The sequence below is a fragment of the Citrobacter sp. SX206 genome (assembly GCF_024181025.1).
GTDB lineage: Bacteria > Pseudomonadota > Gammaproteobacteria > Enterobacterales > Enterobacteriaceae > Citrobacter > Citrobacter youngae.
In genome coordinates, this window is the sequence record NZ_CP049738.1 from 3279432 (window position 1) to 3394774 (window position 115343).

A 115343-nucleotide genomic window follows, 5' to 3' on the forward strand; every position below is an offset into this window, starting at 1 on the left:
TGGTTTTATTGATTATCAGCGCCCTGATGGGACATAAAGTTCTGCCCGGCAGTGCCGAAAGTACCGGCTACACCGCGACAGATATTGTTGAATATATTAAAATTTTGCTGATGAGCCGCGGCGGCGACCTCGGCATGATGATTATGATGCTGTGTGGTTTTGCCGCCTACATGACGCATATCGGCGCGAACGATATGGTCGTTAAGCTGGCCTCCAGGCCCCTGCAATATATCAACTCGCCTTACATGCTAATGATTGCCGCCTATTTTGTTGCCTGCCTGATGTCACTGGCAGTCTCTTCGGCAACCGGGCTGGGCGTGCTGTTGATGGCGACACTCTTTCCGGTCATGGTTAACGTTGGGATCAGTCGTGGTGCTGCGGCGGCCATTTGCGCCTCCCCTGCCGCAATCATTCTTTCTCCAACTTCCGGGGATGTCGTGCTGGCTGCAAAAGCAGCGGAAATGCCACTGATCGACTTCGCGTTTAAAACCACGTTGCCGATTTCCATTGCTGCCATTATTGGTATGGCGATTGCTCATTACTTCTGGCAGCGCTATCTGGATAAAAAAGAGAACATCTCTCACGAAATGTTAGATGTGGCAGAAATCACCACTACGGCTCCCTCGTTTTACGCCATTCTGCCGTTTACCCCGATCGTCGGTGTACTGATTTTTGATGGTAAATGGGGCCCGCAACTGCACATTATCACGATTCTGGTGCTGTGCATGCTTATTGCCGCAGTGCTGGAGTTCATCCGCGGATTCAACACCCAGAAGGTTTTCTCAGGTCTGGAAGTCGCCTACCGCGGAATGGCAGATGCCTTTGCTAACGTCGTCATGTTGTTAGTTGCAGCCGGTGTATTTGCTCAGGGTCTGAGCACCATTGGCTTTATTCAGAGTCTGATCTCTATCGCCACCTCATTTGGTTCTGCGAGCATTATTCTGATGCTGGTCCTGGTGATTCTGACCATGCTGGCCGCAATGACCACGGGCTCCGGTAACGCGCCTTTCTACGCCTTCGTTGAGATGATCCCAAAACTGGCGCACTCTTCCGGTATCAACCCTGCCTACCTTTCGATCCCAATGCTGCAGGCGTCAAACCTCGGACGCACAATCTCCCCGGTATCCGGTGTGGTTGTGGCTGTCGCGGGGATGGCGAAGATTTCACCGTTTGAAGTCGTAAAACGAACTTCTGTTCCGGTAATGGTCGGACTGCTGATTGTGATTATCGCCACTGAAGTGATGGTACCGGCAACGTCTGCCCTGATTGGCGGTTAACGATACCTGTTAATACCTGACCTTAATACACAAAATCATTTATGCTGCATCGCGGCGGCAAGTGAAGACATCCCCAGGAGCATAGATAACTATGTGACTGGGGTTTCTGCACGCAGCCAACAAAGAGGCAGCTTAAAGGATGACGTGTATTAGCCGCCGTGGTAAATACGCTGCGGTCTACCTACCTTCCCGTGAATAATCTCTGCAATGATCAAATGGCGGCTGGCACAGTACTCCAGGTAGCGTCTGGATGTTGTACGGCTGATGGTTAGCGCCTGGGCGATCGTTTCCGCAGTATGATGTACCGTCGGATCAGCAAATAACTTCAGTACAGCATTCAGCGTTAGCGCGTCGATCCCCGTCGGCAAATCCCCTTTCGGCTCACCGCGCGCATAGGCATTAAACATTTCATCAATCTGTTTTTGGCTGGCACTGTCATTACCGGCCAGCATTCTTCTGCGTTGCTGATAGCGGGTAAGCGTCTGCCCCAGTCGCTCGTAGGCTATGGGTTTAACCAGATAATCAAACGCCCCGCTGCGTACGGCTTCGGAGACCGTATCCATATCACTGGCTGCCGTGGTAAACACCACGCCGCCAGGGTAACGTGCCTGAGTCAGCTCGTGTAACAGAGTTATGCCCTTGCCATCCGGCAAGTAATTATCAAGAAGAATCAAACCGGGCTTAAAACGCTCAATCATCATTCTTGCCTGCGCAAGATTACCCGCCAGCCATATCTGGCTAAAACCGGGTATATGGCGGATATATTCAGCATGCATTTCCGCCAGTAGCGTTTCATCCTCAACGATTAACAGCGTTAATGGTTCCGTCATTGTTTTTTTTCACTTTCGGAAGAAATAAAGAAAATAAGGTGCCGCAGGGGGCGTTATCTTCGAGCGTAATAACCCCATTACAGCGCCTCACATAACTTGCAATCAGATACAAACCGATGCCATGTTCGCCTGGTTCATCGGTACGAGTGCTCACACCCTGTTCAAATATTTTTTCGCGCAATGCTTCCGGTACGCCACAACCTTGATCGGCGACTTCGATGATCACCTCATCGCCCTCATCGCTCAGATAGAGTTCAACGACCTTGTTACCCTGCTGGGTACGCAAACTGGCTTCAAAAGCATTATCAAGCAGATTGCCAACAATTGCTGCAAACTCTGTGCTATCCAACCCCTCAGGAAGTTTATGCAGTTGACTGCCAGGCACAATGGTCATTGTGAGACCCAGTTCCCGCGCACGCTGTACCTTGCCAAACAGCAGGCCTGCAACCTGACGATCGGCGAAAGCGCCGCGCAGACTATCAATGAGTTGCTGCTGCGCCTGGGATTCTCCCTGCACCATGGCCAGAACCTTGTCATATTCTTTCATTTGCAGCAGGCCATTGATGGTCGACATCCAGTTCAGGTGCTCATGGCGCAGCGTTCTCAGGCTCTCTACATACTGTTTGATCTGCGTTAATTGCGCATTAAGGGTAGCAATTTCATCTTTACTACGAAAACTGATGATTGCCCCGAGCAGTTCATCGCCTGAGCGGATAGCCTCGCGGTTGGCAATAACACTCAACCCATTAAAGTTAACCATCGCATCCTGGCGCTTTTCCGCAATCTGCTGGGTAAAAAAGTCTGCTGGCTGAACGACGTCCGCAATCGGCTTACCCAACCACTTACGTCCAGGTGACGAGAGCCCCAGCATTTTTCTCGCACTGCGGTTTATCGCCGTAATGCACCCGTCAGGATCAACAGCAATTAAGCCTTCGTAGACTGAGCTAAACAGCGCCTCCTGCTGACGTACCACCCGCGCGATTTGTTTAGGCTCCATACCCAACATCTGACGCCGAATATGGGCGGCAAAAAACCAGGAAAGTAACATAAGCACCAGTAACAACAGAATGAACACCCCAGCCATCGGAAGTAAGAAATCCGAGCGCCAGCTGTCTATTTTACTGATCAGGTAGCCAATTGAGACAACACCGATGATTTTACCATCATCATCAAAGATAGGGGTTTTGGCGCGCATCGCCATCCCGATAGACCCTTTACCGGTAATAAAGTAGCTTTCCCCTTTCTCCAGCGCGCCGGGTTTGGTGAACTGCATGGGGTAGCCAATTTTATCCGGATTAGGGTGATAAAGACGGATCGAGTGGGTATCGCCAATAACCACATAGTCAAAGTCAGTCCCGCTCTGCAACTTATCCGCTATCGTTGCCAGACGCTCGTAATCACGGTGCTTTACGGCAGCAATAATGCTGTCGTTGGAAGCGATAATTTTCGCCTGATTCATTGCCATATCGCGGACATGCGTTGTCAGATAATCTTCAAAGCTGGCGGTAAAGTATTGTGCTAACGCCGCGATGATAAAAACAGAAACGACCAGAATGAGTAGAAAAATACGCAACGGAAACGCCAGGCTGCGAAAAAAAGGAAACCGTGTTTTATTTTTCTTTTTTGACATGTTTTTTCCTCACCGACGTTAACCGAAACTTATTTTTCGTTGTATATGTAATAAAAATGTTTTATTTACAAGTCACGGCCTAAAATAGGATCGTTACAGATTCCCCACCTTAAATCAATTAAACAAATAAAAACCACACGCTATTTTCGGGTTAAATTAATTAAAAAACTTAAAACCATAAAACACATTAAAACCATCTAACTTATTGTGAAATAAATCAAAATTTGCCGCCAAAATACTCCTTACGATGTATGCAACAGGGAAAAAAAGAAATACTCCGTAATAAAAAAACATTCCCTTCAATTGCAAACAAAACGTTATCAAGTTGCTAAACAGAGCAACAAAAACAGAAACCCAGTAACAAATATACCATCGGGGCTCTATTTACTATGTTCGGTAATAATATATTCACGCAAGTTAAACGCTCAGAAAATAAAAAGATGGCGGTTATCGCTCAATTTCTGAAAGAGAACGATTTGAGCGTTGATACCACCGTCGAAGTATTTATCACCGTCACCCGTAACGACCGTCTGATCGCTTGTGGCGGTATCGCCGGCAATATCATTAAATGCGTCGCGATCTGTGAATCCGTACGCGGTGAAGGCTTAGCGCTGACGCTGGCGACTGAGTTAATCAACCTTGCCTACGAGCGGCATTGCACCCATCTCTTCATCTATACCAAAACCGAGTATGAGTCACTGTTTAAGCAGTGCGGCTTTTCGACGCTGACCAGCGTGCCCGGCATTATGGTGTTAATGGAAAACAGCACCACTCGCCTCAAACGTTACGCTGAATCACTGGCAAAACAGCGCCGTGAAGGGAAAAAAATTGGCTGCATCGTGATGAATGCCAACCCCTTCACCAACGGGCACCGTTTTCTGATCCAACAAGCCGCCGCACAGTGCGACTGGCTGCATCTGTTTTTGGTGAAAGAAGATACTTCGCGTTTCCCGTATGAAGACCGACTGGACCTGGTCCTCAAAGGGACAAAAGATATTCCACGTTTAACCGTACACCGCGGTTCGGAATACATCATCTCTCGCGCCACGTTCCCGTGCTACTTCATTAAAGAGCAGAGCGTTATTAACCACTGCTACACCGAAATAGACCTGAAAATTTTCCGTCAGTACCTGGCCCCGGCACTCGGCGTTACGCACCGTTTCGTCGGTACTGAGCCATATTGCACCGTCACCTCCCAGTACAACAACGATATGCGCTACTGGCTGGAGACCCCAACACTTCCCGCCCCGCCGATTGAACTGGTGGAAATTGAGCGGCTGTGTTTCCAGGAGATGCCGATTTCCGCCTCCTGGGTGCGCAAGCTGCTGGTTAAAAAAGATCTCACGGCTATCGCATCCCTGGTACCCGAAGCCACGCTGCACTACTTGCAAAGCATGGTTGAGCGAACCTCATCGGCTGCGGCAGTCCGCCAAAATACCCCCGCATTAGCAACAGGTGAAAAATGAAAATAAACCAGGCAGCCGTCGCAGGCACTCTCGAGTCCGGTGATGTGATGATCCGCATCGCCCCGCTCGATACGCAGGATATTGACCTGCAGGTTAACAGTAGCGTCGAAAAGCAGTTCGGTGATGCCATCAGGGCCACCATTCTGGACGTTCTGTCCCGCTATAACGTCCGCGGCGTGCAATTAAATGTTGATGATAAAGGCGCACTGGACTGCATTTTACGTGCGCGACTGGAAGCATTACTGGCCCGCGCCAGCGGCATTCCGGCACTGCCATGGGAGGATTGCCAATGATTTCCGATTCTTTACAACAACGTAAATCCCGCACACGCCGCAGCATGTTGTTCGTACCAGGCGCTAACGCCGCGATGGTCAGCAACTCATTCATCTACCCGGCAGATGCGCTGATGTTCGACCTGGAAGACTCCGTCGCACTGCGTGAGAAAGACACCGCGCGCCGCATGGTCTATCACGCGCTGCAGCATCCGCTGTATCACGACGTTGAAACTATCGTGCGCGTAAACGCCCTCGACTCCGAATGGGGCATCAACGACCTTGAAGCCGTGGTACGCGGTGGTGCTGACATCGTACGTTTACCCAAAACGGATACCGCCCAGGATGTCATCGACATCGAAAGCGAAATCCTGCGCATCGAGAAAGCCTGTGGTCGTGAACCCGGCAGCACCGGTCTGTTGGCCGCTATCGAATCACCATTAGGTATTACCCGCGCGGTAGAAATTGCCCATGCTTCCGAGCGTCTGATCGGTATTGCGCTCGGCGCAGAAGACTACGTGCGTAACCTGCGCACTGAACGCTCCCCGGAAGGTACTGAACTGCTGTTTGCCCGCTGCTCAATTCTGCAGGCTGCGCGTTCTGCTGGCATTCAGGCGTTCGATACCGTCTATTCCGATGCCAATAACGAAGCGGGTTTCCTGCACGAAGCCGCACACATCAAGCAACTGGGTTTCGATGGTAAGTCGCTCATCAACCCGCGTCAGATTGAACTCCTGCACAACCTATATGCCCCGACGCGCAAAGAGCTGGCTCACGCACGTCTGGTGGTAGAAGCCGCTGAAGCCGCCGCCCGTGAAGGCCGTGGCGTAGTTTCCCTCAACGGCAAGATGGTCGACAGCCCGGTTATCGAGCGCGCCCTTCTGGTTATCTCCCGTGCAGAACTTTCCGGCATTCGCGAAGAATAAGGCAAAAAAATGACGCAGAAAATCGAACAGTCTCAACGCCAGGATCGCGTGGCGACCTGGAGCCGTCATGCAGAAAGCGAGCTTTCCGCTTATCAGAGCACCGCAAAAGTTGAATTACAGGCGCAAAAACCGCGCAACAAAAAACTGTGCGCTAACCTGGAAGAGGCCATTCGCCGTTCAGGCTTACAGGATGGCATGACCATCTCCTTCCACCACGCTTTCCGTGGTGGCGATCTGACGATCAACCTGGTGATGGATACCATCGCTGCAATGGGCTTTAAAAACCTGACGCTGGCTTCCAGCTCCCTAAGCGACTGCCATGCGCCGCTGGTTGAACACATTCGTCAGGGTGTCGTCAGCCGTATTTATACTTCTGGTCTGCGTGGCCCGCTGGCAGAAGAGATCTCTCGCGGTCTGCTGGCTGAACCTGTTCAGGTCCACTCTCACGGTGGTCGTGTACATCTGGTACAAAGCGGCGAGCTCAACATTGATGTCGCTTTCCTCGGTGTGCCGTCCTGTGACCCGTTTGGTAACGCCAACGGTTATACCGGTAAAGCGTGCTGCGGCTCACTGGGCTATGCCCGCGTAGACGCCGAAAACGCAAAACAGGTTGTCCTGCTGACCGAACAGCTGCTGACCTACCCGCATAATCCAGCCAGCATTACCCAGGATCAGGTGGATCTGATCGTGCAGATCGATCAGGTCGGTGATGCGGACAAAATTGGTGCTGATGCCACTCGCATGACCACCAACCCGCGCGAATTGCTGATCGCCCGCAGCGCAGCAGAGGTTATTGCTAACTCCGGCTACTTCAATGAAGGCTTCTCACTGCAGACAGGCACCGGCGGCGCGTCTCTGGCCGTTACTCGTTTCCTGGAAGACAAAATGCGCAGCCGCGACATCCGTGCTGACTTTGCGCTGGGCGGTATCACTGCCACCATCGTTGACCTGCATGAGAAAGGTTTAATCCGCAAACTGCTGGATGTACAGAGCTTCGACCGTAATGCGGCTGAGTCCCTGGCCCGCAATCCAAATCACATTGAAATCAGTGCTAACCAGTATGCCAACTGGGGCTCAAAAGGCGCCTCTGTCGATCGTCTGGACGTCGTGGTGCTGAGCGCACTTGAAGTGGATACCCACTTCAACGTTAACGTACTGACCGGTTCTGACGGCGTACTGCGCGGCGCATCCGGTGGTCACTGTGATACAGCTGTTGCCGCAGCGCTTTCCATCATCGTCGCACCGCTGGTTCGCGGGCGCATCCCGACGCTGGTTGATAACGTCCTGACCTGCGTAACCCCAGGTTCCAGCGTTGATATCCTGGTCACTGACCACGGTATCGCCGTCAACCCTGCGCGCCCTGAGCTGGCAGAACGTCTGCAAGAAGCGGGTATGAAAGTCGTGTCCATTGAATGGTTACGCGAACGTGCACAGCAGCTTACCGGTCAGCCACGCGCAATCGAATTTACTGACCGCGTAATTGCCGTTGTGCGTTATCGCGATGGCTCAGTGATTGACGTTGTGCATCAGGTGAAGGAATAAGCCATGCACCTGCTCCCTGAACACGCCACCTGCCACGCGGTTTCCATTCCCGAGCTGCTCGCCAGCCGTGATGAGAGACAAGCGAGGCAACATGCCTGGCTCACGCGTCACCACGCGCCATTGGTCTCTTTTACCGTGGTAGCGCCAGGTCCGATCAAAGACAGCGAATTAACCCGTCGCATCTTTAATCACGGCGTCATCGCCCTGCTTGCGCTGGCGAAACAATCATCCTGGATTGTCAGGGAGCAAACTGCGCTGGTCTCCGCCAGCGGTCCGGAAGGTCTGTTGTCCATCGAGGCACCAGCCCACGACCTCAAGCTTGCCACTATCGAGCTTGAGCATTCACATCCGCTGGGACGGTTATGGGACATCGATGTCCTGACCCCTGAAGGAGAAATTCTGTCCCGCCGTCATTTCGCGCTTCCTGCCCGCCGCTGTCTGTTGTGCGAGCAAAGCGCTGCCGAATGTGCGCGGGGTAAAACCCACGCGCTTTCCGACTTACTCATTCAAATGGAGGCACTGCTGCATGATGCCGATTCCCGCAACATCGACGAATAACGCAGTCCTTCCACTGGATCTGCCCGACGCCTACGCAACGCTTGCCTGGCGCGCCATGCTGACTGAAGTCAACTTATCGCCCAAGCCAGGTCTGGTGGATCGCATTAATAATGGCGCGCATAAAGATATGGCGCTGGAAGATTTTCATCGCAGCGCAGAGGCTATCCAGGCCTGGCTGCCACGTTTTATCGAATACGGCGCATTCAGCGCGCAGTTGTCACCTGAAGAAGTACTGAAAGGACTGCGTCCGCTGGGTATGGCCTGCGAAGCTGATATGTTTCGCGCCACCGCTGGGGTAAATACCCACAAAGGCAGCATCTTTTCTCTGGGACTGCTGTGTGCCGCCATTGGCCGCCTGCACCAGCTCCAACTGACTGTTACCGCTGAAACCATTTGCTCTACGGCAGCAACATTTTGCCGGGGCCTGACCGAGCGCGAACTGCGCCAGAACAATCAACAACTCACGGCTGGCCAACGTCTTTATCAGCAACTGGGATTAACCGGCGCACGGGGCGAAGCCGAAGCGGGATACCCGCTCGTCATCCAGCATGCCCTGCCGCACTACCGCGCACTGCTGACTCAGGGCCGCGACCCTGAACTGGCGTTACTCGACACTTTATTGCTGCTGATGTCAATCAACGGCGACACCAACGTGGCTTCACGTGGCGGCGCAGAAGGTCTGCGTTGGCTACAGCAGCAGGCCACCGCCCTGATACAGCAAGGGGGGATTCGTACCCCTGCCGATCTCGAATACCTACACCAGTTCGACCAACAGTGCATTGAACGCAACCTCAGTCCCGGAGGCTGCGCCGATCTGCTGATCGTCACCTGGTTCTTAGCTCAGATTTCACAAGTTCATCATTATCACAATTAAAGATCCTTTCCGGAGAATCACACATGTCTTTAGCAAAAGATAAAATATGGAAGTTACTGGCCCCATTGGTCGTAATGGGCGTCATGTTTCTTATCCCCGTCCCTGATGGAATGCCTCCACAGGCCTGGCACTACTTTGCCGTGTTTGTGGCGATGATCGTCGGTATGATCCTGGAGCCAATTCCGGCAACAGCGATCAGCTTTATCGCCGTAACGATCTGCGTTATCGGCAGCAACTATCTGCTGTTTGATGCTTCAGAACTGGCCGACCCGGCATTTAAAGCAGGTAAGCAAGCGCTGAAATGGGGTCTGGCGGGCTTCTCCAGCACCACCGTGTGGTTGGTGTTTGGTGCGTTTATCTTCGCACTGGGTTATGAAGTCACCGGTCTGGGTCGTCGTATCGCGCTGTTCCTGGTGAAATTCATGGGGAAACGTACCCTGACGCTGGGCTATGCGATTGTTATCATCGACATTCTGCTGGCGCCATTTACACCGTCCAACACCGCGCGTACCGGTGGTACTGTATTCCCGGTTATCAAAAACCTGCCGCCGCTGTTTAAATCCTTCCCTAACGATCCTTCCGCGCGCCGTATCGGCGGATATCTGATGTGGATGATGGTTATCAGTACCAGCCTGAGCTCCTCTATGTTCGTGACCGGCGCTGCGCCAAACGTACTGGGTCTGGAATTCGTCAACAAAATTGCCGGTATTCAAATCAGCTGGCTGCAATGGTTCCTCAGCTTCCTGCCGGTCGGTATTATTTTGCTGATCGTTGCTCCGTGGCTGTCCTATGTTCTGTACAAGCCGGAAGTCACCCACAGTGCTGAAGTTGCCGCATGGGCCGGTGATGAACTGAAAACCATGGGTAAACTGACCCGTAAAGAGATAACGCTGATCGGTCTGGTTTTACTGAGCCTGGGTCTGTGGGTTTTCGGTGGTAAGCTGATTGACGCTACCGCAGTGGGCCTGCTGGCTGTCTCCCTGATGCTGGCGCTGCACGTGGTACCGTGGAAAGACATTACCCGCTATAACAGCGCATGGAACACCCTGGTCAACCTTGCCACTCTGGTAGTAATGGCCAACGGTTTAACCCGTTCCGGTTTTATCGACTGGTTCGCCAACACCATGAGTACGCATCTGGAAGGTTTCTCGCCTAACGCGACAGTAATCGTGCTGGTGCTGGTGTTCTACTTTGCTCACTACCTGTTTGCCAGCCTTTCTGCGCACACCGCCACCATGCTGCCGGTTATTCTGGCTGTCGGTAAAGGTATCCCGGGCGTGCCGATGGAACACCTGTGTATCCTGCTGGTGTTGTCCATCGGTATCATGGGCTGTCTGACTCCATATGCAACAGGCCCTGGCGTTATCATCTACGGCTGTGGTTATGTGAAGTCTAAAGACTACTGGCGTCTGGGTGCTATCTTCGGCGTTATCTACATCTCTATGCTTCTGCTGGTCGGCTGGCCGATTCTGGCAATGTGGAGCTAATCATTTCGGTTCACGCCTGATGAAAATGATGCCAGTCAGCTAAACCTGACTGGCATTTTTTATGATTAAATAGATGATATTCAGAATTTATATAAGTATTCGAAATCATCATGACATCAACATGGCGTTATTCTTCATTACTGGCAGCGCTTCTGCTGCCAGTTTCTGCGGCTCAGGCCGATGAACTCCAGGCAAAACAGTACGCTGACTTTGACAGCTACGTGCTGGCCCTCTCATGGCAAACCGGATTTTGTCAGAGCCAACACGAGCGTAATCGTCAGGAGCCTGACGAATGTCGTTTACAAAAAGAGAGCGCAGACAAAGCGGATTTCCTGACCGTTCACGGTTTATGGCCCAGCCTGCCTAAATCCATTGCCGCCCGTGGAGTCGACAACCGCCGCTGGATGCGTTTTGGCTGCGCGACTCGCCCTATTCCCAACCTGCCTGAAGCACGTGCCAGCCGTAAATGCGCGGCCCCCGAAACCGGACTGTCGCTGGAAAGCGCAGCAAAACTCAGCGCCGTAATGCCCGGCGCTGGAGGGAGATCCTGTCTGGAACGTTACGAGTATGCCAAACATGGCGCGTGTTTCGGTTTTGATCCCGACGCGTACTTTGGCACGATGGTACGGCTGAATAATGAGGTTAAGAACAGCGAGGTGGGCAAATTCCTGGCGGAAAACTACGGCAAAACCGTCAGCCGTAACGCATTTGACGCTGCAGTTGCCAAAAGCTGGGGCAAAGAGAACGTCAAAGCTGTGAAGCTAAGCTGCCACGGCAATCCAGCGTATCTCACTGAGATCCAGTTATCCCTGAAAGCCGACAACATCAACCAGACGTTATCTGCACAGTCATTCTTACCGCAACCGCATCCAGGTAGCTGCGGTAAACAGTTTATTATCGACAAAGTGGGATATTGAAACTTGCGACCGACGCCGCAAGCTGGCGTCGGTCCGTAAGCTCAGCGTTTTGCTCGGGCGTCCGGGCGAACTAAATCAAAACGGTGTGTTTCACTGATCGAATAATACGCCGTTGGTCCGCCCGCACGCAGTATCGGGTTCGCTTTCGCCGTCTGATAGATGCCGTCTTCCAGCAGCGTTTCATCAATGTGGATACCGACCACCTCACCCAATATCAGCCAGGTTTCAACCGGTGAGCCATCAGCGGTAGTCAGTTGCAGGCTTTGCGATAAGCGACACTCAAAATTGACCGGGCTTTGCGCCACGCGCGGCACGTTGACTATCCGGCTATCTGCTTTACTAAGCCCGGCGGCAAAAAACTCGTCCTCACCGTGCGGCAAGCTGGCTGACGTTTCGTTCATCGCAGTGGCCAGTTCAAGAGTCGTCAGGTTCCAGACAAATTCACCGGTTTCGATAATATTCTGCACGCTGTCTTTCCAGCCGCTGCTGGCGAAACCGATAATCGGCGGATGATAGTTAAAACAGTTAAAGAAACTGTATGGTGCCAGATTGTGCCGACCATTGCCGTCACGCGACGCAATCCAGCCAATAGGGCGTGGCCCAATAATGGCATTGAGCGGGTCATGTGGCAGGCCGTGTCCCTGTGACGGTTGATAGAAATACATAGTTTTCCCTGGTGAAGTTAACCTCTGCTAAGCATAAATTGTGCTTCGCTCATCCCCCTGACGGAAGAGGATCAGCGTAGAACAATCCACGAACGATTACGACTGAATAAAGTCGAGTAGATCGGCGTTGATCTGCTGTTTATGGGTGGTGCAAATACCGTGAGACCCTCCGGCATACACCTTCAACTGTGCATCTGGTAGGATTTCTGCCGCAACCTTGCCGCAGGTTTCAAACGGGACAATCTGATCGTCATCACCGTGGATCACCAGCGTCGGGATGGTCATTTTTTTGAGATCCTCACGCAGGTCAGTTTCTGAAAACGCGTGGATACAGTCATATAACGCTTTGATGGAACCTTGTAAGCCCTGTTCAACAAAGCTTTCGCGGACCGACTTCGACTCCTTTGCGCCCGGTCGATTGTAGCCATAGAATGCGGCCGTCAACTCATAGAAAAAGGCGGCACGATCGTTCACAACGCCTTCACGAATGCTATCGAACACCTCCCTCGGTACACCATTCGGGTTAAAGTCGGTTTTAATCATGATGGGTGTTACCGCAGCAATGAGTACCGCTTTTGCGACCCTCTGCGTCCCATGGCGGCCAATATAACGAGCAACTTCGCCACCGCCGGTAGAGTGCCCGACATGGACGGCATCTTTAAGATTGAGATGCGCGGTAAGTTCAGCCAGATCGTCAGCATACTGATCCATATTGTGACCATCCCAGGGCTGGGCCGAACGCCCGTGCCCTCGTCTGTCATGGGCTATCACACGAAATCCTTTCGACCCGAGAAACAGCATCTGATCCTCAAACGCATCTGCCGTCAGCGGCCAACCATGACTGAAGACAATGGGCTGGCCGCTTCCCCAGTCTTTAAAATGCAAATAGCTGCCGTCTTTCAAGGTAAGTTTGTCGTACTGGCTCATGAGATCTCCTGTCGCGGAACACTGAGTTGTTTGACGCGCCCGCAGCGAGCGCTTAAAAAGCATAATGCAAATTGGAGAACGATCACGTTTTTCGGCTAAAATCACACCATACGCGTAATGCTTGTCAGTTAACGAACTAAAGGTAATGAACCTGTTGCCTCTGGTGTATTGTTCCGTTCACCTTATGTTTTTCACTTCTCTGAAACCATACTGCCTGTGAACGTGTTAAGGGTACTATCGCTGTACCCTTAACAATCCCGGCTCCCGGCGGAAAATTGCCACTTAGTGGTTCCCTCCGCTTATTCCTCCAGGCTACCGGGCCGGGCGCGAGGTAGCGTCCCTGCAAAGCGCGCCCTGAGCCAGCATCCATGCTGGCTCTCCCGGCCTTACGGAAACACGTCGGCAATTTTCAGCCGGACCAGCCCACACCTGACCATCTGCGTTTTTTGTTTAAACAGCAAAACAGATTGAGCTGGAAGTCAGAGCGTTGAAGCGATGACCCCGGTCCGGCTGAAAATCGATGAGGCGTTGACGGCTGACCGGGTCTGTCCGCAGGGATGCGGACAGAGGGGACGGCCTGCATGGACGTAGGCTCGGCCCCGACCCGACAGGCAGACAGCATAAGACGAATACATCGCGTAGCGACGATTTTCCCGCCGGGAGCCTGGGTTGCAAGGGAGGTGGCGGCGAGCCTCCCTTGCCCGTTCACGGGGGCTGTGCCGCAGAAAAGTGATGCCGCTGAAGTGAACGGAACCCTGAGCCGGAATCACATGTTCCCTATAATGCTTAACTGGCTGACATTACACCATACGCGACAATATTGATGATTTGCCTGAATGTGAACTAAATCACTTCAAACATGGGGTAAGTCTCAGTATCATCATAAAAGCTAAACCCTTGCCGCCTGACGGTGAGGGTTTTCTTTTGGGATTATTTACCTGCGCACCCGCAGTATCGACGACATGGAGTAATAAATGTCCAGACCAACTATCATCATTAACGACCTCGATGCGGAACGCATTGACCGCCTGTTGGAGCAACCTGCGTTTGCTGGTTTACCGATTGCCGACGCCCTTAACGCCGAGCTGGATCGTGCCCAAATGTGTTCTCCAGAAACCATGCCGCACGATGTCGTGACCATGAACAGCCGCGTGAAATTCCGCAATCTGAGTGATGGCGAAGTCCGTGTGCGTACCCTGGTGTATCCGGCCACTATGACTGACAGCAGCACACAGCTTTCGGTAATGGCACCTGTCGGCGCTGCACTTTTGGGGCTGCGCGTGGGTGATACCATTCACTGGGAACTGCCAGGCGGGACCTCAACGCACCTCGAAGTTATTGAGCTTGAGTACCAGCCTGAAGCTGCAGGCGACTACCTGCGCTAACTCTGTCTTATCAAAGCCACTCGCTTTATCTTACAGGGGATGCATCCGCATCCTCTTTCCGGTTAGATCTCCCTGCTCCTCGCTTTCTTTCCTGTTCGCAAAACATAAATCTGTGTCGTGACTGACAGAATCATTTTTAATACTATGCTGTTATGTGTTCATGTAATGACAAGGAGAATGTTTATGTACAACACGATCATAATGCCTGTTGATGTATTCGAAATGGAACTGAGCGACAAGGCTATTCGCCATGCAGAATTTCTGGCCCAGGATAAAGGGGTGATCCATCTGCTGCATGTGCTCCCGGGTTCTGCCAGTCTGAGTCTGCACCGTTTTGCCGCTGACGTTCGTCGTTTTGAAGAGCATCTGCAACACGAAGCGGAAACCCGTCTGCAAACGATGGTCGGTCACTTCAGCATCGATCCTTCCCGTATTAAGCAACACGTCCGCTTTGGCAGCGTCCGTGACGTGGTCAACGAGTTAGGTGAAGAGTTGAATGCAGATGTGGTGGTCATCGGATCGCGTAACCCATCAATCAGCACCCATCTGCTCGGATCTAACGCCTCCAGCGTTGTCCGCCACGCGACTTTGCCAGTGCTGGTTGTTCGTTAACCGCCACTGATTCGCTAAAGAAAACCCCTGCCAGGTTAACGCCTGACAGGGGTTTTTATTACCTCACGATCAATACAAATGACCGATATTCACGATGGTGCTGACCGTATCGCCAAAGAACGTCAGACGACTCAGGAATACGCCAACAAACAGCAGGACAAAAAGCGCTTTTGCGCGACGCTCTCCCTGACGGCTTAGCACAAAGGCCACCGCCAGACACACCAGACTCGCCAGATAAAGCGGTGACGTCAGCCAGGCATGCGCCGTCATCTGCATGATGGTGCCGCCGCTTAGCCAGATAATGGGCGCGGCGATCATGACCGCCATACACACAACAATCCCCTGACGCAATGCTGCAACGGCAGGAGCAAGGTTAAGCAGTGGAATCGCCGCGCAGCCCATCACCCACACCGTAATGAAAAACAGCAGCATCGTCAGACCGTTGGCAATCGCCACCATTGCCGGGGCGGCATAGGTCATCCCCTGAACCGCCACCAGTGCGATACCGAGAACAGAGGCCAGAACAGCTGGCGCTTTGTGCCCTTTCGCCAAAAACGTCACGCCCACCGCTGCGCCGTATAAGGTTGCGCCAAGAATTTCACGGCTGAGCCAGGCGTGCTGCAGGTTGATCAGGGCGTTGTAGGCGCGATCCGGATGCGCAAGGTGCAATACCGCCGCCACGGAAGCCGCCGCCAGAATCAGCCCGCTAACCAACCAGTACAGGCGTTTGCTTTCCAGCTTTCCTTGCAACGCGCGCAGCGTCAGAATGAGCGTTATACCGACCGACATCTGACTCAGTACGGTAAAAATGACCAGAGGAAGTTCATACTTTTCCATTACTTGCCCTCCGGTTGCTTCGGTTGACGCGCGAGGATAAAACGCGTGCCTGGATTAAGCTGCGGCATACGCGGGAATCCCGGCGGAAACTGCACCGCATTGTCAGGTATCGGATCGGCATCGAGGTCAATAAGCGTCAGTGCACCTACCGGACAGGCATTCACGCACGCTGGCTGCATGCCAACATCAAGACGCTCGTAGCACATGCTGCATTTTTCCGCCTTTTTCGTCTCTTCATTGAAACGAGGCGCACCGTATGGACAGTTGCGGATACAGTTTTTGCATCCAATACAGCGCTCCGGGTTATGCACCACGACACCATCTTCACGTTTGGTGTACGCCTCTACCGGACAAGCCGCCAGGCAGGCCGGGTTTTCGCAGTGGTTACAGGCCAGCGAATAGAACGCCCGCTCTTCATGCGGATAAATTTCTTTATCCAGCGGATAGACGTAGCGCCAGAAACGTTCAGGCTCCAGCTGGTTAAAACTTTTACACGCCATCGCACAGCCACGGCAGCCGATGCATTTATCGCTATTAACTAAAAACGCGCGTCTCATGCCGCTGCTCCTTTACTGATCAAAATGATATCCGCAAACTGACTGTGGATAGCCGCACCTGGCGCACCGGTTTTCATCAACCCCATATCGGCTGGGGTATCCGCCACCACGTTTTGAACGTTGTATTTCCGTTTCGGGAACCACGCCTCGTACATCACCAGGAAATCTTCCGGAACGTTAGCGGTCACCTTCGCACGCAGTTCTACTTCACCTACGGTGTTAAACACTTTCACCAGGTCGTTTTCGGCAATGCCTCTTTTTTCTGCGGAAATCGGATGCATATAGACAAACGGCTCCGGATAGAAGACCTGCATCCAGTCAAGGTTGATAAATTGGGAATGGATACCGAACTGCACATGCGGTGTAAACAGGTGGAATGGCAGCGTGCTTTTCGCCTCCGGTTTGTATTCCGGCAGCGCCGTATGGCCATTTTTCTCACACAGCTCAGATTTGAACTCAAACTTTCCAGAGGGCGTTTTAAACTTACGGTCATACCAGGCCGCAGAACTTGGCAGAATGGCTTTTTTCGGTCCTTCCAGCAAATCATCCCAGGAGGAAATACCAAACATTTTGGCCATCCCATCGTTGAACTCCTGGTCCAGCCAACGCTTATGATCGAACTCCTGCGGGAATGTGCAAGAACCCGGCTCCAGCTTGTTGATTGTGCGGGAAAGTAAAACGGCGATTTCCAGATCGCATTTTGCCTCGTACATTGGCTTAATTGCAGGCTGGTTGATTGAGAGCCAGTAGTGCCAATATGAGGCGTCTACGTTCCATTCTTCAAAAGCCGTGGTGACAGGCAAAACGATATCGGCATGCTGGACGGTTTCGTTAAAGAACTGATCGGCGCAGACCACCATTTCCAGTTTTTCGAATGCTTTTTCCATCTTGCTGCGATCAAAATCCTGAGCAAACGGGTTCTTACAGGCAACCCAAAGCATTCGGACAGGCGGCTCGTTGGCTTCCAGAATTCCTTTTGCGGTCTGGTTGATATTCAATGAGCGATCGGAATACTGTGCGACTTCCCCCGAAGAACCAAACTCGCTGGTAGTTCCCGCTGCACCTGGCATACCGATGGAGCCTACCGGTGGCTTTTGCAGCATGGCATTGTAGTTAAAGCCCCAGGTATGCAGGTGACCGTAGCGAGCGCCACCGCCCTCAATGCCAATATTGCCGGTCATTGCTACAAAGGCATCGATCGCCCGTACGTTAGCGCCGCCGTTAACATGACGCTGCATGCCGTAGCCAATCCACACGGTAGCAGGGTTAACCGCGGTAAATTCTTCCGCCAACTGGCGAATAACATCCGCCGACAGCCCGCAAATCTCAGACGCCCACTCTACGGTAACGCTGTTGCGCAGATAGGCTTCGAATTCCGGGTAACCATGGGAATAGTTGTTGACGAAATCCTGATCAACCAATCCTTTGTCCACCAGGTGGCGTGCCATACCCAGCGCCAGAGCGCCATCTGATCCAGGGCGAACACGTAAATAGAGATCGGCTTTCGCAGCGGTCTGGGTTAACAGCGGATCGATAACGACCACTTTCGCCCCTTTCTCCCGCGCCTGGTAGATATACTTCATGGTGTGCATAGAGCACCAGGCCGGGTTAGCGCCCCAGATAATGATGTATTTTGCTTTCACCATATCTTCCGGGTCGTTACACCACATATCACCCATATCGTAGTTCTGGGCATCGATACCGGCTGGCCAGCAAGGTGTTCCTGCAAAACGCGTGGTGTAACCCAGCGAAGACATCATCCCTTCAACCGCATAGTTCAATACCCCGAATTTGCCGGAATATTTGGTCATCGCCAGACCCAGCATTGAACCGTCTTTCTTTTTGATCTCCAGCATCTTGGTCGCAATGCGCTGCATTGCTTCGTCCCAGGAAATACGACGCCAGTTACCGCTACCGCGAACATCCTGAACCATCGGGTATTTAATGCGGTCCGGGCTGTATACCCTGCGTGGGTAGCTCAGTCCCTTCACACACGGAGTTCCATGCGTAAACGTTGATTCCGGTGCACCTTCGACAAAGGTGATAACATCATCTTTCACCCAGGTTTTCAGGCTACAAGTGTCATAGCAGTTACGCGGACAGGCGTTACGATAGATTTTGTAGGTTTTAGGGTTAAAAGGAATGGGTGGTTGCGCCAATGCACAGCGTGAAGTCAGCAATCCCCCTGGCAGGGCTGCGACCGTGCCAAGGGCAATCAACCCTTTCAAAAATGAACGTCTGTTCAGAACTCCCGGTTCATTACTCATATTGATACTCTCGTTTTTAATTCATCAAGCCAAGAAGACAATCTTCCCGCTGCGTTTTTCAACGTGGCGGTTTGTGCATTTATATTTATTTTTTCTATATACTCGGGCACCCACAGCGCTATATACTCAGATGCATATCGAGTAAGGGTAACCTGGTATTCTGATGATGCTCTGGCATTAGCCGATAATAAAACCGCCAATTCCAATACGCAGGAAATATGATCATCCGGGATATTATTCACACCATTTATAGATAATCCTATATTTGCCATGAATTCCCGAATGCTCAGGGTTGATTTACCCATGACGAGGGCATCTTCTTCAAGATAAACCGAGGCAAACGGCGCGGCCTTTAGTTTCTGTGGTCCGACAAACAGCGCATTGAAGTCGTACTCCGCTTTCAGCCACTCCTGCTCTGTTAGCGACGCGGCATTTTTATCCAGGGCTGAATAAGCCCTTCTCAGTGTGGTACTGTCATAAGAGATAAAAAAATCACGCAACAATAACCCTGTCGATTCAAAGCTCGTCAGGGTTTCATATATTTCACCCATGAATTAACCAACCATTTATTCATACAACAAATAAAAACATAGTGCAGGCTAATATAATAAATGAAACCTTAACGCTTTCTTTGACCAAAGAAATGATCGGGCTAACTAAAATAATGTTTTATGCGGTTTATTGTTTCAAGAATTAACAATCTGTGAGAGGCGGAAATAAAAAACCGCCAGCGGGAAACTGGCGGTTTTGGCATTGCAGGTGTGTCTTACTTTTTTTATGCTACTGTCGTGCGAATCAGATAATCAAACGCGCTCAATGATGCTTTGGCACCTTCGCCAGTCGCAATGATAATCTGCTTATAGGGTACGGTGGTGCAGTCACCGGCAGCGAAAACACCTTTCACGCTGGTTTCGCACTTGGCATCGATGATGATTTCACCCATGCGATTACGTTCAACGGCGCCTTCCAGCCAGTTGGTGTTCGGCAGCAGACCAATCTGTACAAAGATACCAGCCAGTTCCACATTGTGAACATCTCCGCTCACGCGGTCACGATACTCCAGGCCAGTGACCTTGCTGCCATCGCCTTTCACTTCTGTGGTTTGCGCATTCAGAATGATGTCGACATTTTTCAGACTGCGAAGCTTATTCTGCAGCACCTGGTCTGCCTTCATTTCCGGGGCAAATTCCAGCAACGTCACGTGCTCGACGATACCCGCCAGATCGATAGCCGCTTCAACACCCGAGTTACCGCCACCTATCACCGCGACACGCTTGCCTTTAAACAGCGGGCCATCACAGTGCGGACAGTAGGTTACGCCCTTGGTGCGATACTGATCTTCACCCGGAACATTCATGTTGCGCCATTTTGCACCGGTAGCAATGATGATGCTGCGTGCTTTCAACACCGCGCCGGAAGCCGTTTCAATCTGATGCAAACCACCTTCCTGAGCTGCCGGAACCAGTTTGCTCGCACTCTGGCTATCAATAACATCAACATCGTAATCATCAACATGTGCTTTCAGTGCGCCAGCCAGTTTCTGGCCTTCGGTTTTCGGTACAGAGATGTAGTTTTCGATATCAACGGTATCAAGAACCTGACCGCCAAAGCGTTCGCCCATCAGACCGGTGCGAATACCTTTACGCGCAGAGTACACCGCTGCCGCTGCCCCGGCAGGACCCGAACCGACGATCAGCACATCGTAAGCATCACGCTTATTCAACTCTTCCGCTGCGCGCTTTTCTGCACCGGTATCCACTTTCGCTACGATTTCAGTCAGCGTCATACGACCCTGGCCGAACTCTTTGCCGTTCATATAGACCGCCGGAACGCCCATGACGTTACGATCGGTAATTTCGTTCTGGAATGTACCGCCATCAATCGCCGTATGCTTGATACGCGGGTTCAGCACGGACATCAGGTTCAGCGCTTGCACCACATCCGGGCAGTTATGGCAGGACAGTGAATAATAGGTTTCAAACTCAAAGTCCCCGTCGAGGTCGCGGATCTGCTCCAGCAGTGACTGTGCCTCTTTTGACGGATGACCGCCTGTCCACAACAGCGCCAGAACCAGAGAGGTAAACTCATGCCCCAGCGGAGAACCGGCAAAGCGCGGCCCCTGGTGAGAACCAGGGTTGGTTATCAGAAACGATGGCTTACGTACGGCCAGAGTATTGTCTTCTTTAAAGGTGACTTTTTCTGACAGTTCAGCAATTTCAGTCAGCAGTTCCTTGATTTCTGCCGATTTAGCGCTGTCATCCAGCGTAGCAATCAGCTCAACAGGTTTGGTCAGTTTCTCAAGATAAGCCTTGAGCTGGGTTTTCATATTTGTGTCGAGCATTATTCTTCCCTCTCTGAAAACATCATCATGCAAGCCGAATTCGCGGGGCCGCATCAATGCAACTTGCGTCATGGTGCTGGAATGAAATGGGCGCGTCTGCGCCCATTGATTGCCGGGTGGCACTTCGTTTACCCGGCCTACGGTTTCGTAGGCCTATGCAAGCGCAGCGCCGCAAGGCAAAACAGACTTAGATCTTGCCGACCAGATCTAAAGATGGCGCTAAGGTCGCTTCGCCTTCTTTCCACTTAGCCGGGCAAACTTCACCTGGGTGGGAAGCGACATACTGTGCAGCTTTAATTTTGCGCAGCAGGTCAGACGCATCACGGCCGATACCTTCAGCGGTAACTTCGATTGCCTGGATGATACCCTGCGGGTCAACAACGAATGTTGCACGGTCAGCCAGACCTTCATCTTCACGCATATTGTCGAAGTTACGGGTCAGGGCGCCAGTCGGGTCGCCGATCATCGCATATTTGATTTTCGCGATGGTTTCAGAGCTGCTGTGCCATGCTTTGTGAGTAAAATGAGTGTCAGTAGAAACAGAGTAAACGTCCACACCCAGTTTCTGCAGTTCTTCGTAATGGTCAGCAACGTCGCCCAGCTCGGTCGGACATACGAACGTAAAATCAGCCGGGTAGAAGAAGAAGACACTCCAACGACCTTCGGTATCTTTCTCGGTTACTTCAATGAACTCACCGTTTTTGAACGCCTGGTTTTTGAAAGGTTTAATTTTGGTATTAATCAAAGACATCTGTACTTCCTCCGTGTTTTCGTTGAGGGATAAGTTAACGAAAATCATTGATAAGGGCTAATGCGTTTCCTTTATCAAATCAATAAGCGTTAACTAACAACCGACTCAACCGCATGGTGTAAACCCTATTCTAAAAGTAAAAAAGGCTCCCTTTGCAGGGAGCCTCATTACCCGAGTTACCCGCAAGTAACTTCAGTGCCAGCAGAACTGGCTATGTGTTGCGCTCTACATTACCTTAACCAAGGTCGTAACAGCGATTGGGATTACATCACCCAACTACCGAAAGGGCAATCGACAGACTGTCGATCTTACCTATGGCTGCGATAGGTTTTGCAACTTAACTCCCTTTCCTTCTAATTTTATAAGGAAAATCAATGTTTAAACGTACATTACTCTTAGCTCTGCTCCCTGCTGTCGTCCACGCTGAAGAGCTTCCTGCCCCCGTGAAAGCGATTGAGAAACAGGGCATTACGATTCTGAAGTCGTTCGACGCCCCGGGAGGCATGAAAGGTTATCTGGGCAAATATCAGGACATGGGGGTCACTATCTATGTGACGCCTGATGGAAAACAGGCGATCTCCGGCTATATGTATAACGAGAAAGGTGAAAACCTGAGTAATGCGCTGATAGAAAAAGAGATCTATGCCCCTGCCGGGCGCGAGATGTGGCAACGAATGGAAAAAGCGTCGTGGATTCTGGACGGCAAAAAAGACGCGCCAGTTATTGTGTATGTGTTTGCCGATCCCTTCTGTCCCTATTGTAAACAGTTCTGGCAGCAGGCGCGCCCGTGGGTGGACGCCGGTAAAGTTCAACTGCGCACGTTGCTGGTTGGCGTAATAAAACCCGAAAGTCCGGCAACTGCTGCGGCCATTCTGGCAAGCAAGGACCCCGCTAAAACCTGGCACGACTATGAAGCCTCCGGCGGCAAAATGACGCTGGCGCTGCCAGCAAACCCGCCTGCCGAGCAAATGAAGACGCTGAATATCAACCAAAAACTAATGGACGATTTAGGCGCCAATGTCACGCCCGCCATTTATTACATGAGCAAAGATAATACCCTGCAACAGGCAGTAGGTTTGCCCGACAAAGAGAAGCTGGATATTATTATGGGAGCCAAATAAATATACACAACGAATGATTGATATTATTTTCATATCAATCATTCTTCTTTTCTATATCAATTAACCCGTTAGCACTTTTTACCGAAAAAATAACCCTGCCTGTGCTATTTTAAGTAGTAGTAAACTATTCATTAAGTTTTACATGTATATGAAACGATAATGCATTACAACTTATACATAACAAAATGAAATATTTCACAACTAAACTAAAACAGGAATTAGCGTATGGCTAACCTTTACGACCTCAAAAAATTCGATCTGAACCTGCTGGTTATTTTCGAGTGTATCTATCAGAATCTGAGCATAAGCAAAGCCGCCGAAACGCTGTTTATTACCCCCTCAGCCGTTAGCCAGTCGCTACAAAGGCTTCGCACCCAATTCAATGATCCTTTGTTTATTCGGGCAGGGAAAGGCATTACGCCTACCGTAACGGCGGTCAATCTACACCATCACCTTGAGAACAATCTCAACAGTCTGGAAGAAACAATAAATATCATGCACAGCTCCAGTCTGAAGAAAAAATTCGTCATTTACAGTCCGCAAATTATCAGCAATGTCTACATAAGTGAGTTAATTAAATCTATCAGGGAAGACAAATATGTTGAAATTGAACATCGTGATATTCTGATAACATCGAAAACCGCTGAAGACTTACTCGCCTACCGTAAAGCGGATGTTGTCATCACGACATCACCGATCGTTAACCGCTCAATTATATGCACCCCATTCAGGACAATTGAGACCGTATTGGTCTGTGGCAAAAACCACCCCAGAATAAATGAAAAAACAACGTTAAATGAAATATTGGAAGAACAGTTTTCGCGGTTTCTCTCTGACGATGCTGGTGTAAAAGAGTACCAGTCGGAAACAAATGCTTTTCTCGCCAATCGTAAAACCGGGTTCTCTAGTGATTCACTGATGTCAATTATCAACATTATATCCATTACAGATATCATTGGTTTCATTCCTAAACCAACCTTTGAATTATATTCATCATTATTCAATTTAAAGAAAATCAAAACAGATATTAAGCCACCATCAATGAATCTATTTTTAATGTACAACCGGGCCTCACTTAACAACAAAAACTTTGAGAATTCCATAGCAAAAATAAATAAAAAAACCGAAAAAAGCGACACATCAAAGAACTATACATAAACTAAATAAGAAAAATTTTTAAATACATTAAGTGAATGTATTTAAAGGTTGCACGCTTCGTAAATTGGCATATCTTATTCAAAGTATACATTAGAGATGTTACTCTTTTATTCTTTCAGTATGGACTTGCTATGTCTGTTTACAAAATCCCTCTGAGTCAGAGCGTGCTGGAAGCCGCTCAGGAACGCATTACCTGGACTTTGGAAACACTGCCTCGCGTGTGCGTTTCACTGTCTGGAGGGAAAGACTCCGGGCTCATGATGCATCTCACCGCCACTCTTGCACGCCAGTTACATAAAAAAATAAGCGTATTGTTTATTGACTGGGAAGCCCAGTTCTCTTGTACTATCGACTATGTTGAAGCGCTACGAGAACACTATTCTGACGTTATAGAACGTTTTTATTGGGTAGCAATACCGCTCACCACCCAAAATTCTCTCTCACAATTTCAACCGGAATGGCAGTGTTGGGAACCCAATACACAATGGGTGCGGCAACCACCAGCAGATGCGATTACCGATCCCAGTTTCTTTCATTTCTACCAACCCGGCATGACCTTTGAACAATTCGTTCGTGAGTTCGCTGACTGGTTTTCAGAAAAACGTCCTGCGGCAATGATGGTAGGCATCCGTGCCGACGAGTCATATAACCGTTTTGTCGCCATTGCCCATTCACGTAAGCAACGTTTTGCCGATGACAAACCGTGGACTACCGCCGCACCGGGAGGACACACCTGGTATATCTATCCGGTGTATGACTGGAAAACAGCCGATATATGGACATGGTTTGCGAAAACAAAAATGCCATGCAACCCCCTGTATAACCTGATGTACCAGGCTGGCGTGCCAACACGATATATGCGCATTTGCGAACCCTTTGGCCCGGAACAACGCCAGGGACTGTGGCTGTATCATGTTATTGAGCCACAGCGATGGGCAGCCATGTGCACCCGGGTTAGCGGCGTTAAAAGCGGCGGAATATACGCCGGTCATGACAACCATTTTTACGGCCACCGGAAAATATTAAAACCTGAGCATTTAAGCTGGCAAGCGTACGCCATGCTGCTATTAGACAGCATGCCGCAACAGACCGCAGAGCACTACCGCAACAAAATCGCCGTCTATTTACAGTGGTACAAGAAAAAAGGGATCGATAATATTCCTCAAACCCAGGAAAACGATATTGGTTCTAAAGATATCCCCTCATGGAGACGGATCTGCAAAGTACTGCTGAATAATGACTACTGGTGTCGGGCACTCTCATTCAGTCCCACAAAAATGAAAAACTATCAGCGTTATAACGAACGTATGAAAACCAAACGCCAGGAATGGGGGATCTTATGCAACGACGACTAACTCAGGAACTCACCGGTTTTCTTTCTGGCCTTTCAGAAGAAGAACGAATTGAAGCAATCAATGAATTCAGGATGGCAATCCATAGCGTCAGTCCTTTCCGTGAAGAACCGGTAGACTGCGTTCTGTGGATCAAAAACAGCGCTATTTCGCCAAATGATTACAACCCAAATAACGTTGCGCCGCCGGAGAAAAAGCTACTGCTGAAATCCATTGAAGCCGATGGCTTCACACAACCGATCGTCGTGGTTCAATCAACCCCGGAAGAATATGAAATCGTCGACGGATTCCATCGACATGAAATCGGCAAAAACAAATCATCGCTAAAATCACGCCTGAAAGGTTATCTGCCCGTTGCCTGTCTGCAACGCGGGCGTCATGAGCGCATGGCGGCGACAATCCGCCACAATCGTGCCCGTGGGCGGCATCAAATCCATGCCATGTCGGAAATCGTTCGTGAATTATCACAATTAGGCTGGAGCGAAGAGAAAATCGGTAAAGAACTGGGGATGGATAGCGACGAAGTCTTACGTCTGAAGCAAATCAACGGTCTGCAAGAGTTATTTGCCGACCGTCGATTCTCCAAAGCCTGGACGGTGAAGTAGCGAAATCGCGTCACTACAGCGTAACCAGGCGTTCTGCCGCTGCCAGCAGCGTCGATTCTTGCTTAGCAAAACACAGGCGAATCAGCTTATGTGGGAAAGGATCGGCGCAGAAAACGGACAGTGGTATCGCCGCCACGCCGACCTCTTTAGTCAGCCATTGGCAAAACGCCACATCGTTGAGATCAGAAACAGCACTGTAATCAATCAGTAAAAAGTACGTCCCTTCGCAGGGTAGTATTTCCAGCCGACTGTCACGCAGCGCATTCACCAGCACATCACGTTTTCTCTGATAAAACGCGGGCAGCTCACGGTAGTGCGTCGGATCTTCGCGCAGCATATCCGCCAGCGCCAGTTGTGCCGGCGTGTTGACCGAGAAGGTTAAATACTGATGGACCTTACGTAACTCCGCGCTGATAGCCGGTGGCGCAACACAATACCCCACTTTCCAGCCCGTCATATGATAGGTTTTGCCAAATGATGAAACGGCAACTGCACGCGCCCTTAGTTGCGGATGCGCCAGCACGCTGGCATGCCCATGCGTGGCAAAACAGATATGCTCGTAGACTTCGTCACTGACAACATAAATCTCATGCCGGTTAATGGCCTGCCATAACGCCTCAAAGTCCGCCTTCTGCCATACCGTAGCCGAGGGGTTATGCGGTGTATTTAGGATCACCAGCCGGGTGCGGTCACTGATTAGCGCAGCAAATTCCTGCCAGTCGACGCGAAAAGACGGCGGTTGCAGCGCGATGCGTTTAACCTCGCCGCCGGATAATTCAATCGCGGGCGCATAGCTGTCGTAGCTCGGGTCAAAACATATCACCTCATCGCCAGGCCGTACCAGTGCCGTGATCGCGGCGTACAATGCTTCCGTTGCCCCCGCAGTAACGGTCACTTCGCTATTTGCGTCGGGTCTATAGCCGTACAACTGCGCGGTTTTATCCGCAATGGCCTCTCGCAGCGGCTGTACGCCCGTCATCGGCGCATACTGGTTTGCGCCATGCGCGACGTGATACGCCAGACGTTCTTGTAAAAAGAGTGGACCATCAAAATCAGGAAATCCCTGCGAGAGGTTAATGGCCTGGTGCTGCTGCGCCAGCGCGCTCATTTGCGTGAAAATAGTGGTGCCCAGATTAGGCAGTTTGCTTTGCGGAATCAGCGGGTTATTACTCATTATTGTTATCCCAGCGTGTGATGTTGTGGTTGAAGCCACTATAGCACGATGCTAGTATTTGGCAATCAAGACGTTCAGACGTCTATATAAAAATAACCTGCCTGGACAGGACAGCCAAAAGGACAACACAACATGAGTAATACCGAGATTCGCGTCGTCACCGGCCCGGCTAACTATTTTTCCCATCGCGGCAGCCTGTCGAGACTCAACGATTTTTTCACAAAGGATCAACTCTCACGCGCCGTCTGGGTATATGGTGAGCGCGCCATCAATGCAGCCCGGCCTTATCTGCCAGAGGCCTTTCATCTTGCCGAGGCTAAACACCTGCTGTTTACGGGTCATTGCAGCGAAAAAGATGTTGGGCAACTGGCAACAGAGTCAGGAGAGAATCGCAGCGTGGTGATTGGCGTGGGCGGCGGGACATTGCTCGACACAGCCAAAGCGCTGGCGCGCCGCCTTGGTTTACCCTTTGTAGCAACCCCAACCATTGCCGCCACCTGTGCTGCCTGGACGCCGCTGTCCGTGTGGTACGACGATGCAGGTCAGGCACTGCATTTCGAAATTTTCGATGATGCCAATTTTTTGGTACTGGTAGAGCCAGAGATCGTGCTTAATGCGCCAGACGCGTATTTGCTGGCTGGTATCGGGGACACGTTGGCGAAATGGTACGAAGCGGTTGTGCTCGCCCCACAGCCTGAAACCTTGCCGCTGACTGTACGTCTTGGCATCAACGGCGCATTGGCGATCCGCGACGTTCTCCTTCAGAGCAGCGAGCAGGCGCTGGCAGATAAGCAGCGTGGTGAACTGACCCGTGCATTTTGCGACGTGGTGGATGCGATCATTGCCGGAGGCGGCATGGTCGGCGGTCTGGGCGAGCGCTACACCCGCGTGGCGGCGGCACACTCGGTGCATAATGGCCTGACCGTCCTCCCGCAAACGGAGAAATTTTTACATGGCACCAAAGTAGCGTACGGCATACTGGTGCAGAGTGCGTTGTTGGGACAAGATGCTGTGCTGGCGCAGTTAATTACCGCCTATCAGCGCTTCAATTTGCCAACCCGGTTGGCTCAACTGGAAGTGGACATCCAAAACCGCGCCGAAATCGATAAGGTGATTGCGCATACCCTGCGCCCGGTGGAGTCCATTCACGCGCTGCCGGTGGAGCTAACACCGGAAACACTGCGTGCGGCATTTGAGAAGGTAGAGACGTTTACGGTGTGACTATGGTGCAGGTTGCCTGATGGCGGCTTCGCCTTATCAGGCCTACGGCCAATGCAATGTTGTAGGCCGGATAAGCGTTAGCGCCATCCGGCAAAAAATCAACAGCACTTCGCGCCACCTTTGCCCCCATAGCGCGCATCCTGGCGCTCGCGGAAAAATTCTTCGTAGGTCATTGGCGTTTGGTCCGGATGCGTGACGCGCATATGCTCAACATAGTTGTCGTAATCCGGCACACCGATCATTAACCGGGCGGTTTGACCTAAATACTTCCCGGCTTTGGCGAGTGTTTCAAACATAGTGATTCCCTGTCGTACAAACGCCCTCCCCGTTCAGGAGAGGGCTCATTGGTTAAGAGAATATTAGTGCGCGCCTTTCGCCTGCGCCACGATCTCTTCGACATTCTCAGGCATCGGCTCGTACGGCGTCTCTTTCGACGTTGGTTTGTCCTCTTTCAACGCTGCCAGCGCAGTTTTGATGGAGAACAGACCCAGCACCACAACGACTACCATGAAGAAGATGGTGAGACCCGCATCCAGGCGGTTGTTAAACACCAGCTGCGTCAGCTGCGACTGGGTGTACTGCGCCGGAATGTTACCGCTGTCGATCATCGCCTGGAATTTGTTGGCGATAGCCAGGAAGCCGATTTTCGCATCCGGGCTAAACGCTTTCTGCCAGCCAGCGGTCAGGGTACAAATCAGCAGCCAGGCGGTTGGCACCAGCGCCACCCATGCGTAGCGCTGGCGTTTCATCTTGAATAGCACCACCGCACAGAGCATCAACGCCATACCGGCCAGCATCTGGTTGGCGATACCAAACAGCGGCCACAGGGTGTTAATACCGCCCAGTGGATCCACCACGCCCTGGTGCAGGAAGTAACCCCAGGCCAGTACGCACAGCGCCGTCGCCAACAGGTTCGCTGGCAGCGAATCGGTACGTTTCAGCCCTGGTGACACCACGCCCAGCAGATCCTGCAGCATAAAGCGCGCGGCGCGCGTACCGGCGTCTACTGCCGTCAAAATAAACAGGGCTTCAAACAGAATGGCGAAGTGATACCAGAATGCCACATCCATCATGCCACCCAGCGCACCGTGCAGAATATACGCCATGCCCACCGCCAGCGTCGGCGCGCCGCCTGCACGGGAGATAATGGATTGTTCGCCGACATCGTTCGCGATCTGATGCAGCGTATCAGGCGTGATAACAAAGCCCCAGCTGCTCACGACCTGTGCCGCTGACGCAACCACATCGGTGGTTCCGGCAGGTGCCAGTACCGCCATCGGGCTGTTCATCGCAAAGTAGACGCCCGGGTCGATAACGCAGGCCGCTACCAGCGCCATAATGGCGACAAAGGATTCCATCAGCATCCCGCCATAGCCGATAAAGCAGGCCTGACCTTCATTCGCCAGCATCTTCGGCGTGGTGCCGGAGGCAATCAGCGCGTGGAAACCAGAGACTGCGCCGCAGGCGATGGTAATAAACAGGAACGGGAACAGGTTACCGCTCCAGACCGGGCCGGTACCGTCAACAAACTTGGTCAACGCAGGCATGGTCAGCGTCGGGCGCATGATCAGGATCCCTACCGCCAGACCCACAATGGTGCCGATTTTCAGGAAGGTAGAAAGGTAATCACGCGGTGCCAGCAGCAGCCAGACCGGCAGCACGGCAGCCACGAAACCGTAACCCACCAGCATCCAGGTCAGCTGTACACCGGTAAAGTCAAAATAAGGGCCCCAGGTAGGACTCTCCGCCACCCAGCCACCGGAAATAATGGCAAATACCAGGAACACCAGACCGATGACCGACACTTCGCCAATGCGCCCCGGGCGCAGATAACGCAGGTAAATCCCCATAAAAATCGCCAGCGGGATAGTGAACGCTACGGTGTAAGTTCCCCACGGGCTGTGGGTTAGCGCTTTCACGACTATCATCGCCAGTACCGCGAGGATAATCACCATGATCATAAAACAGGCCACCAGCGCAATAACACCCGCCGTTGGGCCCATCTCTTCTTTCACCAGTTCGCCAAGGGAACGACCATCGCGACGGGTAGAAACAAACAGCACCATAAAGTCCTGCACCGCGCCGGCCAGCACTACCCCGGCGAGCAGCCAGATCATCCCCGGCAGATAGCCCATTTGCGCCGCCAGCACCGGTCCAACTAACGGACCCGCTCCGGCAATCGCTGCAAAATGGTGACCAAACAGTACTTTTTTATCGGTGGGAACATAGTCCAGACCGTCGTTATGACGCACGGCTGGCGTCATACGCGTCGGGTCCAGCGCCAGTACATTTTTCGCGATGTACAGGCCATAGAAACGGTAAGCGATAAGATAGACACAGACCGACGCCACGACTATCCACAACGCGTTGATCTGTTCACCACGGTTTAATGCGATATAGCCGAGGGCAAATGCTCCCATTACGGAGAGCACTGTCCAGACGAGGTACTTCCCTGATTTATTCATAGTTGTTATCCGTTGTCCTATCCAGAGAGATGTTACATTTTGTTTCTATAACATCTTTTCTGGATTTAACAACCTGACAACCATGCAAACCCGAAGTATCACTGAGTATTTACATTACATTGTTAACTAGATCACTTCATTTACCTGTTAACCCTGCAATTTCATTTTACTTTGCCGGGTGACTTCACCCCATCACCGCCGTGCCTAAACGGCAGGTGCAGCAGCGCCGCCCCTGTTCATCAAAGATGACGATTTCCCAGCTTTGATTCTGTCGCCCAAGATACAACGGCTGGCACACACCGCGCACTTTCCCCTGCGATACTGCGCGGTGATGCGTGGCGTTCAACTCAGTTCCCACCACACACTGCCCGTCTCGAGTCATCAGATAACCCGCCATTGACCCCAACGTTTCCGCCAGAGCCGCCGACGCGCCGCCGTGCAGCAAACCAAACGGCTGATGCGTACGCTCATCCACCGGCATTTCGGCTTCCAGCACATCATCACTCAGTCGGGTATAAACCATGCCCAGATGCGCCACCATGGTGTTCTGACTGGTGGCATTCAGTTCATCCAGCGTTAAATGACGTTTCCAGATCATCGTCATGCCCCCAGCGTGGAGCCGCCGTCCACCACAATATCCTGCAACGTAATGTGGCTGGCCAGATCGGAGGCGAGGAATAAAATCGTGTTGGCGATCTCCTGCGGCCGGGCGATTTTCCCCAACGGAATGCCGAGCTTAAACTGCTCGCCAAACCCTCGAATACGCTGCTGTTCCGCATCATCACTGACCCACAACGTACGCTGCATGTCGGTATCGGTCGAGCCTGGCGAAACCACATTGCAGCGCACGCCGCTGCCCGCCAGTTCAAGTCCCACGGTTAGCGCCAGGCTTTTCAGCGCGGCTTTTGACGCCCCATAAGCACTCATGCCGATACGCGGCGTGTGCGCCGCATCCGATGCGACGGTGACAATTGCCCCGCCCCGCTGGCGACGAAACTGCGCCATCGTCTGCTGAAACAAATTGAATGCTCCGCCCACGTTGACGGCAAAGGTATGCTGCCAGTCCTCCACGCTCAGCGCGTCGGTTGGTCCCATACGCAGGATCCCTGCGGCGTTCACCAGTATGTCGAGACGCCCGGTATTCGCCAGCAAACGCTCGCATACCTGCGCCACCTGCTGCGCGTTCGCCACGTCCATCACCTCAGTGGCAAAGGGATACTCTGCCAGCGCGAACTCGCGGTCGAAGCCCGTAACCTGTGCCCCGGCGTCAACAAACGCCAGCGCCGTGGTGTAGCCAATGCCTTTTCCCGCGCCGGTTATCCAGACGGTTTTCCCTGTGAAATCAAATCCGGCCATCACTTCACCTCGCGGGAGAGCAGCGTCCACCAGGCGTCAATGGTCGGTTTTTTCGCCAGCATCACAAAGTCGATATCGCCATGCACTTTCCGCCAACGGGCCGCCAGCGCCATCATACGTACTGAGTCCAGACCGTAATCGATTAAGTTTTCGTCATCCATTGGCTCTTCAGACTCATCGAGTAGCGGCAGAATCACGCTGCGCAGCGCATCTTTACTGTCCGGAACAGACGTCGGCAGTAACTCCTGGGTCATCACCACGCGACCGGAACGCCCCGCCACGTATTTCAGCGACATCAGGTGTTCATCACGGCTAAAGTCCGCCAGCGCATCTGCGACCATAAACGGCTTAATATCACGCATGAAGGCATCAGTCGCGGTGGTCATGCAGCCAATATGCGCATACACGCCGGTGATGATCAGCTGGTTACGTCCAGTGTCTCTTAGCATCTGCTCCAGCGGTGAACGATGAAACGCGCTGTAACGCCATTTAACCAGAATGGTATCCGCTTCGTCCGGTGCCAGCGCATCGACGATTTTTTGCTGTTCAGGCGAGCGCGTCAGACCGGGTCCCCACATATCGTTCAACAACGCACGGTCTTCATCGCTTTGTTCTTTCGGCTGCGCGGTGTAATAGACCGGAATATTATGTGCTTTACAGTACTGACGCAGCGCGGCGATGTTGGCCACTACCTGTTCCATCATCGGGCAGTTCTCGCCCCAAAAGCCGATAAAATAGTCCTGCATGTCGTGGATTAGCAGCGCGGCGCGTTCTGGTTCAAATGCCCAGTCAACTTTATTTGCCGGAACATCAAGCGCCGTTGGCAGCGCATAAGCCTGCAGTTTAGGGATTGCCATTTCTTCTTCTCCTTCAGGCCGGTGAACGTGATGCCAGCCACTGACGTAATTGTTTTTTATCCACTTTGCCTACCGGGGTCAGCGGCAATGACTCAACGCACTCGACACGGTCCGGCAATTTGAATTCCGCCACGCCCTGTTCGCGCAGAAAACGACGCACCTGTACCGCGCGCAGCGGCTCTTTCACCACCAGGCAGGCGCAGCTTTTCTCGCCCATCAGTTCGTCATCCACACTGACCAATGCCGCATGAATCACCGCCGGATGGCGCAGTAACAAGTTTTCGATTTCTTCGGCAGCGATCTTCTCCCCGCCGCGGTTAATCTGATCTTTCTCGCGCCCCTGCACGGTGATGTAACCATCCCGATCGATGGCGATCAGATCACCAGAGCAATAGAATCCGTTAGCATCAAACGCGCTGGCATTGTGTTCAGGGCTATTGAAGTAACCCCGGAAGGTGTACGGGCCACGCGTCATCAGGCGTCCGGTCTCGCCCTGTGGTAAAGGATTACCGTCAGCGTCTGCCACCCAAACCTCATCGTCAGGGCACATCGGACGGCCCTGGGTATTGATGATGCGCTCGGGACTGTCGTCCAGACGGGTGTAGTTCACCAGCCCTTCCGCCATACCGAAGACCTGCTGCAACTGGCAGCCTATTTCCGCCGGAATGCGAGCGGCAAGCGAAGCCGAAAGCCGCGCGCCTCCCACCTGCAACAGTTTCAGCGAAGCCAGTTGTGCGTTACTGCCCCACTCCTGAATTGCCTGCAGCCACAGACTCACCGCTGGCGGTACCAACGCCGTAACGTTTACCTGATGCTGTTCAATCAACGGAAAGCACAACGTCGCGCTCGGGTCTGCCGCCAGCACCACTGTTCCACCCGCGAGGAAAACGCCCAGCGCGCCAGGCGAACTCATGGCGTAGTTATGCGCCGCTGGAATAGCGCACAGATAGCGCGTTTCTCCAGTGAAATGGCAAATCTCGTTGCTGCGGCGCACGCTGTAGTAGTAATCATTGTGGGTACGCGGGATCAGCTTTGGCGTCCCGGTCGTGCCGCCGGAAAGCTGGAAATACGCCACTTCATCGGCAGGCGATGGCGTGGCGGTAAACGCCGTTGCGGGTTGGCTTATAGCCGTTTGCAGATTGTGTTCGCCGTCATCATTGAGCAACTGGACCACGCGCACTGAATTGTGTTCGGCAACAAAGATATTCAGAAACTCGTCGTCACTGAATAACGCATGCTGGCGATCGGCAATCAGTAACGCCGGTTTAATTTGCGCTGCGTAGGCGTTGAGTTCGTTACGCTGATGGCTAAACAGTGCCAATACGGGAGCCACGCCCAGTTTGAGCAGTGCGAAGAAAGTGATATACAGCTCAGCCACGTTGCCTAACTGCACCAGTGCGGTCTCGCCGGATTTGATCCCCTGACAACGCAGGCTACAGGCAAGATTATCCGTCGCCTGATTTAACTGGCGGTAGCTAAGATGGCGTTCCCCGTCAATCACCGCCGTCTGGTCGCAATCGGCGTGGCGGGTCAGAATGTCGGTCAGCGGCAAATCCTGCCAGTAGCCTTTTTCACGGTAGCGGCGGGCAAACTCTTCCGGCCAACGGGTGAAAGGAATACTCATTATTGCTCCTTAGAGCCTGTCGATAAGGCCTGAATAGCCTGGTAGACCAGGCGCTTAATGCAGTCCAAAAACATTCAACATGGTGGATAGCTTAGCACCTGTTTCACGCCACTCCGCAATCGGTGACGAGGCGGGCACAATGCCGGCTCCGGCGAAAAAACGTACCTGATTACGCAGCAGTTTCGCACAGCGGATCGTCACGACCCATTCGCCGTTGCCCTGCGAATCACACCAGCCAACAATGCCGCCGAAAAGTTCGCGATCGAACGGCTCCAGTTCGGCGATAAGTTTACGTGCGACCTGATGCGGGAAGCCACTTAGCGCCGGTGTTGGATGCAGCAGACAAGCCAGCGTCAGTGCGTTTTCCTGGGCATTGGCTTTACCTTCAAACGGGGTACCGAGATGCCAGAGCGTGGGCGTGGTGACCAGTTGCGGAGACGAAGGAAGTTGCAACTCGCTGCTGCGATCGCGCAGAACCGCTTTCATCGCCTGGGTGACCAGTTCGTGTTCATGGCGATCTTTCTCGGAAGCTAACAGACGGATCCCAGCCTCCCGGTCCAGAACATCGTCCGGTTGGCGACGCGCAGATCCCGCCAGCGGCAGCGAACTGAAATGGTCGCCTTCTTTGCGTAACAGCAATTCTGGGCTGGCGCCGATCAGTACACCGCCATCGTCGATGGGCACATGGAAGTTGTAGCTTGCCGGGTTTTGCGCTACCAGCCGCTCCAGCAGCGCACCACTGTCGATATTGGCGTCGGCGGTCACATCAATCAGGCGAGACAGCACCACTTTGTCGACTTCCGGGGTTGACGTCAGCGCCGCTGCTCTGGCGACCATATCTTCGAAAAAATCCTGCTCAGGAATCGATTTACGCTCAACGACATTCAGCGACTGATGGGCAGTAAAGTAACGTGCTGATTGCTGCTTTGCCGTGCGTGAGAAGCTTTGCCATGATTTAGGAATAAACAGCGACGAGGGCTGGCGGGTGTCAAAGGGAATGGCCCCTACCATAATGGGGTTTGCGATGCCCTGCGATTTGGCCTGCGCAAACAGTGCGTGCATTTTCTGTTGGAAAGGGCTGTCTGGTGAATCACCATCAATTGCCGGTTCCGCATAGCGGGCGAAGCATCCTGACGTCGTAAAACTACGATACGGCGACATAAAGAAAAAACTGTCGGGAGCGAGAGTTGCCATAGTCTGCGTTTTTTCCTCGGCCAGTGACGTGTCCATATCATCCTCCATAAAATGATAAAGGCTTTAATAATGATTATCATTTATATTTTCGGTCGCTAACCTAAAAGCAAAGCGTCAGTATGTCAACTCTTGTGGTAACACAATGTGCGACTTAGGCTTGCATCCCTGACGCGTAACAATGAAAATGAGAAGCATTAACCACATTGATAACAGGAAGCTTATTTGTGAGATTTTCCGCGTTTTACCGCACTGCGCTGTTACTGGTTGGACTCGTTATTTCAGGAATTTCTTTAAGCCATGCCGCTGACTGGCCACGCCAGGTTACCGACAGCCGCGGCACGCACACGCTGGAACATAAGCCACTGCGCATTGTGTCCACCAGCGTCACGCTCACCGGTTCTCTGCTCGCTATTGATGCGCCTATCATTGCCAGCGGTGCCACGACACCGAATAACCGTATTGGTGATGCTCAGGGCTTTTTACGCCAGTGGAGCGACGTCGCCAAAGAACGCAAACTGAGCCGCCTGTATATTGGCGAGCCGAGCGCCGAAGCCGTTGCAGCACAAATGCCGGATCTGATTCTGGTCAGCGCCACCGGGGGAGATTCCGCGCTTGCACTGTACGATCAACTGTCCACCATAGCCCCTACGCTTATCATTAATTACGACGACAAAAGCTGGCAGTCACTGCTGACACAATTAGGTGAAATCACCGGGCAGGAGCAACAGGCAGCGGCGCGTATTGCTGAGTTTGATAAGCAACTGCTCGCGGTAAAGCAACGTATCACCCTGCCGCCACAGCCAGTCAGTGCGCTGGTGTATACCGCAGCCGCACACAGCGCCAACCTGTGGACGCCGGAGTCCGCGCAAGGCAAGCTGATGGAACAGCTCGGTTTCACGCTGGCACCACTACCTGCCGGACTACATACCAGCCAGAGCCAGGGTAAACGTCACGATATTATCCAGCTTGGTGGTGAAAACCTGGCGGCGGGTCTGAATGGCGAAGCGCTGTTCCTGTTTGCAGGCGACAGCAAAGATGCCGATGCGATTTACGCTAATCCACTGCTGGCGCATCTGCCTGCTGTGCAAAACAAACGCGTTTATGCGCTGGGCACGGAAACCTTCCGTCTCGACTACTACAGCGCAACGCTGCTGCTGCAACGTCTGTCGGCTCTGTTTTAATTGCCAGCGCCGGATGCGGCTAACGCCTTATCCGGCCTACAATCCGTAGAGCATAACGCGATCAGACATTCACGGGAACTTGCCGGAATCGGCGCACTTCTCCCAACAACAGCAGCAGTAAAAGACCGACAATCACCAACCCAAACCCACTGACGCTTGCCGAGGCCGCAGGCGTCATCATCGCCCCCAGCCCCCCTAACAGCGCCGCGCCAATCGCATCGCCGGTGACGTTCTGTGCGGTCCACAAACCGTTAATTCGCCCGAGCATCGCTTCCGGCGTCTGCGTCTGTAACAGGGTGTACTGCAACAAAGAACTGACCGCACTCAGCCAGCCAAACAGCGCCAGACAAACCACACCAAGCTGCCAAACGGGCATCAAGCCAAACAGACCGATAGCCAGGAAAGAGGCCACAGTTGATGCCAGCATAATCAGACCCGGACGCACGCTGTGCGCCAGTTGCCCACTGGTTAAAGCCCCGATGGCCGCGCCCAGGGGAATAGCCGCATACAGTAACCCAATCTGTGCGCTCGACATCTGCCAGTTTATCGCCAGTGCCGGATACAGCACGCGCACGGCGCTCGCCATGGTCAACAGACCGCCAAGCAGCGCAATGCCGCCAATCAGCGGGCTGGAAAGCAGAAAGCGAAATGCTGCCAGCAGCGATTTCAGAGGATGCTCGCGCGGCTGCGGCGGAGGCGGTAATGCGGGAAGGCTCAACAACGGCAGCAAGGTAATAAATGTACCCGCCGCCGCCAGGCCGTAGTTCCAGGCCACGCCACCGGTCGCCAGCAACACCCCACCAAGCATTGGCGAAATCACCGATCCCAGACGCACAGTCAGCATGGTAATCGCCCCGGCCTGCATCAGATTTTCACGCCCGACCAGCGCCGGCGTCGCCGCCAGCAACGCAGTGACACCCAGCGAGGCGAAAAAGCCATCCCATAAACCAAGAATATAGATAGCCAGCAACGACGGTTCGGGCAGCAGTGCGTTCAGACACAGGCCAATAAAACCGATCCCACAGGTTCCGCGAGCCAGCAGGATCACCTTTTTGCGCTCATAGCGATCGGCCAGTACGCCGCCCACCATCAGACCAATAAACATGGCGCTCCCGGTCAGCGTAACCGACAAACCGACCTGCCAGGTCGACTGCGTCATCATCTGGATCTGTACCGGGACCGCAACCCCCAATAGCCCCAGAGAGACAATGGAAATAAAACGGGCGAGGAAGACGGCGCGAAATGCAGGATGGGTCTTTAACAGGCTGAGATTAAGCAGCCAGGATTGTCGATTCATTACAGAGCCTTACCAGGTACTTTTTCAATATCCATTCAATGGCTGCACATGCTAACATATCCAAATAAGATCGATAACGATAATTACTATCATTATCAGGGAAGTTGATATGTCATGCTCTATTTCCGTGACACGCGCCTTCGCCGTGCCCGGACTGTTGTTACTACTTGTTCTCACCACGGCATTAAGTCTGGTTATTGGCGCAAAGTCGCTGCCCACCTCCGTGGTATTTGATGCACTCACCGGCAGTTGTCAAAGCGCCGATTGCACCATCGTGCTGGACGCGCGACTCCCGCGTACGCTGGCAGGGCTCCTCGCAGGTGGTGCACTGGGCCTGGCGGGTGCGCTGATGCAAACGCTCACGCGAAACCCTCTCGCCGATCCCGGTATTCTGGGCGTCAACTCTGGTGCCAGCTTTGCTATTGTGCTGGGGGCCGCACTGTTCGGCTTCTCCTCTGCGCAAGAACAACTGCTGATGGCTTTTGCCGGTGCGCTGGTCGCATCGCTGATCGTGGCATTTACCGGCAGTCAGGGCGGCGGGCAGCTCAGTCCGGTACGTCTGACATTGGCCGGTGTTGCGCTGGGTGCTGTTCTGGAAGGATTATCCACAGGCATCGCCCTGCTCAACCCGGACGTCTACGACCAGTTGCGTTTCTGGCAAGCCGGTTCACTGGATATCCGCAGCCTGCAGACGCTGAAAGTCGTGCTGATCCCGGTCCTGATAGCCGGTGCTGTCGCGCTGTTTCTTAGCCGCGCTCTGAATAGCCTCAGTCTGGGAAGCGACACCGCAACGGCGTTGGGTAGCAAAGTTGCGCGTACCCAGTTTATTGGCCTGTTGGTGATTACCGTACTGTGCGGAAGTGCGACCGCCATCGTCGGCCCTATCGCCTTTATCGGCCTGATGATGCCGCATATGGCACGCTGGCTGGTGGGCGCAGATCATCGCTGGTCGCTGCCCGTCACTCTGCTGGCCACCCCTTCCCTGCTGTTGATTGCCGATATCATCGGTCGTCTGATTGTGCCCGGCGAGCTGCGCGTCTCGGTCGTCAGCGCGTTTATCGGCGCGCCGGTGCTTATCTTTCTGGTACGCCGTAAATCGCGCGGGGGTGGCGCATGATGCACCTCTCCCGTCGCCTGATTGTCAGTTGTCTGCTGCTGGTCGTCGGTTGCCTGGCCGTTGGATTGTGGAGCCTGCGTAGCGGTGCCGTTATGCTCGAGACCCCGCAAATTATTGCCGCCCTGTTCGGTGATGCACCGCGTAGCATTACGCTGGTGGTGACCGAGTGGCGATTACCACGCGTGTTGATGGCGCTGCTGATTGGCGCGGCGCTGGGCGTTAGCGGCGCGATATTCCAGTCATTGATGCGTAACCCGCTGGGTAGCCCGGACGTGATGGGCTTCAATACCGGTGCCTGGAGCGGCGTACTGGTGGCAATGGTGCTGTTTGGTCAGCATCTTACCGCCATCGCACTGGCGGCAATGCTCGGCGGGATCCTGACTTCGCTGGTGGTCTGGGCGCTGGCCTGGCGCAACGGCATCGACACCTTCCGGCTGATCATCATCGGGATCGGCATTCGCGCTATGCTGGTGGCCTTCAACACCTGGCTGCTGCTGAAGGCGTCCTTAGAAACCGCGCTGACCGCCGGGCTGTGGAACGCCGGATCGCTCAACGGTCTGACCTGGGCGAAGACCTGGCCTTCTGCGCCGCTGATTATCGTGATGCTGGGGTGCGCCGCGCTGTTGGTACGCCGCCTGCGTTTACTGGAAATGGGTGATGACAGCGCCTGTGCGCTCGGTGTTAGCGTTGAACGCTCACGTCTGATGATGATGCTGGTCGCCGTGGTGTTGACCGCTGCGGCCACCGCGCTGGCAGGACCTATCTCGTTTATTGCCCTGGTTGCCCCACACATCGCGCGTCGGCTTAGCGGCACGGCACGTTGGGGATTAACGCAGTCGGCGCTGTGCGGCGCCCTGCTACTGCTGATGGCCGATTTATGCGCTCAGCAGCTATTTATGCCTTATCAGCTTCCGGTTGGCGTTGTCACCGTAAGCCTCGGCGGTATTTACCTTATCGTCTTGTTAATTCAGGAGTCCCGCAAAAAATGACCGAATCAGTAGCCCGTTTGCGTGGCGACCAGTTAACGCTGGGTTATGGCAAGTTTACCGTGGCAGAAAACCTTAATGTCTCGATCCCCGATGGTCACTTCACTGCCATTATTGGCCCCAACGGTTGTGGAAAGTCCACGCTGCTACGTACATTGAGTCGTCTGATGACGCCCGCGCACGGCAAAGTCTGGCTCGATGGTGAACATATTCAACATTACCCCAGTAAAGAGGTCGCACGCAGAATTGGTCTGCTGGCGCAAAATGCCACCACGCCGGGCGATATTACCGTGCAGGAGCTGGTTGCTCGTGGGCGTTATCCACATCAACCTTTATTTACCCGCTGGCGTAAAGAAGATGAAATCGCGGTAACCCACGCGATGCAGGCCACGGGGATCACACATCTGGCGGCGCAAAGTGTGGATACCCTCTCCGGCGGTCAACGACAACGCGCGTGGATAGCGATGGTACTGGCACAAGAAACGTCGATTATGCTGCTCGACGAACCGACCACCTGGCTGGATATCAGCCATCAGATTGATCTGCTGGAGCTGTTGAGTGAGCTAAACCGGGAGAAAGGTTACACGCTGGCCGCCGTTCTGCACGACCTGAATCAGGCGTGTCGCTATGCCACCCATCTGATTGCACTTCGTGATGGAAAGATCGTCGCCGAGGGTGCGCCGAAAGAGATTGTCACGGCAGAGCTCATTGAAAAAATCTATGGGCTACGGTGTATGATTATCGACGATCCGGTTGCCGGAACGCCGTTAGTGGTTCCGTTAGGACGCACTGCAAACAGGTAAATCGCGCCACCTCCGCAGAGGTGGCGAGTCTATTTATTGGATATCGTTGAGCAAGTCACGCATGACTGGCCCAATCTTCTCGAAAGCCATTGGCGTAATGATATCAACGTGCGCGCAGTCCTGGCGATAAATATCCAGACTGGAAATCCACGGCGACCAACTGCGTTCCGGGCTGACTCCCGGCGGTAACGTGCGTTCAGCAACAAACAGCGTCGCGTGTCCCGCAAAAGGTACGCTATGTGCCGTACTCAGCAGTCGAACCGCATCGGCGTAGTTACCTTCAATGGCACTAAACAATGCGTCGGATGCATTGCTCTGCTGAGCAGTCAGAAACGCCTCCCGCTCACGATCAATTTCCGCCAACACTTCCGGATCGAGTCCATTGGCCTCTTTTTCCGACCAATTTTGCGTTTCCGGCGGCCAGGTATCCAGCAGGCCGAGAAACGCGACCGTTTCTCCACGCGCGTGTAATCGGGCAGCAATGCCCTGCGCCAGCGTACCGCCCAACGAGTACCCAATCAGATAATAAGGTCCATGAGGTTGCTGACGAAGTAACGTTGCCAGGTGCTGTTCGCACACCGCATCCAGGTTTTCTGCTGTTTGCATCGGGCCATCCGGTCGCGGTGACTGGATACCCATAATCGACCACTGTGGAGGAAGATAGCGTGACAACACGCTAAACTGCCAGGCGAAACCCGATGCCGGATGGAAGCAGAACAACACAGGACCATCGCTTTCACGCAGCGGCAGCAGCGTTTCAAATCCCAGCCGTTGCGACTGCTCGTCATCATTGCTATCCAGCAATGCGCTGAGCTGTTCGACGGTCGAGGCCACCATAATCTGCCCAGGCGTTACCTGGCGCGCAAAAATGCGGCTCAACTGCGCGGCCAGCTTCATCGCCAGCAGCGAATGCCCGCCAAGCGCAAAGAAATCCGCTTCAACATCATTGACCTCGCAGCCCAGCAAGGCCGTGAACGCCTGAGCAATAGTGGTTTCAGTCCCTGCTCGCGGCGCCCGCCCTTCCTGACGTGACGTCAGTTGTGGCATTGGTAACGCTTTACGATCCAGCTTGCCGTTGGCGCTGAGCGGGAGCTCCGCCAGTTGCAGCAGCACTGTCGGTACCATATGTGCAGGCAGGGTTGCGCGCAGACTCTCGCGCAATGCCGAAATATCCAGCGGTAAACCCGATTGTGACACCAGATAGCCCACTAACTGGCGCGCATCGCCGCCTGTCGCTACCGCCTGATTGAATACGCAGGCATGGGCAACAGCATGCTCCACATCTGGTAGTTGTTGCATCACCCGATCAATCTCGCCCAGTTCAATACGCTGCCCACGAATTTTTAGCTGGTCATCACTGCGCCCAAGATATTCCACCGCACCATTTTCCAGCCAGCGCGCCACGTCTCCGGTACGATACATACGTTCGCCTGGGCTAAAGGGATCGGCAACAAAACGGCTCGCCGTCAGATCCGGACGCCCCAGATAACCTTGCGCCAGTTGGATCCCTGTCAGGTACAGGTCACCGGCGACACCAATGGGCACTGGACGCATCATGGCATCGAGGATCCGCAAACCGGTGTTCCAGACCGGATAGCCGATGGGTACGCTGTTGCCGGTTACGGCAGCGAGCTCCTCACCCCAGGCTGGATACCAGCTTACATCTACCGCCGCCTCGGTTGGCCCATACAAATTGTGCAGCGGCGCGTGGGTCAGTTGCTCCCATTCGCGGCACAATTCTGCCGGCAGCGCTTCACCGCTACAAAACACCTGTTTCAACGTGGAGCAGCTTTCCCGCGCCGTTTCTTGCGTCAGTGAGCTCACAAATGCCGCCAGCATCGACGGTACAAAGTGCGTTGTCGTCACCCCAAACGTCGCGAAGAACTGTTGCATCGCCAGCGGGTCGCGATGTGCCTCTGGTTCAGCCATCACCAGTTTTGCGCCGGCAATGAAAGGCCAGAAAAATTCCCAGACCGAAACATCAAAACTGCATGGCGTTTTTTGCGCCACCACATCGTCGGCCGTCAGCGGATAGTGATTCTGCATCCATAGCAGACGGTTAACGATTGCGGTTTGCCCCACCATCACTCCTTTTGGTCTGCCCGTCGATCCGGAAGTGAAGATGATATAGGCCGTATGATTTGGTCGTGATAAAGCGAATGGTGTGTCATCTTGCTCTGGCAGCGGAGCGGTGTAGCACAGGCTTTCCAGCCCAGGGATACCGCTAAAACGAACCCGTTGTTCATCAGTGGTGATAAGCAACGTAGGTTTGGCGTCTTCCAGCATCATCCGCAGACGATCGTCCGGATATCCGGTATCCAGCGGTAACCAGGCTGCCCCCGCTTCGACGATGCCGTGCAGCGCCAGCGTCAGGAAAACGGAGCGCGGTAAGGCAACCGCCACGCTGTCCCCCGGGCGCACACCGCGTTCGCGCAGCAGTTTTGCCAGTGCCACCACCTGCTGACGCATTTCGCGATAGCTAAACTGATAGCGGGCATCGGCCAGCGCCGGGGCATCCGGTGTTTTATCGGCCTGTTGCGCCACCAGCGCGCTCAGCGTAGTGGACGGGATCTCCACGCTCGTGTCGTTAATCTTCGCCAGCCGCTCATGTTCTGTCGGTAACAACATTTCGGCGTCGCCGCAGCATAGCGATGGATTGTCGGCAAACTGCTCGATAAGCGCGATTAAACGCGAGGCATGCTGCGCCAACGTAGCGGCGTCATATCGCTGCTTATTCGCCAGAATTTCAATGCTCAGCCCACCGTTTTCATCCGGGAACAGCGCCAGCTCCAGATCGTTCACCGGTCCTGTCGCCAGCGTATGGGTGTGCGCCTGTACGCCGGGAATATTCAGCTGATAATCGAATATTTTCACGTTCAGTACCGGGCCAAACAGTGGTTCAGCCCCGGCTGCACGCCCGCTGTCGCGGACAATTTGTTCGGCATCATAGCGCTGGTGTCGGCGCATTTTCTTCATCTGCCCGGCCAGCCGTTGCGCAAGCGCAGGGAGACTTTCTGCTGCATCAAGTCTCACGCCAAAGGGCAGGACATTTAACACCGGTCCGGTAGCGGTAAGCGCAGCTGATCCCATACGGCGCATAAAGATAAACCCGGCAGCATAGTCCATTCGGCTGCATAAACGACCGAGCCACAATGCAACCAGCGCCAGCGCCAGATCCGCACGCTGAACATCTGGCATACGTGACGCAAGCTGGCGGAATGAACCTTCAGGTGCAGTTAACTTCATGCGAATAATATCCGCGCTGGCTGAGCGACCTGGCAGCGGTTTGTTCGACAATGAAGCCGGCGGCGGCAGTTGTTGGCGTTGCTCAGCCCAGAATGCGCTATCACGTTGCCAGGCATCGCTTTGACGATACTGTTGATACTCTTCCACGACCTCGGCAAACGGCGTAAATGGCGAGGCTGGCGTGGATTCACCGCGCAGCCACGCTGTGTAAATTGCAGCAATCTGGCGGGTAATAGCCGGGAAACTAAAGCCATCAACCAGTAAGTGATGATAGCGCTGATACCAGTACCAGCGTTTATCTCCCACCTGAATGAGCAGATGGAAGACCAGCGGCTTGCCACCGTCAGCGCGCAGATCCTGTTGCAGATCCGCCCGCATCAACGCACGTGCCGCCTCGTGCGGACTGGATTCATTGCGTAAATCGAGAATGTCAGGTTCAGCAAAGGTGAGCGTAGGATCAACCCATTGCCAGATTTCACCGTTATCCTCAGTGAACTGCATCCGCAGGGTATCCGCATGCTCCAGACCGGCCACGACTGCCTTTGCCAGCAGTGGTGCATTCAGTTCACCGGTTAATTCGACATAGTGTGCAACGCTCCACGCCGAGGGCAATGTGGAGAGCTTTTCTGCCATCCAGATCCCCGGCTGGGCCGCAACTAAAGGTAAGCGCTGAGTCATTGCGCCTCCTGTACATCGACATAGTTCGCTGGCGTCAGCGTGGTCCAGTTCGCATCCAGCCATTGCTGGCAGACTTCCTGCGACTGCGGTTCGCACACAACCGTCCAGCCAGCAGGAAGTGAGCACTGCTGAGGCCAAAGGCTGAATTGACGTTGTGGGTTTTGCAGAATGTAAAACTGTCCCTGCGGGTTATCGAAGGGGTTACTGAATTCCATACTCAACTCCTGTCGTGGAACATCGTCCGGTTAAAGCGTGTCGGTGAGCGGTTGCCAGAGCGTCATCAGCCCTTGCATTAAGCCGCCGCGCCAGCAAAGCGCATCATGACCACCCTCAACCTGACGCCAGAAAATAGACTGTGGTGCAGAGGGAAATTGGGCGAATAGCGCCTGATTAGCACGAAAAATAATCGGCTCGCAGGTCCCGGCTTCCAGCACAATACGTAGACCCTGAACGCTTACCGTTCCGGCCTTCAGTTGTTCAATAATCACGCCATCCTGATGACCACCGCGATGCGGCCACCAATAAGATCCGGACTGACTGAGTACGCAACCAAACCGTTCCGGCCAGTTCAGGCCAGCATACAGCGAAGCCAAACCGCCAAAACTTTGCCCGGCAACCACCGTACGCTGCGGGTCATCGGTGAATGGCGTCGTGGTTTTGACCCGCGGCAATAATTCCTGCTGAACTGCCAGCCAAAAATCAGCGTTACACGGCAACTCATGGCTGCGATGCGGCGTATCAATGGCATCAATCAGGAGATATACCGCGGGAGGAAGCTGGCCACGATGAGTGAGTGAGGTCAGCGCAGGCCAGACAGGCAGACTGTGTGCCCAAAATTGTCCGTCCAGCAGAATAGCCAGGGGACGTTCTTGCGGGTTGGCTTCACCGGTGGTGAAAACCCACACCCGGCGCGTATTACCCAACCGATCGCTGTGCCATTGCAGGCATACTGCGGGCGAGTCGGGATTTTCAGGGCGATCCCATCCCGGCTGTACGGGAGCATCTGGCATCTCCAGCGCAGATACCGCGTGACCACGACCGCCCTGCCAGCTCTGTGGATTAAGAGGATCGGCAATGGCCTGCGGCAGCAGTTGTCGCCAGCCTTCGCGTAGCACAGTGCGATCGGGTGTTTCACCCGGTGCCAGTGAGGCAAAAATATCGTTTCGATCGGAGGGGATAAAACAGTAACTGCCGCGCCAGTTAGCGCTCAGGGAAATGCTCCAGCACCAAACATTTGTTCCATCAATGCGTTGCATCGACTGAGGTACGGCATTTTGATGATGATCGGTAACGCCCGTAATGTAGACCCACACGCGGCGAATGGCGGACTCTTTTTCCGTTCCCTGCGGGTCACGCCACCAGAACGTTACCCGATAATTTCCGTTGTCTTCACGCTCCCACTCCGGGCCTTTTTTCGACTGCCACCACGCCTCGCTTCCCATCATTAACGTCGTCACCGCCATAACCCCATGTTTATTGTGAAATTTTATATCTGAGCGTGAAATATATTGATAATATTATTGATAACTATTTGCATTTGCAATAGCGTATTGACGCGCTGTGGGAAGCGCGCACAGTTTTTCACCACTTATAAACCGACCTGGCGCTGCGTACTTTTTCTGGAACGGAGGGGTTTACGCAGATGCGGGCGACATCAGGCCTGGTGCCCAAAACGGCACACGGGTACTCGTGGCTAAAAGAAAGCAGGACATACAATGAACAACAAGATTCATTCACTGGCCTTATTGGTCAATTTAGGGATTTACGGGGTAGCCCTGCCCGCGATAGCAGAAGATAAAACCGATAGCGCCGCCGTCTCTCATGAAGACACCATCGTCGTCACCGCCGCTCAGCAGAACCTGCAGGCTCCAGGCGTTTCGACCATCACCGCAGATGAAATCCGTAAGAACCCTCCGGCTCGCGACGTGTCGGAAATCATCCGTACCATGCCAGGCGTTAACCTGACCGGTAACTCAACCAGCGGTCAACGTGGCAACAACCGTCAGATAGACATTCGCGGCATGGGCCCGGAAAACACCCTGATTCTGATCGACGGCAAGCCGGTCACCAGCCGCAACTCTGTGCGTCAGGGCTGGCGCGGCGAGCGTGATACCCGTGGTGATACCGCCTGGGTGCCGCCGGAAATGATCGAGCGTATTGAAGTGCTGCGCGGCCCAGCCGCGGCACGCTACGGTAACGGTGCTGCGGGTGGCGTGGTGAATATCATCACCAAAAAAGGCAGCAGTGAATGGCACGGCTCCTGGGATACCTATTTCAATGCCCCGGAACACAAAGACGAAGGTTCGACCAAACGCACCAACTTTAGCCTGAACGGCCCAATGGGCGGAGATTTCAGCTTCCGTCTGTACGGTAATCTCGATAAAACCCAGGCCGACGCATGGGACATCAACCAGGGTCATCAGTCAGAACGTACCGGCACATATTCAAATACCTTACCCGCCGGTCGTGAAGGGGTGATCAACAAAGACATCAACGGTATTGTGCGTTGGGATTTTGCCCCACTTCAGTCACTTGAACTGGAAGCGGGTTATAGCCGCCAGGGCAACCTGTACGCGGGCGACACGCAAAATACCAACACTAACCAGTTGGTGAAAGATAACTACGGTAAAGAAACTAACCGTCTGTACCGTCAGAACTACTCGCTGACCTGGAACGGCGGCTGGGATAATGGTGTCACCACCAGCAACTGGGTGCAGTACGAACATACGCGGAACTCTCGCACGCCGGAAGGTCTGGCCGGTGGAACAGAGGGGATCTTCGACCCGACTGCTTCACAAAAATATGTCGATGCCGACCTGAATGACGTCATGCTGCACAGTGAGATCAGCATTCCGTTGGATCTACTGGTCAATCAAAACCTGACGCTGGGTACTGAATGGAACCAGCAGCGCATGAAGGACATGTTGTCTAACTCGCAGACCTTTATGGGCGGTAATATTCCAGGCTACAGCAGCACCGATCGCAGCCCATATTCGAAAGCCGAGATCTTCTCTTTGTTTGCCGAAAACAACATGGAGCTGACCGACAGCACCATGCTGACACCGGGTCTGCGTTTCGACCACCACAGCATTGTGGGCGACAACTGGAGCCCGTCGTTGAACCTGTCTCAAGGTTTGGGCGACGACTTTACGCTGAAAATGGGTATCGCGCGCGCCTATAAAGCACCAAGCCTGTACCAACTCAACCCGAATTACATTCTGTACAGTAAAGGCCAGGGCTGCTATGCCACCGGTTCTGCCAGCGGTATTGGCTGCTACATGATGGGTAACGATGACCTGAAAGCTGAAACCAGCATCAACAAAGAGATTGGTCTCGAGTTCAAACGTGATGGTTGGCTGGCTGGCGTCACCTGGTTCCGCAACGATTACCGAAACAAGATTGAAGCGGGTACGGTACCGTTTGACAGAACCTCTATCAGCAAGAAAAACGCTACAACGGGCAAGACTACAACAACCTACACCGATATCTATCAGTGGGAAAACATTCCTAAAGCGGTGGTGGAAGGCCTGGAAGGAACGTTGAACGTGCCGGTTAGCGAAACCGTTACCTGGACCAACAACATCACCTACATGCTGCAAAGCAAGAATAAAGAGACTGGCGAACGTCTGTCGATTATTCCTGAGTACACGCTGAACTCAACATTGAGCTGGCAGGCGCGTGAAGATCTGTCACTGCAATCCACCTTTACCTGGTACGGCAAACAGCAGCCGAAGAAATACGATTACCAGGGTAAACCGGTAACCGGCAGCTCGGCACAAGAAGTGAGTCCGTACAGCATCGTCGGCCTGAGCGCGACCTGGGACGTGACCAAAAACGTCAGCCTGACCGGCGGCGTGGATAACGTCTTTGACAAACGTCTGTGGCGTGAAGGCAATGCCCAGACCACTGGCGATATCGTTACCGGTAATTATATGGCGGGCGCTGGCGCGTACACCTATAACGAACCGGGTCGTACGTGGTTCATGAGCGTGAATACACACTTCTGATAGCGTTGTTCCCTCTCCTCCCGGTGGGGAGAGGGAAACGATACAAAATCATGCGTACAACACACACATCGTTGCCTTTCGCAGACTATTCGCTGCAGATCATCGAATTTGATCCCAACAGCTTTCACGAGCACGATCTGCTCTGGCTCCCTCACCATGCCCAGCTAACCGCTGGCGCACGTAAACGTAAAGCAGAGCACCTGGCAGGACGTATCGCCGCAATACATGCTTTACGTGAATACGGTATCAAAACGGTGCCCGGCATCGGCGAGCAGCGACAACCGCTGTGGCCACATGGCCTCTTTGGCAGTATCAGTCATAGCGCGACAACGGCACTGGCTGTCGTCTCACGCCACCCCGTCGGACTGGATATTGAGGCTATTTTTTCGCCGCAGGTCGCAGCTGAGCTGGCTGACAGCATTATAGACAACACTGAGAGAAAGGTTTTGCTTCATGCGTCACTCCCCTTTCCACTTGCCTTAACCCTGGCCTTCAGCGCCAAAGAGAGTCTGTATAAGGCGTTTTCAGCGCACTTGACGCACCTTCCGGGCTTCTCCAGCGCCAACGTTATCGCTCTCACCACGACGCAGATCACCTTGCAAATCACGCCGTCATTTTCGCAAAGCCTCGCCGGGCTGAGCGTTAACGTTAGCTGGTTGCAGCGTGAAGAAAACATCATTACCCTATGCCCGGCCCCGCCATCATACTCGCCAGCCTTTTCTGTTTGAGTGGTCAGGGAAAACGCACTATGCCGGTTGAAACGCCGCCAGCGATCGGCGTTGTCGCCCGTTTTCATCAAAGTTATCCGCTGCCAGCCAACGCTGCAAAACAGCGTCACACTGTGACCACTCATCGTCAATCATTGATAGCCAGTCGCTGTCGCGATTACGGCCCTTGCGCACCATCTTTTGGCGAAAACGCCCTTCATGGATAAACCCTAAACGCTCCGCCGCACGTCGGGATGCAATGTTCAGGGAATCACATTTCCACTCCACGCGGCGATAGCCCAGCGCAAACGCCTGGCGCAGCAACAGCCAGACGGTTTCAGTACCCAGCACCGTATTCTTCATTCGTGGCGACCAGGTCACATGGCCTATCTCGACCGAGCCATTTACAAGGTCGATCGCCATAAATGAGACTAACCCCACGGCGCGACCGGATTGTAAATCAATCACCGCATAGGGAACCAAAGTGGCATCCGTTGATTTACCCGTGACCCAGCGCACGGCCTCCTCTACGCTCGCCGGACGCGTGCTGGCAAGCCAGGTCCAGTCACGTTCGTCAGGTGCCTGCGCGTAGGCGTCAAACAAATCGGCGGCATGGCGGTCAGCATTCAGGGGCTCCAGACGGCAATATTGTCCGATAAGCACACTCCGTGGCAGCGCAGTTGCGCCATTCCAGTCCGGCAGGGCATCTCCCACCGTCTGCCCATACAGATTTATCTCTGGCACTGTTCAACCCCTGTTATGCAAGCAAAAACCAATTTATAGCACCCGCCATTTCACCTTCAAAGCACTGGTCAGGGATTTATCACGCGGAACAGAAAATCGCCGCTCTTCTATACTGATTAAAAATCAACGCTCAGGGGAACACTATGTCACTTCCCGATTTTCATGTCTCAGACCCCTTTACGTTAGGTATTGAACTGGAAATGCAGGTAATCAATCCTCCGGGCTACGATCTGAGTCAGGACGCGTCCAGGTTGATTGACGCCGTGAAGTCAGAACTCACTGTCGGCGAGGTGAAGCACGATATCACCGAAAGTATGCTGGAAATGGCGACCGGGGTGTGTTGCGATGTTGACCAGGCGGCCGCGCAGTTTTCCACCATACAACACCTTGTTTTGCGCGCAGCCCAAACGCTTCACCTCGAAATCTGCGGTGGTGGTACGCACCCATTTCAGACATGGCAGCGTCAGGAAGTGTGTGATGACGAACGCTATCGGCGGAACCTGGAGAACTTCGGCTACCTTATTCAGCAGGCAACGGTTTTCGGTCAGCATGTTCATATCGGTTGTGCCAACGGTGACGATGCGATTTACCTGCTGCACGGCCTGTCGCGATTTGTCCCCCACTTTATTGCGCTCTCTGCGGCCTCACCCTATATGCAGGCTGCCGATACACGCTTTGCCTGCGCACGGCTGAACATTTTCTCCGGATTTCCCGATAATGGCCCGATGCCGTGGGTAAGCAACTGGCAGGAATTTACCAGGCTCTTTCGCCGACTGGCGTATACCAGCATGATTGACAGCATTAAAGATTTGCACTGGGACATCCGCCCCAGTCCGCATTTTGGCACGGTAGAGGTACGGGTGATGGATACCCCGCTGACCCTTGAGCATGCTCTCAACATAGCCGGTCTAATTCAGGCTACCGCCCACTGGTTACTCACCGAACGGCCATTCAGGCATCAGGAAAATGATTATCTGTTGTACAAGTTCAACCGTTTTCAGGCCTGTCGTTTTGGGATGGAAGGAATACTCACCGACGTGAATACCGGGGATCACCACTGCCTGGCGGATGACACGCTACGCTTACTGAACACTGTCACTGCGTCGGCTGAAAAAGTGGGGGCAGCGAGTGCCGTTCACACCTTACATCAGCAGGTGAAAAAGGGTCACAATGAGGTGCGGCACATGCGTGATTTTGTGGCAAACGGTGGCTCGCTGAGTGGACTGGTGAAAAAACACTGTGAGATCTGGGCGGGGCATTAAGCGCGACGTTTGCGTTAACCAACGAGATCCCGGACAATGGCTTTTTAACTCAAGTTTAACAATGCCATGAAACACCCGCTTGAATCACTGATGACCGCCGCCGGGATACTGCTGTTGGCTCTGCTTTCCTGCCTGCTGCTGCCCGCCCCTTCGCTTGGCCTGGCGTTGGCGCAAAAGTTAGTCACAACCTTTCATTTAATGGATCTTAATCAGTTTTATACTTTGTTGTTTTGTCTGTGGTTCTTGCTTCTCGGGGTGATTGAATATTTTGTACTGCGCTTCATCTGGCGGCGTTGGTTCTCGCTGGCAGAATAGACCCGCGAGAACCCGTATACCGTTAATGTGTGCGGCTGTGATTTTCTTTACGATACGCCCCAGGCGGCTGGCTAAACGTACGGGTAAAAATACGCGTGAAAGTCTGCTGCGAATCGAAGCCATACTTCAGACAGATATCGTAAACTTTTTGGTCGGTATCTCGCAGATCACGTGCCGCTAATAATAGCTTACGTTCACGGATATAACGCCCGAGGCTCTCGCCTTTGTACTGCAGAAAAAGGCGTTGCAGATGCCATTTTGAATACCCCGCATGGCGCGCAATATCATCAATGCGCAAGGGTTGGTTCAAATTATCATCAATCCATTCAACAATCGTATCAATTACCTGAGCAGAAATCGTCATCATGCTCTCCCCTCTGTTCATTGCGTTGCCTGCTGCCACCAGGCCGTAAACTGTTGGTCCGGTTCGGACAGTGCTACCGGCTCACCCAGCATCGGCGTCAGCAATCGGTAATGTTGGCGGCGACTGGCAAGTGCCAGTCTTTTGTAGGGATCATCCCAGGTGTGTTTTGCCAGAACGAAGCGACCCGCATGTCCGGGTAATACCGCTTTCGCGTGGAGATCGGCCGCGGCCTGGGCGGTTTCTTCCGGCATCATATGAATGAACTTCCAGTCCTGGTCATACTGACCATTTTCCATGATTGCCAAATCGACCTTGCCAAACTGCTCGCCAATCGCTTTAAAATGCGGCCCGTAGCCGGAGTCACCGCTGTAGTAAACGTTCTGTTCCGGCGTTTCAAACATGAAACTGGCCCACAGCGTTTGGTTACGTTTAATCCCCCGGCCAGAAAAATGGCGGGCCGGCAGGACATGGACGATCAGCGAGTCCGTCACTTTGACGGATTGATTCCAGTCACGTTCCTCAATAATTTCGCTGTTCATTCCCCAGTAACGCAGGTGCGATCCCACGCCAAGTGGCGTAATCACGCGCTTAATCTTCGGCATCAGGGCCTTGATGGTGGCGAGATCCAGATGGTCATAATGATCATGCGAGATAATAAGAAGATCGATCTCCGGCATCGTCTGCGCGGTCCACGGATACTCACCAGCAAAAGCTTTATTCAGGAATGAAAACGGTGCGGCATAATTGCTCAACACCGGATCAATAAGAATACGCTGGCCCGCCAACTGTAAATACCACGAGGAATGTCCCAGCCAGACAAGGGTATCCTGCTCTGGCGATAAACTGGCGAGATCGGTCGCAACCAGTGGCAACGGCTGCGCGGGTCGCGCGTTTTCTCGCTTCGCGATCAGAAACTCCCACCAGGCCGCCAGCATACCTTTGTTGCCGGTATAGCCCGGGGTCGGGACCTGATTATGAAACTGTCCATCACGATAGTGTGGCGACTGTTCAACCTGACTCAGTTGTGCTCCTTGCGGCGCCTGACCAAATCCGGCATTGAGGACAAACGGTAAACTTGCTGCTGCGGCAATGAGCATAATAACAACCACACAAACTGTGAGACGCTTCATATCCTGACCTTAAACGCGCCCCCTTTCCGCTGGGTTGCGCGACTGACTCTTGATTATGAGTGAGTAAGCACTCATTATAGAAATCGAAAGTTTGTCGTCAAGATGATTTTCAATCTTTGACATTCGCCGTTGCGGTGCTGCAAAGGCCGTGATTCAATCCTATTTTTTTACAGACTTAGGGGTAAAGTGTAGTGGCTCGTCCGAAGAGTGAAGACAAAAAACAGGCATTACTGGAAGCTGCAACCGCAGCATTTGCACAATCAGGCATTGCGGCCTCTACCGCCGTAATTGCCCGCAATGCAGGTGTCGCAGAGGGAACATTGTTTCGCTATTTCGCAACAAAAGATGATCTGATCAACGAGCTTTACCTCCATTTAAAGCAAGACCTCTGCCAGTCAATGATGGCAAATCTGGATCGCTCAGTGACCGATGCCAAAACCATGACTCACTCCATCTGGAACAGCTACATCAGTTGGGGTCTGGACCATACTTGTGGACATCGCACTATCCGCCAACTGGCCGTCAGCGAAAAGATCAGCAAAGAAACCGAACAGCAGGCTGATGATATGTTCCCGGAACTGCGCGATTTATGTCATCGTTCCGTTCGCCCTGAATTTATGTCTGACGAATATCGTGCCTTCGGTGATGGGCTTTTTCTTTCACTGGCAGAAACAACCATGGAATTTGCCGCCCGCGATCCTGCCCGCGCGAATGAATATATTTCGATGGGGTTTGAGGCCATGTGGCGCGCACTGACCCGCGAGGAAAAATAATGGACGGCCAAACGCTGCATGCTTGTGCTAAACGTATTGCGCTCGAACTGCCTTTTACTGAGCAATGCTGGCCGTTCGGCCCGGAATACGATGTCTTCAAAGTCGGCGGTAAGATTTTTATGATTGTCTCAGAGCAGCGCGGTCGTCCGTTGGTTAATTTGAAATCAGACCCACAAAAATCACTGCTGAATCAGCAGATTTACCGCAGTATCGAACCGGGCTATCACATGAATAAAAAGCACTGGATATCCGTCTACCCCGGCGATGATATTAGCGAGTCATTACTGACTGACCTGGTGAACGACTCATGGCATCGGGTGGTAGACGGCCTGCCTAAGCGGGATCAAAAACGCCTGCGGCCTGGCTGATTTATCGTTAGCGTCGATAAGTGTTTTTGCATTTTTCGGTCTTATCATTTTCCCGCTAACCCTGTACCCTGCTGAAACAAAACGTACCCGCAGGGTATAAAAAACCACCAGGAGTAGTTATGGATATTGTTTCTGTCGCCTTAAAACGTTACTCCACTAAGGCATTCGATCCGACTAAAAAACTGACCGCTGAGCAGGCCGAAAAATTAAAAACGCTGCTGCAGTTTAGTCCGTCCAGTACCAACTCTCAGCCATGGCACTTTATCGTTGCCAGCACTGACGAAGGAAAAGCGCGGGTGGCTAAATCCGCAGCCGGCGGCTTCGTGTTCAACGAACGTAAAATGCTGGATGCTTCCCACGTCGTGGTGTTCTGCGCCAAAACGGCGATGGACGATGCGTGGCTGGAGCGCGTGGTGGATCAAGAAGAGCGCGATGGCCGCTTCGCCACCCCTGAAGCTAAAGCCGCAAACCACAAAGGTCGTACCTTCTTTGCTGATATGCATCGCAAAGAACTGAAAGATGACAACCACTGGATGGCAAAACAGGTGTACCTGAACGTCGGTAACTTCCTGCTGGGCGTTGCAGCAATGGGTCTGGATGCAGTGCCGATCGAAGGCTTTGATGCGGCAGTGATGGATGCAGAGTTTGGTCTGAAAGAAAAAGGTTACACCAGCGTTGTTGTGGTCCCGGTGGGTCATCACAGCGTAGAAGACTTCAACGCCGCCCTGCCAAAATCACGTCTGCCGCAAGAAACGACGCTGACAGAAGTCTGATCCCCACATTTGCATAAGCTCCACACAGCGGTCATCATAGACCGCTGTTTATTAAGGAGACATTATGCAGGAATTGATATCTCAGGTAGAAGAACTCGGCATTGAAATAAATCACACCACCTCGCTGGTGATGATTTTTGGCATTATTTTTATCACCGCCATTATTGTTCACGTTATTTTGCACTGGGTGGTATTACGCGCATTTGAAAAACGTGCCAGCACCAGTTCCCGTCTGTGGTTGCAAATTATCACGCAGAACAAATTATTCCACCGTCTGGCGTTTACGCTACAAGGTATCATCGTCAATATACAGGCCACACTCTGGCTACAAAAAGGCAGTGAAGCGGCAGATATATTAGTGACTTGCGCACAGCTGTGGATCATGATGTACGCCCTGCTGTCCCTGTTTTCTCTGCTGGACGTTATTCTCAACCTGTCGCAAAAACTCCCTGCCGCATCCCAGTTACCCTTGAAAGGTATATTTCAGGGTATCAAACTGATTGCCGCCATCCTCGTCGGGATCCTGATGATTTCCCTGCTGATAGGCCAATCGCCGGCAATACTGATAAGCGGTCTGGGTGCCATGGCAGCCGTATTAATGCTGGTGTTTAAAGACCCGATTCTCGGTCTGGTGGCCGGAATACAGCTTTCAGCCAACGACATGCTTAAGCTTGGTGACTGGCTGGAAATGCCGAAATACGGCGCAGATGGTGCGGTTATTGATATTGGCTTAACCACCGTAAAAGTGCGCAACTGGGATAATACCATCACCACGATCCCCACCTGGTCGCTGGTGTCGGACTCGTTTAAAAACTGGAGCGGGATGTCGGCTTCCGGTGGTCGGAGAATTAAACGCAGCATCAGCATCGATGCCACCAGCATTCATTTTCTTGATGAAGATGAACGCCAGCGATTGCATAAAGCGCATCTGCTGAAACCGTATTTGACCACGCGCCACCAGGAAATCGACGCGTGGAATCAGCAATTAGATGCGCCTGAGTCCGTATTGAATCATCGCCAGATGACCAATATCGGCACCTTCCGGGCTTATCTGAACGAATATTTACGCCACCACCCGCGTATTCGCAAAGATATGACATTAATGGTGCGCCAACTTGCACCAGATGACCACGGTTTACCGATTGAAATTTATGCGTTTACCAATACGGTGGTGTGGCTGGAATATGAAAGTATTCAGGCTGATATCTTCGACCATATTTTTGCCGTCGTCGAAGAGTTTGGTTTACGCATTCATCAATCCCCTACCGGAAATGATATTCGCGCCCTGGCAGGTGTCTTTCAGCGTTAATCGGTAGCATGAAGAAAGGACCGATCTCATCACCAGGATGAGATCGGTTAGATATTAGCGGGACTTGCGACGCAGCAGTTTGAAGGCCACGAACAGGAACAGGATCCACACGGGCAGCAGGATAGCGGACAGGCGCATATCATCCATGGTGCACATCAGCACCAGAATCATACCAAGGAAGGCGATGCACACGTAGTTACCCGCCGGATACAGCAACGCTTTAAACTGAGTATCACGCCCCTTACGACGCATTGCCGCCCGGAAACGCAGGTGCGCCAGACAGATCATAATCCAGTTCAATAGCAGCGTCGCAACCACCAGCGCCATCAACAGGCTGAAGGCTTTTTGCGGCAACACATAGTTGATCAGCACCACCAGCGACGTAATCGCGCCGGACAGAATCAATGAGTTTACCGGTACGCCACGACGGCTGACTCGGGTTAAGAACTTCGGTGCATTTCCCTGTACCGACAGACCAAACAGCATACGGCTGTTAGAGTAGACGCCACTGTTATACACCGACAGCGAAGCCACCAGGATGACAAAGTTCAGCGCAGAAGCCACCACGTTACTGTCAAGATTATGGAAAATCATCACAAACGGGCTGCTGTTGGATTTCACTTCCACCCACGGATACAGCGCCAACAGCACCACCAATGAGCCGATGTAAAACAGCAAAATACGATACACCACCTGGTTTACCGCTTTCGGGATACTTTTTTGCGGGTCCTGCGCTTCGGCAGCGGTAATTCCGATCAGTTCCAGACCACCAAACGAGAACATAATCACCGCCAACGACAGGATCAGTCCGTTCCAGCCAGTCGCGAAAAAGCCGTTATAACGCCAGAGGTTATCGATGCTTGCATGTTCGCCACCGTTGCCGGAAACCAGCATCCAGATACCAAAGCCAATCATGCCGATAATCGCCAGGACTTTGATCAGCGCAAACCAAAATTCCGTTTCGCCATACAGACGCACGTTGACCAGGTTGACCGCATTGATAATCACGAAGAAAGCCGCGGCCCAAATCCAGGTTGGGACATCAGGCAGCCAGTACTGCATATAAATTCCGGCTGCGGTGAGTTCTGCCATGCCAACCAGCACAAACATCACCCAGTAGTTCCAGCCAGACAAGAAACCCGCGAACGGCCCCCAGTATTTATAGGCAAAGTGGGCAAACGATCCGGAAACGGGTTCTTCAACCACCATTTCGCCCAGCTGACGCATGATCAGAAACGCGATAATCCCGGCAACACCGTAACCGAGTAATACAGCAGGTCCCGCCATCTGAATAGCCGGGCCGATTCCCAGAAACAAGCCTGTACCAATTGCGCCGCCCAGCGCAATTAACTGAATATGGCGGTTTTGCAACCCCCGCTGAAGCGTCGGTTCATTCGTCGACGCGGCATCAGACACGCTGGTGTCAGATGCAGTTGACGCGTTTTTCACGCCCTACCCCTGTGTGGTTTTTATTGAAGGGGCTTCTTTTAACATTTCAACCTGGTTGTCGCAAGGCGCAATCGTTTGGATACGCCGGGCATCCTTGCCCAACGCACCGAGGCCCAGGAAAAAAATCAGAAGTCGTAACTGACGGAAACCTTCAGCGTGCGTGGCTCGCCCTGGAACAGATAAGTCCCGGTATCATCAATACCTGACCAGTAATTCTCGTTGGTGACGTTATCGACCCCTGCACGCAAAATCATCTGGTTCTGATTTTGATTGAGTGACATACGGTAACGCACACCTAAATCCAGTGTGGTAAAACTGTCGAGTTTCTTGGTATTTGCCGCGTTGGCATACTGAGCGCCAGAATGGTTCAGCCGTGCCGTCGCGGTGAGTCCTTCAACAGGTTTAATATCATATTCAGCCCCCAGCACCGCATAGAAGTCCGGTACGCCGATTGCCGTCTTACCGTTGTTGACACCGTTTTGATTTTTACTGAGCGTCGCATCCAGCCACGTTGCACTGGCGTTCAGCCGCAGTCCTAACACCGGTTCACCAAATACATTCAGCTCCACGCCACGATTACGCTGCTCACCGTTGATTGCGTAATACCGGGTCTGGCTATCCAACTGCGCAACCGGCATTTTGATTTCAAACAGCGCCAGTGAACCGCCTACACGCCCAAAGTCTGTTTTGACCCCAACCTCATTCTGTTTTGCATGGATGATTCCGGTGCTTTGACCGTAGTTCACCGCACTGCTTGGCGCGGTGCTGCCAGGCTGTAGCGATTCGGTATGATTCGCATAAAGAGAAAGTTCCTGCCACGGCTTATACACGACACCGTACGTCGGCATCCAGCGGCTGTCATCAAAACTGTTCTTAACGTTTTCAGCGCCTGTTTCTTTGTTGTAATCACGTACCACGACCTTTTGGTGGCGGGCACCGACGGTAAACAGAAGCTGATCATCAAGCACGCCCAACGTATCGCTGAGTAACCACCCCTGGCTACGCGTACGTCCACTGGTTAACGGATCGCTATAGTTACCTCCCGTCGCCGTCACCGCTGGTTTTGCTACAGCTTGCGTATCGTAGATATTGACGTCCGGACGTGCGGCACGTGACCCCATGCGCCAGGCGATTTTGTCTTCTTTAGTGACGGCGGAATAACCTACATTAACCTTATGTGACATAAAACCCGTATCAAAATTCCCGCGCAGCCCTGCCATCCCGCTGAACGCATCAATAATACGATTGGTATCAAGGCGTCCGGCTTTGGCGTCACCGGCCTGGTTGTATATTTCCGGGGCACTGTACAAACCAATTTCATGCGCGTGCTGCGCACCTAAACCAGCATAAGCGGTCCAGTTATCGGTCAGATCATATTCCGTGCGCGCCATTCCGAACTCATTTTCAATATCGCTATAACCCCATCTCTGGCTATAGTTGTGCGTATTTTTCGGCAGATCGGGGACAAATGGCACATAGTAGACATTGATCCCCATGTTACCGCCGTGAAACGTCTTTTTTTGATACCCGACGTCTAATGAACTGCGGAAACGGTCGCCACGGTAATCCAGTCCCAGCGATGCCAGCGTGGTACGACGTTTATCGTCGTCAACCGCCCCCTCCCCTTCACGATGCAACAGATTCACACGGGCGCCGGCCTGGTTATTGTCACCAAAACGACGTCCGGCATCGAGCGACGTTCCCACCTGTGAGTCACTGGTGTAGTCCATACCAAGGCGTGTGATCGGCGTATCGTCTGCATGCTTGGGTTCAAGATTAATCATCCCGCCAACGCCGCTACCGGCCGCGCCATTGAGCAATCCATTCGCGCCTTTAAAGATTTCAACGCGATCGATCATCTGCGTATCCACCACCTGGCGCGGCAGCACACCAGATAATCCACCAAAGGTCATATCATCGCCGTCAAGTTTCAGACCGCGAATACGGTATGTCTCTGCGTAGTTACCGTAGCCTTGCACCGCCTGCACGCTCGCGTCATTGGCGACAACATCGGCTACGGTCTTAGCTTGCTGATCTTCGACCAGTTTTGAGGTGTAGCTTATAACGTTAAATGGCACATCCATGGCATTTTGCTGACCAAGCATCCCCAGCCTGCCGCCATTGGCGACCTGGCCGTCGAGGAAAGCAGGCAGTAACGTATCGCCACCGGGTTTAAAATCACGTCCCTCTGCAGCCTGTACGACAATGGTATCTTCCGCTTCTGTCGGGGTTTCAGCAGCATTCACCGTGCCGGAAAGCGCGCCAATAGTAGCGGCCAGCACAGTTTTTCTCATTAATTGTGCGTATGTTTTAGTCTTGTCCATAGCCATGCCATTAAAAGTCTGACGACGTTGCCGGAGAGCGCCCCGGCAACATGTTGTTATTATTTATTCAGATCAATACGCACCACGTTATCTGGCGCGGAGGTGGAGTGGTCTTTATTGAATTTCTGTTTCACGGTGACAAACAAGGTTTGGCCATCAGCAGAGAGCAACAGGCTGTTTGGATTGGGGAGGAGCTCCCAGCTTTTCTTCACGCTGTAATCCGTTGCGTTCAGGCTAAGCAATTTTCCGGAATCACGCTGGGTAACATAGATTTCATTACGCTTCGCATTGAGTTTCACCGCCAGAGAATCCCCGATATCCAGTTGTTTGAGCAGCTTGCCCGTATGAATATCCAACACCAATGTCGTTTTCGCTTTGGAATTGTCGGTGACAAACAGGCGACCGGTTTGCGGGTCTTCCGCCATATTCAACAGCAACGCGGGTTTATCGCCCAGCGGCTGCCAGCGTTTTTCAACGCGCTGAGTACGCGGGTTGATAACCAGGATTTCACCGCCGCCATTTGCCGCATAAATACGCTGCGTCATTTCTGAGTAATGCAGTCCGGTCATCCATTTACCGGTATTTTTAATCCGGGTTTTTAGTTTCAGCGTTTCGGCATCAACCACCCAGATCACCGCCGGATCGGCAACGGCGCCAATATAGAGCAGACCGTTATGCAGCAGTACCTGACGCGCACCGTATGGGAAACCTTGCGGGTTACGTTCCGGGAACAGCACGCGATTCTTCACTTTGCCGTCTGCGGCATTCAGCGCGCTTAGACCACCATCCAGAGAGTTGGTGACATACACCGTTTTACCGTCTGGCGAGATAGCCATACCAAAGTTTTTCAGATCGGTGTGGCTCAGACCGATGGTCTTCAGCGTTTGCGGATCCAGCTTGTAAACCACCCCACCCTGAACATCTTTGAACCCTTCCGCGCTGGCGACGTACAGCGCATCACCCGCAGGACTCAGCGCCATTTCATACAAGCCGTCAGCCAGTGCGCGTTGCTGAATATCCGTTGCTGCCGGTGCGATTGCTTTTTCCTGTGCCAGCGGGTTACTGGCTGGCGTGGCGTTAGCTGTGCAGCCGCTCAATGCAACGGCAGCCAACAATGCCAGAGCGGATGTTGTTTTTTTCATTGTCAGGATCCTTACCAGAATTCACGCAGATTGTTAATATCAAAAGAGAATGAGAACTATACGCATTATCTTTATCAGATCAAGAATAATTAGCCGGTGAATAAAAAAGATGAAACGAGGGTTTAAAGACATGAAGAAGTGCGCGCCAGTACCGCTTTTTCATAATTACAGTTAATTATTCTGGACGAAAAGGCATCGCAGGCCACAGAATGCACTTTACTGTTTTTCCAACATTTTCAAACGGGTGAACCTGTCGTGGTTCAGTCACTCGTTTTTGAACCACGCCAGGCAACGACTGTCATGAATAAGATCATTAAACGACTTGAGATCGTCAAAAGCGCCATCGAACTGGAAGATGAAGAGATTATTTTCCAGCAGCTGGCGCATCTGAAAAATGAACCTTTGCCAGTCATTCCCGGCGTCATCGTGCAGGCGATTGAAGAACGGCGTTTCGGCGATGCCCTGCGTGAAATTACGCACTGGCTACAATCCCAGCGCGCAGTATCAACGTGGCAGGACCCCGGCATTGCCGCCAGTAAGCTCGAACTGAAAGCGCTTGAAACCCAACTGCGTGATCTGATTGATAAGCGCAACACGCGCATTCAAATCCTCGATGATTTCAATGACCTGTATCATCTTCGCCTCGGACCGTTAATGAGCCGAATTCTCGAACTGCGTAAGCAGTTGGCCGCCAGCGCACAACGTAAGCAGGAAGCAGAACGAAAACGTCGCGAAAAAGATTATCAGTCCTGTCTGCACTATATTTCACAGGCCGTTGATCAACTGGCGAAACTCAAGCAGCACTGGGTAAATCTGAGTTCGGACTCCCGCGAATCCGTGGAAACTCGCCAGCGCATTCAGCAACAGACTGAGCTTATCACCGCCCTGCTGGCGGAAATTCGTGAACTGGAAAACGACTTTTCTCGCCAGGACGACAGCGCGACCCGTCAGGCACAGGAGGAAGCCAGCCACGAATATGATGAATATCAGGAACAACAGCAGGATGCGCAGCACCGCTACACCCGCGACCAGCGGCTTTCAGCGGATGAACGTAATGAGTTAAAACGCCTGTGGCGTCAGGCCAGTCGCCTTTGCCACCCGGACGTGGTAGCGGATGACCTGAAAGAGAAAGCCCATCAGATGATGGTGCAGCTTAATCAGGCACGACAAAATGCCGATCTGGCCGCAGTTCGGGCATTGCTGACCCAGTTACAAAGCGGACTCGAACCGATGATGGCAAGTGACCGATTAAACGATCTGCAGCATTTACGTAGCAAGATTCAGCAGCTCAGGGAGCAAATTAATGCGCTGCTCAAAGAGATTAGCGATCTGGAAGCGGAAAACGCCTGGCGTCTTGCTACTTCAGTAACAGACAAAGAAGCCTACTTCTCCGATCAGCAACGGGCACTGACCGAAATCCGCACTACGCTGGAAATGCAGGTACAACAAGTGGAGCAAGAACTATTGGCTGGCTGAGAAAATGCGCGTACAAAAAGCAGACAAAAAAGCGGCTGCAAGACTGATTTTCAGATTAAGCACAAAAAGCTTACTTCAGATTAAACACCTTAAAATATCAACAAAACAAGAATATAAATCTAAATTATTTTCATTTTCAGCCCATTAATTCAAATTAAACACTATTTTCTCCTTCCAAACATTTAGCTCCTTCCCTGCCCGGCCTTTGATTAAGAATTCTCCTGGTTGTTTCCTACCCCGTTAAGAAAATCACATATCTGTTTGAAATTAATAACAATTAACAGTATTCCCCTTCTAAACCTATAGGAATCCCCTGTCATTATCGAATCGACGGACACAAAACTTCGCCGATCAATAAGCGAAATCTATCAATCATCTTCACAGAGGTGATATAAACGATTTATCTTAAATTTTAACAAAGTGTAATATCCACTTTAAGAATAGTTAATGATTTAAATAAAGACAGATATTATCTGTTGATATCCGAATAAATAAGGATACGTTCAAAGCAAAGAGCGAAATATACCCGTCATACTTCAAGTTACATATGCGTTGGCTGCGTTAGTTCACCTCAGCCACATAGTATCTGTACGCCTGGGAATTCTCTCCCCGGACTTCCTGTAACTTGAATTATTTAGGGCATACGAGAATTAATTAACATTTCATGCATCGCGAGAAACTCTTTTTTAACCAAAAAAAGAGGCGACTGCTTGCACCAAAATTTCAAGGAGATCGTTATGTCTAAAGCTATTTTTTTGGGTGACTCAATTTACCCCTGGCTAGGCATGCGAGAAATCCTACGTGGCTCATCATTATATATTGATATCGCGTACCATTCCTCCCAGACGCTTTCTGCCGTCCAAACGCTATCTTATGAAACGGATTGCATCATTATTAATCCTGACAAGTCAGATTTTTTAAAATATGCCAGGATTATCCGCAACATGGCTATACGACCATCCACAACGATCATCGTGTTAGCCGATGAAGCCACTTTTTCTATTTTTCAAACAGTATGCGGAATGGCCCTGCAGTTCCTCGATCAGGACACCAGTCTTGATCAGCTATTGCAAACAATCACTCGTATCATCGACAGAAAAAATCCACGCAATATCAAAGAACTACAAACAAAAATAACGACCAACGAATTCAATGTGATGATGATGCTAGCCCGCGGGTGGTCACTGGCACAAATCGCCGGAGTATCGCAAAAAAGCGAAAAAACAATCGGGGCGTACAAAAGCAACATTGCCAGAAAGCTGGGTAAAAGTAATACCCGGCTCAAGTACACCATTTCTCACTATAGCCAGCCGTAACTGACTTATTTAAGGATAGTAATCACAGTTAATTATTAACAGATTTTCTTTCGGCTCATTTTTTAATTCCGCCTGGCCCGGAAGGGATCGCTATTTTCGAAAATCGACATACCGGGTAGCACATCCGCGTGCCAACCATCGCCAACAACTCAACGCATTAACACATACATAACAGGAATGTAAACGAGGGTTATATATGAATAAGGTTTACAGCATTATTTGGAACGCGGCACTCGGCATCTGGGTTGTCGTCTCTGAATTAACCAGAGGTAAGAAAAAAAGCAGTTCACGTAAAACTGTTGCGGTACTGGCCGCCAGCGCATTAAGTGGCGCTACGATGATGGCCTCAGCTGCGCAGATTACCACTACGGGCGATCGAAATATTTCTGACGACTTCCAGAACGGTATTTCTGCGGGCGTTTATCAGGTTCCCCACGACTACGGCTTCTTATATGAAAATAATACTGCCAGTCAGACACTCAATATCAGCGGCGCAATCCCGACGATTAATCCGGGTCAAAGCGGCGTTGTAGAATCAACCACCATCAGTGAGTTACTGCGAACAGGAAAAATCACGCTGCAGGCTACCAGCCCAGGCCAGGGTGCAAAAACAATCACCACAGCAGAAGAGCTGGCGGAATACCTGACGTATAACCAATCGGCTACGCCTTCTCAAAGCGAAAACTTCGAGGTGGTTGACCCGGCATTCCCGGACGGCACAGAAACCATTAAGGTCTATGATACCAATGTGTTAAGTCGCTTTCTTACTAAATCGCAAATCGGCGATTCCGTATTAAATACTTATGATGCAACCAGGTCTGAAATCTATAAGCAGTTTGGTATCGCGCTGGCAACCAATGGTGCTACGGCCAACCTGAACATAGGTAATGACACGCTCAATGTACGCGACAAAGCCAATACCATCGAGTTACTGGCCAAAGACTCCTCCTTACTGGAAGCACAAGGCGCCAACAGCCAGATAAACTGGCAGTCTGACAACTATATAAAATTTAACGCAGCACCCGTGATCCCCACACAAACGTTCACCGGCTCAGCGCAAACCTCTGTCTTTGGCGATGATGTGTCGCTGATGACTTATGGCTATGATGCAGATGGCAAGGTTATCGAAACCGGGGTGCGCACATTCACCATTACCAGTACGCAGGAGTTGGCTGATTTTAACGACTTCCTGTTGGGCAGAAGTGCCGACGCCGCAGAAAATGCCAATGGCGATAAGGTCAGCCAAATCCAATTGTGGCTGGAGGCTGAAGAGGTCACCACCGTCACAGCAGCACAAGCAAAGTATGCCGGGTATATCGATAGCTTAATTAATTCCAGTCAGCCGTCTGATGAACTCACCTGGGACTACAAAGTCTGGACCGATGGAAAGTCACATATCAACAACGCCACTGCCGCCCGCGGTGAGTTGCATGCCATTTATGCCAACGGCGCTGGCACCACCGGTACTCTGAACAAAGAGGCGATAATTGCCGTTGACGGCAGTATCAATGGCGTCATGAAAGCCATTGACGGTGGGGTTATCAACAACCTCGGCGAGCTGAACGCGCTACGCAGTTCTGGCGGGCAAAGCCTGGCGATTGGCATGTTGGCGCAAAACGCCGAGGCAACCAACCGCGGGACTATCAACTCAGGTCTGTTCATTGATAAAGATGGTAATCAGAACGTTAACAGCTACGGCGCATTCGGTATGCAGGGACAAGGTACCAGCGTTATCACCAACGAAGGCACCATCAACCAGGCGATCACCACCGATAACTTCGGTACCGCATCTGCCGCCGATCCCTGGAGCAAGGATAAACCTGATACGTCGCTGACGTTGGCTATTGGTATGCAGTTGTCCGGCGAGGCAAAAGGTGTCAATAACGGCAATATTAACGTCGTCGACGGACGTAAAAACGGTGCGTCTTACGGTGACGGCACCGCCTTTGGCGTGGAAGTCGCCGGAAATGCGACCTTTACCAACAGTGCTGATGCCGCTATTTACCTTGGTCGTGACGCAAGTAACCTGACCCAGGATGTCATCATGCCAGGTGGTGCCAGCCTGAGCGCAGGAATTATGACCAAAAGCGCCAAAGAGGTGATTAACAACGGTCTCATCACGTTGGGTACCGGTGTCCGTAACGCGGCAGGAATTTTGATCGGCAACGCAACAGGCAACGTACTGAATACGGGCAACATCGTCATCAATGGTAATGGGGATGCGGGGAACAACAAGAACTACGGTATCTCCGTGCGTGACAGCGGCACGGAAAATAATCAGGAAATCCGCAACGACGGCAAGATTAACGTCAACGGCACGAATAACGTGGGGATCCACGTCAGCGCCAATAACAAAAATGCCGAAGTAACCACCAGTGCCACAGGCTCTATTATCGTGGGCGGTACGGGTGGCATCAACGATCGTAACTACGCCATCTGGGCTGAAGGAGGCGCCAAAGGTCAGGCCGTGGTCAACGTCTACTCCAACATTACGCTGGACAAGGCCGGGAACATCGGCGTACACGTGCGTGATAACGCCATTGCTAACGTTGATAGCCTGAGTAGCCCGGTGTTCAACAACACCGATCAGATTGGCTATTATCTGTATGGGAAAGACGCGATCGCCAATATTGGTCAGGCGGTGATGAATGACAACGGTCAGGATCGCACCACCATTTTCCGTATCGCCAATGGCGCATTGCTGGCCGGTAACACCACCCCTCCTGGCGGCCAGGCCAGCTCCAACCTTGACCTTACCCTCAGCGGTAAGAACTCCGTTGGCGTTCTCGCTACCGGTGCAGGCAGTCAAGTCGATACTGGTGAAGCCACATTTACCGTGCAGGGTAGCGATTCCGCAGCACTGGTCATCGAAGGCGGCGCCAGCGGTAATATCAGCGACAAAACCACCATTAATTTAACAGGTGAACGTACCGTTGCCGGGGTGGTTGATGGCCAGGCGCATCGGTTGAATGGCAGCGCAGAGGGTAATGCCACCAGCACTACGCTTACTTCAAACGCGAAGATCACCTCTGAAGCCAGTGGCAATGAAGTGATCGCCTATATAGCGAGAAATCTGGGTAACCTGATCCTCGATACCAAATCAATTATCGATCTGGCCAGCATCGACAGTATCGGCGTGGACGTTCAACAAGGCGGTAGCTTAACCAACAACTCCTCCAGCGCCCTGCATGTCAGCAACGGCATCGGCGTTCGCGCGTCGGGTGCCAGTGCGCAAATTAATCAACTGGGCCAGGTTAAGGTTGATGATGGCACCGCTGGCGTATTACTGACGGAAGGGGCCAGCCTGCAGATTAACGGCATTAGTGGCGACAGCATTACCACCAACGGTACTGCTGATGGCATTCGCCTGGCAGATAAAGCCGGCGACCTGTCAGCGCAGCATGTGAAGATCCGTGCTGATGGCACGGGCGCAGGCATTCAAAACGATGCTAACAACACCAATATCACACTGCAAAATGTGACCATCGATTCCAACGACGGCGCGGGGATCCGCACCAGCGTAGCCCTGAACATGAAAGATGGGCTTAACAACATCCTTAACGTTAACGGTAAAGGTACCGGCTTCGCCTTTGAACAGCGCAATGGTGACGCAGTAACGGGCAATCTGACCATCGGCAAAGGCTATACCATTGAGGTACTGAACAGCGAAGGCAGCGGTATCCGCGCCAATACTGATGGCCGCATCGACACCAAGGCCGACATTAACGTGCACGACAGCGCTGGCGGTTCGGCAATCATCGCGAAAAACGTCAGCGCGTTAACCAACAGTGGCAAGATTATCTCTGCCAGCACCACCTCCCCGGTAATCGACGCCAGCGGTGACAGCAGTAAAGCCATTACCAACACCGGCACCCTGCAGGCCATCACCGACACTGCGGTGGCCATTCAGTCTGGTAAAGGCAATGACACCATTGATATCAGCGGCGGTGTCACCAGCGGCGTAATCAATACCGGTGAAGGTATGGACACCTTCAACTGGCGTAGCGGCACCTATGCCGGTGAAGTGAATTTCGCCGGTACTGGCGGTAACAATAAAGCCAACATCGGCAATGTGACGCTGGAGAACACGCGCCACATCATTACCGCTGCCGGTACGGGCAACGCCCTCACCTTCACCGATACAAAAGATGCGAAGATTGGAACGCTGGTCAGCGACAACCTGACTACCGGCACGAATATTGGCACCGGCTGGGATTCGCTGACACTCAGCGGGTCAAACGCGGATGTCCGCATCGTTGAAAACCTGAGTCTGGCAAGCAAAACTATTGCTGTAAACAATGGTGCAACGCTGCGCACCGGCGACCATGTCGAGCCAACCAGTACTGCCGCCAGTATTGGCGACTACAATGTCACAACCCAGGGCGCAGGCAGCAGGGTTATCTTCGATACCCAGGGTGATAACACCGCGGCGCAAATCTATAACGGTACTATCAGCGGTGACGGGAAGTTTGAACGTGCGGCGGGCGGCACCACGGTCTTTACCGCCAACAACAGCTACACAGGCTCTACCACCATTGCGCAAACAGGTACGTTGCAGTTAGGTTCCGGCGGAAACACGGGCGAAGTCAGCACCGAATCTGACATCATCGATAACGGCATACTGGCAATTAATCGCGCCAACGACGTCCTGCTGAACGGCGTTATATCCGGTATCGGTGCACTGCAGCAAATAGGTGACGGCATTACCCGTCTGACCGGCAACAACACCTATACCGGCGACACAACTGTCACCCATGGCACGCTGTTGGTGAATGGCGATCAAAGCGCGGCACGTGGCGCAACCACCGTCAGCGGCACCTCCACACTGGGTGGGAATGGCATTATCGGCGGCAACGTGTTGATGAACGACGCCACAACGATTAGCGCTGGTGACGGCGGTGCGGGTACGTTATCCATTAACGGTAATCTGCAGCTTGGCAGCAAAACGACTTCCGCCTTCGAACTGGGCCAGGCCTATACGCCGGGCGGTAAGCTGAATGACCTGATTAACGTCACAGGCGATCTGCAACTGGACGGGACTCTGGATGTCACCACGTCATCGGGCGGGAATTTCGGGCCTGGTGTGTACCGTATTTATAACTATGGCGGTACGCTGAATAACCAGACGCTGGAGTTAGGTGCTGTACCGGACACTCAGGATAAGAGCAACATCTTTGTCCAGACCTCTATCGACAAACAGGTCAACCTGGTGAACGCCAACGGCGTTACCCTACAATTCTGGGATGGCGCAACCGTCAATCAGAGTCACGGCGCATCCGGCATCGAAGGCAACAGCAAGATTGACGGCGGCGACGGTAAATGGATGGCGATCGGTGCTCAGGGCGACAACAACTGGACAACATCCACCGGTGAGGGCAACGCCCCGTGGGCGCAGAAGTCATTTGCCGTCTTCACCACCAAAGGCGGTACCGTTACCGTGGATAACGCTGCAGGTGAAGTTAACTTCTCCGGGGCGCAGTTTGATGCCGATGGTTACGTCGTAAAAGGCGATGCACTTAACGCCTGGGCCACCACAGAAAATGCCACCCATGCGGGGCAGACGCCGGGGACCGGTGAACTGTTGCTGCGCGTAGGCGCCGGCGGTGCGGGACAAAACTTTACGGCAACCATTGAGTCAATCCTTCGTGAAGCCAGCACCAACGACAAACTGACACTGGTGAAAACCGACCTCGGTCGTCTGATCCTCAGTGGTGATAACGCGTATCGCGGCGGTACGCGCATTGATGGCGGTACGTTGCAGATCTCCTCCGACAACAACCTCGGACAGAGCGGAACCGATTTGGCGATTAACAACGCCTCGACGCTGCAATTAGGCGCGGATTTGACCAGCAATCGCACCATCGAGCTGGGCGCCAATGCTAATGCGGCCGTATTCGATCTCAATTCGCACCACTTCACACCGACCGGGGAGATTACCGGTGATGGCAAACTGAAAGTCACCAGTAGCTCAAGCGATGCTGGCAGTATTCTGACGCTCGACCGTGCCAACAGCTACAAAGGCGACACAGAAATTGCCGGTACCGGTAATAGCAACAATGTGACGGTCAATGCCAGCAAAACCGGCGTGTTCGGCAGCAACGAGAGCAGCACCATCACGGTTAATAATGGGGCAACGCTCAACGTCAGCGGCGCAGACACCCGTCTGCAATCACTGACCATGAACATTGCCGACAGCCTGTTAACGCTGGCCGATACCGTCACAGCAGCCAGTGCCAAACTGAATCTGACAGGTAAAGCCAAAGCCGTACTCTCAAACAATGCAACAGCCGGTGACGCGACGGTCAGCGTGGCAAAAGACAGCACGCTGGCGCTGGAAGACAATGCCAGCGGCGGGAATGCCATGGTGACCAACAGTGGGCTGATGACCATGGCCGATGAGGCGATGGCAGAAAATACCCGCGTGGTTAACCTTGCAGGCGGTCTGGTAGATGTCAGCGCAGTCAACAGCAAGACTTCCATCGGTTCATTGTCCGGTGCGGGTAATGTCGAACTGGGTAATAAGCTACTGTCGCTGGGGAATCTACACCTTCCAGACACCATCAGCGGCATTATCAGCGGCAACGACGGCAGCCTGGTGAAAGTGGGTAACGGTACGTTAATCCTGACAGGCGACAACACCTACACCGGTATCACGGATGTCAATGAGGGTGTGTTGCTGGTCAACGGCAATCAATCTGCTTCTACCGGACAGGTCACAGTGAAATCGGGTGCCACCCTCGGTGGAAACGGTATTATCGGCGGCGCGGTTGATGTGCTGGACGACGGTCATATTACCGCCGGTGCCGCCATCAACAGCGTGGGCAAACTGACCACCGGTTCACTGACGCTGAGCGATAACGCCCAACTGGATTATCAGTTTGGTCAGGCTTATACCCCGGGCGGTGCTTTCAACGACCTGATCGACGTGAATGGCTCCCTGACGCTCGACGGTAAGCTCAACATTGAAACCTCACCGGGCGGTAGCTTTGATGTTGGTGTCTATCGCGTCATCAACTACACCGGCACATTGACTAACAATGTGATGGATATTGCTAACGCGCCGGAAGCGGCTGACAGCCTGTATGTACAAACATCGGTGAAAAATCAGGTCAACCTGGTCAACCATGCCGGACTGACGCTGCGCTTCTGGGACGGCACCGGCGGTGAGAATGGCGAGCTGAAAAATAACGGCGTCATCAACGGCGGCGACGGTATCTGGCAATCCAGCCAGGGAAACGACAACTGGACCACCGATGAATCGACACCAGAAGGCGCGCTGAATGCACCGTTTACCGATGCCGCATTTGCCGTCTTCCAGGGGGAAGCCGGTAATGTGACCGTCGATAACAGTAAAGGCGATGTCATCATCAGCGGCGCGCAGTTCGCTACCGATGGTTATCGCGTCGGCGGTGAAGCCATTACTACCGATACCGCCAATACGTTGATTCGCGTCGGTGATGGTACGGTCGATGGCGTCAACTACACCGCAACCATTGACAGCGTGATCCGCGGTACCGGTGGTCTGAATAAAGGCGACCTCGGTACGTTAATCCTGACGGGCAACAACACCTACAGCGGCGGCACGACTATCACGTCAGGGACGCTTCAGGTTGCAGGCGATACCAACCTCGGCGCAGCAGAGACCGGAATCACCTTTAACGGCGGTACGCTGAAATATGGTGAAGCGTTTGATACCGCCCGTCAGGTGACGCTGAAATCTGGTGGTGGGACATTCGACACCAACGGACATGATGTGTCCCTGCTGACGGAAGTCGAAGGTAACGGTCAACTGACCAAAACCGGTAAAGGTTCACTGACGCTGACGCTGGATAACACCTATACCGGCGGCACCACCATCGAACAAGGTGTATTGCAGCTCGGCACGGGCGGTACGATAGGGAGTATTGAAGGGGATATCGTTGATAACGGCGTGCTCAACGTTAATCGCGCCGATACGTTGGCGTTAAGCGGAAACATCAGTGGTGCAGGCCAACTGCATCAGACCGGTAGCGGTACAACGGAGCTGCAAGGCCAAAACAGCTACAGCGGTGCAACGCTCATCACCAGCGGGGTATTGCAAGCCGGTGATACCAATACTCTGAGCGCCGCCTCGCACCACTATGTTGTCGCGGGCACCACCCTGAATACCCAGGGTTATAACCAGACAGTCGCAGGGCTGAGCAACGGTGGCGATGTGTCGCTCACCGGCCAGCAACCAGGCACAACCTTAACGGTTAAAGGGGATTACAGCGGCGAACAAGGCACTATCAACATGGCTGCCCGGCAGAATGCCGGCGGCACAGGTATTGCTGATCGCCTGATTATTGATGGCGGTAAAGCCAGCGGAAGCACGCTGCTGGATGTCGACGGCTCCGGCCTTGGCGCACCGACCGTGGGTGACGGTATCGAAGTGGTCACGGCGCTCAACGGTGCAACGACGACGGCGCAAACGTCGCGGGATGCCTTCCATCTTGTCGCTGAACGTATGGCTGCGGGTGCCTTTGAGTATCAGCTCCACGCCGGAAACGCTCAGGGCCAGGGCGAAAACTGGTACCTGAGGAGTGAATATCGTCCGGAAACCATGCTGTATTCCGGTCTCGCCAGCGTGGTTCGCCAGGGGGACATCAGTCTGTTGGGCAACATGCACCAGCGTATGGGTGATGAGGTTAAACCGGGTATTGATGAAGACAATCGCGCCTGGGCGAGAATGATTGGTTATTCCGGTAAAACCAAACTGGATGATGCAGCCGGTACGCAAACCAGTTCCCATACCATGGGTATTCAGGTCGGCGTCGATATGTACGCCAATGAAAGCTGGAAATCCGGTATGTATACCAGCATTCTGGATATCGACAGCAATGTAAAAGGCAGTAAAACGGGCAGCAACGGCAAAGGCGGCAACATCGACGACAACGCATTTTACGTTGGCGGTTATGCTACCTGGTTCTCTGGTGACGGTATGTATGTCGATAACGTGCTGCAATACGGGAACCATAAATCCCGCCTGTCAGCATCGGGTAACAACGGCTCTTACACCGTCAAAGGCAATACGCTGACGGCCTCAACTGAAGTGGGTAAAGCATTCCGTTTAGGTGCCAGCGCCTGGAGCCTGGAACCGCAGGCCCAGTTGATCTATCAGTACAGCAACTTTGATAACAGCACGCTGGATGGTGTGACCCAAACGAAAGTGAAAATGGATACCGCCGATTCGTTTACCGCGCGTCTGGGCGTGCGTCTGGTCGCGGACTACGACACCAACCATGGCAAGTTCCAGCCGTACGGCCGGGTAAACGTCTGGCAGGGTCTGGGTTCCAAAGATAAAACGCACTTCAGCAACGCGGTCGCCACCACCACACTGGAATCTTCACAGCAGTACTCCAGCACCGAGGTTGCAGCGGGTCTGTCATGGTCTATCGACCGAAATCTGCAGGTCTACGGCGAACTGGGGACACAGTTCAGCAACGGCAGCAATAAATCGCAGGTTGAAGCCCCGGTCAATGCGTCGATTGGCTTTAAGAAATCGTTTTAAGCAGGCATAAACTCGCAAGCCCCCTGTTCACAGGGGGCTTTTTTTGTCGCTCCAGAATACAGCGCTGCCTGAAACGCTGCACTTATCACGCCTACGGATTAGTGTTCGTTCTTGCAGGTCGGATAAGGCACAGGCACCGCCACCCGACAACGCGAAAGAATTCAGACTAAGGGGAACAACAAAGAGGGATGAGATTAACGGCTATATTGCGCTAAGAGTGAAGGAATCTCTTCTGCCAACACCGGGGGAGAAATGAAGAAGCCTTGAATTTTGTCACAGCCAATCTGCGTCAGGCGATCAAGTTGAGACTGGGTTTCAACCCCTTCGGCCAGGACTTCAATGCCAAAATTGTGCGCTAAAGAAATGATACCCTCAATAATCCTTGTCGATTTAGTGTCGGGCTCTATTTCGGTGACAAACTCTTTATCAATTTTTAAGGTATCAAAAGGATATTTCAACAGATAATTAAGATTAGCGTGCCCGGTACCAAAATCATCAAGCGCTAACTTGACCCCGATAGACTTCAGTTCCGTCATATTTTTCGCCGCTATTTGGCTGTCACACAGCGGCGATGTTTCCGTTACTTCAATCTGGCAGCGATGAACCGGAAGGCCGGAAGCGGCCAGGTTTTGTCTGATTCGTTGAGGTAAAAGAGGATCGCAGAATTCAAGCGCAGAAATATTTACTGATAATACAAGAGGTTCGGGCCAGGTACTCGCAACATTCCACGGCGGGCTGGCAACCATATCTTCAATTGAAAATATATTGCCGCTGTCTTCCAGTAACGTAATAAATACATCAGGAGAAATCATACCCATCTGAGGGCTGTTCCACCGCATTAATGCTTCAAATCCGCTAATACACTCGGTATGTAAATTAAAAATAGGCTGATAAACCATATAAAGTTGACTGGTATTCAATGCCTTTTCAAGCGCGGTGAGCACCTCATCGGAATTAAACATTCCCCCTCTCCCTCTACAAATCATATAAATTAAAAACCAGTCAAAGTCACTCCCGAGTTGTACCTGCTGTTAAATGCGTTACATCAGAAAAGAATAGCCAGGTTAGGGTAAAAAAGACATGCTGTGGGTAAATCTGACAATCAGTTTATTCAGATCAGAGGTATTAGTCAGTCCCAGCTTGGCGACAACTCTCATCTTATGCGCCTGAATAGTCTTATAGTTCAGACTAACCAACTCAGAGATTTCCTTGGCAGAATAACCACTTACCAATAGATTGAGGATTTGTTGTTCTCTTTCCGTCAATCTCTTCTGCGAACGATACAGTCGGGGATTCCATTTCCCGACCGACAACGTAGCCAACTGAGCAAAATCACGCAATGAGGATTTCTCAGTCAATACTATGGTTTTTTCAACGTATAATAATTCAACACATAATTTCGCCACCAAACTATCAGCAACGATAACGACAACGCTATTATAAAACTTGAACCGGTTTTTATTCAAAAACTGCACAATGGCAGAACAAGGCTGTTCATTGTTAATGATATTAAAAACCATTGTCTGATGCTGGCATAATGACGACTGCTGCAACATATCCTCAAACTGGAATGTTTTTATCGGCACATGTTTGCTTGTCAGGTAGGCAAACATACCGTTGCCCACAAAATTATCACTGCCACACATCAACATCCTGTTCACCGCTCCTTATAAGCTTCTAATTTTATTACTCATTAAAAATTTAATAATGGTTTTCTCAACTTCAGCCTCTTCACGACGGTTCTTAAAATCGAACTCGCAAGAAACCTGATGACAGGAATACAATTGATTATCCTCATCAAATTCGTTGATCGCGACGACATCAATGACTTTTAGATCAAGCTGAAAACTGCCGAACGTATCAAAATCCAGAGCAGCATTTTTAATCACTGCATCCTTGTAAAGAAAACGGGCATTAACATCTTTAGCGATTAACGCACAACCACCCTGAGAGATGTTTTTAATCTTAAGTGAGTAGTTCTCTCCGTTTTTGTAACGACCAAAACAGAAAAAATCGAACCCCTTCAGAAAAGAAAACCGCTGATTCTGTCGCTGTTGGGCAAAGAAAATCATATCCGGGATGAGGTAGGATAATCCTGCCTCAGCACCTGTTGATGGGGTGGCTTCAAATCTGGCGCTAAATTTTATAATCCCGCTGTCACTGTGCAGGATAAAGTATTGGATCTTTTCAGGAATGATGTCTTCATGACCGGTGACCACAAAGCGTTCGAAATCGATCCTTTCTAACTGCGTGATGACGCTGGTGTTTTCACATAAAACTTCCAGCTTCGTCTTCTTATGCAGCTCTTCACGAAGGATAGCGATGATCTCAAACTTGTTGTCCTTTGCTAATCCAAAGTTCATTCTAAAACCCTTATTTCCATATTTAAGATATGTCTCGACCCCGGTCTGATGACAGACAAAAACGCGAGATCAGCATCCACCCCTGGTGCCTAATTACCATAGTGGATTCCATGTCGAACAGTTGATTAAAACTTAAGTTTTTAACTATCTTTCGTCATTTATTGATACGTAAAAACATTTAATCAGAATTAATTTTAGCTTAAGCCATGCCTAAAACCATGCAAACCTACGCAATAGCTATAACAAAAGCGAATAACAAGACTTTTCAAAATGCGATTTTGAGATAATAAATAGCAATAATCGCATAGAAATAAAATAGAAAAAATGCTGTAAAACTAAGGAGTTGACAATACAGAGCGTGGACGGGGGGTTGCTGAACCTATAGGCACAATATCCAGCAGGTGGTCATTAGCCAACTGATACCAATACCATGACGTCTCATTTCACAGGAATGAATGTATCATTCAGGTATATTAATCGTAATTTAACTTAAGTGATAAAAAGGCCAGCATGATGCTGGCCCCGGTAAATACCGAATTAAATTAGAGTGGCAAACTCTCTTACAGAGGGTACAGCGTTAAAAATTCAATACCGTTGTTTAACGATTGCCCGGGCAGAATCAGCAATTATCATCATTGCCCCAGCCAACATTAACGTGTTTTTTAGCACCAGACGTCCCGCCCCCGATAAATACGGAAAGCCGTAGTGTAAATCACCCAATAGCATAACCCATACTTCTGGTGTGGTAATTAAAACAACAAGGTGACCACCGGCGTTGCAAATGCCAGAATTTCCCCCATCAATCCTGACCAACGGCTAATCGGTCAAGGTTAATCCAATTCGATCCCCCTGCCCCAGTAAACGAAGATATTTTTCCATGATGGCAATCCTACTTGTACAAAATTGCAGTGACATAAGTACTGCTATCAATTCTCATCGAAGTAATTTTCTATGATGATGCCAGCTTTTCTTGCGCCAGTTTAGCAATGTCCTCTTCGACATCAGAAGGTGCCGCTGAAACAGCGGATACACTGACGTGGGCCAAAAAACCCCCACACAGGTGGGGCAAAGATGCAGACTCTATATTTATTATTGAACGAGAGAAAAAAGATCGTTTAATGATTCACTCATACTTGGATGGGTAAATATTTGGTCACGCAACACGGTATAAGGTAACCCGGCATCCATCACAGTTTTAATGATATTAATCATCTCATGCGAATCCACACACAGCAGTGAGACACCTAATATCTGCTGCGTATCCGTGTCCACCACAGCTTTAAGTACACCACGCGTATCATCCATGACTCGCGCCCGTGGAATCGCAGCGACGGGAAGTGTCACCACCTGTACCGCCGCACCGCTGGCACGGGCCTGCTCTTCTGTCATCCCCACGCGGGAAAGTGGTGGTGTCATAAAGACGGAATATGGCACATTTTGCCGATCGCCGGTGTTTCTCACCCCTTCGCCTAACAGGCCATCACGCACAATACGGAAGTCGTCCAGTGAGATATAGGTAAATTGCAGCCCCCCTGTTACATCTCCCATAGCCCAGATGTTATCCGCCGACGTCCGCAAATATTTATTCACAATAATGCCGCCACGATCGTTCACATCGACACCGGCTTTTTTCAGTTGCAGCTGTTCCGTCGCCGGCTTGCGGCCTGATGCGACCAGCAGTGCGTCAACAACCTGTTCCCCTTCCGGCATCTGTAGCTGCACCGCGCCATCATGAGACGAAACCGACTGCACCTTAGCATTGAGGATCAGCTCTACGCCTTTATCGCGTAAAATATCAGCGATCGCATCGGCGATATCCCGGTCCTCACGGGGCAAAAACAGCGGTGCAGCCTCAAAAATAGTGACCTGACTGCCGAAGTTGGCAAACATCGACGCGAACTCAACGCCGATATAGCCACCCCCCAGGATACCCAGGCGCTGTGGGCGTTGGGTCAAATTCAGCAACCCGGTGCTGTCAAAGACGCCCGGCGTACTGGATAATCCCTCAATATCCGGAATCGTCGACTGTGCACCGGTATTAATAAAAATCTTCTCACCGCTCAGCTCAAGCGTTCCTGTCGACTGCATTACCCGCACGGTATGGTTGTCGACAAATTCAGCACGCCCTTCAATCACGTCCACATTTTCCAGATTGGCCAGATTATGGAAGTTTTTATCGCGCAGAAAACTGACCACGGAAGCCTTACGCTGCATCGCAGTTGCAAAGTCATGCTGCAGCTCAGCATCGTGTACCAGGGTTTTGGTTGGAATACAGCCGATATTAATGCATGTTCCGCCATACATGGTGTTGGATTGCTCAATAATTGCTACCCGCCAGCCCGTCTTTGCCAGCGTAGCCGCCAGCGTCTTACCTGCTTTGCCAAATCCAATAATGATCGCCTGATATTGTTTCATGCTGCCTCTCCGCAAAGTCATTGTTCATTTGTTACTCTGGATTATAGGCAGTGCCCTGTCAGGCCAGCATATCCATAACGCGCAATTTTTTGTTCAATCGTCTAAGACCAAATAATAAAAACCAAAAATCTGCCAAACAAAACAAAAAGTAACTATTTGATAAAATTAATTTAATGTAAAAATATGGCGATAATTACGGTTCTATCAACAACAATAAAAATTGTTCAGGAGTCTTTATGGATGCACTTAGCCGCTTGCTAATGCTTAACGATCCGCAGGGTTCTATTGATCAAAACTGCGTATTGAGCAGAGACTGGCAACTCCCTCATGCAGCAGGTGAGTTATCCGTGATCCGCTGGCATACGGTAACCCAGGGTAGCGCTTTACTGGAGATGCCTGATGGCAACACTTATACACTGCGTCCTGGTACGGTAGTCATCTTGCCGCAAAACTCCGCGCATCGGTTGTGCCAGTCAGGTGAAGAGCAAACGCATATTGTCTGCGGAAGTCTGCAACTACAGACATCCTCCCGCTATTTTTTAACCGCGCTGCCGGAAGTTTTGCTGCTGGCACCTGGCGAAAATAGCCCCGTTTACCACTGGCTTAAGGCGATGATCGGGCTGATGCAGCAGGAATCATTGAGCATGCTGCCCGGTTCCAACGTTGTGTGCAGCCAGCAATGCGCCACGCTGTTCACGCTTGCCGTTCGCGAATGGTTATCTCAGGCCCCCCCTGCTAAAAATGTGCTGAATCTGCTATTACATCCCCGACTGGGAGCGGTGGTGTTCCAGATGCTGGAATCACCCGCACATCCCTGGAGTGTTGAAGAACTGGCGCAGCGCGCGCATATGTCCCGGGCCAGTTTTGCTCAACTGTTTCGCGAAGTTTCAAACTCCACGCCGCTCGCCGTACTCACTACATTGCGTCTGCAATTCGCCGCCCAGATGCTGTCGCGCGGCGCCCAGCCGTTGGTCGTGATTGCCGAATCGGTGGGATATGCCAGCGAGTCATCTTTTCACAAAGTTTTTCTGCGTGAATTCGGCTGTACGCCTGGTGAGTACCGTAAACGGGTGAAGGCGCTGGAATCATAGTGCCCACCTTCAAAGGATTGAAGGCGAGCGCTACCAGGGGCTATTTCTGGGTGCGATGCCTGTGTAGCCACATCAGCTTATACGCTGCCGGAATGATGAACAGTGACAGCAAAGGTGCCGTGATCATGCCGCCAATCATCGGTGCAGCGATACGACTCATGACTTCAGACCCGGCTCCCGTTCCCCATAAAATCGGCAGCAGACCCGCAATGATGACCGCGACAGTCATTGCTTTAGGACGCACACGCAGTACCGCTCCGTGGTACAACGCCTCATCCAGTTTATCTACGGTAAAGGTTTGCGGGTTTTCCAGCGCAGGCTCTGCTTCAATGGCGTGGCGCAGGTACATCAGCATCACCACGCCAAATTCGGCAGCCACGCCTGCCAGTGCGATGAATCCGGTCCCGGTCGCGACCGACATATGGAATCCCATCCAGTAGAGAAACCAAATTCCGCCTACCAACGCAAAGGGCACACTGGTGATAATCAACAGTGCTTCACCAAAACGACGGAATGCCAGATACAGCAGCACGAAGATAATCATCAGCGTCATCGGCACCATCAGTTTAAGCTTGTGGCTGGCGCGCTCAAGCAGCTCAAACTGCCCGGAGAATGCCACGCTGGTTCCCGGTTTTAGCTGGACGTTTTCAGCAATCGCTTTTTTCAGATCGTTCACCACCGACACCATGTCGCGATCGCGGGCATCAATATAGATCCAACTGGTTGGCCGCGCGTTCTCGGTTTTCAACATCGACGGCCCCGAAACCACCTGCACATCTGCAACATCAGCCAGCGTGATTTGCTGTTTCATTGGCGTCAGTATCGGCAGATGCCGTAGCGTTTCCGGGCTATCGCGATAGCTTTGTGGATAACGCAGATTGATCGGATAGCGGGCGATACCTTCAACCGTTTCACTTACCATGGCACCGCCTACCGCTGAGGTGATAAACAGTTGCACATCGCCGACGGTCATCCCATAACGGGCGGCCTTTTCACGATGAATATCTACGCTAAGATAACGTCCGCCGACCAGACGTTCAGCCAATGCGGATGCCACGCCAGGCACCGTTCTTGCGACTTCTTCGATTTGCTCTGCCGTGGCGTCAATATCCGACAACACGGTACCCGAAACCTTAATACCGATAGGACTTTTAATCCCCGTAGAGAGCATATCGATACGGTTACGAATTGGCGGGACCCACAGATTCGCCAGCCCCGGTAAACGAACGGTTTTGTCCAGTTCCTCAATGATTTTGTCCATCGTCATCCCCGGACGCCACTGATCCTGCGGCTTCAGTTGGATGGTGGTTTCCACCATTTCCAACGGCGCGGAGTCGGTCGCCGTTTCAGCTTTACCGGTTTTACCAAACACGCGCGCCACTTCAGGAACCGTCATGATGAGCTTATCGGTTTTTTGCAGCATATCTGCCGCCTGCGCTGCGGAAATCCCCGGCAAGGTTGAAGGCATATACAACAGATCGCCTTCGTTAATCTGCGGTAGGAATTCGCCCCCAACCTTATTCAGCGGGAAGATGACGGTCAGGATCGACAGCACCGCCACCAGCAGGGTCGTTTTCGGCCAGTGCAGCACTTTCAACAATAACGGGTGGTAAATACGAATCAGGAAACGGTTAAGCGGGTTGCTGCTTTCCGCCGGGATCTTGCCACGGATCCAAAATCCCATCAGGATCGGGATCACCACAATGGCCAGAAACGCAGCACCTGCCATAGCGTAGGTTTTGGTAAACGCCAGCGGACCAAACAACCGCCCTTCCTGCCCTTCAAGGGTGAAGATAGGGATAAACGACAGCGTGATAATCAGTAAGCTAATAAACAGCGCCGGACCGACTTCCACCGAGGCGTTGGTGATGACTTTCCAGCGAGTTTCGTTATCCAGCGTTTCACCCGGATGCTGATGCCCCCACTCTTCCAGCCGCTTATGCGCGTTCTCAATCATCACGATTGCGGCATCGACCATCGCCCCGACCGCGATGGCTATCCCCCCAAGCGACATAATGTTGGCGTTCAGTCCCTGGAAATGCATCACGATAAACGCGATACACAGTCCCAGCGGCAGAGAAATAATGGCCACCAGCGCCGAGCGGATATGCCACAGGAACAGCGCGCACACCAGCGCCACAACGATAAACTCTTCCAGCAGCTTGTAGCTCAGGTTATCAATCGCGCGATCGATCAGTTGACTGCGATCATATGTTGTAACTACTTCAACGCCTTCCGGCAGACTGCTCTTCAGCGTTTCAAGTTTAGCCTTAACCGCGGAGATCACCTCGCGCGCATTTTTACCGGAGCGCAGGATCACTACGCCGCCTGCCACTTCGCCTTCGCCATTCAGCTCGGCGATCCCGCGGCGCATTTCCGGCCCAATTTGTACGCGGGCAACATCACGCAGATAGAGCGGAACGCCATCTGTGCCAGTTTTCAGCACGATATTATTAAAGTCATCAAGGGACTGCAGATATCCACTGGCGCGGACCATATATTCCGCTTCTGCCATTTCGACAGATGAACCACCGGCTTCCTGGTTTGAGGCATCCAGCGCCGATTTCACCTCACCCAGACTGATGCCATATTGCGTCAGCTTCATCGGATCGATGACAACCTGGTACTCTTTGACCACACCACCCACCGAGGCAACTTCCGCCACGTTAGGGATAGTTTTCAATTCATATTTTAAGAACCAGTCCTGCAGGGAACGTAATTGGGCAAGATCATGTTTGCCGCTGCGATCCACCAGCGCATATTCAAATATCCAGCCGACCCCTGTCGCATCTGGTCCCATTTCAGCACTGACGCCAGCGGGTAATTTCCCCTGCACCTGGTTGAGATATTCCAGGACACGGGAGCGCGCCCAATAAGGATCGGTCCCGTCTTCAAAAATGACATATACGTAAGAGTCGCCAAATTGCGAGAAACCACGCACCGTTTTCGCTCCCGGCACCGACAGCATGGTGGTGGTCAGCGGATAGGTCACCTGATTTTCAACAATTTGCGGCGCTTGCCCCGGATAACTGGTTTTGATGATCACCTGCACATCAGAGAGATCGGGCAGCGCGTCAACCGGCGTATTCACAATGGTCCAGGTGCCCCAGATACTGAGAAACAGCGCCCCCATCATCACCAGGAAACGGTTTGCCACCGAGCGGCGAATAATCCATTCAATCATTTATCATGTCCTCAGTGTGAATGGGTCGCCTGGGCTGGCATCGCGGGTACAGCGAGCGTCCCGTTTGCCTGGGCGCGCATACGATCCAGGGCGCCAGAAATATTCGCTTCGGAATCGATCAGGAACAGACCGCTGGACACCACGTTTTCACCTTCGCTCAAACCAGAGCGAATGGCCGTTAACCCCTGAGACTCATGGAATACCGCTACCTGCTTAGGTACAAATCGTCCTTCATTATCGACGGTGATAACCCGCTGTTCGGTACCGGTATCAATCAGCGCTTTAGACGGGATCAGCAGCATCGGCTCGCTTTGCGTTTTTAGTTGCAGATAGGCATTCATTCCCGGCTTAAGGGCCTCATCCGGGTTATTAACCTGTAGACGAAGCTGGAGCGTGCGCGTCGTGGAATCCACACTCGGCAAAATACTCCATTTGCTAATGGTGAAGGATTTACCCGGCCAGGCAGGTACGGTAATGGTGAATTGCGAGGCGTCTTTAATCAGCCAGGCGATAGATTCCGGGACTGAAGCACTGACCCAAACCGGATCCATTCCCTGAATTTTCGCGACCACATTATCTTTTGAGATGTTCATACCAGTACGTAAATCAAACGCGGTAATCACCCCATCAATAGGGGCCTTCAGGGTAAAGCGGGTCTGAATTTTCCGCGTCGCTTTCAAGCGTTGAATGTCCGCCTCCGGCATTCCCGCCAGGCGTAATCTCTCCAGAATACCTTCAACCTGCGTCGCGCTGCCGCCCGTTTCCCGCAGCAGTAAATATTCACTTTGTGCTTCTACCCAGTCGGGAATTGTCAGATCGATAAGCGGCGAGCCCTGCTTAATTTTGTCGCCCACAGTCAGCGGATAAACTTTCTCGATAAAGCCTGCCGAACGCGCCTGGACAATGACAAATTGATATTCGTTATAACTGACGTTCGCCGGGAAAGTTTGTGCATATTGCAATGGCCCACGGCGCACGGGTTCGGTTTTTAGCCCCAGATTCTGAGTCTGTGTCGGGTCAATACGCACACCCGGTGTGGATGTACTCGCCGTCTCTTCATCGGCATATTTCGGGATCAAATCCATATCCATAAACGGAGATTTACCCGGTTTATCAAACCGCGTATTGGGATACATGGGGTCGTACCAGAATAAAACTCTACGCTCTTCTTTTTTTTGAGCAGCGCCGGTATCGGCCGATACTTTTGCGGATGAATAATAGGTATACACACCGACAGAAATAATTCCGCCGACAATCATGCTGCCGAGAATAAGCGCGGTATTTTTAATATTTAAAGACGCCATAGTGATTTCCATTGCGCGATAGTCTCGCCCGTGTCCAGGAAAACCCGGGCAAGAATAAAAGAGACCAGCGAGATCCGTTATTTACTGATGTGAATATCGCGTAAGACAGAGAGATTTCCCTGCTGAACAAACGTAAATGCAACTTTATCGCCTGGCTGAATATCGTCGGCCCTGGTATCAGATACCAGCGTGAAACGCATCGTCATTGCCGGCCAGTTCACTGCGGGAATAGGTTCATGTTTAATCGTGACTTTTTTGCTATCCATATCAATAGATTCAATCACGCCTGTCGCACTAATCACTTGCTCCTGCTGGGCCGCAGGCGCCATATTCATCATCTCGCCATGCTGATGTTCATTGGCCTGAGCGTTAAACATGACTACAGATAACACAGTAAACAAAGCGGCTTTAGCGGTAGTTTTCATGCAATATACTCCTGAGAATTTAAGATTAAGGATCATTCAACCCAGCCACCGCCTAAGGCAGCAAACAGCTTAATTTCATTAACCTGTTGGGCATAGTTAAGGTCGAGCAACGATTGCTGTGTAGTGAATAAAGAACGCTCGGCGTCCAGTACTTCGATATAACTAACCGCACCATGTTGATAGAGTGCACGAGCGCGTTGCAGCGTGATTTGTAATGAGTCCAGATAACGCTGTTGTCCGGTAATTTGATCGGCAAGGCTTTGACGCAACACCAGTGCATCCGCAACTTCTTTAAATGCGTTCTGAATTTTTTGCTCGTAATTCACCACCGATTGCTGCTGGCGGATTTCTGCTAAATCGAGATTTGACTGATTACGTCCAGCGTTAAAGATCGGAATGTCTATTTTCGGGACAAAATTCCACATGCCGCTGGCCGCATTAAAGAGGCTGGAGAGATCGCCACTGCTGCTGGATACAGAGCTGGTCAGCGTAATCGATGGGAAAAATGCGGCTCGTGCAGCGCCAATATTGGCGTTCGCCGCCAGCAATCCATGTTCGGCCTCCATAATATCCGGGCGCTGCAATAATATTTGCGATGGGAGTGCGGGGGGCAGTGTCACGGGTTTTATATCACCGCGACTGCGCACGCGGTCGTCCGGTAATTTCCCGTACGTCCCCAGTAATAGTTGCAGTGCGTTGTTCGCCTGCGCCAGTTCGCCTTGACGTTTGGCAATATCGCTGCGTGTGCTTTCAATCACGCCGCGAGCCTGCTCCAGTGCCAGCACGTTCGTACTGCCGGTCATCAACTGTTTCTCGACAAACGCATAAGAGCGCTGGTAGTTTTGCAACGTTTCTTCGGCAATTTGCAGTTGCGCATAAGCCAGACGCTGGTTGAAATAACTTTGCGCCACGTTAGAAATTAATGAGATATGCACCATTCGACGTGCTTCTTCACTGGCGAAAAAATTCTGCCGATCGGCTTCACTCATATTTTTCAGTCGTCCAAAGAAATCCAGATCGAAACTGAGATTCAGTCCCGCTTCAAATTCCCGGTTAGTGCTGCTATCGCCTTTTAATTTCCCGCTATAGGTACCGCTGGAGCCAGCGTTAAGCTGTGGGTAACGATCGGCATCCGTCACACCGTATTGCGCTTTCGCTTCCTGAACCTTCAGTACCGCCATGCGTAAATCACGATTATTGACCAGCGCCTCACCAATCAACGCCTTCACCTGGGAGTCAACAAAAAAGTTACGCCAGCCCGTATCCTGATATCCCGTCGGGGCCGAAACCAGCGTGTGCTGACTTAAGGAGAATTGCTGCGGAACCGGCAATGCCGGACGTTGATAGTCCGGAGCCAACGAGCAGCCAGCCAGAACAAAAATAGCGCTGAGGGTAAGAAGCTTAAATTTGTACATAGTTCTTCTCGTCCAGACCGGACTGATAACCATAAAAGATGTGTGAATTTATACCTGAATGACTCTGTTTAAGCGGTGACAGGAAAATGACAAAACTGTCATTTTCCCAATAACCGATTGCTATCCGATCCGCCTTCTCTAGAATTGAAAATCCGCACAGCCAGTGCGTGATGGAGAATGTCATGAAGATTTTGATTGTCGAAGATGAAAAAAAAACCGGCGAATACCTGACGAAAGGCCTGACGGAAGCGGGTTTTGTTGTGGATTTGGCGGACAACGGTCTGAACGGATATCACCTGGCAATGACCGGTGATTATGACCTGCTCATTCTCGACATCATGCTGCCCGATGTAAACGGCTGGGATATCGTGCGGATGCTGCGCACCGCCAATAAAGGCATGCCCATTCTGCTACTCACCGCACTGGGTACCATTGAGCATCGGGTCAAAGGTCTGGAGCTGGGGGCTGATGATTATTTGGTTAAACCGTTTGCCTTTGCAGAATTGCTGGCGCGGGTCAGAACGCTGCTGCGACGGGGAGCCGCGGTCATTGTCGAAAGTCAGTTTCAGGTCGCGGATTTAATGGTCGATCTGGTCAGCAGAAAGGTCACACGCAACGGCACACGCATCACCCTGACCAGTAAAGAGTTTACGCTGCTTGAATTTTTCCTGCGTCATCAGGGAGAAGTGTTGCCGCGTTCGCTGATTGCCTCTCAGGTTTGGGATATGAATTTTGACAGCGACACCAATGCGATTGATGTCGCCGTGAAGCGTCTGCGGGCCAAAATCGATAATGACTTTGAGCCGAAACTGATTCAGACCGTGCGTGGCGTGGGGTACATGCTTGAGGTGCCGGATGGCAACTAAACGATTACAGCGCCCTTTTTCGCTGGCAACACGGTTAACCTTTTTTATCAGTCTGGCGACTATCGCCTCATTTTTCGCTTTCGCATGGATAATGATCCACTCGGTGAAAGTCCATTTCGCAGAGCAGGATATCAATGATTTAAAAGAGATCAGCGCGACGCTGGAGCGTATTATTAACCACCCGAACGAACCGGAATCGCGTCGGCTGGAAACACTAAAAAACGTAGTTTCGGGTTATTCTAACGTCATTATTTCTCTGGAAGATGCCAATCAGAGGGCCATTTTCCATTCACCTAATGCGCCGGATCTTCGTCAGTTTATCGCCACGGCAACGCCGGATAAAAATGCACATACCCGTAATGTCTTTTTAATTTCCGGCCCAACGCTGCAAACATCAGAACATGCGCACGGGAAAAACGCATCCTCCAACTGGCGAATGATTCGTTTACCCATTGGGCAGTTGCCAGACGGAAAACCGGCCTATACGTTGTTTATGGCGTTATCGATTGATTTTCATCTGCACTATATTAACGATCTGAAAAACAAACTGATCATGACAGCATCGTTAATTAGCATGATGATTGTTTTTATTGTGCTGTTCGCCGTCTATAAAGGTCATGAACCGATCCGTAATGTCAGTCGGCGCATCCAAAATATCACCTCTAAAGATCTCGATGTTCGCCTGGACCCGCAGGCCGTGCCGATTGAGCTTGAGCAACTGGTCGAGTCATTTAATCATATGATCGAACGAATCGAAGATGTGTTTAAACGTCAGTCCAATTTTTCTGCTGATATTGCTCACGAAATCCGCACGCCAATCACCAACCTGGTCACGCAAACAGAAATTGCCCTCAGCCATCCCCGCAGCACGAAAGAGCTGGAAGATGTGCTCTACTCTAATCTCGAAGAGTTTGGGCGTATGTCGAAGATGGTGAGTGATATGTTGTTTTTGGCACAGGCAGACAATAATCAGTTGATCCCGGAAAAAACAGCGCTGAATCTTGCGGATGAGGTCAGTAAAGTGTTCGACTTTTTCGAAGCCTGGGCGGAAGAACGCGAAGTCAGCCTGCGCTTTGAAGGTCGGGCATGCCGGGTTTCTGGCGACCCGTTAATGTTACGCCGGGCAATGAGCAACCTGCTCTCTAACGCAATGCGCTATACGCCCAAAGGCGAATCTGTCACCGTGCGAGTGAAAGAGGCTGATGATCTCGTGCATATTATTGTGGAAAATCCTGGTACGCCAATAGCCGCGGAACATCTGCCACGACTCTTTGACCGGTTTTATCGCGTCGATCCCTCACGACAGCGTAAAGGCGAAGGTAGCGGTATTGGCCTGGCGATAGTGAAATCGATTGTGATTGCCCACCAGGGAAAAGTCTCCGTGACATCCGACGCTCGCGCTACCCGCTTTATTCTGACATTACCCAAATATGCCGCTTAATAATTATTGGTGGCGCTAATGCGCCATCGATTAAACCTGATATTAATATTATTATTCTCTGACATCATCGTCATAATCCTGTCACCTCACTGACAGCCCCTGATTATTATAATTCTCCTGTAAACCGACACTGGAGAAATATGATGAATAAGATATCTTCCTTTTTAGCTATCGCCTTTTTTATCTCAGCTGGCGTTAATGCGGCAGAAACATCCACAACGCATCAGCAGGCAGCTATGGCTCACGAGATGATGAATAACAGCGATACACCTGCTCATCAGCAAATGGCACAAACACATAAAGCACAGGTGCAGAATAGCCAATCCACGCGGGCTAGTGCACCGTCTTTTTCGCAAATGAATGAACATGAAAAAGCGATGGTCGTTCATCAGTCAATGAATAACAGTCATTCATATTCACATGAGCTGCAGGCGAAAAAACATCGCGAACAGGCAGCAACGCAAGGGTAATCCATCTCTCCACCAAGACACGCGTGCGGGCCTGGATAGCAACATAGCCTGCGCGCTTTCCCGTGGTTAGTGTCAATTTTAACCGTCCCAAAGAGCGCTGAGATCACAGCGCTCTTACATTCTGTGCGTTACAGTATGCTGCTTTAACGCTGGAGTCAGGCATGGCTTTAACCCTTACGGTGTTACTTGAAAACAGGCGCGCCCGCGGTGCAGAAAAAGTCCTACGGGCAAAACCTGGATTAAGTCTGTTAGTTCAGGATGAAACCACCACGATATTATTTGATACCGGGCCTGATGACAGTTTTAGGCACAATGCCGCATTAATGGGCGTAGACTTGTCTCAGTTAACCGCTGTCGTGCTCTCACATGGTCACTATGATCACTGTGGCGGCGTCCCGTGGCTTCCCGATAACAGCCGCATCATCTGTCATCCACACATTGCCTGCGAACGTTACGCTGCGTTCACGCTTGCAGGATATACCCGTAAAATCAAGAAATTATCGCGCGATAATGATTACTCTCGTCTGCAGATGGCGTACTCCCGTGAGCCTTTGCCCCTTAGCGAACGCTTTCTGTGGTCAGGAGAAATATCCGTATCCGCACCGCAGGCCTACGGTGTCATCAATGAGAATCCTCCCCAACGCGACTACATCACTGACGAAGGGGTATTGATCTACAAGTCAGACCGTGGATTAGTCATCATTACCGGCTGCGGACACCGGGGCATCGCCAATATCGTCGCTCACTGCCAGCAAATAACGGGCATCAGCAAAATTCATGCCCTGGTCGGCGGCTTCCATTTACGCTGCGCATCGCCCTATACGTTATGGCAAACCCGACGATTTATTAAACAACAGCAGCCAGAAAAACTTCTCGGCTGCCACTGCACCGGCGCGTGGGGACGTTTGTGGTTACCAGGACAAGAAGCCCCCGCGACAGGAGATGTTATTGTGCTGGCCGAATAATAATCACCATTGTGGTTGTTGTATCTTCATCACATAACATTCATGAATATCAAAATGCGCGCACAATCTTGATCTGGTCACTTATTATACAGAAATAAAGTTCGCTACACTCAGGACAGAGGTAAACAAACAGGAGGTAGTGAATATGTATCGCTCTATTCTGGTGCCCATTGATATCTCTGAAGCCGATTTAACTCGCCATGTTATTCCGCAGGTTGAAGCGCATGCAAAAACCGCTAAGGTCCATTTTTTAGCGGTCATTCCTACCGTTCCGTTCTACGCATCACTCGGGCTTGCCTACTCCAACGAGTTCCCGGACAGAAGTGGTATACAGGCGAAAGCCACCGAAAAGCTCGACGACATTGTTACGCAATTCAATATCCCCGCCGGCAGAACGCAGACCCATGTGGTTTATGGCCCACCGAAAGATCAGATCCTTAAACTGGCAGATGCCGTGGACGCCGAATTGATCGTCATTGCATCCCATAAACCGGGTTTCAGCACCTATCTGTTGGGGTCAACCGCCGCTGCCGTAGTACGTCATGCCAAATGCCCCGTACTTGTTGTGCGGTGATATTGGTTAGAAAAACAGGAAAACGGGAGCGATCAGGCTCCCGTTTTTATATCCCCAAAACGCTGCAGAAAAAGTTAAATTCAGAGCCGCTGATGTAGACGTTATGCCTACTGGAATAAAACTTTGCCGGGAGGATATTTTATCGAAATGGTACGCCCTGTAGGATTCGAACCTACGACCTACGGCTTAGAAGGCCGTTGCTCTATCCAACTGAGCTAAGGGCGCATAGAGAAGTGATGACTTCATGCAGATGAAACGCGTGAATTATACGGTCAGCGCCTGCTGAGTCAATGCCTTTTGTTCCGGTTGCTGACGAAGTGTACGAATGTTGTTTTTTTCTGGTCGTTCATGGGGTTCCAGGAAATCACCTGGTAATAACTCAGCCAGCATAATGCGGGATTTAAGGTTACAAGTATTTAGAAAATTAATGATTTTGCTTAACATTCCCCAACCCCTTCCCTGCTGTTCAGGACCTCGTCAATGTTAAGTATCGCTATCAAGGAAGAAAATAGTCATTTCGAACATGGGCTGAAAATCATCATCTCCCGCCTGGCAAATGAGTGGCATCAGGACATCTGCTTTTTACCTACCGAAGATATCGATCGCGCAGACATCGCCTTTATTTCACTGGATGACGATTGGCTCAGCGCAGGATGTTATCAGGTTCCCGTCCACACCAGACGCCAGCATCGGGTTATCATCTGCAACGGAGGCGATAAAGATAAGCTGATGTTTCGTCCCTGCCTGTATATGCTGCCGCTGATCTATCGCGAAGATAATGTTGAAGCGATAACCCAAAAATTGATCCTGATTCTGCAAAAACGCGCGCTCCGCCACAGTGTGCCTGCAACCATCTGCCATTACTGTACCACCCGCCACTTTTCAGTGGAGGAACGCCAGTTTTTAATGCTACTTGCCAGCGGTAACACGCTCGCTGAAACAGCACATCTTCTCTCCATCAGCGATATCCAGGCCAGAGCAACTCGCCGCCGTATTATGAAAAAGCTGGATGTGAAAAATGATCAGCAATTTTTAAGGTATATCAGGGCGCACCTGAGTTTTCTGCAACAGTAGAGTGAATCTTGCGGTCGGGCATTTTATTGAGAAATGTCTCATCATCAATTAAGTATCGGCACCTACTGTACCTAATCGCATGCTGCCAGAATACCCTATGTATATTATTTCCGGGGAAACAAATAGACACACTCGGTAATATTTGCTCTGACGCCAGGGGGGATATCGTGGCACCGAGCCTGCTATTATGGAATGATAAATCTGAGTACTCGGTCTTTACCGCTAAAAACAGCGATGCAGAACCCCTGCAATTCGCACTTAAATTCGAGCCCATTGTCGATTTGTCTACCGCGTTGAGATACGGTTGTGAGGTCCTCACACATCTTCCCGCCAATATAAACAGTGAAAAATATTTTCACCAACTGTCGGTTCAGCATCGACAGCATCTGTTTTATCAGCAAATTGACAAAATTAAGTGCTACCAACAGGGATTGCGCTACTCACTGAATTTACCGATGCAAGCCTTTCTGAGTTGGCCGCTATTCCATTCCCTGATTACGCCCTCTCCGTCCAGCTTGATTATCGAAATACAAGATCCAAATACGTTTTATTCTTTAAGTACACCACAGCGGGCGATCGTCTACGGCGTAATTCAACATCTTGAAGACCATGGTATCCCAATATGGCTGGATGACGTCAATGAGGAACTGCTTGGCACATTCACCGCAGCCAACTGGCATTTGTCAGGGGTGAAGTTAGATAAAAATACGTTCTGGACACTCAGTCATGTGCCGGAAAAACTCCGCCAGGTTATTCAGATGGGGCGCGCAATCGCCAGCCTGGTGGTAGTTGAAGGAATTGAAACGCAAAAACAGCAGGAAATTGCCCTGCGCGCTGGCGCAAATTTGGGTCAGGGATATTTGTGGCCAGCCATTTATCCAGAGCAGGCGCAATAGATACGGACAGGGAAAAAGGAAGGATGCGCAGTGTAAAACGCCGGGAACGGCATCGCCGTTTACGAAACGCCCACTGTACCTGGCAATATGATCACTGTGCGCCGCAGGAATTTGACAGAATTGAGTATCTGGCTCAAAAACTTGATTACACATTACCGGGCGACACAATATCTCAAGCGATTATCACAACAGACAACTATCTCGGCTATACGTTAAATCGCTATTTATTTTCTGGTACACACACGGCCATCTTCCAGACGATTGAATCGGCCCTGCCACTGTTGAAAGAGTCTGAAGCGAGTCAGTTAGTGGTTGATATGGATGGTGCATCAAGCTCATATTTCGATGTTCTGGAATATCTTCGCCGACTCATTAAAGAACAGGATAATATTCAAATTTTCATATTACTTCCCAGTCGCCACGAAGCGCTCAGGCACTTTATTGCGATGGCTGGGCCATTCTATATCCTGTCGCGCCGTCAGCGCCTCCCGGAGATGCGCCATGCTTTATTATCTATGCCGCCAGACCATATTCACTCCGGGCACATAAATCAGGCTGACTGGGAGATGATCTCATTACTGTCACAAGGTAAATCGTTAAAGAAGATTGCTCTGCTGCAGGCTCAACCCTATCACCGCGTTATCTATCGCCTGAACCAGCTGATCACGCTGCTGGGGTTGCCACATCGTCAGCGTTTTTTGCATCTGATACATCGCCTCAGCGTTACCTATCCCCATTTAATTTAACACCCTAACCCTCTGTGATATAAGAATTTATAGGAAATTACTTATTTTCAACTGAGAAAACGAATGTGATTTTTACAAACATTTAATATTTACAACTATTCCTGGTATTATATGTCGCGCAGGTATCCTGCTTTAGCTGACAGATTCAGTACATTTCGACAAAAAAGAATTGCCTCGCCGCCTTAACAAAACCTAAACAATTAGTCCATTGTGTCGTTTTTACTATTTAAAAAATTTTTTCAATCTGCCATAATTCAAACAGCAGGAGATTAATATCAATAGTCATTACCATGCCCTGATCTTTCAGGATATCCTAACAGACATTATGAACTTACGTGCTGTAAGCCTTTTCCGAAAGTGCAGAGCAGGTATAATCCTCACTGTTTTCTGATTAATTGTAAGTTTTCCCTGGTGTGAAATGGATATTCCACAAACTCATTGTTCTGACGTAGAACAACCGAATAAACAAGGATGACATAATATTTATTCGGTTCTTCTTCCAGAGCAATCCTTGGCTATTTGACAATATTATAACGCCTGATGTTTTATCAAAATCGCAAGATACACAAACAGTTTGAGGCATACAACAATGAAACCAGCATCCGTTATCATTATGGACGAACACCCTATTGTCAGAATGTCGATAGAAGTACTGCTCGAAAAGAATAGTAATATTCAGGTTGTTCTGGAAACCGATGACAGCCGCGCAGCAATAGATCATCTACGGACTTATCCAGTCGATCTGGTCATTCTGGATATTGAACTACCTGGCTCCGATGGGTTTACATTACTCAAGAGAATAAAATCTCTGCAGGAAAAAACTCGGGTACTGTTTCTATCCTCAAAGTCTGAATCATTTTATGCCGGACGGGCGATCCGTGCCGGTGCCAATGGCTTCGTCAGCAAACGAAAGGATCTCAATGATATCTATAACGCGGTGAAAATGATTTTATCAGGATATTCATTTTTCCCTTCAGACACGCTTAACTTTATTAATAATATTAATATACGTAAAGGTGTGCTGAATGACATGCCGTTATCGAACCGCGAGGTAACGGTTTTACGTTATCTGGCGAATGGGTTATCTAATAAAGAAATTGCTGAGCAACTTTTATTGAGTAATAAAACAATCAGCGCTCACAAAGCTAACATCTATTCCAAGCTCGGACTACATACCATTGTTGAGCTAATTGATTATGCAAAGATGCATGAATTAATGTGATCGCACTCCCGGCGAGGCGTCGTTCGGGAGTGCGTTATCAGCGCATGATGTCAATTGTAGTTAATCATAAACGTAGCATCTGCTTTCGCGATCCCCGGTTGAACGCCATCTGCCAGCGCAATATAGTTGGCAAAAAAAGTCAGCATAGCGTTGCCATTTTCATCAATGCTTACTGTCTGGCTGGCTTGTTCAAGCGGTAATCGCGTACGGTCGCTATCGTGCAATTCAATCGCGACCTTTTGTGCCATCACGGCATCGTCCAGCGCCAACAACGTGGTACCCGCTGCCGGCGTGCCGGAAAAGGTTATCGAGGCCGACCCCGGCGGGCAGCCTTCAAGTTTCAACGTGAAGGGAACCGGTTGGGTCGTATCCCCGGTGGTCTTTAATTGTTTTGTTGGCCAGGTGCCTAGTTCAACCAACTTATTATTGTCACTGGCAATAACCGCACAGGTAAAGTCCACAATATTACCGTGCAGTTCGATATTAATCTCACCCAGCGAGGTATCCGCCTGGCATAGTGAACTGGCTGACACTGCTGATATCAATACGAAAAGTGCACGGCGTCTCATTGTTTTCTGCTTATTCATAATCAACTCGCAGATAGCCACGGGCGGTGAAAGGCCCTTCCGCTGGTTTATTGCCCGTCACGCTGACTGGCCATGCTCTAATGCCAACCCGCGCGGCAGCGTTATCATCCAACTGAAAGGGAATGGTGCTGGACAGATTGTTGGGTGTCAGCGGTTTACCGCTGCTGTCGGCCACGATAAAACCTAAATCCGGGTTGTCCGATATCATCATTTGCCCGGACGCTTTTTCGGCCTCGACCCGCATGGTCAGATAAGCTTGCGCGGCAACATTTGTACATTTTATGGCGACCGTTTTCGTTTGCGTATTGATACCTTCGGGCCGGTTACCGGCTCCCGCCTTGCTGAACAGCGAGGCACCAATATCGCCAAAATCAAACTCCACGATTTGCCCGGCATTCACCTCGCAGTTTTGTGGAACTTCCACCTTGCCGCTGTAGCTTATGGTGTAAACTGGCGTACTCAGCGCATCTCCCGTACTGGTAGTGACATAGACGCTGAACATCGTCTGTCGCGGGATCGGCACCATGTTGATAAATGAACGAATCACTTTTAATTTAAACACCAGCTTCGAATCCATCACACCAAAAGGCTGCTGTTTGGAAACGTTTGGGTGATTCCCCATGCGGATATAATTACGTGGAGGATAAAACAACCCCGCGTAGCTATCGGTAATACTCATGGCCCCCAACAGGTAATCATTGAGTTTCAGATACTGAAAGTTATTTTCCGTACTTTGCACGGGGAGTTCTGTCACATAACTTCGGTAGGTGTAATTCACCGTCGTCCCTGCCGGGCAGGTTGCATTCACCCCAACCCAGCCTGACTTTTCAGGCAATGTCACTACCTGGCCCGGTTGGTTATTGCTGCTGTTAAACACATTCGACAGATCGTAATAAACGTCCGTTGGCGTTCCGTTCGAGTTATGGCAGACCGTCGCCCATGACGTATTAGCTATAAGCAGTAAAGCGCTTCCCAGTAGCAAACCGGTTTGTCGTTTCATCATATTATCCCTGTCGTGCCGACGGTCGTTGGCACATCACGTTGGTGAGCGTTACAGCCTGTTTCAGGCTCTCTTCAGGCAAGGTATAGTGCGCTTCACAGCGTGCGTTTGCGCCTTCACCCCATTGGATCAACAAGTTGCCTTTGAGCGGCAGACCACTCAGATAAATTTGTCCATCCTCACCGACCATGCTGGTGACGCCGCTCGTGGTTTCGCGAACCACCGACCCAAATGGCACCGGTTTTCCATCCCGGTTAACCGTGATAAGCGCCCGCACGCCAATGCGTGTATCAAACGCCGCACGTACCAGTGCCCCCTGCGTGGGCACGACGCTGCTAACGTTATTTTCCACATCGGTGTTGTTATTCATTGAATTGGTATCCAGCGCGACGCGGTTGTAACGATAAACGGTGGCATACGGCATGACCGCGTAGCCACGCCAGTCGGTCTGCACGCCGGTCTGGTTTTCTATCCGCACCCCCTGGGCCCCAGGTGCTTTTATCAGTACGTTGGTATCGCCCAGTGGTTGGCTGAGCGTAATGCCGTCCGCATGTCCGATGACGCCACCGGAGAGTTGCCAGTTATAGTCATGCTGGTCACGGTCATAGTTGTAACCCACGCCCAGCGTGCCATAGGCCGCCTGCCAGTTCGCGTTAGCGCTCCCGCTGTATCCGTTGGAGCTGCTGTGTCCCTGATTAACGCTGTAGCTGAGATTGCGTCCATCTAACAGCGTGCCGCCAATACCGCTTTGCCAGCTGTTTTGTCCATTGCTGTTACGGTTCGCATTGAAAGTGGCGTAGGTGCGATCGAGTGCGTTATCACGCGAGTAGCGCCGCCCGGTCAGCAGACTGAACGGTACAGACACATTGAAGGCCAGGATGCGGTCGGTATCAGAGATCCCGACCGATTCATTCCATGACCAGGAGAGTGAATAGCTAATCCCCTGCCAACCGCTGGCATACCCCAGCTGGTACCAGGTATTGGTATCTGAGGTGTTCCAGTACGTTTGCTGGCTACCCGATACATAGAGTGATCCGTAATCGCCAAGGTTCTGCGAAATGTTGATCTGAAAACGTCCCTTTTTGCTGTAGCTCAGATTGTGGTAGCTCTTCACCTGTGGAACATCGTGGCGATTCCCTTCGCTGTCATATTCGTACTCGTAACCTTCCATACTGCGATACGCCACATCATCGAGGGTATAAAACCCGCGCGTCGAATAGCGGTACCCCAACAGCTGGAAGTTGGTACCGAAGTTGTTCAGTGATTTTGCATACAGAAAACGCAGCGATTGCCCCTGATGCGTACTGTCATCCGCCAGTTGGCTCCGGGCATGCGTTAAATCGACAGAGACAGCTCCCCAGTCTCCCAGGTTGCGGCCAGTACCTAGCACCAGTGCGGTGTAGCGTGAAGCTAACTGCGTGCCGCCATACGCGGTGTAACCTTCTGGTAACCCGGCAATTAACGTTCCCTGGAAAAAGAATGGCGAAGACTGCTGGCTATTACCGCTGCGAAAATCCCCGGCGACAACATCATATTTGAAACGTCCTTCACGCTGGAGCAGAGGTACCGTGGAATACGGCACCGTATAGCGCTGTTGACTGCCGTCCTTCTCATCAACCGTTACGTCCAGGTCACCACTCGACGAGGTGGGGTTAAGATCGGTTATCGAAAAAGCGCCTGGCGAAACATAACTTTGATAAATCACGTAGCCATTCTGGCGAATAGTCAGTTTCGCTGCGGTACGCGCAATCCCACGGACGGTTGGCGCATAGCCCTGTAAGCTGTCGGGATACATGCTGTCGGACGAATAGAGACGAGCACCACGAAAACCGATACTGTCAAAAACGTCGTTGCCAGTGTTACTGTCCCCCATCACCAGCTCACCCTTCAGCGGAATAATCGCGCGCTGAAGCCATGTGCCAATATTTTTCCAGCTTTGCGAATGGTAGCCGTCACCTTTCGAGTAGTTCCATGCACCGTTATTCCTCAGCCGCCATGGGCCATAGTTCAGGCCGCTTAACATGCTTAAGAAATAGCTGTCGGTATCGCTGCCGCGACTGCCGGTAAAGCTGTAGTTAACCAGCGCCGCCGGAATACCTTCATCCCACTCCTCTGGCGGAATATAGCCACGCGCACTGTTCAACATTGAGGCTTGCGGCAGGCTGACATTTAAACGCAGTGTAGAAAAATCGAAGGCAATTTCGCTACCAGGAATCGCCTCTGGCAAATTAATACAGGTATTGTTCGCATCCTGACTGAGTGCCGGAAACGCAGTGATATTGACGCCAAGGCGTTTAACCCAGTCGAGATCAAAGCACGGCATCAGCCCGCCGGATTTTTCTCCGGCTTTCCCCGCGCTGGTGGCGAAACGAATATCCTGGGTGGCCACAAACTCATCATTGCGCCAAATATCCACACGATAAACGCCTTCAGGCTGGTGATTCCCTTTTTCGAAACGAGACAAATCCGCCACAGTAGCGGTATCGGCAGATAAAAACGCCGGATTGAAATAGCTTTCACCCTGGCTGAAGGAGGGAAAGAGCGCGGCCAGCGTGGACAACGCCACCCCTGCCAGCGGTGGCGTAACCCCCGGTAACAGGCCAGGAAAATACGTTGTCTTATTCATCGTTTTCTCAACGCACGCTAACCGTTTTAGCGGTGGTGACTGCGCCATAATCGTTCACCGTCTGGAACGTAACGTTTCCCTGAACGCCAGTCGGCAACAGGACCTGCGTGTCATTTTTTGGCGCAACCATAACGTTATCAATCTTCGTATTTCCGACATTGAGATTGACCAGCGTGACGTAATACGCTGACGGGTTGGTTATTTTCAGGTGGTTGCCGGTACGGGAAAACTGCAGCATGCCTGGCGCATCTTCCGCGATTTGTGGCAGATTATTTGGGCGGACAAAGAGTTTGATGCGCGACAAAATCGCCAGTTGCAGAACGTTTTTCCCCTCAAGGCTATTTTTATTGACCGACGGAATAGCCTTCACATTCATCCAGAACAGCGATTCACGGTCTTTGGGCAGCGGCTCGCCCGCGTAGATGATACGCAGCGTGTTTTCACTTTTAGGTTCACTGACAAACAGCGGCGGTGTGACCACAAACGATTTATCTTTGACGCCTGCGCTGTTCTCTATCCATGAATTAATCAGGAAACGTTCTTTGGTATCACTATTACTAATGGCGAGGGACGTTTGTTTAGCCTCGGCAGGATAAATAACGCGAGTTGCACCTAATGCAATTCCACCAGATGCCTGCACACTGGTGGCAGAAAATAAGGCCAGTAAAATGATAAAGCCTGATTTTAGATAATTAAACATAGCTACAAATACCTTTGGCGTGATTATCGTTAGGAAATAAATCAGGGATACACCAACGTAAACCACACATCTGAACGAAGCGTTCCCGGCGTTATATATTCCGAGACAGCCCGATAGCGAGCAGTGAAATGAAACGTCATCTCTTGCGTTAAAATCGGGGCATAATGAAGCGGCAGCGCATTCGGAATTATTTGTCGCTGTCGCTCATCAAACAACGCCAGACCAATACCCGAAACCGCAGACGCATCGCCGCTGGCAAGAAAGACCTGTGGATCTTCGGCTGGCGTAACGCCCGCAAAGGCAATCCCCACATGGTCATAAACATCAGCACTGCACGACGTTAGTCGCAGCGAAAACGGTACGCTGGTAGAAGCAAAGCTTCCCGTCCCGGAAAACGCGTTAGTGCGGTACTGCCCCATCTGCACCCGTAAGCTCTGGCTGTCTGTGGCAACCGTACAGGCACCATTAACCAGTTGCCCACGTAAATGAAGACGGCCACTTTCCAGTATCACGGTGTGAGCAAACGCCGGCATTACGCAGACCATTCCCGCCAGCGCTACGCCTTTCCCTATCATCTGCCACATCCTTCATCATCCCCGGATAGTGCCTCATCCCATGAGGCGGTAGTCTTCCCTGCAAGAATCAAACGGCTTATTCGTACTTCATGATGAAGGTCGCATCCGCATTTGCCTGACCCGGCGTGGCGCTGGTTGCTGTGGCTTTATAACGCGCGGAGAAACGCAGGGTGTTGGTGCCTTCCACCAGCGCCTGAGCGGTTGAGAAGGTCGCGCCATCTGGCTTCAGTGCGGTAGAGGTGTTGTCCAGGATTTCGATCCCTACGCCGCCCGCTGTGGTGCTGTTATCCGAAGAGGAGAGAGCCAACAGGCTGTTGTTGGTGAGGTCCGTCTGGCCCGAGAAAGCAACAGCAGCAGTCGCAGCAACTTTCGGGTCACAGTCGTTCAGCACGATGGAAAACGGAATTTGCGCCGTGGTGTCACCGACTGCGGTGAAGCTGGCGGTACGATATTGGCCTAATGTGACAACCTGGTCGGCTGACTGAGTGCTCACTGCACAGGCTGCATTGACCAGTTCACCTTCAAAGTGAACCGTACCGCCGCTCACGCTTACCGGATCTGCCGCCACCGCTGCGCCCGCCATTAACATCATGCTGGCAAAAACAGAAGAGGTCATTAATTTACGTTTCATGGATTTCCCTTGAATTACACACATCCGGCTCCAGCGTCCTGCGGGATCCGTTTGAATCATTATCGACATTAAATGTCAGGCAAATTATCTCTGCATCCTGTAAAGATATATATCGAGAGAGAATTAGCGAAACGTGTACACCCACTCTCCTGAGTATTTGATTCACTAATTAATCTTCACGAATATGACAATTCGTCACCGGGATAAATTAAACATTTCAATTAATGAAAAATACCTGCAATTCCTTTTAATGACCCTGGCTTATTCTTATTGGACTCTAAGAAAATTCCGGATGGAAATGAGGCAAAAACGGCCATAACAAGACGTAACAGTCTGGTTTCTGAGATATTACCCATGAAAATAGCAGGGTGATGAGTTGTTTCATTTAGGTTAAGTTTCGTTAGCATGCTTATGAATTACGTACCAACGTCCAACACCTGTTGCCGCGCTCACGGGCTATGCGAAACACTCCACCGCACGTAAAAACGCAAACGAAAACTGACAGCACGCCCCGCTTCTGACAAAATAGTGACATCCCCTTCGACTTAACGTAACAGACGGAATCCTCTCTCTGATGGCAGCAAAGATTATTGACGGTAAAACGATTGCGCAGCAGGTGCGCTCTGAGGTTGCTCAAAAAGTTCAGGCGCGTTTAGCGGCTGGATTACGCGCCCCAGGACTGGCTGTTGTGCTGGTAGGTAGCAACCCGGCTTCGCAGATTTACGTGGCAAGTAAACGCAAAGCTTGTGACGAAGTGGGTTTTGTCTCCCGCTCCTGGGACCTGCCTGAAACCACCAGCGAGGCGGAACTTCTTGAGCTGATCGATACGCTCAATGCAGATGCCACCATCGATGGTATCCTGGTACAACTGCCGTTGCCGGCGGGTATCGACAACGTCAAAGTGCTGGAGCGTATTGCACCGGATAAAGACGTTGACGGTTTCCACCCGTATAACGTCGGTCGCCTGTGCCAACGCGCGCCGCGCCTGCGTCCATGTACCCCACGCGGTATCGTGACCCTGCTTGAACGCTACAACATCGACACGTATGGCCTGAACGCCGTGGTGATTGGCGCCTCCAATATTGTTGGTCGCCCGATGAGCATGGAACTGCTGCTGGCTGGCTGCACCACCACCGTTACCCACCGGTTCACCAAAGATCTGCGTCGCCACGTTGAGCATGCTGACCTGCTGATCGTCGCCGTCGGTAAACCAGGCTTTATTCCCGGTGAGTGGATTAAAGAAGGTGCGATTGTGATTGATGTCGGCATCAACCGTCTGGAGAATGGTAAGGTTGTTGGCGATGTGGTCTTTGAAGATGCTGCCGCACGCGCGTCATATATCACGCCAGTGCCGGGCGGCGTTGGCCCTATGACCGTCGCCACGCTTATCGAAAACACGCTGCAGGCGTGTGTTGAATATCATGATGTAAAGGACGTTTAAGATGGCCACATTTTCACTGGGTAAACACCCACATGTTGAACTCTGCGATCTGCTGAAGCTGGAAGGCTGGAGCGAAAGTGGCGCCCAGGCAAAAATCGCCATTGGCGAAGGGTTGGTGAAGGTCGATGGTGTAGTAGAAACGCGTAAGCGCTGCAAAATCGTTGCCGGACAGACCGTAAGCTTTGAAGGCCAAAGTATTACCGTCGTGGCGTGATCCCCGGTGCCGGATGAGGCTAACCCCCTGTCCGGCCACTTCCTCTCTCATTTTCAGATAATCACTTCATCACCACTTCACAGTGAATTGTTAGCATGTCGTTTTTCCACACGAAGCGATCATCATGCCAACAATTGTTACCCACGCGGCCGTGCCACTCTGCTTAGGGTTAGGTCTCGGACTTAAAGTCATCCCCCCGCGCTTACTGTTTACTGGCGTCATTCTGGCTATGTTGCCGGATGCCGACGTGCTGTCGTTTAAGCTTGGCATCGCCTACGGCAACGTATTTGGTCACCGTGGTTTTACCCACTCGCTGCTGTTCGCCTTTATCGTGCCACTACTCTGTGTTTTGATTGGCCGACGATGGTTTAAGGCGGGATTGATTCGCTGCTGGTTATTCCTGACGGTTTCACTGCTGTCGCACAGCCTGCTGGATTCTGTCACTACCGGGGGAAAAGGCGTTGGCTGGCTGTGGCCGTGGTCAGATGAACGCTTCTTCGCACCGTGGCAGGTCATTAAGGTCGCACCGTTTGCGCTATCGCGCTACGCCACGCCGTACGGGCATCAGGTTATTCTTTCGGAGCTAATATGGGTATGGCTGCCAGGAGCCGTCATGATGGGTGTGTTGTGGTGGTACAGACGTCATTAATAGTGCCTGATGGCGCTACGCTTATCAGGCCTACCGATCATTCCATCGTAGGCCGGATAAGGCACTAGCCGCCATCCGGCAATATAGAGATTTACTTACGACGCCAGGTGGTGCCCTGCGGACCGTCTTCCAGCACGATGCCCATCTCGTTGAGACGATCGCGCGCGGCGTCAGCTGCCGCCCAGTCTTTCGCCTTACGGGCATCCAGACGTTGTTGGATTAACGCTTCAATTTCAGCAACTTCACCATCATCCGCCTGCGCACCGCTTTGCAGGAAGGCTTCTGGCTCCTGTTCCAGCAGGCCCAGCACGCCGGACAGCTTACGCAGATGCGCAGCCATAGCGTTAGCTGCCGCCATATCTTCGCCCTTCAGACGGTTAACCTCACGCGCCATATCAAACAGCACGGAGTAGGCTTCCGGCGTGTTGAAGTCGTCATCCATCGCTTCAATGAAGCGCGCTTCAAAGGCTTCGCCACCGGCTGGAGCAACGGACTTGTCAGTGCCGCGCAGCGCGGTGTACAGACGCTCCAGCGCAGAGCGTGCCTGTTTCAGGTTCTCTTCGCTGTAGTTCAACTGGCTGCGATAATGGCCGGACATCAGGAAGTAACGAATGGTTTCGGCGTCGTAGTATTTCAGCACGTCGCGCACGGTAAAGAAGTTGCCCAGCGATTTGGACATTTTCTCACGGTCAACCATCACCATCCCGGAGTGCATCCAGTAATTAACGTATTCACCGTCATGCGCACAGGTGGACTGAGCAATTTCGTTTTCATGGTGCGGGAACATCAGGTCGGAGCCGCCGCCGTGAATATCGAAATGATTACCCAGCTGTTTGCAGTTCATCGCAGAACATTCAATGTGCCAGCCAGGACGACCTGCACCCCATGGAGATGGCCAGCTCGGCTCACCCTCTTTGGACATCTTCCACAGCACAAAGTCCATCGGGTTGCGCTTCACATCAACCACGTCAACACGCGCACCCGCCTGCAGTTGATCCAGATCCTGGCGGGACAGCTGACCGTAGTTCGGGTCAGTCGGCACGTCAAACATCACGTCACCGTTATCAGCAACGTAAGCGTGACCTTTGGCAATCAGCTGTTCGGTGATTTCGATAATCTCGGCGATATGGTGCGTCGCGCGCGGTTCAAGATCCGGGCGCAGAATATTCAGCGCATCGAAATCGTTGTGCATTTCCGCAATCATGCGATCAACCAGCGCCACAAAGCTCTCGCCATTTTCATTCGCGCGCTTAATGATTTTGTCGTCGATATCGGTAATGTTGCGCACATACTTCAGCTTGTAGCCGAGGAAACGCAGATAACGGGCAACAACGTCGAAAGAAACAAAGGTACGCCCGTGTCCAATATGACAGAGATCGTAAACGGTGATGCCACACACGTACATGCCGACTTCCCCGGCATGAATGGGTTTGAATTCCTCTTTTTGGCGCGTCAGTGTATTAAAGATTTTTAACATCGAAGATTCCGTGTAGACGTGTGTGGATAACAAAGCCCTATAATACCTATAAATTGGCCCCGAAGCAGCACACTTTGCAAGGTGATCGAACCTTGCGGTTATGCTATAACAAGCCCCTATCATGTGACCCTGACCAGGGTCGAAGCACCACTCTATCGGAACAGGATGCAAAAATGGTTACTTTCCACACTAATCACGGCGATATCGTAATCAAAACGTTTGATGATAAAGCGCCTGAAACAGTTAAAAACTTCCTGGACTACTGCCGCGAAGGTTTTTACAACAACACCATTTTCCACCGTGTTATTAATGGTTTCATGATCCAGGGCGGCGGTTTTGAGCCGGGCATGAAGCAAAAAGCCACGAAAGAGGCTATCAAAAACGAAGCCAACAACGGTCTGAAAAACACCCGTGGAACGCTGGCAATGGCGCGTACTCAGGCTCCGCACTCCGCGACTGCTCAGTTTTTCATCAACGTTGCCGACAACGACTTCCTGAACTTCTCCGGCGAAAGCATGCAGGGCTGGGGTTACTGTGTGTTCGCTGAAGTTGTCGAAGGTATGGATGTCGTTGATAAAATCAAAGGCGTTTCCACCGGTCGCAGCGGTATGCATCAGGACGTACCAAAAGAAGACGTTATCATCGAAAACGTGACCGTCAGCGAGTAATCGTGACAACACTGTTTATTGCAGATCTTCATCTCTGCACGGAAGAACCGGCGATCACCGCCGGTTTTCTGCGTTTTTTAGCCGGCGATGCACGAAAGGCCGATGCGCTGTACATTCTTGGCGATCTGTTTGAGGCCTGGATAGGCGATGACGATCCCAATCCCCTACATCGTGAAATGGCCGCAGCGATAAAAGCGCTGACGGATTCCGGTGTTCCCTGCTTTTTCATTCATGGCAATCGTGATTTTCTGATCGGCGAGCGTTTTGCCCGTGAGAGCGGCATGACCCTGTTACCTCAGGAAAAAGTGCTCAACCTGTATGGTCGCAAGGTACTGATCATGCATGGCGACACCTTGTGCACCGACGACGCAGGCTACCAGGCGTTTCGGGCTAAGGTTCATCAGCCCTGGCTACAAAAATTGTTTCTCTCCCTGCCGTTATTTATTCGCCAACGTATTGCCGCGAAGATGCGCGCCGGAAGCCTTGCCGCCAACAGCAGTAAATCGCTGGAGATCATGGATGTGAATCCACAGGCCGTCATTGCCGAAATGGAGAAACATCAGGTCCAGTGGTTAATTCACGGACATACACACCGTCCTGCTGTCCACGAACTCACGGCCAATGAGCAACCCGCTTTCCGCGTGGTGTTAGGTGCCTGGCACACCGAAGGTTCGATGATTAAAGTCACACCTGACGACGTTGAACTGATCGCTTTTCCGTTTTAATCACGGCTGAAAACGTCTGCATACACGCAACGCAATCGTTTTCCTTGTTTTTAAAACGTGCTATTCTCTCTCGCCTCTAAAGCAGTGTGAAGCACACCCACAGGAGTTTTTAGACGCATGTCTTCCCGCAATAATCCGGCGCGTGTCGCCATCGTGATGGGGTCCAAAAGCGACTGGGCTACCATGCAGTTCGCCGCCGAAATCTTCGAAATGCTGGACGTTCCGCATCATGTTGAAGTCGTCTCCGCTCACCGTACCCCTGATAAACTGTTCAGCTTCGCCGAAAGCGCTGAAGAAAACGGTTATCAGGTGATTATTGCCGGTGCTGGCGGCGCAGCGCATCTGCCGGGCATGATTGCAGCGAAAACGCTGGTCCCCGTGTTAGGCGTTCCGGTGCAAAGCGCAGCGTTGAGCGGCGTAGATAGCCTCTACTCCATTGTTCAAATGCCGCGCGGCATTCCCGTTGGAACACTGGCGATCGGCAAAGCGGGTGCGGCAAATGCGGCCCTGCTGGCAGCACAAATTCTGGCAACACACGACAAAGCATTACATCAGCGTCTGAGCGACTGGCGCAAAGCGCAAACCGATGAGGTACTGGAGAACCCGGACCCGCGAGGTGCGGCATGAAGCAGGTCTGCGTACTCGGTAACGGTCAGTTAGGGCGCATGTTGCGTCAGGCCGGCGAGCCGCTGGGCATTTCGGTCTGGCCCGTCGGACTGGATGCAGAGCCCGCCGCCGTCCCCTTTCAGCAAAGCGTCATTACCGCTGAGATCGAGCGCTGGCCGGAAACCGCGTTAACCCGCGAACTGGCGCGCCACCCGGCGTTTGTTAACCGCGACGTTTTCCCGATTATTGCCGACCGTCTCACGCAAAAGCAGCTTTTCGACAAGCTCGGCCTGGCAACTGCGCCGTGGCAACTGTTGGCGGATAAAAGCGAGTGGCCTGCGGTATTCGACAAACTGGGTGCGCTGGCTATCGTCAAGCGTCGCGTCGGCGGCTACGACGGTCGTGGACAGTGGCGTTTACGCGCCAATGAAACCGAACAACTGCCGGATGATTGCTACGGCGAGTGTATTGTCGAGCAGGGAATCAATTTCTCTGGTGAAGTGTCACTGGTAGGCGCTCGTGCGCACGACGGCAGCACCGTCTTCTATCCGCTGACCCATAACCTGCACCAGGACGGTATTCTGCGCACCAGCGTGGTCTTCCCGCAGGCTAACGCCAGACAACAAGAACAGGCCGAAGCGATGCTCTCTGCCATCATGCAGGAACTGGGGTATGTCGGCGTGATGGCGATGGAGTGTTTCATCACCCCGGAAGGTCTGTTGATCAACGAACTGGCGCCTCGCGTGCACAACAGCGGGCACTGGACGCAAAACGGCGCCAGCATCAGCCAGTTTGAGCTGCACCTGCGCGCCATTACCAGCCTGCCATTACCGACGCCGGTGGTGAATAATCCTTCGGTGATGGTAAACCTGATTGGTAGCGACCTGAACTACGACTGGCTGAAGCTGCCGCTGGTACACCTGCACTGGTATGACAAAGAAGTGCGTGAAGGTCGTAAGGTGGGTCATCTGAACCTGAGCGACAGCGATACTGCACGTCTTAGCGCGACGCTGGAGGCGCTTATCCCCCTGCTGCCGCCGGAATATGCCAGCGGCATTATCTGGGCGCAGTCAAAGCTGAAATAAGCCATTAATGCCGGGGAGTTGATTTTATCCTTCCCCGGCCCCTCTTCTGGCGCGTAAAATCTCCTCCATTGCTGTTTTGTATTTTCAGGACTGAACATGAACGATGGAACGGACTATCGCGCGATTCTGCTCGCCGGTACGCCTTTAATCGATGTACGCGCCCCCGTCGAATTTCAGCAGGGCGCAATGCCGGGCGCAATAAACCTTCCCTTAATGAACGATGACGAACGTGCCGCCGTAGGTACCTGTTATAAACGTCAGGGGCCTGAGGCCGCCCTCGCGCTTGGCCATCAACTGGTTTGTGGCGAGACTCGCCAGCAACGCCTGAAGGCATGGCTTAATGCCTGTCGTCAAAATCCTGCGGGCTACTTATGTTGCGCGCGCGGCGGCCAGCGTTCGCACATTGTGCAACAATGGTTGCACGAGTCCGGTACTGACTACCCGCTAATACAAGGCGGTTATAAAGCATTGCGTCAGGCGGCAATTCAACTGACGGAAGAACTGGTGCAAAAACCGATCGTCTTAATTGGCGGCTGTACCGGGAACGGTAAAACGCAGTTGGTGCAACAGCAGCCGAACGGCATTGACCTTGAAGGTCTGGCACACCATCGAGGTTCCTCTTTTGGCCGCACCGTTGAACCGCAGCTCAGCCAGGCAAGCTTCGAAAACCTGCTGGCGGTCGAAATGCTGAAAACCGACAGCCGTCAGGATCTGCGTCTGTGGGTACTTGAAGACGAAGGCCGCATGATCGGCGCCAATCATCTGCCCGAATGTCTGCGTGAGCGCATGACCCAGGCCGCTATTGCGGTGGTGGACGATCCTTTTGAGCTACGCCTGGAGCGGCTGCGCGAAGAGTATTTTGTCCGCATGCACCACGATTTCACCCACGCTTATGGCGAGAGTCAGGGCTGGCAGGAGTACTGTGAGTATCTGCACCACGGCCTGTTTGCTATCCGCCGCCGTCTGGGTTTACAGCGTTTTGCCGAGCTGACCGCACTGCTCGACGTCGCCCTGCAAGAGCAACAAGCCAACGGCAGTACCGACGCGCATATGGGCTGGCTGGTGCCGTTGCTCAACGAATATTACGACCCGATGTATCGCTATCAGCTGGAAAAGAAAGCCGCGAAAATTGTCTTTCGCGGCTCATGGCAGGAGGTGGCTGACTGGCTTAGCGTACAGTAATCAATGTCTGTCGCGCTTGTCTGCGCGTTTCGCCAACCAGTCGCCCAGCACCTGAACGACCTGCACCAGAATAATCAACGCCACCACGGTGACTACCATGACCTGGGTTTCGTAGCGGTAATAACCAAAGCGAATCGCCAGGTCGCCTACCCCGCCGCCGCCAACGATCCCAGCCATTGCGGAGTAACCGATCAAACTCACCAGCGTTATCGTCAACCCACGCAGCAGACCCGCGCTCGCCTCCGGTAACAGAACGGTGCAGATGATGCGCATCGGGCTGGCGCCAAAGGCTTCCGCCGCCTCGATAATGCCTTTATCGACTTCACGTAGCGCGCTATCAACCAGACGGGCATAGAAAGCAATTGCTGCTACCGAAAGTGGGACCGACGCCGCGATGGGTCCAATGGTATTGCCGAGCAAAAACTGGGTGAGCGGCAACAACAGAACCAGCAGGATCACAAACGGCACCGAACGGATAATATTCACCAGCACGGAGCTGAGCAGATACACAAAACGGTTTTGCCAGAATAAATGCCGGTCGGTAACGAAAATAAGAAAACCGAGCGGCAGACCGCCAATAATCGCCAACAGCGTAGAGATGCTCAGCATCTGGAAGGTTTCATTAAACGCCAGCGTCAAATCAGGCAATAAATCATCCACGAATCACCTCCACCTGTGCAGTACGTTGACGAATATGTTCCACGGCGATATCCACCGCAGAAGGGTTATGCGGCGCGGTCAGTTGCACCACCAGAATCCCCAGCGCACGTTCGCCGATATATTCAATTTTGCCGTGCAGAATGTTCACCGCCACGCCAAATTTAACCGCCACGTCTGACAACACCGGCTGTTCTGCCGAATCACCGATGAACAGAATTTTTAGCAACTGACCGGGCAGATGCTGGCGCAGACGGTCGGGTAGCGTCAGATTGAGAGTATGCGACACCAGTTGCTGAGTGAAAGCGTGCTGCGGGTGAGCAAAAACATCAAACACCTCACCAGACTCCACTACCTTGCCACCGGACATCACCGCCACGCGATCGCAAATGGATTTGATCACGTTCATCTCATGGGTGATCAGCACGATCGTGATCCCCAACTGTTGGTTGATCTGCTTAAGCAACGTCAGAATCGTGGCTGACGTTTCCAGATCCAATGCGGAAGTCGGTTCATCACACAGCAACACATCCGGGTGATTAGCAATTGCGCGGGCAATACCCACACGCTGCTTTTGCCCACCGCTGAGCTGAACCGGAAAGCGGTTCGCCTTGTCTGACAGCCCCACCAGCGACAGGATTTCGCTCACGCGCGGGCCAATTTTACTGCGTTCCCATCCGGCAGCCTTCAGGCTAAAGGCGACGTTTTGCGCCACGGTACGGGTATGCATCAGATTAAAATGTTGAAAAATCATCCCTATACGCTGACGGGCTTTACGTAGATGCGCGCCTTCCAGTGCGGAAATTTCTACGCCGTTCACCTTCACGCTTCCCTGGCTCGGTCGCGTTAAGGCGTTCAGGGTGCGCAGCAGCGTACTTTTCCCCGCGCCACTGGTCCCGACAATGCCAAATATCTCACCTGCGCCAATGCGCAAGCTAACGTCATCAACCGCCCGGGTTGATGCTCCACGGCCTGCGGCGAAGTCCACGCAAACCTTTTCTATCTCAATCATAGCCACCTCAGAAATGCGAAAAGGGCAGTCGTCGCTGCCCCTGTTAACCCTTGTGCGCAGCGATTATTGGGCTGCCGACATCCATTCCGGTTTCTGGAAGGCGCTGTAGATATTTTTCGGGTCGTCAATCACGGCGCGATATGCCGGAGATTTCACCGCCTCAACAATATCTTTGGCGAACGGTTTATCCGCATCTTCACTGCGTACCGCAATGATATTTTTAAGATTTTCATCCAGATGCTCTTGCTTGATGGCGCTGGCAAGATCCAGTTTTGCCGCTACTGCAAAGTTGCCGTTGACCAGCGCGCCGGTCACGCCGTCCAGCGTGCGCGGCAGCTGTGCCGCTTCCAGCGGTTTAAACACCAGCCCTTTCGGGTTGCTGGCGATATCGCGCTCAGAGGCTTTAGTCGGGTCGATGTTATCTTTGATGGTGATAAGGCCAATTGACTGCAGGAAACGCAGACCGCGAGCCAGGTTGGTGGGATCGTTGGAAAGCGTGATCACATCCCCTTTTTTCAACTCATCCAGACTTTTGATTTTATGTGAGTAAAAACCCATCCCGGCCGTTGGAACCACAATCAGCTTGCTCAGCTTCAGGCCTTTATCGGCGGTGAATTTGTCAAAGTAAAGCGAGTGCTGGAACAGGTTGGCATCAATGCTGCCGTTGGAGAGCGCCATGTTCGGCTGCACGTAGTCGCTGAATTCGCGCACCACGACCTTATAGCCTTTCTCTTTCAGCGTAGGGGCAATGGCTTGTTTTACCATATCGCCGTACGGCCCAGGTGCGACGCCAAATACGATGGTGTGCGGATCACTGTTCGCATGAGCAAATTGTAATCCACAGGCCAGTAACAGCGCCCCGGTCGCGACGCGTAAACTCTGACGCAATCCCATAATCTCTCCATTTTAACGTTGTGGTGTCATGTCTCACGCCGTTCTTGCGGCGTTGTTGTTGTTAACCTGTTTAACAGGCTGATTGTTAACATGACACAGATCACAACCTGCTGTCCTTGAAATTATTTCATGATGTTGCAGAGTGTGTTTTTAAATGTGAGATGGCATGAAAAAGCCGGATGACGGCACAAGTGCCTTATCCGGCCTACAACAGCTTTCTTAGGCCCGATAAGCGCAAGCGCATCGGGCAGCGGGCGTTTGATTAGAAATCGTAACGCAGACGAACCAGGTTCATATCACCCAGATTGTCGGTGCTGGAGGTGAAGACGTGTTCGTAATCCACACGGAAACCGTAATCCAGCTGGAAGCTGATACCCACACCGTTGTCGGTGCGCAGGTAGTTACGACCATTCACGTATTCAATACGATCGCCCATAAAGTATGGCTGAACGGATTTCAGCGCATACTGACCAACCGGGAAGGTGTAACCCGCGAAGTATTCCAGACCCCAGGCATCACCGGCAAAGTAGTCGTTAACCGAGACTTTTTTGGTGGTCATGAAGTTCTGATACCAGCCGCCGCCCATTGAGAAGGTCCAGTTGTCCGGTTTCCAGCTCAGCGCGGTACCGACGATGTTTTGATCGTAGGTTTTGCTGGTGTTACCACGCATTTCCGCGCGGGTGTAGTTCCACGCCGTACCCCAGGTCAGGTCATCGGTAATGTGATAATCCACACCCAGCGAGCCGCCGCCTTTACGTTTGTAACGCAGGCCGTTATTCGGGTTGTAGTCATCGCTGAACAGATAAGACGCGTAAAGATCAACATCGCCTACCGTATTTTTATACTTCAGTGATTTACGTGTACGATAGGAACCGTCGTAGTCGCCATTGATACCGTTACCTGGCGCCTGGCCGATCATGTCGTAGTCCCAGATATCCGTTTTCGCACCCACCACATCATAGTAAATGCTGTTCTGTTGACCGAAGGTCAGCGTACCCCAGGTCGCGCTCTTCAGACCGGTGTACAGCATACGACGCGTGGTATCGTTGGCACCGTTAGCATAGTGATTGTCCCAGTTGAACATCGCCGGGAAGTTAACACCCAGCTCGTAGTAGCTCACCCAACTGATGTCATCAAACAGATAGTAGTCAGCGGCGAAGCGGAAACGCGTCCCGCCGTCGAAACCATTACGTTTGTAGCCATTCTTACCATCGTCACCGGCCATATTCTGGAACTGCGGACGAATACTCCCGCCGACGGTGAAATTAAGACGGCTCAGCGGATTGCCCGCTTGCGGATCTTGTTTCAGAACCGTGATTTCCGCCTGAGAGGCGAAAGTCGTTAATGCCACTGCTGCGCCGATCGATACTGCCAGCGCCGTTTTTTTTATAGTCATTATTTGTACCTTGATAGATAGCCTGCCAATTATTCAGCATACAAATATTAACGTTTATTAATACACTCGTGTTGTCGGGTTTTTATTGATTTGTGCTGTTAAATATCAAGTAGTTATCAATTTGTGCTACATAGATAAAAAAACGCACCGATTTAAAAAAACCGGTGCGTAATCATCACGAATATGAATTAACTGCTGAACTGACGGAACAACGCTTTGCCTTTAAGAAGACGTGAACCGAGCCATCCGCCGCAGAGAGAGAGCAGCAATGCCCCACAAAGCGGCAACACAACCCACAGCCGCCAGTCTGGTTCCCACGGGAAATCAAACACGTGGGTTTGCAGCACCGCCAGCGCCGTTTCCGCCCCGATGGCCGCCACCAGGCCGGCGACCATCCCGAGCATCGCGAACTCGCACCACAGCGTGGTACGCAGCAGCTTCTTGCCCGCGCCCAGCGTACGCCAGACCACCAGTTCCTGATGACGCTGACGCATCCCCACCTGCACCTGCGCCAATAGCAGCAACATACCGCAAGCGGTAACCAGCACCACCATCACCTCCAGCGCGCGGCTCACCTGCTCCAGCACCTGACTCACCTGTTTGAGAATAGCGCCAATATCCAGCAGGCTGATAGTCGGGAATTCGCGGTTAAGCTGCGTCAGCATGCCGTTGCCGTTCTCCCAACGAAAGCTGGTTAACCAACTTTGCGGCTGCCCGTCCAGCGCACCGGAGGGGAAAATGAAGAAGAAATTCGGTCGCAGGCTTTCCCAGTCCACTTTGCGCAGACTGCTGACCGTGGCGCTGAAATCCTGGGTATCGCCCATAAAGGTCACACGATCGCCAGGCTTTACGTTTAACCGCTTCGCCAGCCCCTCTTCCATCGACACTTCACCCGCTTTTGGCGGCCAGCTTCCGGCGGTAATCGGGTTATGATCCGGCCGGGTATCCTGCCAGGTCAGATTCAATTCACGATTAAGCGCCTCGTCCTGATTACCTTCGGTCGCTTTGTCATTGATTGCCGTCAGACGCGCCCGCACGATGGGATAGAACGACTCAGGGATCACCTGATGCTCAGCAAGGAAAGCCTTCAGCGGCGCCACCTGCTCGGTGGCAATGTTGATCAGAAAATAGTTTGGACTTTCCGGCGGCATTTGCTGCTGCCAGCGGTCGAGGAGATCGCCGCGCAGCACCAGCAACAGCGCCAGCAGCATAAAGGACAGCGAAAATGCCGACAGTTGGCTCAGCGTTGACCACGGCTGGCGCAACAGCCGGCTGACCGCTAAACGTAGCGGTAGCGACGTTAACGTCAGGCCACGCAGTACGTTGAGCAGCATCCAACCCAGCACGCCGCACAGCAGCGCCAGCACCACCGCCCCGGCCAGTACCGCCCACAGCAGCATACTTCCGCCCATCAATCCGGCCAGCAGCGCAACCACAACTATCGTTGCTACGGGCAGATAGACCTTAAGCGGCCAGACGTTTGCCACCACGTCGCGACGCAGTACCCGCAATGGTTGTGTCGCCAGCAGCAGGCGATAAGGGCGTAGCCCCACCAGCAGAGAAATGACGGTCATCGTACCGAGTGCCCACAGCCACGGCCACAGGCTGGCGGGCGGCAGCTCACCGGGCAGAACTGGCTTCAGTAATACCACCAGCACCCGCTCAAATAACAGCCCGAACAGTCCGCCGGTCACGCCAGACAGCGCCAGCACCATCAGCCACTGGCCGATAATCAGCTTGCGCAGCTGCGCCCTGCCCGCACCGAGCGTTTTTAATATCGCCACCAAATCGTAACGGCTGCGGCAGTAATGATTCATCGCCACGGCAACGGCAGCAACCGCCAGCAGTAGCGTTAACAGTGCCGACAGCAGCAGGAACTGTTGCGAACGCTGCAGAGATTTCCCCAACGCCCCTTCATCCTGCTCCAGCCCATACCAGCGCTGTTCCGGCTTTAACTGCGGCAGCAGCCATTTTTCATAGGCTTCCAGTTGCTGTGGCGTACCACCAAATTTATAGCGCCAGGTCACCCGGCTTCCCGGCTGGACCGCCGCCGTTTTTTCGACATCCGCCATGTTCATCATCAGGCGCGGCGCTATCTGGAAAGGATTAAAACCGGAATCCGGTTCCTGCACCACTTCCCCGGCGATGCGCAGGGTGGCATCGCCAACGTCGATGGAATCACCGATTTTTACGTTGAGCAGCGCCATCAGACGCGGTGCCAGC

98 protein-coding genes, 1 tRNA gene and 1 pseudogene (2 of these 100 cut by a window edge) are annotated in these 115343 nt (G+C 52.1%); 49 read left to right on the forward strand and 51 right to left on the reverse strand.

Going from position 1 to position 115343, the window contains the following annotated elements; translation table 11 throughout:
* A protein-coding gene (gene dcuC, locus G8S19_RS16045; RefSeq protein WP_048212305.1) for an anaerobic C4-dicarboxylate transporter DcuC crosses the window boundary here: on the forward strand, positions 1 to 1277 show its 3' portion. The gene continues 106 nt to the left of window position 1, outside the view; only the last 1277 of its 1383 coding nucleotides appear in the window; its start codon lies off the left edge, out of view; it ends in the stop codon at positions 1275 to 1277.
* Between the two features lie 149 nt (positions 1278 to 1426).
* Here the strand turns inward: dcuC and dpiA are convergent, their stop codons facing one another.
* Positions 1427 to 2107, reverse strand: coding sequence for a two-component response regulator DpiA (gene dpiA / locus G8S19_RS16050; RefSeq protein ID WP_005120841.1), 681 nt, complete (start codon positions 2105 to 2107; stop codon positions 1427 to 1429).
* On the reverse strand, positions 2076 to 3737 hold the full coding sequence (gene dpiB, locus G8S19_RS16055) for a sensor histidine kinase DpiB (RefSeq protein WP_061067507.1): 1662 nt from the start codon (positions 3735 to 3737) through the stop codon (positions 2076 to 2078). Before dpiB ends, dpiA begins: the two co-directional genes overlap by 32 nt.
* A gap of 389 nt (positions 3738 to 4126) precedes the next feature.
* On the opposite strand from dpiB, the gene citC reads away from it, so the two are divergent.
* The 8 genes from citC (at position 4127) to rna (ending at position 11779) form a co-directional block, all read left to right on the forward strand.
* Positions 4127 to 5203 carry a [citrate (pro-3S)-lyase] ligase gene (gene citC, locus G8S19_RS16060; protein WP_048212308.1) on the forward strand — a complete coding sequence of 359 codons (1077 nt, stop codon included), beginning with the start codon at positions 4127 to 4129 and terminating at the stop codon, positions 5201 to 5203.
* The gene (gene citD / locus G8S19_RS16065; RefSeq protein ID WP_005120843.1) at positions 5200 to 5496 is read left to right on the forward strand and encodes a citrate lyase acyl carrier protein; all 297 of its coding nucleotides are present in this window, start codon (positions 5200 to 5202) and stop codon (positions 5494 to 5496) included. Before citC ends, citD begins: the two co-directional genes overlap by 4 nt.
* Complete coding sequence (locus G8S19_RS16070) at positions 5493 to 6401, forward strand: aldolase/citrate lyase family protein (RefSeq protein WP_048212309.1); 909 nt, start codon at positions 5493 to 5495, stop codon at positions 6399 to 6401. Before citD ends, G8S19_RS16070 begins: the two co-directional genes overlap by 4 nt.
* Positions 6402 to 6410: 9 nt before the next feature.
* Positions 6411 to 7943, forward strand: a complete 1533-nt coding sequence (gene citF / locus G8S19_RS16075) for a citrate lyase subunit alpha (protein ID WP_048212310.1) — start codon at positions 6411 to 6413, stop codon at positions 7941 to 7943.
* A 3-nt stretch (positions 7944 to 7946) separates the two neighbouring features.
* A complete protein-coding gene (gene citX, locus G8S19_RS16080; protein WP_061067505.1) occupies positions 7947 to 8501 on the forward strand; it encodes a citrate lyase holo-[acyl-carrier protein] synthase in 555 nt (184 codons plus the stop codon).
* On the forward strand, positions 8470 to 9375 hold the full coding sequence (gene citG / locus G8S19_RS16085) for a triphosphoribosyl-dephospho-CoA synthase CitG (protein ID WP_048212312.1): 906 nt from the start codon (positions 8470 to 8472) through the stop codon (positions 9373 to 9375). The genes citX and citG overlap by 32 nt, the downstream gene beginning before the upstream one ends.
* A gap of 23 nt (positions 9376 to 9398) precedes the next feature.
* Positions 9399 to 10862, forward strand: a complete 1464-nt coding sequence (citT, locus tag G8S19_RS16090; RefSeq protein WP_048212313.1) for a citrate/succinate antiporter CitT — start codon at positions 9399 to 9401, stop codon at positions 10860 to 10862.
* A 110-nt stretch (positions 10863 to 10972) separates the two neighbouring features.
* Complete coding sequence (gene rna, locus G8S19_RS16095) at positions 10973 to 11779, forward strand: ribonuclease I (protein ID WP_003835606.1); 807 nt, start codon at positions 10973 to 10975, stop codon at positions 11777 to 11779.
* Positions 11780 to 11820: 41 nt separating this feature from the next.
* Here the strand turns inward: rna and G8S19_RS16100 are convergent, their stop codons facing one another.
* Both G8S19_RS16100 and G8S19_RS16105 read right to left on the reverse strand, forming a co-directional pair.
* Entirely contained in the window at positions 11821 to 12444 is a 624-nt protein-coding gene (locus tag G8S19_RS16100) for a flavin reductase family protein (RefSeq protein ID WP_101742390.1), read from the reverse strand.
* Positions 12445 to 12540: 96 nt separating this feature from the next.
* Entirely contained in the window at positions 12541 to 13371 is an 831-nt protein-coding gene (locus tag G8S19_RS16105) for an alpha/beta fold hydrolase (protein WP_253685538.1), read from the reverse strand.
* Between the two features lie 974 nt (positions 13372 to 14345).
* Between G8S19_RS16105 and rnk the strand changes: the two genes are divergently transcribed.
* Both rnk and uspG read left to right on the forward strand, forming a co-directional pair.
* Complete coding sequence (gene rnk, locus G8S19_RS16110; protein WP_003022104.1) at positions 14346 to 14756, forward strand: nucleoside diphosphate kinase regulator; 411 nt, start codon at positions 14346 to 14348, stop codon at positions 14754 to 14756.
* 183 nt (positions 14757 to 14939) lie between these two features.
* Positions 14940 to 15368, forward strand: coding sequence for a universal stress protein UspG (gene uspG / locus G8S19_RS16115; protein WP_003022101.1), 429 nt, complete (start codon positions 14940 to 14942; stop codon positions 15366 to 15368).
* Positions 15369 to 15437: 69 nt separating this feature from the next.
* Here the strand turns inward: uspG and G8S19_RS16120 are convergent, their stop codons facing one another.
* The 6 genes from G8S19_RS16120 to ahpC form a co-directional block, all read right to left on the reverse strand.
* A complete protein-coding gene (locus tag G8S19_RS16120) occupies positions 15438 to 16205 on the reverse strand; it encodes a DmsC/YnfH family molybdoenzyme membrane anchor subunit (RefSeq protein WP_192465553.1) in 768 nt (255 codons plus the stop codon).
* Positions 16205 to 16762: a 4Fe-4S dicluster domain-containing protein gene (locus G8S19_RS16125; protein ID WP_101742386.1), complete on the reverse strand. Its 558-nt coding sequence runs from the start codon at positions 16760 to 16762 to the stop codon at positions 16205 to 16207. Before G8S19_RS16125 ends, G8S19_RS16120 begins: the two co-directional genes overlap by 1 nt.
* A complete protein-coding gene (locus tag G8S19_RS16130) occupies positions 16759 to 19029 on the reverse strand; it encodes a molybdopterin-dependent oxidoreductase (RefSeq protein ID WP_101742385.1) in 2271 nt (756 codons plus the stop codon). Before G8S19_RS16130 ends, G8S19_RS16125 begins: the two co-directional genes overlap by 4 nt.
* Positions 19026 to 19580, reverse strand: a complete 555-nt coding sequence (locus tag G8S19_RS16135; protein WP_199945071.1) for a molecular chaperone — start codon at positions 19578 to 19580, stop codon at positions 19026 to 19028. The genes G8S19_RS16130 and G8S19_RS16135 overlap by 4 nt, the downstream gene beginning before the upstream one ends.
* Before the next feature lie 224 nt (positions 19581 to 19804).
* Positions 19805 to 21370 (reverse strand): alkyl hydroperoxide reductase subunit F, encoded by a 1566-nt coding sequence (ahpF, locus tag G8S19_RS16140; protein WP_124021315.1) that lies wholly within the window; start codon positions 21368 to 21370, stop codon positions 19805 to 19807.
* Positions 21371 to 21557: 187 nt separating this feature from the next.
* Positions 21558 to 22121, reverse strand: a complete 564-nt coding sequence (ahpC, locus tag G8S19_RS16145; RefSeq protein ID WP_002894394.1) for an alkyl hydroperoxide reductase subunit C — start codon at positions 22119 to 22121, stop codon at positions 21558 to 21560.
* Positions 22122 to 22495: 374 nt separating this feature from the next.
* Between ahpC and dsbG the strand changes: the two genes are divergently transcribed.
* The 4 genes from dsbG to G8S19_RS16165 all read left to right on the forward strand — a co-directional run bounded on the left by dsbG (position 22496) and on the right by G8S19_RS16165 (position 26357).
* Positions 22496 to 23242, forward strand: coding sequence for a thiol:disulfide interchange protein DsbG (gene dsbG / locus G8S19_RS16150; RefSeq protein ID WP_048212319.1), 747 nt, complete (start codon positions 22496 to 22498; stop codon positions 23240 to 23242).
* Positions 23243 to 23467: 225 nt separating this feature from the next.
* Positions 23468 to 24400 (forward strand): LysR family transcriptional regulator, encoded by a 933-nt coding sequence (locus G8S19_RS16155; RefSeq protein WP_101742382.1) that lies wholly within the window; start codon positions 23468 to 23470, stop codon positions 24398 to 24400.
* Positions 24401 to 24531: 131 nt separating this feature from the next.
* Positions 24532 to 25755 (forward strand): phosphoadenosine phosphosulfate reductase, encoded by a 1224-nt coding sequence (locus tag G8S19_RS16160; protein WP_048212321.1) that lies wholly within the window; start codon positions 24532 to 24534, stop codon positions 25753 to 25755.
* Positions 25740 to 26357 (forward strand): ParB/RepB/Spo0J family partition protein, encoded by a 618-nt coding sequence (locus G8S19_RS16165; protein ID WP_048212322.1) that lies wholly within the window; start codon positions 25740 to 25742, stop codon positions 26355 to 26357. Before G8S19_RS16160 ends, G8S19_RS16165 begins: the two co-directional genes overlap by 16 nt.
* Positions 26358 to 26370: 13 nt before the next feature.
* On the opposite strand, the gene G8S19_RS16170 is transcribed toward G8S19_RS16165, so the two are convergent.
* Positions 26371 to 27531, reverse strand: a complete 1161-nt coding sequence (locus G8S19_RS16170; RefSeq protein ID WP_121584349.1) for a pyridoxal phosphate-dependent aminotransferase — start codon at positions 27529 to 27531, stop codon at positions 26371 to 26373.
* A 132-nt stretch (positions 27532 to 27663) separates the two neighbouring features.
* On the opposite strand from G8S19_RS16170, the gene G8S19_RS16175 reads away from it, so the two are divergent.
* Positions 27664 to 28752 carry an oxidoreductase gene (locus G8S19_RS16175; protein WP_253685540.1) on the forward strand — a complete coding sequence of 363 codons (1089 nt, stop codon included), beginning with the start codon at positions 27664 to 27666 and terminating at the stop codon, positions 28750 to 28752.
* Positions 28753 to 28850: 98 nt separating this feature from the next.
* On the opposite strand, the gene G8S19_RS16180 is transcribed toward G8S19_RS16175, so the two are convergent.
* The 7 genes from G8S19_RS16180 to entC form a co-directional block, all read right to left on the reverse strand.
* Positions 28851 to 29048: a YbdD/YjiX family protein gene (locus tag G8S19_RS16180; RefSeq protein ID WP_003022064.1), complete on the reverse strand. Its 198-nt coding sequence runs from the start codon at positions 29046 to 29048 to the stop codon at positions 28851 to 28853.
* A gap of 63 nt (positions 29049 to 29111) precedes the next feature.
* Complete coding sequence (gene cstA, locus G8S19_RS16185; protein ID WP_253685542.1) at positions 29112 to 31217, reverse strand: pyruvate/proton symporter CstA; 2106 nt, start codon at positions 31215 to 31217, stop codon at positions 29112 to 29114.
* Positions 31218 to 31401: 184 nt separating this feature from the next.
* The gene (gene entH, locus G8S19_RS16190; RefSeq protein ID WP_048212612.1) at positions 31402 to 31815 is read right to left on the reverse strand and encodes a proofreading thioesterase EntH; all 414 of its coding nucleotides are present in this window, start codon (positions 31813 to 31815) and stop codon (positions 31402 to 31404) included.
* Between the two features lie 2 nt (positions 31816 to 31817).
* Positions 31818 to 32573, reverse strand: a complete 756-nt coding sequence (gene entA, locus G8S19_RS16195) for a 2,3-dihydro-2,3-dihydroxybenzoate dehydrogenase EntA (RefSeq protein WP_124021321.1) — start codon at positions 32571 to 32573, stop codon at positions 31818 to 31820.
* Positions 32573 to 33430, reverse strand: a complete 858-nt coding sequence (locus G8S19_RS16200) for an isochorismatase (protein ID WP_061067495.1) — start codon at positions 33428 to 33430, stop codon at positions 32573 to 32575. Before G8S19_RS16200 ends, entA begins: the two co-directional genes overlap by 1 nt.
* A gap of 13 nt (positions 33431 to 33443) precedes the next feature.
* Positions 33444 to 35054, reverse strand: coding sequence for a (2,3-dihydroxybenzoyl)adenylate synthase EntE (gene entE / locus G8S19_RS16205; protein ID WP_124021322.1), 1611 nt, complete (start codon positions 35052 to 35054; stop codon positions 33444 to 33446).
* A 54-nt stretch (positions 35055 to 35108) separates the two neighbouring features.
* Complete coding sequence (gene entC, locus G8S19_RS16210) at positions 35109 to 36284, reverse strand: isochorismate synthase EntC (protein ID WP_115600786.1); 1176 nt, start codon at positions 36282 to 36284, stop codon at positions 35109 to 35111.
* 188 nt (positions 36285 to 36472) lie between these two features.
* Between entC and fepB the strand changes: the two genes are divergently transcribed.
* On the forward strand, positions 36473 to 37429 hold the full coding sequence (gene fepB, locus G8S19_RS16215) for a Fe2+-enterobactin ABC transporter substrate-binding protein (RefSeq protein ID WP_048212329.1): 957 nt from the start codon (positions 36473 to 36475) through the stop codon (positions 37427 to 37429).
* Between the two features lie 61 nt (positions 37430 to 37490).
* Here the strand turns inward: fepB and entS are convergent, their stop codons facing one another.
* A complete protein-coding gene (gene entS, locus G8S19_RS16220; RefSeq protein WP_048212330.1) occupies positions 37491 to 38726 on the reverse strand; it encodes an enterobactin transporter EntS in 1236 nt (411 codons plus the stop codon).
* 109 nt (positions 38727 to 38835) lie between these two features.
* On the opposite strand from entS, the gene fepD reads away from it, so the two are divergent.
* Genes fepD through fepC form a run of 3 tightly spaced genes read left to right on the forward strand, consistent with a single transcriptional unit; the run spans position 38836 to position 41632 of the window.
* Entirely contained in the window at positions 38836 to 39843 is a 1008-nt protein-coding gene (gene fepD / locus G8S19_RS16225) for a Fe(3+)-siderophore ABC transporter permease (protein WP_124021324.1), read from the forward strand.
* Positions 39840 to 40832 (forward strand): iron-enterobactin ABC transporter permease, encoded by a 993-nt coding sequence (gene fepG, locus G8S19_RS16230; protein WP_048212332.1) that lies wholly within the window; start codon positions 39840 to 39842, stop codon positions 40830 to 40832. The genes fepD and fepG overlap by 4 nt, the downstream gene beginning before the upstream one ends.
* Positions 40829 to 41632 (forward strand): iron-enterobactin ABC transporter ATP-binding protein, encoded by an 804-nt coding sequence (gene fepC / locus G8S19_RS16235; RefSeq protein ID WP_005123456.1) that lies wholly within the window; start codon positions 40829 to 40831, stop codon positions 41630 to 41632. Before fepG ends, fepC begins: the two co-directional genes overlap by 4 nt.
* 33 nt (positions 41633 to 41665) lie before the next feature.
* Here the strand turns inward: fepC and entF are convergent, their stop codons facing one another.
* The 3 genes from entF to fes are packed head-to-tail and all read right to left on the reverse strand — an operon-like array spanning position 41666 to position 47019.
* Positions 41666 to 45556 carry an enterobactin non-ribosomal peptide synthetase EntF gene (gene entF, locus G8S19_RS16240; RefSeq protein ID WP_124021325.1) on the reverse strand — a complete coding sequence of 1297 codons (3891 nt, stop codon included), beginning with the start codon at positions 45554 to 45556 and terminating at the stop codon, positions 41666 to 41668.
* Positions 45553 to 45771 carry an MbtH family protein gene (locus G8S19_RS16245; protein ID WP_061067489.1) on the reverse strand — a complete coding sequence of 73 codons (219 nt, stop codon included), beginning with the start codon at positions 45769 to 45771 and terminating at the stop codon, positions 45553 to 45555. Before G8S19_RS16245 ends, entF begins: the two co-directional genes overlap by 4 nt.
* Positions 45772 to 45801: 30 nt before the next feature.
* Positions 45802 to 47019 carry an enterochelin esterase gene (gene fes / locus G8S19_RS16250; protein WP_253685544.1) on the reverse strand — a complete coding sequence of 406 codons (1218 nt, stop codon included), beginning with the start codon at positions 47017 to 47019 and terminating at the stop codon, positions 45802 to 45804.
* Positions 47020 to 47271: 252 nt separating this feature from the next.
* On the opposite strand from fes, the gene G8S19_RS16255 reads away from it, so the two are divergent.
* Both G8S19_RS16255 and entD read left to right on the forward strand, forming a co-directional pair.
* Positions 47272 to 49563, forward strand: a complete 2292-nt coding sequence (locus G8S19_RS16255; RefSeq protein WP_199969348.1) for a TonB-dependent siderophore receptor — start codon at positions 47272 to 47274, stop codon at positions 49561 to 49563.
* Positions 49564 to 49613: 50 nt separating this feature from the next.
* Positions 49614 to 50291 carry an enterobactin synthase subunit EntD gene (gene entD / locus G8S19_RS16260; RefSeq protein WP_101742368.1) on the forward strand — a complete coding sequence of 226 codons (678 nt, stop codon included), beginning with the start codon at positions 49614 to 49616 and terminating at the stop codon, positions 50289 to 50291.
* Positions 50292 to 50309: 18 nt separating this feature from the next.
* Here entD and G8S19_RS16265 read toward each other — a convergent pair whose 3' ends face one another.
* Positions 50310 to 51014 carry a GNAT family N-acetyltransferase gene (locus G8S19_RS16265; protein WP_124021329.1) on the reverse strand — a complete coding sequence of 235 codons (705 nt, stop codon included), beginning with the start codon at positions 51012 to 51014 and terminating at the stop codon, positions 50310 to 50312.
* A 143-nt stretch (positions 51015 to 51157) separates the two neighbouring features.
* On the opposite strand from G8S19_RS16265, the gene G8S19_RS16270 reads away from it, so the two are divergent.
* Together G8S19_RS16270 and G8S19_RS16275 are read left to right on the forward strand one after the other, a co-directional pair.
* Positions 51158 to 52276, forward strand: coding sequence for a YbdK family carboxylate-amine ligase (locus G8S19_RS16270; RefSeq protein ID WP_101742366.1), 1119 nt, complete (start codon positions 51158 to 51160; stop codon positions 52274 to 52276).
* Between the two features lie 66 nt (positions 52277 to 52342).
* The gene (locus G8S19_RS16275) at positions 52343 to 52591 is read left to right on the forward strand and encodes a DUF1158 family protein (RefSeq protein WP_061067481.1); all 249 of its coding nucleotides are present in this window, start codon (positions 52343 to 52345) and stop codon (positions 52589 to 52591) included.
* Between the two features lie 22 nt (positions 52592 to 52613).
* Here the strand turns inward: G8S19_RS16275 and G8S19_RS16280 are convergent, their stop codons facing one another.
* Positions 52614 to 52955: a RamA family antibiotic efflux transcriptional regulator gene (locus G8S19_RS16280; RefSeq protein WP_005122005.1), complete on the reverse strand. Its 342-nt coding sequence runs from the start codon at positions 52953 to 52955 to the stop codon at positions 52614 to 52616.
* Positions 52956 to 52972: 17 nt separating this feature from the next.
* Positions 52973 to 54085 carry an MBL fold metallo-hydrolase gene (locus tag G8S19_RS16285; RefSeq protein WP_061067480.1) on the reverse strand — a complete coding sequence of 371 codons (1113 nt, stop codon included), beginning with the start codon at positions 54083 to 54085 and terminating at the stop codon, positions 52973 to 52975.
* A gap of 191 nt (positions 54086 to 54276) precedes the next feature.
* On the opposite strand from G8S19_RS16285, the gene G8S19_RS16290 reads away from it, so the two are divergent.
* The 4 genes from G8S19_RS16290 (at position 54277) to G8S19_RS16305 (ending at position 57308) form a co-directional block, all read left to right on the forward strand.
* Entirely contained in the window at positions 54277 to 54858 is a 582-nt protein-coding gene (locus G8S19_RS16290) for a TetR/AcrR family transcriptional regulator (RefSeq protein WP_005122009.1), read from the forward strand.
* Positions 54858 to 55226: an MmcQ/YjbR family DNA-binding protein gene (locus tag G8S19_RS16295; protein ID WP_048212349.1), complete on the forward strand. Its 369-nt coding sequence runs from the start codon at positions 54858 to 54860 to the stop codon at positions 55224 to 55226. The genes G8S19_RS16290 and G8S19_RS16295 overlap by 1 nt, the downstream gene beginning before the upstream one ends.
* A gap of 119 nt (positions 55227 to 55345) precedes the next feature.
* On the forward strand, positions 55346 to 55999 hold the full coding sequence (gene nfsB / locus G8S19_RS16300; protein WP_061067479.1) for an oxygen-insensitive NAD(P)H nitroreductase: 654 nt from the start codon (positions 55346 to 55348) through the stop codon (positions 55997 to 55999).
* Positions 56000 to 56063: 64 nt separating this feature from the next.
* Positions 56064 to 57308, forward strand: coding sequence for a mechanosensitive ion channel family protein (locus G8S19_RS16305; protein WP_048212351.1), 1245 nt, complete (start codon positions 56064 to 56066; stop codon positions 57306 to 57308).
* Between the two features lie 54 nt (positions 57309 to 57362).
* Here G8S19_RS16305 and pheP read toward each other — a convergent pair whose 3' ends face one another.
* The 3 genes from pheP to G8S19_RS16320 all read right to left on the reverse strand — a co-directional run bounded on the left by pheP (position 57363) and on the right by G8S19_RS16320 (position 62223).
* Positions 57363 to 58757: a phenylalanine transporter gene (gene pheP / locus G8S19_RS16310; RefSeq protein ID WP_061067477.1), complete on the reverse strand. Its 1395-nt coding sequence runs from the start codon at positions 58755 to 58757 to the stop codon at positions 57363 to 57365.
* Between the two features lie 125 nt (positions 58758 to 58882).
* On the reverse strand, positions 58883 to 61081 hold the full coding sequence (locus G8S19_RS16315; protein ID WP_253685546.1) for a TonB-dependent siderophore receptor: 2199 nt from the start codon (positions 61079 to 61081) through the stop codon (positions 58883 to 58885).
* A 59-nt stretch (positions 61082 to 61140) separates the two neighbouring features.
* On the reverse strand, positions 61141 to 62223 hold the full coding sequence (locus G8S19_RS16320) for a YncE family protein (RefSeq protein WP_253685548.1): 1083 nt from the start codon (positions 62221 to 62223) through the stop codon (positions 61141 to 61143).
* Positions 62224 to 62523: 300 nt separating this feature from the next.
* Here G8S19_RS16320 and G8S19_RS16325 point away from each other — a divergent pair, with 300 nt between their 5' ends.
* The 3 genes from G8S19_RS16325 to G8S19_RS16335 all read left to right on the forward strand — a co-directional run bounded on the left by G8S19_RS16325 (position 62524) and on the right by G8S19_RS16335 (position 74544).
* Positions 62524 to 63699, forward strand: a complete 1176-nt coding sequence (locus tag G8S19_RS16325) for a DnaJ family molecular chaperone (protein ID WP_048212354.1) — start codon at positions 62524 to 62526, stop codon at positions 63697 to 63699.
* 737 nt (positions 63700 to 64436) lie between these two features.
* Entirely contained in the window at positions 64437 to 65015 is a 579-nt protein-coding gene (locus G8S19_RS16330; protein ID WP_061067473.1) for a LuxR C-terminal-related transcriptional regulator, read from the forward strand.
* A 196-nt stretch (positions 65016 to 65211) separates the two neighbouring features.
* Positions 65212 to 74544, forward strand: coding sequence for an autotransporter outer membrane beta-barrel domain-containing protein (locus G8S19_RS16335; protein WP_253685550.1), 9333 nt, complete (start codon positions 65212 to 65214; stop codon positions 74542 to 74544).
* A gap of 194 nt (positions 74545 to 74738) precedes the next feature.
* Here the strand turns inward: G8S19_RS16335 and G8S19_RS16340 are convergent, their stop codons facing one another.
* From G8S19_RS16340 to rclA, 5 genes and pseudogenes are all read right to left on the reverse strand, one after another.
* The gene (locus G8S19_RS16340) at positions 74739 to 75506 is read right to left on the reverse strand and encodes a bifunctional diguanylate cyclase/phosphodiesterase (protein WP_253685552.1); all 768 of its coding nucleotides are present in this window, start codon (positions 75504 to 75506) and stop codon (positions 74739 to 74741) included.
* A 102-nt stretch (positions 75507 to 75608) separates the two neighbouring features.
* Positions 75609 to 76190, reverse strand: a complete 582-nt coding sequence (locus G8S19_RS16345; RefSeq protein WP_170927356.1) for a LuxR family transcriptional regulator — start codon at positions 76188 to 76190, stop codon at positions 75609 to 75611.
* A 21-nt stretch (positions 76191 to 76211) separates the two neighbouring features.
* Positions 76212 to 76907 (reverse strand): flagellar brake protein, encoded by a 696-nt coding sequence (locus tag G8S19_RS16350; protein ID WP_061067471.1) that lies wholly within the window; start codon positions 76905 to 76907, stop codon positions 76212 to 76214.
* 585 nt (positions 76908 to 77492) lie between these two features.
* A pseudogene (locus tag G8S19_RS16355) lies at positions 77493 to 77731 on the reverse strand (DUF417 family protein); the annotation flags it as partial.
* A 265-nt stretch (positions 77732 to 77996) separates the two neighbouring features.
* Complete coding sequence (gene rclA, locus G8S19_RS16360; protein WP_048212361.1) at positions 77997 to 79322, reverse strand: reactive chlorine resistance oxidoreductase RclA; 1326 nt, start codon at positions 79320 to 79322, stop codon at positions 77997 to 77999.
* 236 nt (positions 79323 to 79558) lie between these two features.
* Here rclA and rclR point away from each other — a divergent pair, with 236 nt between their 5' ends.
* A complete protein-coding gene (gene rclR, locus G8S19_RS16365; protein ID WP_048212362.1) occupies positions 79559 to 80413 on the forward strand; it encodes a reactive chlorine-specific transcriptional regulator RclR in 855 nt (284 codons plus the stop codon).
* A gap of 40 nt (positions 80414 to 80453) precedes the next feature.
* Here rclR and G8S19_RS16370 read toward each other — a convergent pair whose 3' ends face one another.
* The 4 genes from G8S19_RS16370 to G8S19_RS16385 all read right to left on the reverse strand — a co-directional run bounded on the left by G8S19_RS16370 (position 80454) and on the right by G8S19_RS16385 (position 86741).
* Entirely contained in the window at positions 80454 to 83597 is a 3144-nt protein-coding gene (locus tag G8S19_RS16370) for a CusA/CzcA family heavy metal efflux RND transporter (protein WP_253685554.1), read from the reverse strand.
* Positions 83598 to 83608: 11 nt separating this feature from the next.
* A complete protein-coding gene (locus tag G8S19_RS16375; protein ID WP_121584339.1) occupies positions 83609 to 84901 on the reverse strand; it encodes an efflux RND transporter periplasmic adaptor subunit in 1293 nt (430 codons plus the stop codon).
* Positions 84902 to 84978: 77 nt separating this feature from the next.
* Positions 84979 to 85326: a cation efflux system protein CusF gene (gene cusF / locus G8S19_RS16380; protein WP_061067467.1), complete on the reverse strand. Its 348-nt coding sequence runs from the start codon at positions 85324 to 85326 to the stop codon at positions 84979 to 84981.
* A gap of 32 nt (positions 85327 to 85358) precedes the next feature.
* On the reverse strand, positions 85359 to 86741 hold the full coding sequence (locus G8S19_RS16385) for an efflux transporter outer membrane subunit (protein WP_048212366.1): 1383 nt from the start codon (positions 86739 to 86741) through the stop codon (positions 85359 to 85361).
* A gap of 182 nt (positions 86742 to 86923) precedes the next feature.
* On the opposite strand from G8S19_RS16385, the gene cusR reads away from it, so the two are divergent.
* The 5 genes from cusR (at position 86924) to uspF (ending at position 91057) form a co-directional block, all read left to right on the forward strand.
* A complete protein-coding gene (gene cusR / locus G8S19_RS16390; protein WP_048212367.1) occupies positions 86924 to 87607 on the forward strand; it encodes a copper response regulator transcription factor CusR in 684 nt (227 codons plus the stop codon).
* Positions 87597 to 89048, forward strand: a complete 1452-nt coding sequence (locus G8S19_RS16395; protein ID WP_101742357.1) for a Cu(+)/Ag(+) sensor histidine kinase — start codon at positions 87597 to 87599, stop codon at positions 89046 to 89048. Before cusR ends, G8S19_RS16395 begins: the two co-directional genes overlap by 11 nt.
* A gap of 143 nt (positions 89049 to 89191) precedes the next feature.
* Entirely contained in the window at positions 89192 to 89518 is a 327-nt protein-coding gene (locus G8S19_RS16400) for a hypothetical protein (RefSeq protein ID WP_061067465.1), read from the forward strand.
* A 161-nt stretch (positions 89519 to 89679) separates the two neighbouring features.
* Positions 89680 to 90483 carry an MBL fold metallo-hydrolase gene (locus G8S19_RS16405; protein ID WP_048212370.1) on the forward strand — a complete coding sequence of 268 codons (804 nt, stop codon included), beginning with the start codon at positions 89680 to 89682 and terminating at the stop codon, positions 90481 to 90483.
* Positions 90484 to 90628: 145 nt separating this feature from the next.
* Positions 90629 to 91057 carry a universal stress protein UspF gene (gene uspF / locus G8S19_RS16410; protein ID WP_115600803.1) on the forward strand — a complete coding sequence of 143 codons (429 nt, stop codon included), beginning with the start codon at positions 90629 to 90631 and terminating at the stop codon, positions 91055 to 91057.
* A 148-nt stretch (positions 91058 to 91205) separates the two neighbouring features.
* Here uspF and G8S19_RS16415 read toward each other — a convergent pair.
* Both G8S19_RS16415 and G8S19_RS16420 read right to left on the reverse strand, forming a co-directional pair.
* Positions 91206 to 91282: transfer RNA gene (locus G8S19_RS16415), tRNA-Arg, on the reverse strand.
* A gap of 39 nt (positions 91283 to 91321) precedes the next feature.
* Positions 91322 to 91501: a hypothetical protein gene (locus G8S19_RS16420; protein ID WP_040232627.1), complete on the reverse strand. Its 180-nt coding sequence runs from the start codon at positions 91499 to 91501 to the stop codon at positions 91322 to 91324.
* A gap of 36 nt (positions 91502 to 91537) precedes the next feature.
* Between G8S19_RS16420 and fimW the strand changes: the two genes are divergently transcribed.
* The 4 genes from fimW to fimZ all read left to right on the forward strand — a co-directional run bounded on the left by fimW (position 91538) and on the right by fimZ (position 94995).
* Entirely contained in the window at positions 91538 to 92131 is a 594-nt protein-coding gene (gene fimW, locus G8S19_RS16425) for a fimbria biosynthesis transcriptional regulator FimW (protein ID WP_048212373.1), read from the forward strand.
* Between the two features lie 167 nt (positions 92132 to 92298).
* Entirely contained in the window at positions 92299 to 93027 is a 729-nt protein-coding gene (locus G8S19_RS16430) for an EAL domain-containing protein (RefSeq protein WP_075551397.1), read from the forward strand.
* A gap of 23 nt (positions 93028 to 93050) precedes the next feature.
* Complete coding sequence (locus G8S19_RS16435; RefSeq protein WP_115600804.1) at positions 93051 to 93773, forward strand: fimbriae Y protein; 723 nt, start codon at positions 93051 to 93053, stop codon at positions 93771 to 93773.
* Positions 93774 to 94362: 589 nt separating this feature from the next.
* Entirely contained in the window at positions 94363 to 94995 is a 633-nt protein-coding gene (fimZ, locus tag G8S19_RS16440) for a fimbria biosynthesis transcriptional regulator FimZ (protein WP_005122050.1), read from the forward strand.
* A 50-nt stretch (positions 94996 to 95045) separates the two neighbouring features.
* Here the strand turns inward: fimZ and sfmF are convergent, their stop codons facing one another.
* The 6 genes from sfmF to fimA form a co-directional block, all read right to left on the reverse strand.
* A complete protein-coding gene (gene sfmF, locus G8S19_RS16445; protein ID WP_048212618.1) occupies positions 95046 to 95564 on the reverse strand; it encodes a fimbria assembly protein in 519 nt (172 codons plus the stop codon).
* Positions 95565 to 95574: 10 nt separating this feature from the next.
* A complete protein-coding gene (gene fimH / locus G8S19_RS16450) occupies positions 95575 to 96582 on the reverse strand; it encodes a type 1 fimbria D-mannose specific adhesin FimH (protein WP_005122052.1) in 1008 nt (335 codons plus the stop codon).
* Between the two features lie 4 nt (positions 96583 to 96586).
* Complete coding sequence (locus G8S19_RS16455; protein WP_061067462.1) at positions 96587 to 99208, reverse strand: fimbrial biogenesis usher protein; 2622 nt, start codon at positions 99206 to 99208, stop codon at positions 96587 to 96589.
* 7 nt (positions 99209 to 99215) lie between these two features.
* Positions 99216 to 99908, reverse strand: coding sequence for a type 1 fimbria chaperone FimC (fimC, locus tag G8S19_RS16460; RefSeq protein ID WP_005122054.1), 693 nt, complete (start codon positions 99906 to 99908; stop codon positions 99216 to 99218).
* Positions 99909 to 99949: 41 nt separating this feature from the next.
* Positions 99950 to 100483 (reverse strand): type 1 fimbrial protein subunit FimI, encoded by a 534-nt coding sequence (gene fimI, locus G8S19_RS16465; RefSeq protein WP_048212376.1) that lies wholly within the window; start codon positions 100481 to 100483, stop codon positions 99950 to 99952.
* Between the two features lie 76 nt (positions 100484 to 100559).
* Positions 100560 to 101114, reverse strand: coding sequence for a type 1 fimbrial major subunit FimA (fimA, locus tag G8S19_RS16470; RefSeq protein WP_005122056.1), 555 nt, complete (start codon positions 101112 to 101114; stop codon positions 100560 to 100562).
* 574 nt (positions 101115 to 101688) lie between these two features.
* Here fimA and folD point away from each other — a divergent pair.
* The 3 genes from folD to G8S19_RS16485 all read left to right on the forward strand — a co-directional run bounded on the left by folD (position 101689) and on the right by G8S19_RS16485 (position 103418).
* Positions 101689 to 102555 carry a bifunctional methylenetetrahydrofolate dehydrogenase/methenyltetrahydrofolate cyclohydrolase FolD gene (gene folD, locus G8S19_RS16475; protein WP_005122057.1) on the forward strand — a complete coding sequence of 289 codons (867 nt, stop codon included), beginning with the start codon at positions 101689 to 101691 and terminating at the stop codon, positions 102553 to 102555.
* 1 nt (position 102556) lies between these two features.
* Positions 102557 to 102769 carry a ribosome-associated protein YbcJ gene (ybcJ, locus tag G8S19_RS16480; RefSeq protein ID WP_048212377.1) on the forward strand — a complete coding sequence of 71 codons (213 nt, stop codon included), beginning with the start codon at positions 102557 to 102559 and terminating at the stop codon, positions 102767 to 102769.
* Between the two features lie 124 nt (positions 102770 to 102893).
* A complete protein-coding gene (locus G8S19_RS16485; protein ID WP_124021339.1) occupies positions 102894 to 103418 on the forward strand; it encodes a metal-dependent hydrolase in 525 nt (174 codons plus the stop codon).
* 91 nt (positions 103419 to 103509) lie between these two features.
* Here G8S19_RS16485 and cysS read toward each other — a convergent pair whose 3' ends face one another.
* Positions 103510 to 104895 (reverse strand): cysteine--tRNA ligase, encoded by a 1386-nt coding sequence (gene cysS, locus G8S19_RS16490; RefSeq protein ID WP_048212379.1) that lies wholly within the window; start codon positions 104893 to 104895, stop codon positions 103510 to 103512.
* A gap of 173 nt (positions 104896 to 105068) precedes the next feature.
* On the opposite strand from cysS, the gene ppiB reads away from it, so the two are divergent.
* The 5 genes from ppiB (at position 105069) to mnmH (ending at position 109161) form a co-directional block, all read left to right on the forward strand.
* Complete coding sequence (ppiB, locus tag G8S19_RS16495; RefSeq protein ID WP_003021875.1) at positions 105069 to 105563, forward strand: peptidylprolyl isomerase B; 495 nt, start codon at positions 105069 to 105071, stop codon at positions 105561 to 105563.
* Between the two features lie 2 nt (positions 105564 to 105565).
* Positions 105566 to 106288 carry a UDP-2,3-diacylglucosamine diphosphatase gene (gene lpxH / locus G8S19_RS16500; protein ID WP_253685556.1) on the forward strand — a complete coding sequence of 241 codons (723 nt, stop codon included), beginning with the start codon at positions 105566 to 105568 and terminating at the stop codon, positions 106286 to 106288.
* 117 nt (positions 106289 to 106405) lie between these two features.
* Positions 106406 to 106915, forward strand: a complete 510-nt coding sequence (gene purE, locus G8S19_RS16505) for a 5-(carboxyamino)imidazole ribonucleotide mutase (protein WP_005125240.1) — start codon at positions 106406 to 106408, stop codon at positions 106913 to 106915.
* Positions 106912 to 107979 carry a 5-(carboxyamino)imidazole ribonucleotide synthase gene (gene purK / locus G8S19_RS16510; protein WP_124021340.1) on the forward strand — a complete coding sequence of 356 codons (1068 nt, stop codon included), beginning with the start codon at positions 106912 to 106914 and terminating at the stop codon, positions 107977 to 107979. Before purE ends, purK begins: the two co-directional genes overlap by 4 nt.
* 96 nt (positions 107980 to 108075) lie before the next feature.
* On the forward strand, positions 108076 to 109161 hold the full coding sequence (gene mnmH / locus G8S19_RS16515) for a tRNA 2-selenouridine(34) synthase MnmH (protein WP_253685558.1): 1086 nt from the start codon (positions 108076 to 108078) through the stop codon (positions 109159 to 109161).
* Here the strand turns inward: mnmH and G8S19_RS16520 are convergent, their stop codons facing one another.
* From G8S19_RS16520 to ybbP, 5 genes are all read right to left on the reverse strand, one after another.
* Positions 109162 to 109821: a methionine ABC transporter permease gene (locus tag G8S19_RS16520; protein ID WP_048212383.1), complete on the reverse strand. Its 660-nt coding sequence runs from the start codon at positions 109819 to 109821 to the stop codon at positions 109162 to 109164.
* Positions 109814 to 110830, reverse strand: a complete 1017-nt coding sequence (gene sfbB / locus G8S19_RS16525; protein WP_219352310.1) for a virulence-associated ABC transporter ATP-binding protein SfbB — start codon at positions 110828 to 110830, stop codon at positions 109814 to 109816. Before sfbB ends, G8S19_RS16520 begins: the two co-directional genes overlap by 8 nt.
* A 63-nt stretch (positions 110831 to 110893) precedes the next feature.
* The gene (locus tag G8S19_RS16530; protein ID WP_040232652.1) at positions 110894 to 111724 is read right to left on the reverse strand and encodes a MetQ/NlpA family ABC transporter substrate-binding protein; all 831 of its coding nucleotides are present in this window, start codon (positions 111722 to 111724) and stop codon (positions 110894 to 110896) included.
* Between the two features lie 262 nt (positions 111725 to 111986).
* On the reverse strand, positions 111987 to 113120 hold the full coding sequence (locus tag G8S19_RS16535; protein WP_048212385.1) for a porin: 1134 nt from the start codon (positions 113118 to 113120) through the stop codon (positions 111987 to 111989).
* A 188-nt stretch (positions 113121 to 113308) separates the two neighbouring features.
* Positions 113309 to 115343: the 3' portion of a putative ABC transporter permease subunit YbbP gene (gene ybbP, locus G8S19_RS16540; protein WP_101741762.1), read on the reverse strand. Its footprint extends 380 nt past the window's final position; 2035 of the gene's 2415 nt are visible here — the last part of the coding sequence; the start codon falls outside the window, past its right edge — the gene reads right to left on this strand; it ends in the stop codon at positions 113309 to 113311.

Excerpts from the sequence above, each read along its gene's own strand:
- G8S19_RS16400 (WP_061067465.1), top strand. The coding sequence starts at position 89,192 with ATGAATAAGATATCTTCCTTTTTAGCTATCGCCTTTTTTATCTCAGCT.
- G8S19_RS16155 (WP_101742382.1), top strand. The coding sequence starts at position 23,468 with ATGGCTAACCTTTACGACCTCAAAAAATTCGATCTGAACCTGCTGGTT.
- G8S19_RS16375 (WP_121584339.1), bottom strand. The coding sequence starts at position 84,901 with ATGGCGTCTTTAAATATTAAAAATACCGCGCTTATTCTCGGCAGCATG.
- G8S19_RS16420 (WP_040232627.1), bottom strand. The coding sequence starts at position 91,501 with ATGTTAAGCAAAATCATTAATTTTCTAAATACTTGTAACCTTAAATCC.
- fimH (WP_005122052.1), bottom strand. The coding sequence starts at position 96,582 with ATGAAACGACAAACCGGTTTGCTACTGGGAAGCGCTTTACTGCTTATA.
- G8S19_RS16105 (WP_253685538.1), bottom strand. The coding sequence starts at position 13,371 with ATGAGCCAGTACGACAAACTTACCTTGAAAGACGGCAGCTATTTGCAT.
- fimA (WP_005122056.1), bottom strand. The coding sequence starts at position 101,114 with ATGAAACGTAAATTAATGACCTCTTCTGTTTTTGCCAGCATGATGTTA.
- nfsB (WP_061067479.1), top strand. The coding sequence starts at position 55,346 with ATGGATATTGTTTCTGTCGCCTTAAAACGTTACTCCACTAAGGCATTC.
- G8S19_RS16305 (WP_048212351.1), top strand. The coding sequence starts at position 56,064 with ATGCAGGAATTGATATCTCAGGTAGAAGAACTCGGCATTGAAATAAAT.
- G8S19_RS16335 (WP_253685550.1), top strand. The coding sequence starts at position 65,212 with ATGAATAAGGTTTACAGCATTATTTGGAACGCGGCACTCGGCATCTGG.
- fes (WP_253685544.1), bottom strand. The coding sequence starts at position 47,019 with ATGGCGGTGACGACGTTAATGATGGGAAGCGAGGCGTGGTGGCAGTCG.
- dpiA (WP_005120841.1), bottom strand. The coding sequence starts at position 2,107 with ATGACGGAACCATTAACGCTGTTAATCGTTGAGGATGAAACGCTACTG.
- cusF (WP_061067467.1), bottom strand. The coding sequence starts at position 85,326 with ATGAAAACTACCGCTAAAGCCGCTTTGTTTACTGTGTTATCTGTAGTC.
- G8S19_RS16385 (WP_048212366.1), bottom strand. The coding sequence starts at position 86,741 with ATGTACAAATTTAAGCTTCTTACCCTCAGCGCTATTTTTGTTCTGGCT.
- rclA (WP_048212361.1), bottom strand. The coding sequence starts at position 79,322 with ATGAAACAATATCAGGCGATCATTATTGGATTTGGCAAAGCAGGTAAG.
- fimZ (WP_005122050.1), top strand. The coding sequence starts at position 94,363 with ATGAAACCAGCATCCGTTATCATTATGGACGAACACCCTATTGTCAGA.
- ahpC (WP_002894394.1), bottom strand. The coding sequence starts at position 22,121 with ATGTCTTTGATTAATACCAAAATTAAACCTTTCAAAAACCAGGCGTTC.
- entC (WP_115600786.1), bottom strand. The coding sequence starts at position 36,284 with ATGGACACGTCACTGGCCGAGGAAAAAACGCAGACTATGGCAACTCTC.
- G8S19_RS16285 (WP_061067480.1), bottom strand. The coding sequence starts at position 54,085 with ATGAAGCGTCTCACAGTTTGTGTGGTTGTTATTATGCTCATTGCCGCA.
- ppiB (WP_003021875.1), top strand. The coding sequence starts at position 105,069 with ATGGTTACTTTCCACACTAATCACGGCGATATCGTAATCAAAACGTTT.
- G8S19_RS16100 (WP_101742390.1), bottom strand. The coding sequence starts at position 12,444 with ATGTATTTCTATCAACCGTCACAGGGACACGGCCTGCCACATGACCCG.
- G8S19_RS16435 (WP_115600804.1), top strand. The coding sequence starts at position 93,051 with ATGCGCAGTGTAAAACGCCGGGAACGGCATCGCCGTTTACGAAACGCC.
- dpiB (WP_061067507.1), bottom strand. The coding sequence starts at position 3,737 with ATGTCAAAAAAGAAAAATAAAACACGGTTTCCTTTTTTTCGCAGCCTG.
- entS (WP_048212330.1), bottom strand. The coding sequence starts at position 38,726 with ATGAATCGACAATCCTGGCTGCTTAATCTCAGCCTGTTAAAGACCCAT.
- G8S19_RS16135 (WP_199945071.1), bottom strand. The coding sequence starts at position 19,580 with ATGGGTGAAATATATGAAACCCTGACGAGCTTTGAATCGACAGGGTTA.
- citX (WP_061067505.1), top strand. The coding sequence starts at position 7,947 with ATGCACCTGCTCCCTGAACACGCCACCTGCCACGCGGTTTCCATTCCC.
- purE (WP_005125240.1), top strand. The coding sequence starts at position 106,406 with ATGTCTTCCCGCAATAATCCGGCGCGTGTCGCCATCGTGATGGGGTCC.
- folD (WP_005122057.1), top strand. The coding sequence starts at position 101,689 with ATGGCAGCAAAGATTATTGACGGTAAAACGATTGCGCAGCAGGTGCGC.
- rnk (WP_003022104.1), top strand. The coding sequence starts at position 14,346 with ATGTCCAGACCAACTATCATCATTAACGACCTCGATGCGGAACGCATT.
- cstA (WP_253685542.1), bottom strand. The coding sequence starts at position 31,217 with ATGAATAAATCAGGGAAGTACCTCGTCTGGACAGTGCTCTCCGTAATG.
- G8S19_RS16125 (WP_101742386.1), bottom strand. The coding sequence starts at position 16,762 with ATGAGACGCGCGTTTTTAGTTAATAGCGATAAATGCATCGGCTGCCGT.
- rclR (WP_048212362.1), top strand. The coding sequence starts at position 79,559 with ATGGATGCACTTAGCCGCTTGCTAATGCTTAACGATCCGCAGGGTTCT.
- fimC (WP_005122054.1), bottom strand. The coding sequence starts at position 99,908 with ATGTTTAATTATCTAAAATCAGGCTTTATCATTTTACTGGCCTTATTT.
- uspG (WP_003022101.1), top strand. The coding sequence starts at position 14,940 with ATGTACAACACGATCATAATGCCTGTTGATGTATTCGAAATGGAACTG.
- entH (WP_048212612.1), bottom strand. The coding sequence starts at position 31,815 with ATGATCTGGAAACGTCATTTAACGCTGGATGAACTGAATGCCACCAGT.
- G8S19_RS16535 (WP_048212385.1), bottom strand. The coding sequence starts at position 113,120 with ATGACTATAAAAAAAACGGCGCTGGCAGTATCGATCGGCGCAGCAGTG.
- dsbG (WP_048212319.1), top strand. The coding sequence starts at position 22,496 with ATGTTTAAACGTACATTACTCTTAGCTCTGCTCCCTGCTGTCGTCCAC.
- citG (WP_048212312.1), top strand. The coding sequence starts at position 8,470 with ATGATGCCGATTCCCGCAACATCGACGAATAACGCAGTCCTTCCACTG.
- fepG (WP_048212332.1), top strand. The coding sequence starts at position 39,840 with ATGATGCACCTCTCCCGTCGCCTGATTGTCAGTTGTCTGCTGCTGGTC.
- G8S19_RS16340 (WP_253685552.1), bottom strand. The coding sequence starts at position 75,506 with ATGTTTAATTCCGATGAGGTGCTCACCGCGCTTGAAAAGGCATTGAAT.
- ybcJ (WP_048212377.1), top strand. The coding sequence starts at position 102,557 with ATGGCCACATTTTCACTGGGTAAACACCCACATGTTGAACTCTGCGAT.
- fimI (WP_048212376.1), bottom strand. The coding sequence starts at position 100,483 with ATGATAGGGAAAGGCGTAGCGCTGGCGGGAATGGTCTGCGTAATGCCG.
- G8S19_RS16485 (WP_124021339.1), top strand. The coding sequence starts at position 102,894 with ATGCCAACAATTGTTACCCACGCGGCCGTGCCACTCTGCTTAGGGTTA.
- G8S19_RS16530 (WP_040232652.1), bottom strand. The coding sequence starts at position 111,724 with ATGGGATTGCGTCAGAGTTTACGCGTCGCGACCGGGGCGCTGTTACTG.
- purK (WP_124021340.1), top strand. The coding sequence starts at position 106,912 with ATGAAGCAGGTCTGCGTACTCGGTAACGGTCAGTTAGGGCGCATGTTG.
- mnmH (WP_253685558.1), top strand. The coding sequence starts at position 108,076 with ATGAACGATGGAACGGACTATCGCGCGATTCTGCTCGCCGGTACGCCT.
- G8S19_RS16295 (WP_048212349.1), top strand. The coding sequence starts at position 54,858 with ATGGACGGCCAAACGCTGCATGCTTGTGCTAAACGTATTGCGCTCGAA.
- G8S19_RS16370 (WP_253685554.1), bottom strand. The coding sequence starts at position 83,597 with ATGATTGAATGGATTATTCGCCGCTCGGTGGCAAACCGTTTCCTGGTG.
- citD (WP_005120843.1), top strand. The coding sequence starts at position 5,200 with ATGAAAATAAACCAGGCAGCCGTCGCAGGCACTCTCGAGTCCGGTGAT.
- G8S19_RS16255 (WP_199969348.1), top strand. The coding sequence starts at position 47,272 with ATGAACAACAAGATTCATTCACTGGCCTTATTGGTCAATTTAGGGATT.
- G8S19_RS16070 (WP_048212309.1), top strand. The coding sequence starts at position 5,493 with ATGATTTCCGATTCTTTACAACAACGTAAATCCCGCACACGCCGCAGC.
- G8S19_RS16180 (WP_003022064.1), bottom strand. The coding sequence starts at position 29,048 with ATGTTTGAAACACTCGCCAAAGCCGGGAAGTATTTAGGTCAAACCGCC.
- G8S19_RS16120 (WP_192465553.1), bottom strand. The coding sequence starts at position 16,205 with ATGGAAAAGTATGAACTTCCTCTGGTCATTTTTACCGTACTGAGTCAG.
- G8S19_RS16455 (WP_061067462.1), bottom strand. The coding sequence starts at position 99,208 with ATGAATAAGACAACGTATTTTCCTGGCCTGTTACCGGGGGTTACGCCA.
- G8S19_RS16320 (WP_253685548.1), bottom strand. The coding sequence starts at position 62,223 with ATGAAAAAAACAACATCCGCTCTGGCATTGTTGGCTGCCGTTGCATTG.
- citF (WP_048212310.1), top strand. The coding sequence starts at position 6,411 with ATGACGCAGAAAATCGAACAGTCTCAACGCCAGGATCGCGTGGCGACC.
- fepC (WP_005123456.1), top strand. The coding sequence starts at position 40,829 with ATGACCGAATCAGTAGCCCGTTTGCGTGGCGACCAGTTAACGCTGGGT.
- G8S19_RS16270 (WP_101742366.1), top strand. The coding sequence starts at position 51,158 with ATGTCACTTCCCGATTTTCATGTCTCAGACCCCTTTACGTTAGGTATT.
- uspF (WP_115600803.1), top strand. The coding sequence starts at position 90,629 with ATGTATCGCTCTATTCTGGTGCCCATTGATATCTCTGAAGCCGATTTA.
- G8S19_RS16175 (WP_253685540.1), top strand. The coding sequence starts at position 27,664 with ATGAGTAATACCGAGATTCGCGTCGTCACCGGCCCGGCTAACTATTTT.
- G8S19_RS16275 (WP_061067481.1), top strand. The coding sequence starts at position 52,343 with ATGAAACACCCGCTTGAATCACTGATGACCGCCGCCGGGATACTGCTG.
- entF (WP_124021325.1), bottom strand. The coding sequence starts at position 45,556 with ATGACTCAGCGCTTACCTTTAGTTGCGGCCCAGCCGGGGATCTGGATG.
- fepD (WP_124021324.1), top strand. The coding sequence starts at position 38,836 with ATGTCATGCTCTATTTCCGTGACACGCGCCTTCGCCGTGCCCGGACTG.
- ahpF (WP_124021315.1), bottom strand. The coding sequence starts at position 21,370 with ATGCTCGACACAAATATGAAAACCCAGCTCAAGGCTTATCTTGAGAAA.
- G8S19_RS16325 (WP_048212354.1), top strand. The coding sequence starts at position 62,524 with ATGAATAAGATCATTAAACGACTTGAGATCGTCAAAAGCGCCATCGAA.
- G8S19_RS16395 (WP_101742357.1), top strand. The coding sequence starts at position 87,597 with ATGGCAACTAAACGATTACAGCGCCCTTTTTCGCTGGCAACACGGTTA.
- G8S19_RS16315 (WP_253685546.1), bottom strand. The coding sequence starts at position 61,081 with ATGGACAAGACTAAAACATACGCACAATTAATGAGAAAAACTGTGCTG.
- G8S19_RS16345 (WP_170927356.1), bottom strand. The coding sequence starts at position 76,190 with ATGTGTGGCAGTGATAATTTTGTGGGCAACGGTATGTTTGCCTACCTG.
- entA (WP_124021321.1), bottom strand. The coding sequence starts at position 32,573 with ATGGCCGGATTTGATTTCACAGGGAAAACCGTCTGGATAACCGGCGCG.
- G8S19_RS16165 (WP_048212322.1), top strand. The coding sequence starts at position 25,740 with ATGCAACGACGACTAACTCAGGAACTCACCGGTTTTCTTTCTGGCCTT.
- G8S19_RS16160 (WP_048212321.1), top strand. The coding sequence starts at position 24,532 with ATGTCTGTTTACAAAATCCCTCTGAGTCAGAGCGTGCTGGAAGCCGCT.
- citC (WP_048212308.1), top strand. The coding sequence starts at position 4,127 with ATGTTCGGTAATAATATATTCACGCAAGTTAAACGCTCAGAAAATAAA.
- G8S19_RS16280 (WP_005122005.1), bottom strand. The coding sequence starts at position 52,955 with ATGACGATTTCTGCTCAGGTAATTGATACGATTGTTGAATGGATTGAT.
- G8S19_RS16330 (WP_061067473.1), top strand. The coding sequence starts at position 64,437 with ATGTCTAAAGCTATTTTTTTGGGTGACTCAATTTACCCCTGGCTAGGC.
- entD (WP_101742368.1), top strand. The coding sequence starts at position 49,614 with ATGCGTACAACACACACATCGTTGCCTTTCGCAGACTATTCGCTGCAG.
- G8S19_RS16130 (WP_101742385.1), bottom strand. The coding sequence starts at position 19,029 with ATGAGTAATGAACCGGGAGTTCTGAACAGACGTTCATTTTTGAAAGGG.
- cysS (WP_048212379.1), bottom strand. The coding sequence starts at position 104,895 with ATGTTAAAAATCTTTAATACACTGACGCGCCAAAAAGAGGAATTCAAA.
- sfmF (WP_048212618.1), bottom strand. The coding sequence starts at position 95,564 with ATGAGACGCCGTGCACTTTTCGTATTGATATCAGCAGTGTCAGCCAGT.
- fimW (WP_048212373.1), top strand. The coding sequence starts at position 91,538 with ATGTTAAGTATCGCTATCAAGGAAGAAAATAGTCATTTCGAACATGGG.
- citT (WP_048212313.1), top strand. The coding sequence starts at position 9,399 with ATGTCTTTAGCAAAAGATAAAATATGGAAGTTACTGGCCCCATTGGTC.
- G8S19_RS16350 (WP_061067471.1), bottom strand. The coding sequence starts at position 76,907 with ATGAACTTTGGATTAGCAAAGGACAACAAGTTTGAGATCATCGCTATC.
- G8S19_RS16245 (WP_061067489.1), bottom strand. The coding sequence starts at position 45,771 with ATGGAATTCAGTAACCCCTTCGATAACCCGCAGGGACAGTTTTACATT.
- G8S19_RS16405 (WP_048212370.1), top strand. The coding sequence starts at position 89,680 with ATGGCTTTAACCCTTACGGTGTTACTTGAAAACAGGCGCGCCCGCGGT.
- sfbB (WP_219352310.1), bottom strand. The coding sequence starts at position 110,830 with ATGATTGAGATAGAAAAGGTTTGCGTGGACTTCGCCGCAGGCCGTGGA.
- G8S19_RS16200 (WP_061067495.1), bottom strand. The coding sequence starts at position 33,430 with ATGGCAATCCCTAAACTGCAGGCTTATGCGCTGCCAACGGCGCTTGAT.
- cusR (WP_048212367.1), top strand. The coding sequence starts at position 86,924 with ATGAAGATTTTGATTGTCGAAGATGAAAAAAAAACCGGCGAATACCTG.
- G8S19_RS16170 (WP_121584349.1), bottom strand. The coding sequence starts at position 27,531 with ATGAGTAATAACCCGCTGATTCCGCAAAGCAAACTGCCTAATCTGGGC.
- entE (WP_124021322.1), bottom strand. The coding sequence starts at position 35,054 with ATGAGTATTCCTTTCACCCGTTGGCCGGAAGAGTTTGCCCGCCGCTAC.
- rna (WP_003835606.1), top strand. The coding sequence starts at position 10,973 with ATGACATCAACATGGCGTTATTCTTCATTACTGGCAGCGCTTCTGCTG.